At 72.3% G+C, this 110879-nt stretch carries 110 protein-coding genes, 2 tRNA genes, 2 pseudogenes and 1 riboswitch (1 of these 115 running past the window's edge); of the genes and pseudogenes, 64 read left to right on the forward strand and 50 right to left on the reverse strand.

Going from position 1 to position 110879, the window contains the following annotated elements; all coding sequences use genetic code 11:
- Positions 1-413: 413 nt before the first annotated feature.
- Together I8N68_RS04580 and I8N68_RS34465 are read left to right on the forward strand one after the other, a co-directional pair.
- Entirely contained in the window at positions 414-1814 is a 1401-nt protein-coding gene (locus I8N68_RS04580; protein ID WP_200208140.1) for an FG-GAP-like repeat-containing protein, read from the forward strand.
- A gap of 117 nt (positions 1815-1931) precedes the next feature.
- Positions 1932-2029, forward strand: a pseudogene (locus I8N68_RS34465) (IS481 family transposase); the annotation flags it as partial.
- Between the two features lie 398 nt (positions 2030-2427).
- Here the strand turns inward: I8N68_RS34465 and I8N68_RS04585 are convergent.
- On the reverse strand, positions 2428-2952 hold the full coding sequence (locus tag I8N68_RS04585) for an aldo/keto reductase (protein ID WP_307812598.1): 525 nt from the start codon (positions 2950-2952) through the stop codon (positions 2428-2430).
- Between the two features lie 124 nt (positions 2953-3076).
- Here I8N68_RS04585 and I8N68_RS04590 point away from each other — a divergent pair, with 124 nt between their 5' ends.
- A complete protein-coding gene (locus tag I8N68_RS04590) occupies positions 3077-3607 on the forward strand; it encodes a GNAT family N-acetyltransferase (protein ID WP_200208144.1) in 531 nt (176 codons plus the stop codon).
- Between the two features lie 120 nt (positions 3608-3727).
- On the opposite strand, the gene I8N68_RS04595 is transcribed toward I8N68_RS04590, so the two are convergent.
- The 3 genes from I8N68_RS04595 to I8N68_RS04605 all read right to left on the reverse strand — a co-directional run bounded on the left by I8N68_RS04595 (position 3728) and on the right by I8N68_RS04605 (position 6207).
- The gene (locus tag I8N68_RS04595) at positions 3728-3952 is read right to left on the reverse strand and encodes a hypothetical protein (protein WP_200208146.1); all 225 of its coding nucleotides are present in this window, start codon (positions 3950-3952) and stop codon (positions 3728-3730) included.
- A gap of 539 nt (positions 3953-4491) precedes the next feature.
- Positions 4492-5550: a hypothetical protein gene (locus I8N68_RS04600; protein ID WP_200208149.1), complete on the reverse strand. Its 1059-nt coding sequence runs from the start codon at positions 5548-5550 to the stop codon at positions 4492-4494.
- 96 nt (positions 5551-5646) lie between these two features.
- Positions 5647-6207, reverse strand: coding sequence for a hypothetical protein (locus I8N68_RS04605; RefSeq protein ID WP_200208150.1), 561 nt, complete (start codon positions 6205-6207; stop codon positions 5647-5649).
- Between the two features lie 140 nt (positions 6208-6347).
- Between I8N68_RS04605 and I8N68_RS04610 the strand changes: the two genes are divergently transcribed.
- Positions 6348-7301: an L-threonylcarbamoyladenylate synthase gene (locus tag I8N68_RS04610; RefSeq protein ID WP_200208934.1), complete on the forward strand. Its 954-nt coding sequence runs from the start codon at positions 6348-6350 to the stop codon at positions 7299-7301.
- Between the two features lie 10 nt (positions 7302-7311).
- On the opposite strand, the gene I8N68_RS04615 is transcribed toward I8N68_RS04610, so the two are convergent.
- From I8N68_RS04615 to I8N68_RS04625, 4 genes are all read right to left on the reverse strand, one after another.
- Positions 7312-7617: a GNAT family N-acetyltransferase gene (locus I8N68_RS04615; protein ID WP_307812600.1), complete on the reverse strand. Its 306-nt coding sequence runs from the start codon at positions 7615-7617 to the stop codon at positions 7312-7314.
- A 2-nt stretch (positions 7618-7619) separates the two neighbouring features.
- The gene (locus I8N68_RS33815; RefSeq protein ID WP_307812601.1) at positions 7620-7766 is read right to left on the reverse strand and encodes a hypothetical protein; all 147 of its coding nucleotides are present in this window, start codon (positions 7764-7766) and stop codon (positions 7620-7622) included.
- Between the two features lie 56 nt (positions 7767-7822).
- Positions 7823-9346 carry a serine/threonine-protein kinase gene (locus I8N68_RS04620; RefSeq protein ID WP_200208151.1) on the reverse strand — a complete coding sequence of 508 codons (1524 nt, stop codon included), beginning with the start codon at positions 9344-9346 and terminating at the stop codon, positions 7823-7825.
- Between the two features lie 203 nt (positions 9347-9549).
- Positions 9550-9885 (reverse strand): NIPSNAP family protein, encoded by a 336-nt coding sequence (locus I8N68_RS04625; RefSeq protein ID WP_200208152.1) that lies wholly within the window; start codon positions 9883-9885, stop codon positions 9550-9552.
- Positions 9886-9956: 71 nt separating this feature from the next.
- Here I8N68_RS04625 and I8N68_RS04630 point away from each other — a divergent pair, with 71 nt between their 5' ends.
- Entirely contained in the window at positions 9957-10376 is a 420-nt protein-coding gene (locus I8N68_RS04630) for a CBS domain-containing protein (RefSeq protein WP_200208153.1), read from the forward strand.
- Between the two features lie 129 nt (positions 10377-10505).
- Here I8N68_RS04630 and I8N68_RS04635 read toward each other — a convergent pair whose 3' ends face one another.
- Both I8N68_RS04635 and I8N68_RS04640 read right to left on the reverse strand, forming a co-directional pair.
- Positions 10506-11309: an MBL fold metallo-hydrolase gene (locus I8N68_RS04635; protein ID WP_200208155.1), complete on the reverse strand. Its 804-nt coding sequence runs from the start codon at positions 11307-11309 to the stop codon at positions 10506-10508.
- A 38-nt stretch (positions 11310-11347) separates the two neighbouring features.
- Positions 11348-15970: a cation-translocating P-type ATPase gene (locus I8N68_RS04640; RefSeq protein ID WP_234038802.1), complete on the reverse strand. Its 4623-nt coding sequence runs from the start codon at positions 15968-15970 to the stop codon at positions 11348-11350.
- A gap of 378 nt (positions 15971-16348) precedes the next feature.
- On the opposite strand from I8N68_RS04640, the gene I8N68_RS04650 reads away from it, so the two are divergent.
- The 3 genes from I8N68_RS04650 (at position 16349) to I8N68_RS04660 (ending at position 18654) form a co-directional block, all read left to right on the forward strand.
- Positions 16349-17746 (forward strand): MFS transporter, encoded by a 1398-nt coding sequence (locus tag I8N68_RS04650; RefSeq protein ID WP_307812602.1) that lies wholly within the window; start codon positions 16349-16351, stop codon positions 17744-17746.
- Between the two features lie 85 nt (positions 17747-17831).
- Positions 17832-18026 carry a hypothetical protein gene (locus I8N68_RS04655; protein WP_200208160.1) on the forward strand — a complete coding sequence of 65 codons (195 nt, stop codon included), beginning with the start codon at positions 17832-17834 and terminating at the stop codon, positions 18024-18026.
- A 79-nt stretch (positions 18027-18105) separates the two neighbouring features.
- On the forward strand, positions 18106-18654 hold the full coding sequence (locus I8N68_RS04660; protein WP_200208937.1) for a YbaK/EbsC family protein: 549 nt from the start codon (positions 18106-18108) through the stop codon (positions 18652-18654).
- 75 nt (positions 18655-18729) lie between these two features.
- Here the strand turns inward: I8N68_RS04660 and I8N68_RS04665 are convergent, their stop codons facing one another.
- From I8N68_RS04665 to I8N68_RS04685, 5 genes are all read right to left on the reverse strand, one after another.
- Positions 18730-19362 (reverse strand): DsbA family oxidoreductase, encoded by a 633-nt coding sequence (locus tag I8N68_RS04665; protein ID WP_200208163.1) that lies wholly within the window; start codon positions 19360-19362, stop codon positions 18730-18732.
- A 20-nt stretch (positions 19363-19382) separates the two neighbouring features.
- Positions 19383-19808 (reverse strand): SufE family protein, encoded by a 426-nt coding sequence (locus tag I8N68_RS04670; protein WP_200208165.1) that lies wholly within the window; start codon positions 19806-19808, stop codon positions 19383-19385.
- Positions 19809-19876: 68 nt separating this feature from the next.
- Positions 19877-20296, reverse strand: a complete 420-nt coding sequence (locus tag I8N68_RS04675) for a CBS domain-containing protein (RefSeq protein ID WP_200208167.1) — start codon at positions 20294-20296, stop codon at positions 19877-19879.
- A 55-nt stretch (positions 20297-20351) separates the two neighbouring features.
- Positions 20352-22121 (reverse strand): proline--tRNA ligase, encoded by a 1770-nt coding sequence (locus tag I8N68_RS04680; protein ID WP_200208169.1) that lies wholly within the window; start codon positions 22119-22121, stop codon positions 20352-20354.
- 71 nt (positions 22122-22192) lie between these two features.
- A complete protein-coding gene (locus I8N68_RS04685; protein ID WP_200208171.1) occupies positions 22193-22408 on the reverse strand; it encodes a hypothetical protein in 216 nt (71 codons plus the stop codon).
- Between I8N68_RS04685 and I8N68_RS04690 the strand changes: the two genes are divergently transcribed.
- Positions 22396-23142: an SDR family oxidoreductase gene (locus I8N68_RS04690; RefSeq protein WP_200208174.1), complete on the forward strand. Its 747-nt coding sequence runs from the start codon at positions 22396-22398 to the stop codon at positions 23140-23142. The two genes, I8N68_RS04685 and I8N68_RS04690, sit on opposite strands and share 13 nt — an antisense overlap.
- A gap of 44 nt (positions 23143-23186) precedes the next feature.
- Here I8N68_RS04690 and I8N68_RS04695 read toward each other — a convergent pair whose 3' ends face one another.
- Together I8N68_RS04695 and I8N68_RS04700 are read right to left on the reverse strand one after the other, a co-directional pair.
- Positions 23187-23369: a DUF397 domain-containing protein gene (locus I8N68_RS04695; RefSeq protein ID WP_200208179.1), complete on the reverse strand. Its 183-nt coding sequence runs from the start codon at positions 23367-23369 to the stop codon at positions 23187-23189.
- Positions 23360-24163 carry a helix-turn-helix domain-containing protein gene (locus I8N68_RS04700; RefSeq protein WP_200208183.1) on the reverse strand — a complete coding sequence of 268 codons (804 nt, stop codon included), beginning with the start codon at positions 24161-24163 and terminating at the stop codon, positions 23360-23362. Before I8N68_RS04700 ends, I8N68_RS04695 begins: the two co-directional genes overlap by 10 nt.
- A 219-nt stretch (positions 24164-24382) precedes the next feature.
- Here I8N68_RS04700 and I8N68_RS04705 point away from each other — a divergent pair, with 219 nt between their 5' ends.
- The 4 genes from I8N68_RS04705 (at position 24383) to I8N68_RS04720 (ending at position 26718) form a co-directional block, all read left to right on the forward strand.
- A complete protein-coding gene (locus I8N68_RS04705) occupies positions 24383-24574 on the forward strand; it encodes a hypothetical protein (RefSeq protein ID WP_200208186.1) in 192 nt (63 codons plus the stop codon).
- 2 nt (positions 24575-24576) lie between these two features.
- Positions 24577-24924: a hypothetical protein gene (locus tag I8N68_RS04710; RefSeq protein ID WP_200208938.1), complete on the forward strand. Its 348-nt coding sequence runs from the start codon at positions 24577-24579 to the stop codon at positions 24922-24924.
- Positions 24925-25027: 103 nt separating this feature from the next.
- On the forward strand, positions 25028-25558 hold the full coding sequence (locus I8N68_RS04715) for a SigE family RNA polymerase sigma factor (protein ID WP_200208188.1): 531 nt from the start codon (positions 25028-25030) through the stop codon (positions 25556-25558).
- Positions 25555-26718, forward strand: a complete 1164-nt coding sequence (locus I8N68_RS04720) for a TolB-like translocation protein (RefSeq protein WP_200208191.1) — start codon at positions 25555-25557, stop codon at positions 26716-26718. The genes I8N68_RS04715 and I8N68_RS04720 overlap by 4 nt, the downstream gene beginning before the upstream one ends.
- A gap of 140 nt (positions 26719-26858) precedes the next feature.
- On the opposite strand, the gene I8N68_RS04725 is transcribed toward I8N68_RS04720, so the two are convergent.
- Positions 26859-28400 (reverse strand): gluzincin family metallopeptidase, encoded by a 1542-nt coding sequence (locus I8N68_RS04725; RefSeq protein ID WP_200208970.1) that lies wholly within the window; start codon positions 28398-28400, stop codon positions 26859-26861.
- Between the two features lie 230 nt (positions 28401-28630).
- Between I8N68_RS04725 and I8N68_RS04730 the strand changes: the two genes are divergently transcribed.
- The 4 genes from I8N68_RS04730 to I8N68_RS04745 all read left to right on the forward strand — a co-directional run bounded on the left by I8N68_RS04730 (position 28631) and on the right by I8N68_RS04745 (position 33977).
- Positions 28631-29398, forward strand: a complete 768-nt coding sequence (locus I8N68_RS04730; protein ID WP_200208193.1) for an SGNH/GDSL hydrolase family protein — start codon at positions 28631-28633, stop codon at positions 29396-29398.
- A gap of 3 nt (positions 29399-29401) precedes the next feature.
- Positions 29402-29848: an imidazolonepropionase-like domain-containing protein gene (locus I8N68_RS04735; RefSeq protein WP_200208195.1), complete on the forward strand. Its 447-nt coding sequence runs from the start codon at positions 29402-29404 to the stop codon at positions 29846-29848.
- 140 nt (positions 29849-29988) lie between these two features.
- Positions 29989-32928, forward strand: a complete 2940-nt coding sequence (locus tag I8N68_RS04740) for a hypothetical protein (RefSeq protein WP_200208201.1) — start codon at positions 29989-29991, stop codon at positions 32926-32928.
- 146 nt (positions 32929-33074) lie between these two features.
- Positions 33075-33977 (forward strand): sulfurtransferase, encoded by a 903-nt coding sequence (locus I8N68_RS04745; RefSeq protein WP_200208208.1) that lies wholly within the window; start codon positions 33075-33077, stop codon positions 33975-33977.
- Positions 33978-34031: 54 nt separating this feature from the next.
- Here I8N68_RS04745 and I8N68_RS04750 read toward each other — a convergent pair whose 3' ends face one another.
- On the reverse strand, positions 34032-34610 hold the full coding sequence (locus tag I8N68_RS04750) for a TetR/AcrR family transcriptional regulator (protein WP_200208213.1): 579 nt from the start codon (positions 34608-34610) through the stop codon (positions 34032-34034).
- 102 nt (positions 34611-34712) lie between these two features.
- Here I8N68_RS04750 and I8N68_RS04755 point away from each other — a divergent pair, with 102 nt between their 5' ends.
- Both I8N68_RS04755 and I8N68_RS04760 read left to right on the forward strand, forming a co-directional pair.
- Positions 34713-35867, forward strand: a complete 1155-nt coding sequence (locus tag I8N68_RS04755; protein ID WP_200208229.1) for an FAD-dependent monooxygenase — start codon at positions 34713-34715, stop codon at positions 35865-35867.
- 9 nt (positions 35868-35876) lie between these two features.
- A complete protein-coding gene (locus I8N68_RS04760) occupies positions 35877-36440 on the forward strand; it encodes a VanZ family protein (RefSeq protein ID WP_200208231.1) in 564 nt (187 codons plus the stop codon).
- A gap of 163 nt (positions 36441-36603) precedes the next feature.
- Here I8N68_RS04760 and I8N68_RS04765 read toward each other — a convergent pair whose 3' ends face one another.
- Positions 36604-37671 carry an MFS transporter gene (locus tag I8N68_RS04765; RefSeq protein ID WP_234038804.1) on the reverse strand — a complete coding sequence of 356 codons (1068 nt, stop codon included), beginning with the start codon at positions 37669-37671 and terminating at the stop codon, positions 36604-36606.
- Between the two features lie 112 nt (positions 37672-37783).
- On the opposite strand from I8N68_RS04765, the gene I8N68_RS04770 reads away from it, so the two are divergent.
- The 6 genes from I8N68_RS04770 to I8N68_RS04795 all read left to right on the forward strand — a co-directional run bounded on the left by I8N68_RS04770 (position 37784) and on the right by I8N68_RS04795 (position 46646).
- A complete protein-coding gene (locus I8N68_RS04770) occupies positions 37784-38404 on the forward strand; it encodes a TetR/AcrR family transcriptional regulator (protein WP_200208234.1) in 621 nt (206 codons plus the stop codon).
- 112 nt (positions 38405-38516) lie between these two features.
- Positions 38517-39854, forward strand: a complete 1338-nt coding sequence (locus tag I8N68_RS04775) for an acetyl-CoA carboxylase biotin carboxylase subunit (protein ID WP_200208236.1) — start codon at positions 38517-38519, stop codon at positions 39852-39854.
- Between the two features lie 102 nt (positions 39855-39956).
- A complete protein-coding gene (locus I8N68_RS04780; RefSeq protein WP_200208238.1) occupies positions 39957-40877 on the forward strand; it encodes a hydroxymethylglutaryl-CoA lyase in 921 nt (306 codons plus the stop codon).
- Positions 40878-41082: 205 nt separating this feature from the next.
- Complete coding sequence (locus I8N68_RS04785; protein ID WP_200208240.1) at positions 41083-42615, forward strand: acyl-CoA carboxylase subunit beta; 1533 nt, start codon at positions 41083-41085, stop codon at positions 42613-42615.
- Between the two features lie 141 nt (positions 42616-42756).
- Positions 42757-43911 carry an acyl-CoA dehydrogenase family protein gene (locus I8N68_RS04790; RefSeq protein WP_200208241.1) on the forward strand — a complete coding sequence of 385 codons (1155 nt, stop codon included), beginning with the start codon at positions 42757-42759 and terminating at the stop codon, positions 43909-43911.
- Positions 43912-44042: 131 nt separating this feature from the next.
- Positions 44043-46646 (forward strand): ATP-binding protein, encoded by a 2604-nt coding sequence (locus tag I8N68_RS04795; RefSeq protein ID WP_200208243.1) that lies wholly within the window; start codon positions 44043-44045, stop codon positions 46644-46646.
- A 246-nt stretch (positions 46647-46892) separates the two neighbouring features.
- Here I8N68_RS04795 and I8N68_RS04800 read toward each other — a convergent pair whose 3' ends face one another.
- Complete coding sequence (locus I8N68_RS04800) at positions 46893-47402, reverse strand: MarR family winged helix-turn-helix transcriptional regulator (RefSeq protein WP_200208245.1); 510 nt, start codon at positions 47400-47402, stop codon at positions 46893-46895.
- 102 nt (positions 47403-47504) lie between these two features.
- Between I8N68_RS04800 and I8N68_RS04805 the strand changes: the two genes are divergently transcribed.
- Together I8N68_RS04805 and I8N68_RS04810 are read left to right on the forward strand one after the other, a co-directional pair.
- Complete coding sequence (locus tag I8N68_RS04805) at positions 47505-48086, forward strand: YceI family protein (protein ID WP_200208247.1); 582 nt, start codon at positions 47505-47507, stop codon at positions 48084-48086.
- Positions 48087-48346: 260 nt separating this feature from the next.
- Complete coding sequence (locus I8N68_RS04810; protein ID WP_200208249.1) at positions 48347-49825, forward strand: glutamate-cysteine ligase family protein; 1479 nt, start codon at positions 48347-48349, stop codon at positions 49823-49825.
- A 26-nt stretch (positions 49826-49851) separates the two neighbouring features.
- Here the strand turns inward: I8N68_RS04810 and I8N68_RS04815 are convergent, their stop codons facing one another.
- The gene (locus I8N68_RS04815) at positions 49852-51174 is read right to left on the reverse strand and encodes a hypothetical protein (RefSeq protein ID WP_234038805.1); all 1323 of its coding nucleotides are present in this window, start codon (positions 51172-51174) and stop codon (positions 49852-49854) included.
- A 108-nt stretch (positions 51175-51282) separates the two neighbouring features.
- Here I8N68_RS04815 and I8N68_RS04820 point away from each other — a divergent pair, with 108 nt between their 5' ends.
- Entirely contained in the window at positions 51283-51969 is a 687-nt protein-coding gene (locus I8N68_RS04820; protein WP_200208251.1) for a PASTA domain-containing protein, read from the forward strand.
- Positions 51970-52069: 100 nt separating this feature from the next.
- Positions 52070-52966, forward strand: a complete 897-nt coding sequence (locus tag I8N68_RS04825; protein WP_200208253.1) for a PASTA domain-containing protein — start codon at positions 52070-52072, stop codon at positions 52964-52966.
- 23 nt (positions 52967-52989) lie between these two features.
- Here I8N68_RS04825 and I8N68_RS04830 read toward each other — a convergent pair whose 3' ends face one another.
- Positions 52990-53442: a hypothetical protein gene (locus I8N68_RS04830; RefSeq protein WP_200208255.1), complete on the reverse strand. Its 453-nt coding sequence runs from the start codon at positions 53440-53442 to the stop codon at positions 52990-52992.
- A gap of 100 nt (positions 53443-53542) precedes the next feature.
- Positions 53543-53827: a hypothetical protein gene (locus I8N68_RS04835; protein WP_200208257.1), complete on the reverse strand. Its 285-nt coding sequence runs from the start codon at positions 53825-53827 to the stop codon at positions 53543-53545.
- 635 nt (positions 53828-54462) lie between these two features.
- On the opposite strand from I8N68_RS04835, the gene I8N68_RS04840 reads away from it, so the two are divergent.
- The 3 genes from I8N68_RS04840 (at position 54463) to I8N68_RS04850 (ending at position 56110) form a co-directional block, all read left to right on the forward strand.
- Positions 54463-55344 (forward strand): helix-turn-helix domain-containing protein, encoded by an 882-nt coding sequence (locus I8N68_RS04840; protein ID WP_200208259.1) that lies wholly within the window; start codon positions 54463-54465, stop codon positions 55342-55344.
- A complete protein-coding gene (locus I8N68_RS04845) occupies positions 55314-55535 on the forward strand; it encodes a DUF397 domain-containing protein (protein WP_200208261.1) in 222 nt (73 codons plus the stop codon). Before I8N68_RS04840 ends, I8N68_RS04845 begins: the two co-directional genes overlap by 31 nt.
- A 173-nt stretch (positions 55536-55708) precedes the next feature.
- Positions 55709-56110: a hypothetical protein gene (locus tag I8N68_RS04850; RefSeq protein WP_200208263.1), complete on the forward strand. Its 402-nt coding sequence runs from the start codon at positions 55709-55711 to the stop codon at positions 56108-56110.
- Here I8N68_RS04850 and I8N68_RS04855 read toward each other — a convergent pair.
- Positions 56078-56677 carry a hypothetical protein gene (locus I8N68_RS04855; RefSeq protein ID WP_200208265.1) on the reverse strand — a complete coding sequence of 200 codons (600 nt, stop codon included), beginning with the start codon at positions 56675-56677 and terminating at the stop codon, positions 56078-56080. The genes I8N68_RS04850 and I8N68_RS04855 overlap by 33 nt on opposite strands.
- Before the next feature lie 214 nt (positions 56678-56891).
- Here I8N68_RS04855 and I8N68_RS33825 point away from each other — a divergent pair, with 214 nt between their 5' ends.
- Positions 56892-58901: a S8 family peptidase gene (locus I8N68_RS33825; protein WP_200208267.1), complete on the forward strand. Its 2010-nt coding sequence runs from the start codon at positions 56892-56894 to the stop codon at positions 58899-58901.
- Between the two features lie 63 nt (positions 58902-58964).
- On the opposite strand, the gene I8N68_RS04865 is transcribed toward I8N68_RS33825, so the two are convergent.
- From I8N68_RS04865 to I8N68_RS04875, 3 genes are all read right to left on the reverse strand, one after another.
- Positions 58965-59771 carry a WecB/TagA/CpsF family glycosyltransferase gene (locus I8N68_RS04865; protein ID WP_200208269.1) on the reverse strand — a complete coding sequence of 269 codons (807 nt, stop codon included), beginning with the start codon at positions 59769-59771 and terminating at the stop codon, positions 58965-58967.
- The gene (locus I8N68_RS04870) at positions 59768-60841 is read right to left on the reverse strand and encodes an NAD-dependent epimerase/dehydratase family protein (RefSeq protein WP_200208271.1); all 1074 of its coding nucleotides are present in this window, start codon (positions 60839-60841) and stop codon (positions 59768-59770) included. The genes I8N68_RS04865 and I8N68_RS04870 overlap by 4 nt, the downstream gene beginning before the upstream one ends.
- 110 nt (positions 60842-60951) lie before the next feature.
- Positions 60952-61037: transfer RNA gene (locus I8N68_RS04875), tRNA-Leu, on the reverse strand.
- Between the two features lie 210 nt (positions 61038-61247).
- Here I8N68_RS04875 and I8N68_RS04880 point away from each other — a divergent pair.
- Genes I8N68_RS04880 through pknB form a run of 7 tightly spaced genes read left to right on the forward strand, consistent with a single transcriptional unit; the run spans position 61248 to position 70156 of the window.
- A complete protein-coding gene (locus I8N68_RS04880; protein WP_200208939.1) occupies positions 61248-62039 on the forward strand; it encodes an FHA domain-containing protein in 792 nt (263 codons plus the stop codon).
- Between the two features lie 6 nt (positions 62040-62045).
- Positions 62046-62531 (forward strand): FHA domain-containing protein FhaB/FipA, encoded by a 486-nt coding sequence (locus I8N68_RS04885; protein ID WP_200208273.1) that lies wholly within the window; start codon positions 62046-62048, stop codon positions 62529-62531.
- Positions 62528-63943: a PP2C family protein-serine/threonine phosphatase gene (locus tag I8N68_RS04890; RefSeq protein WP_200208274.1), complete on the forward strand. Its 1416-nt coding sequence runs from the start codon at positions 62528-62530 to the stop codon at positions 63941-63943. Before I8N68_RS04885 ends, I8N68_RS04890 begins: the two co-directional genes overlap by 4 nt.
- A 28-nt stretch (positions 63944-63971) precedes the next feature.
- The gene (locus I8N68_RS04895) at positions 63972-65459 is read left to right on the forward strand and encodes an FtsW/RodA/SpoVE family cell cycle protein (RefSeq protein ID WP_200208276.1); all 1488 of its coding nucleotides are present in this window, start codon (positions 63972-63974) and stop codon (positions 65457-65459) included.
- On the forward strand, positions 65456-66961 hold the full coding sequence (locus I8N68_RS04900) for a peptidoglycan D,D-transpeptidase FtsI family protein (RefSeq protein WP_200208278.1): 1506 nt from the start codon (positions 65456-65458) through the stop codon (positions 66959-66961). The genes I8N68_RS04895 and I8N68_RS04900 overlap by 4 nt, the downstream gene beginning before the upstream one ends.
- 1 nt (position 66962) lies before the next feature.
- Positions 66963-68348 (forward strand): serine/threonine-protein kinase, encoded by a 1386-nt coding sequence (locus I8N68_RS04905; protein WP_200208280.1) that lies wholly within the window; start codon positions 66963-66965, stop codon positions 68346-68348.
- Complete coding sequence (pknB, locus tag I8N68_RS04910) at positions 68345-70156, forward strand: Stk1 family PASTA domain-containing Ser/Thr kinase (protein ID WP_200208282.1); 1812 nt, start codon at positions 68345-68347, stop codon at positions 70154-70156. Before I8N68_RS04905 ends, pknB begins: the two co-directional genes overlap by 4 nt.
- A 57-nt stretch (positions 70157-70213) precedes the next feature.
- Here the strand turns inward: pknB and I8N68_RS04915 are convergent, their stop codons facing one another.
- From I8N68_RS04915 to I8N68_RS04930, 4 genes are read right to left on the reverse strand one after another with little or no spacing between them, the layout of a single operon-like run.
- Positions 70214-70864 (reverse strand): aminodeoxychorismate/anthranilate synthase component II, encoded by a 651-nt coding sequence (locus I8N68_RS04915; protein ID WP_200208284.1) that lies wholly within the window; start codon positions 70862-70864, stop codon positions 70214-70216.
- Positions 70865-70868: 4 nt separating this feature from the next.
- The gene (locus I8N68_RS04920) at positions 70869-71147 is read right to left on the reverse strand and encodes a hypothetical protein (protein ID WP_200208287.1); all 279 of its coding nucleotides are present in this window, start codon (positions 71145-71147) and stop codon (positions 70869-70871) included.
- 2 nt (positions 71148-71149) lie between these two features.
- The gene (locus I8N68_RS33530; RefSeq protein WP_307812612.1) at positions 71150-73183 is read right to left on the reverse strand and encodes a class E sortase; all 2034 of its coding nucleotides are present in this window, start codon (positions 73181-73183) and stop codon (positions 71150-71152) included.
- Entirely contained in the window at positions 73180-73986 is an 807-nt protein-coding gene (locus I8N68_RS04930) for a DUF881 domain-containing protein (RefSeq protein WP_200208302.1), read from the reverse strand. Before I8N68_RS04930 ends, I8N68_RS33530 begins: the two co-directional genes overlap by 4 nt.
- A 227-nt stretch (positions 73987-74213) precedes the next feature.
- Here I8N68_RS04930 and I8N68_RS04935 point away from each other — a divergent pair, with 227 nt between their 5' ends.
- The 6 genes from I8N68_RS04935 (at position 74214) to I8N68_RS04960 (ending at position 82415) form a co-directional block, all read left to right on the forward strand.
- Positions 74214-74477, forward strand: a complete 264-nt coding sequence (locus tag I8N68_RS04935) for a cell division protein CrgA (RefSeq protein WP_200208309.1) — start codon at positions 74214-74216, stop codon at positions 74475-74477.
- Positions 74478-74831: 354 nt separating this feature from the next.
- Positions 74832-77030, forward strand: coding sequence for a (Fe-S)-binding protein (locus I8N68_RS04940; RefSeq protein WP_200208315.1), 2199 nt, complete (start codon positions 74832-74834; stop codon positions 77028-77030).
- Between the two features lie 166 nt (positions 77031-77196).
- Positions 77197-78504 (forward strand): hemolysin family protein, encoded by a 1308-nt coding sequence (locus tag I8N68_RS04945; protein ID WP_200208941.1) that lies wholly within the window; start codon positions 77197-77199, stop codon positions 78502-78504.
- Positions 78497-79501, forward strand: a complete 1005-nt coding sequence (locus I8N68_RS04950; RefSeq protein ID WP_200208323.1) for a hemolysin family protein — start codon at positions 78497-78499, stop codon at positions 79499-79501. The genes I8N68_RS04945 and I8N68_RS04950 overlap by 8 nt, the downstream gene beginning before the upstream one ends.
- A 179-nt stretch (positions 79502-79680) precedes the next feature.
- Positions 79681-80682, forward strand: coding sequence for a C40 family peptidase (locus I8N68_RS04955; protein WP_200208339.1), 1002 nt, complete (start codon positions 79681-79683; stop codon positions 80680-80682).
- Positions 80683-81231: 549 nt separating this feature from the next.
- Positions 81232-81367, forward strand: a riboswitch (cyclic di-AMP (ydaO/yuaA leader).
- Between the two features lie 61 nt (positions 81368-81428).
- The gene (locus tag I8N68_RS04960; RefSeq protein ID WP_234038807.1) at positions 81429-82415 is read left to right on the forward strand and encodes a C40 family peptidase; all 987 of its coding nucleotides are present in this window, start codon (positions 81429-81431) and stop codon (positions 82413-82415) included.
- A 40-nt stretch (positions 82416-82455) separates the two neighbouring features.
- Here I8N68_RS04960 and dcd read toward each other — a convergent pair whose 3' ends face one another.
- Complete coding sequence (gene dcd / locus I8N68_RS04965; protein ID WP_200208361.1) at positions 82456-83034, reverse strand: dCTP deaminase; 579 nt, start codon at positions 83032-83034, stop codon at positions 82456-82458.
- Positions 83035-83112: 78 nt separating this feature from the next.
- Between dcd and I8N68_RS04970 the strand changes: the two genes are divergently transcribed.
- Positions 83113-83673 (forward strand): pyridoxamine 5'-phosphate oxidase family protein, encoded by a 561-nt coding sequence (locus tag I8N68_RS04970; protein WP_200208367.1) that lies wholly within the window; start codon positions 83113-83115, stop codon positions 83671-83673.
- A 63-nt stretch (positions 83674-83736) separates the two neighbouring features.
- Here I8N68_RS04970 and I8N68_RS04975 read toward each other — a convergent pair whose 3' ends face one another.
- The gene (locus I8N68_RS04975) at positions 83737-84714 is read right to left on the reverse strand and encodes a zinc metalloprotease (RefSeq protein ID WP_200208369.1); all 978 of its coding nucleotides are present in this window, start codon (positions 84712-84714) and stop codon (positions 83737-83739) included.
- A gap of 243 nt (positions 84715-84957) precedes the next feature.
- On the opposite strand from I8N68_RS04975, the gene I8N68_RS04980 reads away from it, so the two are divergent.
- A tRNA-Gly gene (locus I8N68_RS04980) sits at positions 84958-85031 on the forward strand.
- An 89-nt stretch (positions 85032-85120) separates the two neighbouring features.
- Here I8N68_RS04980 and I8N68_RS04985 read toward each other — a convergent pair.
- The 4 genes from I8N68_RS04985 to I8N68_RS05000 all read right to left on the reverse strand — a co-directional run bounded on the left by I8N68_RS04985 (position 85121) and on the right by I8N68_RS05000 (position 89222).
- Positions 85121-85543 (reverse strand): tyrosine-type recombinase/integrase, encoded by a 423-nt coding sequence (locus I8N68_RS04985; protein ID WP_234038808.1) that lies wholly within the window; start codon positions 85541-85543, stop codon positions 85121-85123.
- Between the two features lie 698 nt (positions 85544-86241).
- Positions 86242-86823 (reverse strand): hypothetical protein, encoded by a 582-nt coding sequence (locus I8N68_RS04990; protein ID WP_200208373.1) that lies wholly within the window; start codon positions 86821-86823, stop codon positions 86242-86244.
- Between the two features lie 383 nt (positions 86824-87206).
- On the reverse strand, positions 87207-88517 hold the full coding sequence (locus I8N68_RS04995) for an MFS transporter (RefSeq protein WP_200208375.1): 1311 nt from the start codon (positions 88515-88517) through the stop codon (positions 87207-87209).
- Positions 88518-88961: 444 nt separating this feature from the next.
- A complete protein-coding gene (locus I8N68_RS05000; RefSeq protein ID WP_200208377.1) occupies positions 88962-89222 on the reverse strand; it encodes a DUF7660 family protein in 261 nt (86 codons plus the stop codon).
- 295 nt (positions 89223-89517) lie between these two features.
- On the opposite strand from I8N68_RS05000, the gene I8N68_RS05005 reads away from it, so the two are divergent.
- Entirely contained in the window at positions 89518-90210 is a 693-nt protein-coding gene (locus I8N68_RS05005) for an HAD family hydrolase (RefSeq protein WP_200208379.1), read from the forward strand.
- Here I8N68_RS05005 and I8N68_RS05010 read toward each other — a convergent pair.
- A complete protein-coding gene (locus tag I8N68_RS05010) occupies positions 90176-90868 on the reverse strand; it encodes a hypothetical protein (RefSeq protein ID WP_200208381.1) in 693 nt (230 codons plus the stop codon). The genes I8N68_RS05005 and I8N68_RS05010 overlap by 35 nt on opposite strands.
- 217 nt (positions 90869-91085) lie before the next feature.
- On the opposite strand from I8N68_RS05010, the gene I8N68_RS05015 reads away from it, so the two are divergent.
- Together I8N68_RS05015 and I8N68_RS05020 are read left to right on the forward strand one after the other, a co-directional pair.
- Positions 91086-91433 carry an immunity 8 family protein gene (locus I8N68_RS05015; protein WP_200208383.1) on the forward strand — a complete coding sequence of 116 codons (348 nt, stop codon included), beginning with the start codon at positions 91086-91088 and terminating at the stop codon, positions 91431-91433.
- A 450-nt stretch (positions 91434-91883) separates the two neighbouring features.
- On the forward strand, positions 91884-92219 hold the full coding sequence (locus I8N68_RS05020) for a bacteriocin immunity protein (RefSeq protein ID WP_234038809.1): 336 nt from the start codon (positions 91884-91886) through the stop codon (positions 92217-92219).
- Here I8N68_RS05020 and I8N68_RS05025 read toward each other — a convergent pair.
- Positions 92154-92576, reverse strand: a complete 423-nt coding sequence (locus I8N68_RS05025; RefSeq protein WP_372433675.1) for a tyrosine-type recombinase/integrase — start codon at positions 92574-92576, stop codon at positions 92154-92156. The genes I8N68_RS05020 and I8N68_RS05025 overlap by 66 nt on opposite strands.
- A 119-nt stretch (positions 92577-92695) precedes the next feature.
- On the opposite strand from I8N68_RS05025, the gene I8N68_RS05030 reads away from it, so the two are divergent.
- Positions 92696-93487 (forward strand): phosphotransferase enzyme family protein, encoded by a 792-nt coding sequence (locus I8N68_RS05030; protein ID WP_307812618.1) that lies wholly within the window; start codon positions 92696-92698, stop codon positions 93485-93487.
- Between the two features lie 502 nt (positions 93488-93989).
- Here the strand turns inward: I8N68_RS05030 and I8N68_RS05035 are convergent.
- Positions 93990-94727 (reverse strand): VOC family protein, encoded by a 738-nt coding sequence (locus I8N68_RS05035; protein WP_200208387.1) that lies wholly within the window; start codon positions 94725-94727, stop codon positions 93990-93992.
- Positions 94728-95172: 445 nt separating this feature from the next.
- On the reverse strand, positions 95173-96597 hold the full coding sequence (locus I8N68_RS05040; protein WP_307812620.1) for a low temperature requirement protein A: 1425 nt from the start codon (positions 96595-96597) through the stop codon (positions 95173-95175).
- Between the two features lie 27 nt (positions 96598-96624).
- On the opposite strand from I8N68_RS05040, the gene I8N68_RS32720 reads away from it, so the two are divergent.
- Complete coding sequence (locus I8N68_RS32720; RefSeq protein WP_307812621.1) at positions 96625-97113, forward strand: transposase; 489 nt, start codon at positions 96625-96627, stop codon at positions 97111-97113.
- 102 nt (positions 97114-97215) lie between these two features.
- Here the strand turns inward: I8N68_RS32720 and I8N68_RS05050 are convergent, their stop codons facing one another.
- Positions 97216-97434 carry a hypothetical protein gene (locus I8N68_RS05050; protein ID WP_200208389.1) on the reverse strand — a complete coding sequence of 73 codons (219 nt, stop codon included), beginning with the start codon at positions 97432-97434 and terminating at the stop codon, positions 97216-97218.
- 58 nt (positions 97435-97492) lie between these two features.
- Here I8N68_RS05050 and I8N68_RS05055 point away from each other — a divergent pair, with 58 nt between their 5' ends.
- The gene (locus I8N68_RS05055; protein ID WP_200208391.1) at positions 97493-97672 is read left to right on the forward strand and encodes a hypothetical protein; all 180 of its coding nucleotides are present in this window, start codon (positions 97493-97495) and stop codon (positions 97670-97672) included.
- A 66-nt stretch (positions 97673-97738) separates the two neighbouring features.
- Here the strand turns inward: I8N68_RS05055 and I8N68_RS05060 are convergent, their stop codons facing one another.
- From I8N68_RS05060 to I8N68_RS05070, 3 genes are all read right to left on the reverse strand, one after another.
- A complete protein-coding gene (locus I8N68_RS05060) occupies positions 97739-98041 on the reverse strand; it encodes a zinc finger domain-containing protein (RefSeq protein WP_200208392.1) in 303 nt (100 codons plus the stop codon).
- A gap of 569 nt (positions 98042-98610) precedes the next feature.
- Positions 98611-99396, reverse strand: a complete 786-nt coding sequence (locus tag I8N68_RS05065; protein WP_200208394.1) for a hypothetical protein — start codon at positions 99394-99396, stop codon at positions 98611-98613.
- Positions 99393-99920: a SigE family RNA polymerase sigma factor gene (locus I8N68_RS05070; RefSeq protein ID WP_200208396.1), complete on the reverse strand. Its 528-nt coding sequence runs from the start codon at positions 99918-99920 to the stop codon at positions 99393-99395. Before I8N68_RS05070 ends, I8N68_RS05065 begins: the two co-directional genes overlap by 4 nt.
- A 461-nt stretch (positions 99921-100381) precedes the next feature.
- Here I8N68_RS05070 and I8N68_RS05075 point away from each other — a divergent pair, with 461 nt between their 5' ends.
- The 4 genes and pseudogenes from I8N68_RS05075 to I8N68_RS05090 all read left to right on the forward strand — a co-directional run bounded on the left by I8N68_RS05075 (position 100382) and on the right by I8N68_RS05090 (position 103519).
- Positions 100382-100909, forward strand: a complete 528-nt coding sequence (locus I8N68_RS05075; protein WP_200208398.1) for a dihydrofolate reductase family protein — start codon at positions 100382-100384, stop codon at positions 100907-100909.
- Between the two features lie 156 nt (positions 100910-101065).
- A complete protein-coding gene (locus tag I8N68_RS05080) occupies positions 101066-101656 on the forward strand; it encodes an NUDIX hydrolase (RefSeq protein ID WP_234038811.1) in 591 nt (196 codons plus the stop codon).
- Between the two features lie 195 nt (positions 101657-101851).
- Positions 101852-102519 (forward strand): annotated as a pseudogene (locus I8N68_RS05085) (MerR family transcriptional regulator); the annotation flags it as partial.
- Between the two features lie 118 nt (positions 102520-102637).
- Positions 102638-103519 (forward strand): LLM class flavin-dependent oxidoreductase, encoded by an 882-nt coding sequence (locus I8N68_RS05090; RefSeq protein WP_200208400.1) that lies wholly within the window; start codon positions 102638-102640, stop codon positions 103517-103519.
- A gap of 51 nt (positions 103520-103570) precedes the next feature.
- On the opposite strand, the gene I8N68_RS05095 is transcribed toward I8N68_RS05090, so the two are convergent.
- Positions 103571-104002: an ASCH domain-containing protein gene (locus I8N68_RS05095; RefSeq protein WP_200208402.1), complete on the reverse strand. Its 432-nt coding sequence runs from the start codon at positions 104000-104002 to the stop codon at positions 103571-103573.
- 105 nt (positions 104003-104107) lie between these two features.
- On the opposite strand from I8N68_RS05095, the gene I8N68_RS05100 reads away from it, so the two are divergent.
- Entirely contained in the window at positions 104108-104623 is a 516-nt protein-coding gene (locus I8N68_RS05100; RefSeq protein WP_200208404.1) for an alpha/beta hydrolase, read from the forward strand.
- Here I8N68_RS05100 and I8N68_RS05105 read toward each other — a convergent pair.
- Both I8N68_RS05105 and I8N68_RS05110 read right to left on the reverse strand, forming a co-directional pair.
- Positions 104616-105632: a questin oxidase family protein gene (locus tag I8N68_RS05105; protein ID WP_200208406.1), complete on the reverse strand. Its 1017-nt coding sequence runs from the start codon at positions 105630-105632 to the stop codon at positions 104616-104618. The genes I8N68_RS05100 and I8N68_RS05105 overlap by 8 nt on opposite strands.
- 46 nt (positions 105633-105678) lie before the next feature.
- On the reverse strand, positions 105679-106221 hold the full coding sequence (locus I8N68_RS05110) for a phosphoribosyltransferase family protein (RefSeq protein WP_307812623.1): 543 nt from the start codon (positions 106219-106221) through the stop codon (positions 105679-105681).
- A 206-nt stretch (positions 106222-106427) separates the two neighbouring features.
- Between I8N68_RS05110 and I8N68_RS05115 the strand changes: the two genes are divergently transcribed.
- Together I8N68_RS05115 and I8N68_RS05120 are read left to right on the forward strand one after the other, a co-directional pair.
- The gene (locus I8N68_RS05115) at positions 106428-107057 is read left to right on the forward strand and encodes a septal ring lytic transglycosylase RlpA family protein (RefSeq protein ID WP_200208410.1); all 630 of its coding nucleotides are present in this window, start codon (positions 106428-106430) and stop codon (positions 107055-107057) included.
- A gap of 100 nt (positions 107058-107157) precedes the next feature.
- The gene (locus tag I8N68_RS05120; RefSeq protein ID WP_200208412.1) at positions 107158-108285 is read left to right on the forward strand and encodes a PP2C family protein-serine/threonine phosphatase; all 1128 of its coding nucleotides are present in this window, start codon (positions 107158-107160) and stop codon (positions 108283-108285) included.
- Positions 108286-108322: 37 nt separating this feature from the next.
- Here the strand turns inward: I8N68_RS05120 and I8N68_RS05125 are convergent, their stop codons facing one another.
- A complete protein-coding gene (locus I8N68_RS05125; protein WP_234038813.1) occupies positions 108323-108745 on the reverse strand; it encodes a MarR family transcriptional regulator in 423 nt (140 codons plus the stop codon).
- 153 nt (positions 108746-108898) lie between these two features.
- On the opposite strand from I8N68_RS05125, the gene I8N68_RS05130 reads away from it, so the two are divergent.
- From I8N68_RS05130 to I8N68_RS05140, 3 genes are all read left to right on the forward strand, one after another.
- Positions 108899-109567, forward strand: coding sequence for an NAD(P)-dependent oxidoreductase (locus tag I8N68_RS05130; RefSeq protein WP_200208416.1), 669 nt, complete (start codon positions 108899-108901; stop codon positions 109565-109567).
- Positions 109568-109586: 19 nt separating this feature from the next.
- The gene (locus tag I8N68_RS05135) at positions 109587-109946 is read left to right on the forward strand and encodes a DoxX family protein (RefSeq protein ID WP_200208418.1); all 360 of its coding nucleotides are present in this window, start codon (positions 109587-109589) and stop codon (positions 109944-109946) included.
- A 115-nt stretch (positions 109947-110061) separates the two neighbouring features.
- Positions 110062-110879 carry the beginning of an acyl-CoA dehydrogenase gene (locus I8N68_RS05140; RefSeq protein ID WP_200208420.1) on the forward strand. Its footprint extends 1039 nt past the window's final position, so the window shows 818 of its 1857 coding nt (coding positions 1-818); its start codon is at positions 110062-110064; the stop codon falls past the right edge of the window.

Below are 110879 nucleotides of genomic sequence, written 5' to 3' on the forward strand. Positions count from 1 at the left end.
GCGCCGAGGCCCCTGCCGGTTGGACCATGTGATCCGCCAACGGATCCGCTACGCATCTCCGCCAGGTGATACGCGACAGGGGTCTAGAGGGCCTGTGTCTAAGCGACGGCGCATCACCGTCGAAGCCAGCCAGCCAGCGAGCGTAGTCGATAGATCTATGGAACACTCGGATCATCGATCCGTCCTCTCGGCAAGGGGATGCCATGTCGCTCCGTCGTATCGCGGCGATCGCGCTCGCACTAGCTGTCCTGGGTCCGATCGGGTCCGCCGCCTCCGCCGCCTCCGCCGCCTCCGCCGCATCGCCGTCGCCTTCCCTGTCGACAGTCTCGGTCAGCGCCGCCTCCGAGCCGATCTTCGGGCCGGCCCAGGCCATCTCAGTGGGTCCCTCCCCAACAGCTACCGCGATCGGTGACGTGACCGGCGACGGCCGGGCAGACGTGCTGCTCGGCATGCTGGTCCACGCCGACCCGTCCGACGTCTACGACCTCCTCGTCTTCGCGCAGCAGGCTGACGGTTCGCTCGCGTCACCGGTCCGATACCAGACGGGGCTCAGCTCCAGCGACCGGGCGGGCATGGGCGTCACGGTGCTCGACGCCAACGGCGACGGGCGGCGAGACGTGGCGCTGGCTACCAAGGCCGGTGTGCAGGTCCTGACGCAGACCACGGAGGGGCGGCTGGCGATCCGTGGGCTGCTTGCGGGCACGGCAGGCGCTGAGTACATCGCCGCTGCCGACATGGATCGTGACGGCGACGAGGACCTGGTGGTCAACGGTGAGGCGGGAACGATGCTGCTGCGCCAGGAATCCTCGGGTGTCTTCGTACTGTCCGTCGTGGGGCCGGAGTGGGTATACGCCCTGGCGGTCGGCGACGTGGACGGCGATGGCTGGCGGGACATCGCCCTCAGCGGTAGGGAGACGGACGTCCTCGTCTACCACCGCACCACCACCGGGTGGAGGCGCACCGCCCACACCCCGATCGAGGACTACTGGGGGATTCACGAGGGTATTGAGATCGCCGACGTCACCGGCGACGGCCGCGCGGACGTGGCGGTCACTGACAGCGGCAACCGCCCGGGGGCCCTGCTCAACGTCTTCCGCCAGACGGCCACCGGCACGCTGGCCGCCCCGGTCGTCTACAGCACGCCGGACATCCCGCAGCCCGTCAAGGCGGCCGACCTGAACGGGGACGGGCGCAAGGACCTGGTCATCGCGCACGGCGGCTGGCAGCAGGTCACTGCGCTCCTGCAGCAGTCCGACGGCACGCTCGGATCCCCGATCTCCCACCCCGTTCCCTACGCCACCCATTACCACAGCCAGGGTCTCGCACTAGGGGACATCGATGGTGACAAGCGCGTCGACGCCGTACTCGCCGACCAGCAGAACAACCTGGTCGTGCTGCGCAACATCCATCGAGCCGCATCGACCATCGCCTTCCTCGCCCGGGTCAACAACCGCTATGTCACGGCCGAAAGCGCCGGCGCCAAGCCGTTGATCGCCAACCGGACGGCGATCGGGCTGTGGGAGCAGTTCGACATGATCGACGCGGGCAACGGGTTCATCAGTCTGCGCTCGCGTTCCAACGGCAAGTACGTGACCGCGGAGAGCGCGGGTGCCCAACCCCTGATCGCCAACCGGACCGCGGTCGGCTCCTGGGAGAAGTTCAAAGTCATCTACAACTCGGACGGCAGCATCAGCCTGCGGGCCAACGTCAACGGCAAGTACGTGACGGCCGAGAAGGCGGGCGCCTACCCGCTGATCGCCAACCGCACCGCGATCGGGCTGTGGGAGAAATTCGACATCCATGCCGTCCCCTAGATGGCACCGCGGCGATGTCGGAGCTCGGCGCTGTCGTGGGTTTCAAGCCTCGGCGGCATCGGGCCGCTCGATCGTCGCGCACCGGTGCTCTCAAAAAGCCCAGGCGGGTCGACGGCCTTCAACGACAAGCTCCGCGAATGGGAGGACTACTACAACTACCATCGCCCCCCGGCGGCCTCGGCGGCCAGACCCCCTACGAACGCCTCAAGCAGAAGCGCGTACCGCAGCTGCTGGACGATGTGCAGCTCTGCTCGCTCCTGATCGATGCAGCGGGCGTCGTGCTCCATCCCGAGGACCTCACCCAGGCGGCAGCCCTGCCTGGCGCACAACCACATTGCCGCCGGTAGCGGGTTGTCACGGCGTCAAGGCGGCCCGCAAAGCGGGCCGCGCCGACCCGGCCCCGGCCTGCTGGCGACCTCCGGCCGGCATCGGCCGGGCCGGCCGGCCACGCTGACGGACGACAAGACCTTGAAGACCTGGGGCTCCGCCCCGAACCCCGACCCTCCTCAGAGATCAGCCGGGAGCGGATCACCTCGCCGGGCACCACAAGGGCGACCAGCATCCCCGGACCCCGTCCGGGGATGCTGGACGGCCGACGAGGAGATTCGCGTGACTAGGCGGCGGCGCGTTCGGCGAGTGGGCGGCGACGCAGTGCCGTGTCGGTCAGTGAGCGTGGGGCCGAGGCAGCGTGGGGGTTGAACCGGTTGGTGCCAGGTGGCACGATCTCGTCGATCCGGTCGAGGGTCGCATCGTCCAGAGTGAGCGCGGCGCCCTTGAGGAGATCCTCCAGCTGCTGCATGGTCCGCGGTCCGATGATCGCCGAGGTGACGGCGGGGTGAGCCACAGTGAAGGCCACGGCCAGCTGTGGGAGGGTACAGCCGATGCTTGCCGCGAGTTCGACGAGCTGTTCGACGGCGTCGAGCTTGGCTGCGGTCTCCGCGTTCGCGGGATCGAACAGTTCCGGCCGGATTGTGGCACGGCCGGTTGACAGGTCGATGGGCTGGTCCTTGCGATACTTGCCGGTGAGGAACCCGAAGGCCAGTGGGCTCCAGACCAGTACCCCCATTCCGTAGCGCTGGCAGACGGGCAGGAGCGAGGTCTCGATTCCGCGGGCCAGGATCGAATATCCATCCTTCACATCGCGGTCATCAACGACTGGCTCCTGACCCCACTTTGAGGCAGGCCCTAGACGATCATGGCGTGCCCCGCCTCCGGTCCATCCTGGCGAGGAAGGGGACATGCCCGCCTGGGACGATGGTCGGGTGAACATCACCCGACTCGTTACCTCGGAGAATGTGCCGGCCTTGGCCGAGCTGCTCCGCGTCAACCGTGAGTTTCTCGCGCCGTGGGACCCGATCCGGAGCGAGGACTACTTCACGGCAAACGGCCAGCACGCCGTCATCGAAGCCGATCTCCAGCAGCACGAGCAGGGATCGAAGCTGCCCCACGTCATCCTCGACGACGCCGGTCGCGTGATCGGCCGCATCACGCTCAACGGCATAGTGCGTGGCCCTTTCCAGTCATGCTCCATGGGCTACTGGGTAAGCGCCAGCCACAATGGCCGAGGGTTCGCGACCAGGGCGGTGCACGGGATCGTGCGGGTGGCCTTCGAGGAGTTGGGGCTGCATCGGATGCAGGCAGAGACCCTGTTGCACAACGTCAGATCGCAGCGGGTGCTGGAACGCAACGGGTTCATGCAGTTCGGCATGGCGCCGGAGTACCTCAACATCGCCGGCCGGTGGCAGGATCACGCCATGTACCAGGTGGTGAAGCCGTCGCCGGCAACCGGCTGAACGCCATCGCCCCACCGCAGTGCGCTGAAGCCGCGCCTTGCGATCACGGTGCCCGGTGTTCGCTGACACCTACCGTGCCAGCCGTCGGCGCAGTGTCACGCGGGTCCTGATACCGATCTGTCACGCAGGTCCCGAGACCAGACAGCCCGGCTGCCGGGGAGTGGACGCTCCTATTTCCGGTCGGTCACCGCTCAGCACCGACAGCAGCGTCTTGGCTTCCCCGGGCGTCAGCGCGCGCCGCTCGGCCCGGCCGAGGGCCGGAGGCTTGGCCGCCTTGGCGACGTTGCGCGCCACCAGGTCCATCCGCTCAGCGTCGGCCAAGGCGACCCGCAGGACCGCGTGCACCTTGATGATCCTGGCCGGCGCCAGCTTGCCCCGCAGCCCGGTCAGGAACCGCTGTACGTCCCGAGGCGGTCAGCCGATCGAGCTTCACCCGGCCCAAGCCGGGCACCAGGTGCTTGCTCACGGCCAGGCGGTAGCGCACCAGCGTTGACGGCCGAGTGCCGTCGTGCGCCTTCACGTCCCGCAGCCACTCGGTCAACCAGGCTTCCAGAGGCCTGGCCGGTCCGGCGACTGCCCGACGAGGAGATCCGCTGAACAGCACACCAGCCCTCAGGTGTTGAGGTGATCTGACACCTGGCCTGCTGACTCGTCCAGCCAGCGGCGATACCAACGGGCGAATCCGAGCGGCACTCCGTCGTCGTCGAAGAGCGGCCGGAATCCGCCAATGGCAGTTGTGTCGTCGGCCCACATTTGACCCCGCGCTGGGCCGCTGACCACCAGAGCCTCCGGGTACGCGCAGCCCACGCGCCGTTATCAGCGGCTGAGGTTCGATGGCTGACCAGGCTGGGGCACGCCCCCGAGTGGTGGCGCGCCCCAGCAGGTCAGACCAGTCGCTGGGCGCGGGTCGTGGTCACCGTCGCGGTGCCGGTCGTGGACAGGCCGGAGATCAGGTACGCCCGGTAGGTGCCGTCCGTCATCACGGCCCAGAGGTCCGGGGTGCCGTCGAGGTTGATGTCGGCGGCCTCGAGCGTGCCGATCGCGACGCCGGTGTTCCAGTTCGCCGCCACCTGGTACTGGGTGTTGGTCAGCGTGCCGGTGCCGTCACCGTTGTCGACCATGGTGACCCCGGTCCACAGGTAGAGGTCACCCGTGGTGGCGTTGCGCAGGAAGAGCCCGACGCCGGAGGCGGTCTCGGTGCTGGCGATGGTCCAGTTCTGCCAGTCGGTGCCGCCGGTCGGGGTGGGGTTGGTCAGGGCGGTGGTGTTGTAGTACAGGCCGGGAGCCGCGCCGTTGAAGTGGTAGTTGAGGCGGTAGCCGTTGGTGGCGTCACCCGCGATGCCGATCAGGTCCGGGATGACGGTGTCGACGCCGCGGGCATCGAAGGCGCTGGCCAGCTGCAGCGGGCTGTTGCCGTTGGCGTCGAGCATGAGGTCGGCCATGATCGAGAACTGGTTGCCGCTGAGCGCCGGGTCGGTCATCGTGCCGTCCCCGGCGCCGACGATGACGCCGCCGTTTCCGGCCGAGACACCGGTCGGGTAGTAGTCCAGGAAGTCCTGGCGGTCGTAGCCGGTGAAGCGCCCGGTGAAAACCTGGGCCCCGTCGAAGTCGGTCGGGGCGTTGATCCCGGTGACGCCGTTGCCGCGCAGGCCGATGTTGGTGGCCGTCTGCACCTGGCCGGTGCCGACGCCGGTCTTGCGGGACTTCACCCCGAGCGCCGACCAGACGCCCGAGCCGAGCCCGGTGCCCGGGCCGCCGACGGCGACCAGGTCGGGGACGCCATCGCCGTTGAGGTCCTTGTCGACCGGGCCGGTGGTGACGGTGGGCGTGGTCTGCGGCATCGCCGCCGCCTGAGCCGGAAGGGCCGGGGCGAGCGCGGTCAGCGCGAGCGCCACCGGCGCAGTCCAGGCGAGCAGGCGACGGGAACTGAAGGAACTTGTCATGGATTCCCCCGTGCTATGAGGAGTTTGCCGCTCGGACGGTACTGGATGCCGGCAACGGCCACGGCCCCGTGCTGCCCGGCTTCGGGGATCTGCGGATCAGGCACCCTGGTTGCCGTCGCGACGCCGCCAGGTCGCCGTCATCACCAGGATCACGACGCCGGCCGGCAGGGCGGCGATCAGCAGGCCCCGCCACTGCTCCAGCCACAGGCGGGCGGTGAGCCGGGCCTCCGGTGCCCGGGTCACGGCGTACTGACCGGACGGGCCGGGGTCGAGCCGGCACGAGAACGCGTACCGGCCGGGGGTCGGGGCGTTGAGGCTCGCCAGCCAGGTCCATCGCGTGTCGTCGGTGGCGACCTCGGTCCACTCGACGACCCGGTTCGGCGCGGCCATCGGCACCGCCCGCCCGTCGGGGCCCGTCGCCGCGCAGCGATCGAGGTCGGGTGCGCCGATGGGCCGGGTGGCCCAGACGGCGTACCGGCCGGCGCGGTCGACGTCGACGGTGAACCCGTCGTACCGGGGGCCGGCGACGCGCAGAGGGAGCGATGTGGGTTCGGCCCGGGGTGAGATCGCCCGCCGTACCGCCGGGACCGTGGCCGTCAGGCCCAGGCAGCCGAGCAGCGCGAGGACTCCCGCCAACGCGTACCAGAGCCGGCGCATCGTCAGTCGGGCTGGCGGCGACGGGGACGCCTGCGCATGGACGAAGGATAGATCGGTGGTCGCCGTGCCCGCCGACCCGTGGCCGCGGCGGCCGGGTGGCAGGCTAGCGTCGGGGCGTGACCACCGGATCCCCGCGCGTGCTGCCCGCCGAGAGCGGCATCGCCGAAGCCGCCGCCGTCCTCCGCGCCGGAGGGCTGGTCGCCTTCCCCACCGAGACGGTCTACGGGCTGGGCGCGAACGCGCTCGACGCCCGAGCGGCGGCGCGGATCTTCGAGGCGAAGGCCCGGCCCAGCTTCGACCCGCTGATCACCCATCTGGCCGACGCGGCAGACCTGCCCGGGCTGATCGGTGCGGTGCCGCCGGCGGTCGCTGCGCTGGTCGAGCGGTTCTGGCCCGGTCCGCTCACCCTCATCGTGGACCGGCCGGCGGTGATCCCGCCGATCGTCACGTCCGGTCTGGACACCATGGCGGTCCGGGTGCCGGACGAGGCCGCCGCCCGCGCGCTGATCGCCGCGGCCGGGGTGCCGGTGGCCGCGCCGAGCGCCAACCGTTTCGGGCAGCTCAGCCCCACCCGCGCCGAGCATGTGGTGGCGGGGCTGGGCGGCGCGGTGGACGTGGTGCTCGACGGCGGTCCCACCCGGTGCGGCATCGAGTCGACCATCGTGGACGCGCGGGGCCCGCAGCCGGTGGTGCTCCGGCTCGGTGCGCTGCCGGTGGAGGCGCTGGTCGAGGCGGTCGGGCCGGTCACCGTACGCCCCGGCAGCTCCGGCCAGCCGGTGGCGCCGGGCACGCTGGCCGCGCACTACGCCCCGCGTACCCCGTTGATCGTCGGGGCGGCGGAGCCGGCGGCGGGCGACGGCGGGCGGCGGGGCCTGCTTGCCTACCGGCAGACCCCGGCGGTGGGCGACTGGGCGGCGGTGGAGGTGCTCTCCCCGGAGGGGGACCTGACCGTGGCGGCCGCGCGGCTCTTCGACGCCCTGCACCGGCTCGACGCCGCCGGGGTGACCGAGATCGTCGCCGAGCCGGTCCCGGACGTCGGGGTGGGTCGGGCGATCAACGACCGGCTGCGGCGGGCCGCCGCCACCTGGCACTGACCGGGCGGCGTCACAGCGCCAGCGCGCCCACCACCTGGTCGCCGCTCAGCTCGCCGGTGCGCTGGAAGCCCAGCCGCTGGTAGAAGCGTTCCGGGCCGTGCTCGCCCGGCACCCAGGTGGTGATCAGCCGGGTGCCACCGCGCTGCCGCACCTCGGCGGCGAGCGACTCGACGGCGAACCGGCCGTACCCCCTGCCCTGCCGCCCGGCGTCGATGTTGAGCCGCCAGAGGCCGGAGCGGACGTCGGTGGGGTCGTCGTCGCGCCAGCGCACGTCGAAGAAGGCCATCAGGAAGCCCACCGGTTGGTCGCCGTCCACGATCAGCCGCGGCCAGGCGACGTCCGATTGGACGTAGCCTCGGCGAGCGACCGGGCGACCGGCGCGACCAGCCCTTCCTGGTCGGGTCGGACCGCGATCGCGCAGGCGGCCAGGACGTTGTCGGTGGTGATCGGTACGAGGCGGGGCACCGGCCGCACGCTACCGGCCGGGCCGGCACCCGCTCCACCGCTTTACGGTCGCCCACTCACCGCAGTTCGGCGGCGATCCGGTCGGCGTCGGCGGTCAGGTCGTCGTAGCCGGCGGCGCTCAGCTTGCCGCCCCGCAGCAGCTCGGCGAGCTTGTCCCGCAGCTTCTTGAGCTGCTCCTCGGCCTGGTCGGCGTCGTCCTCGGCGAGCTCCTTGGCGATCGCGTCCACCTTGGCGTGCAGGTCGTCGGCCGCGTCCGGGTTCAGCTGACCCGTCTCCACCTGCTCCTGGATCGACAGGCGCATCGCCACCACGGGGTCCCTGGGTGGCGGCGGGCTCGGCGTGCGGGAGATGGCCCGCGAGCTCGGCGTCCGGCTGGCTGGCGGCCGGGTGGTGGGGGCGAGCGTCCGCGGCGTCGCGGTGGTCGGGGCGACGGTGGCCGGCACGGCCGGAGCGTCGGGTCCGGTCGCCGTGACCGCCGGGGTGGGCGTGGCGGTGGGCCCGGCGACCGGCGGGCCGGTGTCGCGCCCCGGGAGGGCCACGGCGGCCAGCGCCAGCAGCGCGACGCCGAGCACGGCGACCGCCGCCAGCAGGAGGCCGCGCCAGCGCGTCGGCCGGTCGCCGGTGTCGCCGCCTCCGGCCGCCGCGGCACCGACCGGGGGCGGACCGACCCCGTCGGCGCCGGACCAAGCCGCGCGGGACGGCCCCGCCGGACCGACCGGCCGGGCCGCCCCGACCAGCACCGGGGCGGCGGGGGTACCCACCGAGGGCAGCAGCGCCGCGAGGCGGTGCCGGACCGCCGCGGCGTCGGCCGGCCGGTCGCCGAGGTCCTTCGCCAGCAGCTCCGACACCAGGGCGTCCAGCTCCACCGGTACGTCGGGACGGCGGCTACGCAGGGGCGCAGGCGGCTCGTTGACGTGCTGGTGCAGGACGCTGAGCGGGTCGCCGGCGAAGGGCGGGGCGCCGGCCAGCATCGCGTAGAGGGTGCAGCCCAGGGCGTACAGGTCGGCACGCGCGTCGACCGGCCGGCCCAGCGCCTGCTCCGGGGCCATGTACGAGCTGGTGCCGAGCTTGGTTGCCGGGCCGGTGAGGGTGTTCTGGTCGCCCGTACCGGGGAGGCGGGCGATGCCGAAGTCGCAGATCTTCACCGTGCCCGACGGGGTGACGATCAGGTTGCCGGGCTTGACGTCCCGGTGCACCACCCCGACCGCGTGCGCGGCGGCGAGCCCGTCGCAGGCCTGCACGGCGATCGACAGCGCCTGCCCGACGGGGAGCGGGCCGTCGGCGATCAGCGCCGACACCGTACGCCCCTCCACCAGCTCCATGACCAGGTAGGAGTCGCTCTCCTCGGTGCCGAAGTCGTACACCCCGACGATGTGGGGGTGGCTCAGCCGCGCCGCCGTACGGGCCTCCCGGTCGAACCGTTCGGCGGCCATCGGCTCGTCGAGGCCGGCCGCGGTGAGCACCTTGATCGCCACCGGCCGGTCCAGCCGCAGGTCGCGTCCGCGCCACACCTCGCCCATGCCACCGGTGCCCAGCAGTTCCTCGGACTGGTAGCGGCCATCCAGCAGACGTCTCAGCACCACGTCACATTTTCCAGCCGCGGTCCCTGCTACACCGGGCCGTGGGTGGGACCGTCGGTCCGGCACCCGCCGGACGGGAGGTCTGCGGACGGGTCGTCAGGATCTGCTCGCCGTGGACCATCCCCCAAGCTAGTAGGTATGCCCCTCAGAAGGGCGTCGCCCGGCCGCCGGCGCCGATTCCGGGTGCGGTGCGCCGACGGTGGTCACGCCTGCTGGTGGGCGACCTCCAGGTTGACGAACCGGGGCTCGCTCCGGGCCAACCGCCGCATTCGTTCGGCGTACGTGCCGGTCTCCGGCTGGGCGCTGTGCGCCATCGCCTGCTCGTAGCTGTCGAACTCGGCGACCATCACGAAATGTCCGGGTCGATCCCGGTCCTCGGCGACGGTCAGCCGCGCCGGGGCGTTCGACAGCTGCTGCCGTCCCCACTCCGCGCTGAGCGCCCGTACCTCGTCGGGCCGGTCCGTGTCGTACTCGATGACCTGGACGAAGGACACCTCGATCACCTCCGCTCGCGGTATTCCCGCCAGGTCACCGTCCATGTGCGGAATGCCTCCCGTCCCTGGGGGTAGGAGAACAGGTAACAACCCCCCGAAAGTGAGGTGTCATGCCAATGCCGACCGCACGCGAAATCATGACCAGTGACGTGACCTGTGTCCGGGAGCAGGACGACCTCAAGGCCGCCGCCCGCCGGATGGCCGAGCTCGGCGTCGGCTCGCTGCCGATCTGTGGCGCCGACAACCGGCTCAAGGGCATGCTGACCGACCGGGACATCGTGGTGAAGGTGCTCGCCGAGGGCCGCGACCCGGGCAGCGTGACTGCGGGTGAACTCGCCCAGGGTGAGGCGGTGACCATCGGCGCCGACGACGACGCCGCGGAGATCCTGCGCACCATGAGCCAGTACAAGGTACGCCGGCTGCCGGTGATCGACGGGCACGAGCTCGTCGGGATCGTCGCCGTCGCCGACGTGGCCCGGTCGCTGCCGGAACGCCCGGTGGGCGACCTGATCGAGGCCATCTCCGAGCGCGCCTGACCACACCGATCGCCGCCCGCTCCGGCCCAGGCCGGAACGGGCGGTGTTCCGCTGGCCCAGCGCTGCCCAGCGCGGCCACGGCCGAGCGGCGGTTCGCGGCCGAGGACCTGCCACCGGTTCCCCGGCGGGTCAGGCCGGCGGGGTCAGCGGGACGGTCTCGCCGCGCAGGATCGTCCGCACCTGGCGGACGAAGCCCCGGCGGCGGGCCTCCTCGACGAAGTGCCGCAGCGGCGAGCGGAACACCGGGTAGTCGTCGTAGTGGATCGGCACGGTCAGCTTCGGGCGGACCAGCTCCACCACGTCGGCGCCCTGCTTCGCGTCCATGGTGAGCAGGATGCCGGCGATCCGGGTGCCGCCGAGGTGGATCAGCATGGCGTCGATGTCCGGGTACCGCTCGGGGATCTGGGCGAGCTGCGGCCGGCGCAGGGTGTCCCCGGTGACGTAGAGGCGGAACTGCCGGGACCCGGCGCGGTCCAGGTCGATCATCGTGCCCATCACGTCGGGCAGCAGCCGGTCCAGCGCGCCCGGGCCGTGCTGGCCGGGCAGTGCGGTCAGCCGCAGGGTGGCGTCGCCGCGGTGCAGCTCGTATGACTCCCAGGTGGGCAGCCCCTGCGCCGCCGCGAACCCCCAGCGGCTCAGCTTCCGTTCCGCCTCCCGGGTGGTGACGATCGGCAGGGACGGGTCCAGCCCGCGCCGGGCCACCCGGTCGAAATGGTCTCCGTGCAGGTGGGACAGGACCACCGCGTCCAGGGTGGGCAGCTCGGCGACGCCCAGCGCGGGCTCGGTGCTCCGCTTCGACCACAGCCCGTGCCCCAGGTACGCCCGCTGCCCGCGGTGTAGGAAATTCGGGTCGGTGAGCAGGGTGAAGCCACCGATCCGGAGCACCGTCGTCGCGGTACCGATGAACGTCACCTCGGGCCGGTCGGTCGCCATGCCCCCAGCCGTACCCGGGATCGGTGCGGCCATGCGCCTCAGCGGTCCGCCGCCGGCCCGCCGTCGTGGTCGGCGGCCGACCGGACGCCCGGCTGCGGCAGGCGGTCGACCAGTCGGGTCAGCGCGCCGTTGGCGACGGTGGCGCCGAGCGCGGAGCCGGCGGCGATGGACCAGCCCACCGGGCCGAGCGGGGTGCAGCCGAAGAACTGGCTGAGGCCGGGCGTCTGCACCACGGCGACCAGCACGCCGAGCGAGACGGTGGCGGAGGCCAGCACGGCGGGGCTGGTGCCGCCGGCCAGCACCGTCTGGCCGAGCTGGGTGCCGACCAGGGCGGCCAGGGCGACGGTGCCGGCCCGCCGCTGCCGCCCGGTGTAGCGGGCGAGCGTCCACCCGGCGGTCGCGCCCAGCGTGGTGGCGGCGGCGCGCAGGGCGATCTCCCGGGTCATCGTCGCGCCCAGCGACGTGTCCGGGCCCTCCCGGAGCAGACTGTCGGCCCCGTCGGCTCCGTTCGCGGCGGGCGGGCGGACCGCGATGGCCAGCGCGGGTGCCAGGTCGGTGAGCAGGTTGACCAGGAGCAGTTGCCGGCCGGTCAGCGCGGATCGGCCGGTCGCCGCGGCGGTCAGCACGCTGAACGCGATCTCGCCGAGGTTGCCGCCGACCAGGATGCTCAGCGCGTGGCGCACCGAGGACCACATCGCCCGCCCCTCGACCAGGGTGGCGATGATGGTCTCCAGCCGGTCGTCGGTGACCACCAGGTCGGCGGCGGCGCGGGCCGCCGGGGTGCCCCGCTGGCCGAGGGCGATGCCCACGTCGGCCAGCCGGATCGCGGGCGCGTCGTTGGCGCCGTCCCCGGTCATCGCGACCGTCCGGCCGTGCCGTTGCAGCGCCTGGATGATGCGTACCTTGTGGGCGGGGGTGCAGCGGGCGACCACGTCGGTGCGGGTGAGCCGGTCGGCCAGCGCCTCGTCGTCGAGCCGGTCCAGTTCGGCCGCGGTGACCACCCGCTGGTCGCCGTGGTCGGGGCTGATGATCGACGCGATCGCCTCGGCGGTCGCCGGATGGTCCCCGGTGATCATGATGGTGTGCACGCCGGCCTGCCGGATCCGCCGGACGGCCGGCGCGGCGCTCTCCCGGACCCCGTCGGCGAGCGCCAGGAAGCCGACGAAGACCAGCCCGTCGACCTGCTCGTCGGTCACCGTCTCCGCGCCGACCGGGCACTCGGCGACGGCGAGGATCCGGTGACCCGCCCTGGCCCGCTCGGCGAGCATCCCGTGCAGCGCCGCCCGGCCCGCCTCGTCCAGCGGCTCGTCGCCCGCGTCGGTACGCCGGGCCGCGCAGCGCGGCAGCACCGTCTCGGGCGCGCCCTTCACGCTCAGCAGCAGCCGGTCCCCGGTACGCCCCACCGTGGCGTGGTAGCCGCGCGACGGCTCGAACGGCAGCCCACCGACCGCCGCCCACCCTGGCGCGCCGGTCAGCTCCGTCACCCCGGGGGTGCCGGCGCCGTGGCGTACCGCCCGGTCGGTCTGCTGGGGCAGCTCCTCCGGGTTCTCGGCGACGGGGGTGGCGCGCAGCGCCGTGGCCAGGGTCAGCGTCAGCGGTTCGTCCAGCCGGTCCGGCGGGGCGTACCGGCGGCCGTCGCCGTCGCCCACTCCGGCCAGCAGCAGCTTGCCCTCGGTGAGGGTGCCGGTCTTGTCGAAGCAGAGCACGTCCACCCGGCCCAGCGCCTCGATGGTGCGCGGGTTGCGGACCAGGGCGCCGTGCTCGGCGAGCCGGCGGGCCGCCGCCAGCTGCGCGGCGCTGACCAGGAACGGCAACCCCTCCGGCACCGACGCGACGGCCAGGTTCGCGGCGGTCGCGGCCGTCTCCGCCAGCGGTACGCCGCGCAGCAACCCCGCCCCGGCCACCGCGATCGCCGAGCCGGCGGCCAGCGGCAGCGCCGCGTTGGTGAGCGTGCCCAGCCGGGTCTCCACCCCGCTGGCCGGTGGCGCCTGGCGGGCCAGGGCGAGGCTCCGACCCGCCTCGGTCTCGTCCCCGGTGGCCACCACCACGGCGGTGCCGTGCCCGGCGGCGACGGTGGTGCCCTCGTAGAGCATTGACCGGCGGTCGGCGACGGCGGCGGCCACCACCGGGTCGGCGGTCTTGCCCACCGGCAGCGACTCCCCGGTCAGCGACGACTCGTCGGCCTCCAGCCCGTCGGCGGTGAGCACCCGGCAGTCGGCCGGGATCGCGTCGCCCGGGCCGACGGCGACCACGTCCCCCGGCACCAGCTCCTCCGCCGCGATCACCTGCTCCGCGCCGTCGCGCAGGACCCGGGCGGTAACCGCCGAGCGGGACAGCAGCTCGGCCAGGGACCGTTCGGTGTTGTGCTGGTGCACCGCGCCGATCAGCGCGGAGCCGCCGACCACCCCGCCGACCAGGGCGGCGTCGACCAGCGAGCCGAACGTGGCGGAGAGCACCGCCCCCGCGGCGAGCACCGGGGTGAGCGGGTTGGCCAGCTCGTCGACGAAGGCCCGGAGCAGCCCGGACGGGCGCACCGTCTCGGTGCCCGCCGGGCCGCGCCGACGGGTCGCCTCGGCCGCGCTGAGCCCGTCCGGGCGGGTGTCGAGCTGGCGCAGCACGGTCTCCACCGGCATCAGGTGCCAGGCGGGCACGGTGGGCGTGGCCTGGCGGGTCGGGTCCGGCAGCCGCCGCGCGCGCCACACGCCGTGCGCGAAGGCCAGCGCGGCGGCGCCGTTCACCGCGGCCAGCGCCCGGCCGGGAAGCTGCTGCCGGTCGGCGGTGAACGCGCCCAGCGCGGCGAGGCCGCTGCCGGCGAGCGCGAGCCGGAGGTTCTGGCCGGTCATCCGCCGGGCCAGCCCGGCCGCCTCGATGATCAGCGCGGGGACGCGCAGGTCGGGGCCGACCAGCAGGTGAGCCCCCCAGGGCGGCAGGTCGTCGGGGGCGGCCACGCCGAGGCCGCAGTCGGCGGCGCCGAGCGCCGGGCGGTCGCCGGAGACCAGCAGGACCACCGCGCCGTCGCGTTGCAGGGCGCGTACCGACTCGGCCAGGTGCGGACCGCCGGGCAGCACCGCGTCGGCGAAGTCGTACCGGCCCTCGCCGTCGCCGGCCACCACGAGCCGCAGTCCGGCCTGGCGGGCGGCGGTGGGTAGGGCGTCCACACCGGGCGCCGGGGCGGGCTCCACCCGTAGCACCGCGGCGAGGGTGTCGCCCTCGGCGAGGCCGAGCAACGTGCCCCCGCCGTCCCGGAGCCGCCGGCTGTCCGGGGTGTCACCCGGGTCGTCGGCGCCGACCCGGTCGAGCGGCCCGAGCCGCCAGCCGTCGGCTTCCCGCATCTCGTCCGGGGCGGCCGGGTCGAACAGCGCGAACGCCCGGGCGGCGACCTGGCCGGTGTCCGCACCGGGCAGGGGCGCCAGATCGGCCAGCACGCCCCGGTCCGAGCCGAGGACCGCCGCGTCCAGCAGCACCGTGTCGATCCGGTCGAGTTTCCGCAGCACGCTGCGGTCCATCGCGATCACGCCGCGCCGGGCCAGCATCCGGCCCAGCTGGGCGGCGTAGCCCTCGCGGCCGCTGCCCGGGGCCTTGGGCAGCGCGGAGAGCGCCAGCGCGGCGGCCCGCTTGGGGCCGGCCAGCGGCACCGCGGCCGCGCCGGCGACGGCGCCCGCGGCGAGCATCCGGGTCACGTACCGCTCGGCCGGGCCGTCCGGCACCGGGCAGGGGCGTTCGCCGTCGGGCACCCGGGCCACCGCCCGCTCCGGGTCGCCGGTGAGCCGCGGCTCGGCCTTGGACCAGGCGGCGAGCTGGGCGCGGGCCTCGCCCCACTGCACCACCCGCTGCACGCCGTCCAGCACGATGCCGGTCCAGCCCCCGGCGAGTCCCTGGGCGACCGCCTCCACGAGCGGGAAGAGCAGCTCGGCCCGGGGGTCCGCGCGCAGCCCCCGGTCGGCGAGGGCGTGCAGCTTCGGGTGCAGGTCGATCGCGGTGAGGAAGCCGGCGACCTCGCCGGGTGCCGGGGTGAACGGCAGGATCCGGGTGGCCGCCGAGATGGTCAGGCCGAGCGCGTCGGAGGCCAGCGCGCCGAGGGTCCGCGGGGTCCGCGGCCCCTCCTCGGGCGGCTGCGGCGGTGCCACCTCAGGGTCCGGCTCGTATGGGCAGACCCGCTCGATCCGGGACACCGTCGCGATCAGGTCGCGCAGCGGCGGCTTCGGCTCCTCGACGGCCACCACCACCCGGCCGGAGGGGGCGTTCACCCGCGCCCAGGCCACCCCGGGCATCCGTTCCAGCGCCTGCTCGACCTGCCGAGCCAGCCGGTCCCCGCCCTCCTGGCAGACCCCGTGCACCTCGATGTGGTGCCGGCCGTGGCGGGACCAGACCCGGCGGCGGGTCAGCCCGGCGAGCCGGGCCAGCCGGGCCGCGCCGGCGCCGACGCTAGACGCGGCGCCGGAGACCGGCTCGGGCACGGCCACCCGCCCCACCGCGTCCCGTACGGCCGCGCCGCCGGGCACGGCCGAGGTGGCGGCCCGCGCCGCGTGCGGCAGGGCCGACGCGACGGTGCGGGCCGCGTCCGGCACGGCGGTGGCGACGGTACGGACCGCGTGCGTGACGGCGTCCGGCACGCCGACCGGCGGCAGCAGGCGGCCGGCGACCCGGCCGAGTGCTGTCATCGAGGGGTACGGCCGAGTCGCCGGCCACGCTCCCCGGTGCCGCCGCGTTCGCCGTACGCCATCTCGCCTCCCGCGCTTCGTCCCGGCGGCCTGGCTTCCCGGCGGGACGTCCGTTATGCCCCCTGACCGGGGGAAGTTTCCCTGGTGGGCAGGGCATGGACCGGTCGCCGGTGGAATGCCGGTGCTGCAGGTCATCGAGTGGCCGCCGGCCCTGGTCAGCGCGGCCGGACACCTGCTGGCAGATCGGCACATGTCCGGGCTGGTGAAGGGGGTCGGCGAGGCGCTGGAGTCGGCCTGACGAGACCGGGCTCACCGTTGACCTCAACCCGGGTTGAGGCACCAGGCTGAGCCCATGCCGATCGCACCCCGGAACCGCCGGTGACCGCCACCGCCGCTCCCGTCACCCCGCCCCCGCACCTGTACGCCCCGCGCCTGCGGGCGATGACCGTGGGCAGCGTCGCCCTGGTCTCCCTGCTCGCGTTCGAGGCGCTGGCGGTCGGTACGGCGATGCCGACCGTCGCCCGCAGCCTGGACGGGCTGGCGCTGTACGCGCTCGCCTTCGCCGGCCCGTTCGCCTCGGGCGTGGTCGCGATGGTGGTCTCCGGCATCTGGTGCGACGCGCGTGGGCCCCGGGCGCCGATGTGGCACGGCGTGGCCTGGTTCGTGGTGGGGGTGCTGGTCGCCGGCACCGCCCCGGTGATGGGGGTGCTGGTCGCCGGCCGGGTGGTGCAGGGCTTCGGCTCCGGCCTGCTCTCCGTGGCGCTGTACGTGATCGTCGGCCGGGCGTACCCCGAGGAGTTGCGGCGGCGGGTCTTCGCCGCGTTCGCGGCGGCCTGGGTCGTCCCGTCGCTGGTCGGCCCGGCGCTGGCCGGCCTGATCGTCGAGCACCTGGGCTGGCGGTGGGTCTTCCTGGCGGTGCCGGCGGTCGCGGTGCCGGCGGTGCTGCTGATCCAGCCCGGGTTGCGGGCGCTGGGCGCGTCGGCGCCGGTCCGGCCGTCGGCCGGGGCGCTGGCCCGGATCGGCTGGGCCTGCGGGGCGGGGGCGAGCGCCGCACTGCTGCACTACGGGGGGCAGCAGCGCGGCGTACTCGGCACCGGGCTGGTGGCGGTGGCGCTGGTCGGCCTGCTCGGCTGCGCGCCACGGCTGCTGCCCGCGGGTTTCCTGCGCGCCCGGCGCGGGCTGCCGACGGTGGTCGGCCTGCGCGGTCTGGCTTCGGCGGCGTTCGTCGGGGCGGAGGTGGTGATTCCGTTGATGCTCTCCCGGGAGCGGGGGTTCTCGCCGACCGCGGCGGGGCTGGTGCTCACCGTCGGCGCGGTGTCCTGGTCGGTCGGGTCCTGGCTCCAGGGGCGGCTGCGCGCCCCGCGGTCCGCCGCCACGCCGCCCCGGGCCGGGCTGGCCTGCATCACCGCCGGTACGGCCACCGTGACGTTGACCGTGCTGCCGGCCGTGCCGGTGCCGCTCGCGGTGCTCGGTTGGGCCACCGCCGGCCTGGGCATGGGGCTGCTCTACCCATCCCTGTCGGTGCTCACCCTGGCCCTGTCCGCCCCCGACGAACAGGGCCGGAACAGCTCCTCCCTGCAACTGGGCGACTCGTTGTTCGCGGCCACCGTGCTGGCGCTGACCGGCGCGGTGCTCGCCGCCGGCGCGGTGCCCGGACCGGCGGCGTACGGGGCGACCCTGGCGGTGGCGGCCGGCTGCGGGCTGCTCGGCGTGCTGCTGGCGGGCCGGGTCGTGGTGCCGTCCGGAACGGGAAGGTCGCCTGGTCCGACGGGGTGATGCGAGGGTTTCGCGGCCGACACGTACGGGGGAACCGGCCGGAGATGAAAGCGTCTGCGGTTCACCTTCGTCTTACCGTGGCCGCATGCTGGTTGTCGTCACCACGGTGATCCTCTACGTGTTCGGTTTCGTCTTCCTGTACGGCGTGATCCGGCTGGGTGTCCGGCACGGGATGGAGGACGTGGAAACGCATCGCGCCCAGGTGCTGCGCGCCGAGCAGCTCGCGTCGGTGCAGGACCGCACCTTCGCCCGCGAGAACGCGTTCCTCACCGGGAGCTGATCGTGCGGACCGGCCGGAACGGGCGCGCCGGCCGGCCGCCGAGCGGATCCGGGCGGCGGATGCGAGGATCGCTTCCGTGATGGGGACGCTGAAGACCGAGCCGGCCCGCGCCCGGCTGGACCTGTTGGCACCGCCGGTGGCCGCCGCGCTCGAACAGTGGCCGGCCGACGCGCCGGTCGACGTGGACGACGTGCTGGTCGCGCCGATCGACGCCGAGCTGGCGGACACGGCCGCCTTCTGCGCGGCGTACGAGGTGGGCCTCGACGTGTCGGCCAACTGCGTAGTGGTGGCCGGCAAGCGGGAGGGCGAGATCCGGTACGCCGCCTGCATCGTGCTCGCCACCACCCGGGCCGACGTGAACGGGGTGGTCCGCCGGACGCTGAACGTGCGCAAGGCCAGCTTCGCGCCGATGGCCGACGCGGTGGAGCTGACCGGCATGGAGTACGGCGGCATAACGCCGATCGGCCTGCCTGAGGAGTGGCCGATCCTGGTCGATTCGCGGGTGATCGCCACGCCGTACGTGATCATCGGATCCGGCGTACGGCACAGCAAGATCGCGCTGCCCGGGCCGGCACTCGGCGCGCTGCCCGGGGCGACGGTGGTGGAAGGGCTGGCCAGGCCGGCCTAGATCATCGCGGGCGTCGATGTGGTTGCACGTGAAACATCACGCTTCTCGATGTGGGCAGGCCGGCCCGGCCGGCGGTCAGACGGCCGACTCCAGCCGCTCGACCTCGCGGAGGGCGGCAAGCAGCGTCTCGGGCTCCTGCGCACCGGTGACCGCGTACTTGCCGGCCAGCACGAAGGTGGGCACGCTGGTCACCCCGATCTGGTGCGCGGCGGCCAGGTCGGCGGCGACCTCGCGCCGGCCCGCGTTGGACTCCAGGTAGTCGCGGACCTCGGTCTCGTCGAGGCCCACCCCGGCGGCGAGCTTGACCAGCGCGTCCGTCGAGCCGACGTCGACGCCGTCGGAGAAGTGCGCCCGGTAGAGTGCGTTGATCATCTCGGTGGCCCGGCCCTGCTCGGTGGCGAACCGGATCAGCCGGTGCGCCTCGAAGGTGTTGGCGGCCACGGCACGGTCGAACCGCATGTCCAGCCCGACGCTCGCCCCGACCTGGGTCACCTGGGTGGCCATCGCCTCGGCCCGCTCCCGGCCGCCGAACTTGGCGCCCAGCGCCTCGACCAGCGGCTTCGGCTCGGTGACCGGCGTCGGGTCGAGCTGGAACGGTCGGTACCGGACGGTCACCTCACCGTCGTACGACGCCAGCGCCTGCTCCAGCCGGCGCTTGCCGATCCAGCACCAGGGGCAGACCACGTCGGCGTAGATCTCGATCTCCATGGCAGGGGTGAACGCCCAGCTCAGCCGAGTTGTTCCCGGACCTGGCGCTTGAGCCGGGCCAGGATCGCCGTGCCGCCGCGTACGCGCAGCGGGCTGATCGCCTGGGCCAGCCCCATCCGCTGGTAGAGGTCGTCCGGCACGGCCAGCACCTGCTCGGCGTTGGCGCCGGCCAGCCCGTCGGCGAGGATGCCGGCGAAGGCGCGGGTGGTCGGCGCCTCCGGCGGGCAGTCGAACCAGGTGAGCACCGTCCCGTTCGGCTGGACCTGGGCGCGCAGGAAGAACGCCGTCTGGCACTCGGGCACCTGCTCCATGCCCGCCCGGTCGATCTCCGGCGGCAGCGGCGGGATGACGTCGGCGTACTCCAGGAGCATCTCCAGCACCACGTCACGGGGCGCGGCGGCGAACTCGTCGACGATCTCGGCCAGCTTGGTCGGCATCTCGGGCATCCCGTCAGGCTACCGCCGCCGAAGCGGCGTCCACCGGGGGTCGGCCGGTGGGCGCCGCGTCGGCCGGGTCACATGTTCGGGGCGGCCTCGCTGATGTCGCTGAGGGCGGAGTTCGGGTCGAGCTGCATGGCCAGGTCGCCCAGGGAGACGATGCCGACCAGCTTGCGGTCGTTGTCGCAGACCAGCACCCGCCGGATGTTGCGCTCGCGCATCAGTGCGGCCGCCTCGCTGGCGGTGGCGTGCTGCTCGATCATCACCACCTCGCGGGTGATGATCGACCCGATCGTGGTGGCGCCCGGGTCGGCGCGTTCGGCCACCGCCCGCACCACGATGTCCCGGTCGGTCAGCATGCCGGCGAGGGTGGCGCCATCGGTGACCACCACGTCGCCGATGTCGGACTCCTTCATCACCCTGGCTGCCTCGTCCAGGGTGGTCTCCGCAGGCAGGTAGACCACCTGCTTCGTCATCACGTCGCTGACCCGGTACATGAGAGCCTCCGAAACACCTCGGTCGATCCGACTGCGGTACCCCGTGGCGCGTCCGCTACACCCCGTCGCCGCGCGCCGCGCGCGCCTCGCCGGCCAGCCGCTCGACCAGACCGTCCAGCGGCAGCTCGACCCGCTCGCCGCCGGCCCGGTCGCGCAGCTCGACGTACCCGTCGGCGAGCCGGCGGCCGACCACGACGGTGCGTGGGATGCCGATCAGCTCGGCGTCGGTGAACTTCACCCCGGCCGAGACGTGCGTCCGGTCGTCGACCAGCACCCGCAGGCCCGCGGCGGCCAGGCGTCCGCCGAGGTCCAGCGCCGCATCGAGCTGCGGCCCCTTTCCGGCCGCCACCAGGTGTACGTCGCACGGCGCGACCGCCGCCGGCCACACCAGACCCCGCTCGTCGTGGTGCTGCTCGGCGATCGCCGCCACCGCCCGGGACACCCCGATGCCGTAGCAGCCCATGGTCGGCCGGACCGGCTTGCCCGCCGGGCCGAGCACGTCGACGGCGAACGCGTCGGTGAACCGGCGGCCCAACTGGAAGATGTGCCCGATCTCGATGCCCCGCCGCATGGTCAGCTCGCCGGTCGCGCAGGCCGGGCACGCGTCACCGGGGCGCACCTCGGCCGCCTCGATCGTGCCCGCCGGCGTGAAGTCCCGCCCGCAGACCACGTCGACCGCATGCCGGCCCGGCTCGTTCGCCCCGGTCAGCCACGCGCTGCCGGCGACCACCCGCGGATCGACCAGGTAGCGGACGGCGAGCTTCTCCAGGAGCTGCGGCCCGATGTAGCCGCGGACCAGCTCCGGGTGGGCGGCCCAGTCGTCGAAGACCGCGACGGTGGCCGGGTGCACGGCCGCCTCGACCCGCTTGAGGTCGACCTCCCGGTCGCCGGGCACCCCGATCACCAGCAGCTCGGACTCCTCGGCGCCCGGCCGGCGCACGGTGAGCACCACGTTCTTCAGGGTGTCCGCGGCGGTCCAGTCCCGCCGCCCGCCGAGCCCGCGCGCGTTCGCCAGCTCGACCAGGGAGGCGATGGTCGGCGTCTCCGGGGTGTCGTGCACCGTCAGCGCCGAGTGCGCGTCCGGATCGCCGGCCGCCGGGGCCCGGGTCAGCACCGCCTCGGTGTTCGCCGCGTAGTCGCAGGCGGTGCAGCCGACGAAGCTGTCCTCGCCGACCGGCGCGGCGGCCAGGAACTCCTCCGACGCCGAGCCGCCCATCGCCCCGGACATCGCGTGCACCACCGTGTAGTCCAGCCCCAGCCGGGTGAAGACCCGTTCGTAGGCGTCGCGGTGCCGGTCGTACGCCGCTTGGAGCCCGGCGGAGTCCAGGTCGAACGAGTAGGCGTCCTTCATCAGGAACTCGCGCCCGCGCAGCAGCCCGGCCCGGGGGCGGGCCTCGTCCCGGAACTTCGTCTGGACCTGGAACAGCGTCACCGGGAAGTCCCGGTACGACGAGAAGAGATCCTTGACCAGCAGCGCGGCCAGCTCCTCGTGGGTCGGGGCGAGCAGATGCTCGGCGCCCTTGCGGTCGGCGAGGGTGAAGATGTCGTCGCCGTACTCCGTCCACCGCCCGCTGGTCCGGTACGGCTCCGCCGGCAGCAGCGCCGGGAAGTGCACCTCCTGGTCGCCGATCGCGGTCATCTCCTGGCGGATGATCTCGGTGACCCGGTCCAGCACCAGCTTGCCCAGCGGCAGCCAGCTGTAGCCGCCGGGTGCGGCGCGGCGGACGTAGCCGGCGCGGACCAGCAGCCGGTGGCTCGGCACCTCCGCGTCCGCCGGGTCCTCGCGCAGGGTCCGGAGCAGCAGGTTCGACATGCGCAGCAGCATTGGCGCAGCGTACGGCGGGCGCGACGGGAAGGGCGATCCAATTCGTCGGGTGCGTGGCCGTGCCACGGTGGTCAGCGCAGTCCGCGGATGAGGTTGTCGATCAGCGTGCGGGCGAAGTCCTCGGTCAAGGGCTGGTCGGGCAGGAGGAGGCGGTGGAATGCGGTGAGCTGGTCGGTCAGGTCGACGACTATGTCGCCGGTGTCGGGGAAGGCGAGGGCCGGCCCGACGACGGTGAAGTAGCCGTCGAGGGCGAGGGCGCCTCTGGAGGGCCACCATGACCACTTCAACCACCCACACCGACCGGGTCGCGATCGTCACCGGCGGTTCGCGCGGCATCGGTGCCGAGAGCGCCCGACGCCTCGCCGCCGACGGGTTCGCGGTCGTGGTCGGCTACGCCGGCAGCGCCGCCGAGGCCGACCGGGTCGTCTCCGACATCACCACCGCCGGTGGCAGGGCGGTCGCGGTAGGGGCCGACGTCGCCGACGAGACTGCCGTCGCCGCGATGTTCGACACCGCCGAGCAGACGTTCGGTGGCGTCGACGTGGTGGTGAACAGCGCCGGCATCATGATCCTCGCCCCCTTGGCCGACTTCGACCTCGACGCGTTCGACCGGATGCAGCGCGTCAACGTGCGCGGCACGTTCGTCGTCGACCAGCAGGCCGCCCGCCGGTTGCGCGCCGGTGGGGCGATCATCAACCTCTCCACCTCGGTGCTCGGACTGGCCCTGCCCACCTACGCCGCCTACATCGCCAGCAAGGGCGCCGTCGAGGGGCTCACCAGGGTTCTGGCCCGGGAGTTGCGCGGCCGGGACATCACCGTCAACGCCGTCGCCCCCGGGCCGACCGCCACCGACCTGTTCCTTCAGGGCAAGGACGAGGAGACCATCGCCCGGATGGCCGCGCAGCCGCCGCTGGAGCGCCTGGGCACCACGGACGACATCGCCACCGTGGTGGCGTTCCTGGCCGGACCCGCCCGCTGGATCAACGGCCAGGTCATCCGGGTCAACGGCGGGATCGTCTGACCCGGCGAGGCCGCACCGGGGGCATCACCACGCTCGCCCGGAGCTCAGCGGCGCTTGGCGTACTCGATGAAGGTGCGCCAGGTGTGGGGGGCGAAGGTGAGGGCCGGGCCGGTCGGGTCCTTGCTGTCGCGGACGCCGACGACGTCGGGCAGGTTGTCGGCCACCTCGACGCACTCGCCTTGACCGCTACGGGTGGATTTCCGCCACGTAGCGCCAATCAGCTCCATGACGTCACCGCTTTCTTCATTAGCTCGATCGACTGTCGGCGGGACAGGGCCTCGTTGCGGACGCTCTCCCACCTCGACAGCAGAATAGCTAGATCTTCATCTCTATCGACCACTACGCCGCCGAGCTGAGTTTCCAGGTGACCGACCCAACCGCCGTTCGCGTCCCTACCGAGGACGAACGGTCCGATCAGTCCTACGTGCACGCTGACCTCGACCGGGATGACATGCACGCTGATGTGTGGCCTCCCGGCGCACTCCAGCAGGTGAGTCGTCTGCTCGGCCATGATCCCTTTGAAGCCCTCGTCCGCACGGCGGAGGACAGCTTCCTCGATGACCGCTACGAACTGCGGAGGATTCGGCTGGGAGAGGATGCACTGCCGATCCAACCTGACGCTGAGCCGCTGCTCGACCTCGTCTTCGCTCAGGGTGTCAGCGGATCTGATCACCGCACGGGCGTAGTTCTCCGTCTGTAGCAGGCCCGGAATCAGGGTCGGCTGGTAGCAGCGCATTTGTTGCGCCTGCCGCTCGGCTTCAAGCCAGGGGCGTAGCCAGTTCGGCTGCCCGTCGCGTTCCGCCAGTTTCAGCAGGGATGTCAACAGCCCGCCCGTGCCCAGCACCTCGTCGGCCCGCTTGAGGAAGAACCGGTCGAGCGGCCGTTGGCCCAGCTCGATGGCCGACACCTGGGAGCCGGAGAAGTGGACCAGTTTCCCGAACTCGTCCTGGCTCAGTTCGGCGTTCACCCGTAGCCGCCGGAGTTGTGCTCGGATCAGCTCCGCGGTCGGCTCACCTTCCACGCTTCCTCCACGATTCTCCCGGCGTCGCCACAGCTGGACCGCCGGGACGGAACGGCCAGCCCGGCCTTGCCACGGCAGCCGTGAATGCCTTCCGAGCGTAGTTCCGTCCTCAGCAGACTGTCACGCAGCGGGCCGCCTCCGTCAGGCCCGCTGCGGGGCCGCCCGTGAATCCCCCCGATGCAGGGGCGGCCCCGGCTCGTACTGCTGAAGGAGGTCGAGATGCGCAACGCGCTCCGCTGGTTCCGGTGCCGGACGGCCGTGCCGCCACCGCCGCTGCCCCGCCGGGTCCGGGGCGCCAACCTGCCGGAGTGGATGTGCGAGCCGACCAAGGTCTTCCCGACGATGCGGCCGGGGGGTCCCGGCCGGTTGACCCGGGCGCAGGAGTGGCGGGCCAACGGAGGGCGCTGGTGATGATGCCCTCCGGTCAGCTTCCGGTGCCCCGCCTCGGGCCGTACCCCGACCGGCCGCGGCCGTACCCGCCGGGTTACCCGCCGCACCTGCCGCTGCGGCCGTTGTGGGTGTGCCGGGCCTGCGGGCTGCCGTGGCCGTGCGCCGAGGCCCGGCTGCTCCTCAAGGTCGAGTACGACGACAGCCCCGTCGACCTGGCCATCTACCTGTCCGGGCTCTATCACGAGGCGACCCACGACCTGTTCCGGCTGAACCCGCACGACGGCCCCACCCCACGCGAGCTGTTCGAGCGGTTCGTTGCCTGGGGTCCGTACCGGAAGGGGTTGGTCGAGCCTCCGACCTGCGACGAATGATCGGCCGGAACTGCTCATCGAGGCACGGCAACCACCGCGGCTGAGGGTGACGTCTGGAGGGGCGTCAGGATGATGCACCACCTCACCCCAAGGATCGGCTCGTGTGGACCCTCTGCTGAGTGAGTTCGACTCGTTCGTCCGTCACCGGACCCCCGCGCTCCTGCGCTCGGCCTACCTGCTCACCGGCGACCAGCACCTGGCCGAGGACCTCGTCCAGTCGGCGCTGGCCCGGACCCACCGGTCCTGGAGCCGGCTGCACGACAGCGGCAACGCCGAGGCGTACACCCGCAAGATCATGTACCACCTTCAGGTCTCCTGGTGGCGGCGGCGCCGGGTTCCCGAGTCGATGCCGGGCGACCTGCCGGAACCACGTGGCAGCGACTCGGCCGCCGACCACGCCCAGCAGACCACGCTCCGGCTGACCCTGCGGGCCGCGCTGGCGAAGCTCTCCGCCAAGCAGCGCGCCGTGCTGATCCTGCGGTTCTTCGAGGACCGCACCGAGGCCGAGGCCGCCGACCTGCTCGGCGTCACCGTCGGCACCGTCAAGAGCCAGACCTCGAAGGCCCTGGCCAAGCTGCGCACCGTCGCCCCGGAACTCGCCGAGCTGTACGTCCTGGAAGGAAGCGCCCGATGAACGACGACCGCCTCCGGCTCGACCTGGCCGACCTGGCCGACGAGGTCACCCCGGTCGACCTGCGGGACCGGGCCCTGCGTACCTCCCGCCGGCTCGGCATCCAGCGGGCCGTGGCCACCTCGGCCGCCGCGCTGGTGCTGCTCGCCGCCGCCACCGGCACGGCTTTCGCCATCCGCCCGGACGGCGGGGCACCCGCGCCCGCCCCCGCCGGCCCCTCCCTCACCGCGAGCTGGCCCCCGGTCGAGGTGACCCCGACGCCGGAGCTGAGCGCGAGCCCCCCGGCGACCACCACCTCGGAACCGGCGGCGACCGCGACGATCGGCCGGGTCTTCTACGGCCCGGCACCCGACAACTCGTCTGCGACCACGGCGCGACTGCGCTCCTGGAAGCCTGGCGGCGTACCGGTGGACCTGCTCAGCGTCCCGCGCACGTCGGCGCTGGCCAACGCGGCCGTCTCGCCAGACGGCGAGCGGGTGGCCTGGGTGGATCGGAACGCCAACCTCTGGGTCGCGGACGTCAACGGTTCCGGGCGGCGCAAGGTGCGCGCCGGGGTGGAGGGCGACTGCTGGGGGCCCACCTGGTCCCCGGACTCCAAGCGGCTGGCGCTGGCGCTCGTCGACCCGGCCAGCCCGGGCGCGGGCCGGCGGGGCGTACTGAACCTGGCCTCGAACACGTTCACCGCGGTGGGCAAACTCATCGGCTGCCACCCGCTCTGGTCGGCCAACGGGAAGGTGTTCGCCTTTCCGGACGGCTCCGCAGGACGGGTCACCATGACGGCGCCGGACGGCATCGGACAGTGGTTCATTCCGAAGCTCGGCGGGACCGCCCGGTACGACTGCTTCGACGTGGCCAGCCTCTCCCCGGAGGGTGACCGGATCGCGCTGTACCGGCGCGGGCCAGACGTGCCGTCAGGGGACGTCGCCCGGGAACTCGACGCCAACGTGGTGCTCAACACCCGCACCGGCAATGAGGTCGGGTTGCCGCTCGGCGGGCGGGAACTGCGCCAGGCGTACTTCCAGGCCGACGGGAGGCTGGTGGCCCGGGTGGCCTCCGGAAAGGGCTTCGCCCTGGTGCTGATCGACGGAGACGGTCGGAAAGTCTCCGAGATCGCCGAACCGGACATCCTGAAGGACATGCAGATCCTCGGGGTCGCCGGCTAGGCGAGCGGTCGACAGATGGTCGGGGGTGAACCGGTCCCGGCATGACGGAGGCCCCCAGCGCTCGGCGCTGGGGGCCCGCATGCTGTTGAGGATCAGCGCTGCTCGCCGCCACCGGCGGTGGCCCCACGCTCTGCCCGCGCTCAGCGCACCTCGGTCTTGAGGTAGGCGAGCCACGCCTTCTCGAACTCCTCGTACGACACCCCGAGGACGTCCTGCGTCACCTCTCCGATCTTCCTGCTGCAGTAGTGCTCGGCCACGAGCTGGAACATCTTCTGCTCCCCGTACCGCTCGACGAGGTAGCCGATGGCCGAGTGGCCCAGCCAGTAGTGGTAGCCGACCCGGCCCTCCAGGTCCCAGGCCGGGCCGTTCGGCAGCGAGCGCGGCAGGCCGATCTCCCGGATCACCGCCCGGGAGTCGGCCGTACGCTCGCTGGTCAGCCAGGGCTTCCGGCCGTGGCCCAGGTACTCCGCGAACCCCTCGACCAGCCACGTCTCCTGCTCGCCGACCCGATACGAGCCCGGGGCGCGGGCGGTGAGGTTGCCGACCAGGGCGTGGCCGATCTCGTGCCGGAAGAGGTTCAGCTGCCGCTCGCGGGTGCCCCTAGTGAAGTGGTACGCGTCGCGGACGTCGATCACCACTCGGGTGGCCCCGACCACGGGGCTCTTCTTGTCGCTGTGGAGCACACCCTCCGGCGGTACCGGGATCGCGACCCCGGACTCGGTGGGGGTCTCCTTCGTGGTCCGGTAGAGGGAACCCAGCTCGGTACGACCCTTGACCAGGGAGATGACGAAGCCCGGCGGCACCTTGGCGCTCACCCCGCCGGCCCGCCAGGCGGCCAGGTCGGCCACCGCGGCCTGCTCGGCGGTCGGGGCGTACCGCTGCGCCGCCGCCCGCAGCGACGAGTCGATGATCAGCAGCGTGTGCGGCGTCCGCTCGACGTGGATGCTCCGCCACTTGTCCCACGGGGCCGGGTAGTGGGTGATCGCGTCCCGCTTGCGCTCCTCCGGGAAGCCGCCGGCCCGGGTGACCTTCAGCGGGGCCTCCCGGTCGGTCTGGACGATCGTCCACCGGTACCACTCCTCGACCGGGCCGAGATCGAAGCCGTCGAACCGGTGCACGAACGCCACCGTCACGTCGACCTCGTGCCCGCCGCCCACGGGCCGGATGTCGCCTTTGGTGAGGTACGTGAAGCGGACGTCGGCGAGCGGCAGCTTGCTCAGGTTCCGGTACAGACTGGTCTGCTCCGCGACCAGGCCCTTCGTCGTCGGGTCGAACGGCGCGACGAACGCCTTCTCGTCCCGTTTCGTGAGCGCTGTGGTGTGCGCGGCCAGCAGCGCCTCGATCTTCTCCTGCCTGATCGCGTTGTACGTGTCGTCGAGCGCGGCGGCCGAGGCATTGTTCCGCTCGTCGAGGTACAACTTCAGCCCGACGAGCGAGCCCACCGCGCACAGGGCCAGGGCCAGGGCGGCCGCGCCGAGCCCGATCCAGAGGCCGCGCCGGGACCGCCGGCCCGGTGCCGGCGGCGGAGCGTACGGCCCCGGTGGCGGGTAGGGCGGCAGCCCGTACGGCGCGGGTGGGCCGTACGGGCCGACCAGCGGCGAGTGGGCGGGCGGGCCGGCGGGCGGTGGGGCGTACGGCCCGGGGTGTCCCGGTGGGGGAACAGGGGGCGGTCCCTCGGTCATGGCGTGCGTCCTCGCTCGGGTCCGGCGGATCGGGGGCCGCGTCCACTCCGGACCGCCCCCGATTGGGATGCCGCGTCATTATTTCCACCCGAGCGTCCGAATTTCTGCCCCGGGACACCCGTCGGGGGCGTGGGCCACGCCACGTCCGTACGCGGCCTGCGCGCCCGGCGGCCAGCTGCGGTGCCAGAATGGCCGGCACCGATGGGATTCCGGGAACCGGAGGGCAGCAGGTGCGCTGGCGCAGTTTCGTGGCGGTGGGCGACAGCTTCACCGAGGGCATGGACGACGCCTATCCGGACGGCACGTACCGCGGGTGGGCGGACCTGGTGGCCACCCGGCTCGCCGCCGAGGCCGGCCCGGACTTCGGCTACGCCAACCTGGCGATCCGGGGTCGGCTCTTCCCCAGCGTGGTCGCCGAGCAGGTGCCCGCGGCGCTGGCCATGAAGCCCGACCTGATCAGCTTCGCCGCCGGTGGCAACGACGTGCTGCGCCGGACGTTCGACCCGGACTCGTTCGTCGCCCGCTTCGACGACGTGGTGGCCGAATTGCGCTCGGGCGGGGCGGACGTGATCCTCTTCCGGTTCGCCGACGTGATGGCCCGGCTACCCGGCCAGCGCCTCGTGGCACCGCGCGTGACGCTGCTCAACCGCGTGGTCGGTGAGGTCGCGGAGCGGCACGGGGCCATCCTGGTCGACCTATACGCCGACGACACCTACCTCAACCCGATGCTCTGGAGCACCGACCGGCTGCACCTGTCGGCCGCCGGGCACCGGCGGGTCGCCGGGCAGGTGCTGACCGCGCTCGGCGTCGGCTGCGACGAGGACTGGCTGATGGTCCCGCCGCACCCGGCGCCCACCCCGTGGCTGGCCGCGCGGGCCGCCGACCTGCGCTGGGCGGGCCGGCACCTGGCGCCCTGGATCAAGCGCCGGCTGACCGGCCGCTCCTCCGGCGACACCGTCACCGCGAAGCGTCCGTCCCTCGGCCCGCTCACCGACTGACCGGTGCGCACCCTGCACGCCGCGCCGCTGCTGCGGCGCACCCTCGACGAGGAGCCGACCCGCGACGGGGCGGTCCTGGTCGACGGCGACCGGATCGCCGCGCTCGGGTCGCTGGACGAACTGGTCCGCGCGTACCCGCAGGCGCGGGTGCGGCGCTGGGCCGGCACCCTCGGGCCGGCGCTGGTGCACGACGGGCCGTTGCCGCCCGCGCCCACCCCGCGGGAGCGGGTGCACGCGCTGTTCCGGCTCGGGGTCGGCGCGGTCCTCGCCGCGCAGGTGACCGACCCGGAGCTGCGTGCCGCGGCCGTGCGTAACGGTGTCGCGCTGCTGGGCTCTCCCCGGCCGCCCGCGCTGGCGCCGGACGGGCGGGCGGACCTGGCCGTCTTCGCCGCCGACGGCGGCTGCCTGGCCACCGTGGTGGCCGGCCGGCTGGTGCACCGCCGCGCCTGACGGTCCGTCCCCAGTGGCCGGAAAGGGCCATTTTCGGGTACCCGCGCGAATCGGGATCGCCGAATGTCTCCCCCGACGGTTAACATCCGCTGCCCCCGTCGATCGAGCACGGGGGACAATCGGGGAAAGGTGGATGAGGGATGACCCTCATACCTGGCACGAATTCGTCCAAAACAGGCGGACGACCTCTGCTGGCCGCCGCACTGTCCATGCTGGTCGCCGCCGGTACGGTCGTCACGACCGCCGCGCCGGCCGCCGCATACGACGTGCGCTACGAAACGAACACGTCCTGGGCCTGGACCGACTCTCAGGAGCCTAAGGAGACCATCATCGATCAGGCCGGTGACGTGCCGGTCGGGTCCTGGGTGGACGACAAGGGTCGCACGCACACCTCGCGGGCCTACTTCACCTTCGACATCTCCCGCTACCGTGGCGCGGACATTGAGGGCGCCAAGTTCGACGCCAAGGAGACCGCGGCGGGGGACTGCACGAAACGTCCCGAGGTGGAGTTGTGGCGCACCGGCCCGTACACCTCCCGGTCGAGCTGGACGAAGCCCCCGGCCGACCTGGCGAAGCTCCACACCACGAAGCTGCCCGACTACGCCGGCTGCCCGGCGCCCTACGTGGGCTTCGACGCCACCGAGGGGCTGCGTCAGGCGCTCGCCGAGGGTAAGTCCACCCTCACCCTGTCGCTGCGGATCGCCGCCGGCGCGGAGCAGGACCCGGCCCTGGCTCGGAAGTACGCCAGCAAGGTCGGCCTCTCCGTCGACCACAACTTCCGGCCCGGCGTGCCGACCGACCTCCAGACGTCCGGCACAGCCTGCACCGCCGAGCCGTACCAGCTGGTCCGGCGGGGCGACGTGGGCCTGTCGGCGATCCTGCACGACAAGGACCGCAACGACAGCGGTGGCACCGACCAGCTCACCGCCACCGTCGCGCTCTGGCCGGTCGACCAGCCGGAGGCCCGGATCGAGCGGACAGACACCGCCCGCGACGGCGAACGGGCCGTCGGCCGGTTCAGCTACGACCTGTTCCAGCACGACCGGACGTACGCCTGGCAGATGCGCGCCGCGGACAGCCGGGCCACCGGCGACTGGAGCACGATCTGCTACTTCCGCACCGACTACGAGGGCCCGGCCACCCCGCCGACGGTCACCTCCACCGACTTCCCCGAGGCCGGTGGCGCGAAGCCCGCGCTGCCCGGTGAGTTCACCTTCGGTGCCAACGGGGCCGCGGACGCCGTCGGCTTCACGTACTCGCTGAACCAGTCCGGTGCGAAGACGGTCGCGGCGGACCGGCCGGGCGGCAACGCCACGGTCACGCTGACCCCCCGGGTCGGCATCAACTACCTCCAGGCCTGGAGCCTGGACGCGGCCGGGAACCGCTCGGCGGAGACCTCGTACGACTTCTTCACCAGCGACGTCTCGCCGATCGTCGACGGCAACCTCACCGAGATCGGCGTGCCGACCACGTTCGCCGTCCGGCCGCGGATGGACGGGGTGGTCCGCTACCGCTTCCGCCTGGACGGCGACCCGGAGCAGACCGTCGACGCCAACGCCGACGGCACCGCCTCGCTGACCGTCACCGCCACCCGGGGCGGCTACCGGACGCTCTCCGTCACCAGCGTCACCGCCGACGGGGTGGAGGCCACCGCGCAGCGGTCCTTCCAGCTGCTGACCGAGCCGAAGATCTCGGCGACCGTCTACGAGGAGTACGGCTACGGCGGCGGCCAGGGCGTGCCCGGGGTCTTCACCTTCACCCCACGGCTGCCCGACACCGTCAGCTACCGCTACTCCTTCGGTGCGGAGACGGGCACCGTCCAGGCGAACGCGGACGGCACCGCCTCGGTGACCTGGGCGCCGAAGGAGGCCGGCTGGGTGACGCTCGCGGTGTGGAGCGTCAGCCGCGACGGCACCGAGTCCGACCCGGCCACCTGGTCCTTCACCGTGCGGGACCTGCTGCCGGGCATCTACGGCATCCTCTACAACGACAGCTACTACGCCGGCGGCCCCGGCCAGCCCGGCGAGTTCCGGTTCAGCTCCGAGGTGCCCGAGACCGTGGAGTTCCGGTACCGCTTCGACGGCGGGGCCGAGCAGGGCGTCGGCGCCGACGGCACCGGCAACGCCTCGGTGACCTGGACGCCGGACCAGGGCGGGACGCACACCCTGGCCGTCCGCAGCGTGACCGGGGACGGCACGGTGTCGGCCGAACGGACGTACACCTTCCTGGTCAACGACGCGCCGCTGGTGGCGTCGGCGGAGTACCCGCAGGACGCCAGCAGCGGCCTGCCCGGCGTCGCCGGCGTCTTCACCTTCCGCCCCCAGCGGCCGGACGTGGTCCGGTACCTCTACTCGTTCTACGGCGAGGAGGAGAAGACCGTCGACGCGGCGGCGGACGGCACCGCCTCGATCACCTGGACGCCCGAGCGGTCCGGCTGGCAGATGGTGACCGTGCGCGGGGTGACCGGCGACGGCACCGTGACCCAGCCGCGCGAGTACGCGTTCACCGTGCGCGACCCGAAGCCGACGATCATCTCGTACCTGTACAACGAGTACGACCCGCAGGGCGGGATCGGCGTGCCGGGCGGCTTCCGGTTCAGCTCCGAACTGCCGGACACGACCAGTTTCGTCTACCGGCTCAACGACGGGCCGGAGCAGACCGTGGCGGTGAACGACGGCACGGCGGCGGAACTCACCGTCACCCCGGACCGGGGCTTCCGGAACACCCTGACCGTGCGCGCCCGCTCGGCCTCGGGTGAGCTGTCGCCGGAGGCCAGCTACGCGTTCATGGTGAGCACGGCGCCCACGGTGAGCTCGACGACCTACCCGAGCGGCGAGACGGCCGGCGGGGTGGGCGTGCCGGGCGTCTTCACCTTCGCCCCGCGCCTGCCCGACGTGGTGACGTACGTCTACCAGTTCGACAACGGGCCGGAGGTGACCGTGCCGGCGGGTGCCGACGGCACCGCCTCGGTGACCCTGACTCCGACCGAGGCCCGCTGGTACCCGATCTCGGTGTACGCGGTCGACAAGGACGGCAACCGGTCGGACTACGCCTACTACTGGTTCGCGGTGCAGGGCTGACGAGGCACGGCTGACCGAACCGGCCCACCACCCGTGCGCGGGTGGTGGGCCGGTCCCGTCGTGCGTCAGGTGCCGGTCGCCACATCCGCCGGCCCCGATCCCCGTTGGCCGGCCGTCGCGCCGCGATCCGGCGTACCTTGGAGATCATGCCTGTGCCGAGCGATCCGAATCCCCGCCTCCAGTCGTACGCCGACCCGCAGCGGCTGGTCAGCACCGAGTGGCTGGCCGAGCACCTGGGCGACGAGGGCCTCGTCGTGGTGGAGTCCGACGAGGACGTGCTGCTCTACGACACCGGTCACCTCCCGGGCGCCGTCAAGGTGGACTGGCACACCGAGCTGAACGACCAGGTGACCCGGGACTACCTGGACGCGAAGAGCTTCGCCGAGCTGTGCGCCGCCAAGGGCATCGGCCGCAACGACACGGTGGTCTTCTACGGCGACAACTTCAACTGGTGGGCCGCGTACGCCCTCTGGGTCTTCTCCCTCTTCGGCCACCCCGACGTGCGGCTGCTCGACGGCGGCCGGCAGAAGTGGATCGCCGAGGGGCGGGAGCTGACCCGGGACAAGGTGACCCGTCCCCGCGCCGAGTACCCGGTGCCGGCGCGGGACGACGCGCCGATCCGGGCGTACCGCGAGCAGGTGATGGCGCACGTCGCCGCCGGCCGGCCGCTGGTCGACGTCCGTTCGCCGGGCGAGTACACCGGCGAGATGCTGCACATGCCGGACTACCCGCAGGAGGGCGCGCTGCGCGGTGGGCACATCCCGGGCGCGGTGAACAAGCCCTGGAAGTCCGCCGCGAACGACGACGGCACCTTCAAGTCTGCTGACGAGCTGCGCGCGATCTACGCCGACCAGCTCGGGCTGAGCCCGTCCGACGACGTGGTGGCGTACTGCCGGATCGGCGAGCGGTCCAGCCACACCTGGTTCGTGCTACGCCACCTGCTCGGCTACCCGCAGGTGCGCAACTACGACGGCTCGTGGACCGAGTGGGGCAACCTGGTCCGGGCCCCCGTCGCGAAGGGCGACCAGCCGGGCGGTCTCGCCGACTGACCGCCGCCCGCCCGCAGCCGGCCGCGGCCACCCTCGGGTGACCGCGGCCGGTCCTCATGCCGAGGCGGGGACGGGGCCGGTCAGGTAGCGCTGGATGGTCGGGGCGACCCAGGCCACCAGCTCCTCCGGCGCCGCCTCGGCCATCGGGGGCAGCCGGACGATGTAGCGGGTGAAGGCGAGACCGAGGATCTGGCTGGTGATCAGGCCGGCCCGGCGGGCGGCGGTCGCCGGGTCGGTGCCGAGCCGGACCACCGCCGCGCCGATCTGCTCGGCGAAGATGCCGCGCATCCGCTCGGCGGCGCCCGGGTTGGTGCTGGCCGTGCGGATCAGCGCCGCCAGTGTCTCGTCCCCCTCCCAGCGGTCCAGGAAGTGCCGGACCAGCACCTCGCCGAGCTGCTCGGCGGGTACCGCGGCCAGCGCTGGCAGGCGCAGGTCGAACTCGGCCGCCGCCGCGAAGAGCCCCTCCTTGCTGCCGTAGTAACGCATCACCATCGACGGGTCGATCCGCGCGTCGGCGGCGATGGCGCGGATGGTGGCGCGGTCGTACCCGTCCGCGGCGAAGCGTTCCCGGGCGGCCCGGAGGATCGCGGCGCGGGTGGCGTCGGAGCGGCGGGGGCGGGATACGGCGGTCATGTCCACGACTGTAGGCCAACAAGCGTTGACATCAACTGCGACCCGGGCCTAGCGTTGTCAACAGGCGTTGGCAAACGTCCGTTGGCAAACCGGAGGTGGAGCATGCTGCCCGAGCGCACCGACGTCCTGGTGGTGGGGGCCGGGCCGACCGGCCTGGCCGTGGCCGCGACCCTGGCCGGGCACGGCGTCGAGGCCACAGTCGTCGACCGGCTGGCCCGCCCGCCGGTCACCTCACGGGCGGCCGTCGTGCACGCCCACACCCTCGACGTGCTGGAGCGGATCGGCGCCGCGGCGCCGCTGGTGGCCCGCGGCATCCCGTCGACGCGGTTCACCGTCCGGGACCGGGACCGGGTGCTGCTTAGCGTCCCGTTCCGCACGCTGCCGTCCCCCTACCGGTACGCACTGATGGTGTCCCAGACGGAGACCGAGGCGGTGCTCGCCGAGCGGCTGGCCGCGCGGGGCGGCCGGGTGCTCCGGCCGTACGAGATGACCGGCCTGACCCCCGACGGCGACGGCGCCACCGTCCGTTTCGCCGGCGGGGAGACGGTCCGCGCCCGCTGGGTGGTCGGCGCGGACGGCATGCACAGCAGGGTGCGTGAGCTGGCCGGCATCCGGTTCGGCGGCCCGGCCGACCCGGGGGAGTCGTTCCTGCTCGCGGACGTCCGGGTGGAGAGCGCGCTGCCCCGGGACCAGGTCGCGCTCTTCCTCGCCGGGCAGGGGCCGCTGGTCTGGGCGCCCCTGCCGGACGGCGTGGTCCGCCTGGTGGCGACCGTGCCGGACGCCCCGCGCGACCCGGACGCGGCGCGGTTGCAGGCGCTGCTGGACGAGCGCGGCCCGGTCCGGCGGCCGGACCGGGTGACCGAGCTGCTCTGGGGCTCCCGGTTCCGCATCCACCACCGGGTGGCCGAGACGTTCCGAGCCGGTCCGGTGCTGCTCGCGGGCGACTCGGCGCACGTGCACAGCCCGGCCGGCGGGCAGGGGATGAACCTCGGCATCTGCGACGCGGTCGCGCTCGGCGACACGCTCGCCGAGGTGCTCGCCGGCCGCCCCGACACGCTCCTCGACGGCTACGCCGCGGCGCGCCGGCCGCTCGCCGAGGAGGTGGCCGGCTTCGCCGACCGGCTGACCCGGCTGGCCACCGTGCCGGCGGCCGGCCGTCCGCTGCGCGATCTGCTGCTCCGCGGGGCCTCCCTGCTGCCACCGGCCCGGCACCGGGTCGCCCTGCGTCTCGCCGGACTGACCCACCGGCCCGGCTAGGCTGCCCCAATGGTGCAGGTGTGGCGGGACTGGGGCGACGTGCTGCTCGCCACGCTGGTCGCGCTGCCGGTGACGGTGCTGCTCACCGCGCTGCTCGCCCGCCACCGCCGGGACGCGCGGAGCCGGGCCGACGCCTGGTGGCGCAGCGTCGCCGAGGTGGGCGCGGTCGCCGGGACGCTGCCCTGGGTGTGGATGATCCTCACGCCCCGCGCCGCACCGCGCGAACTCAAGCCGGTGCCCCTGCGGGACCTCGCCGACCTGGTCCAGGTCGGCCCGCCGAGCACCGTCGTGGTCCAGGTGGTCGGCAACCTGCTGGTCTTTGCCGCGCTGGGTTTCCTGGCCCCGGTACGCGCCGCGGCCCTGGCCGGCGTCGGCCGGCTCTTCCTGCTCGGCGCCGCCGCCTCCGTGCTGGTCGAGTCGCTGCAGTACGCGCTCGACCTGGGCCGGGTCTCCTCGGTGGACGACGTGCTGCTCAACGCGACCGGAGCGGCTCTGGCCGGCCTGCTGTCCCGGCCCTGGTGGGCGCGACCGCGTCCCGCCCCCGCCGCAGTGCCCGCCACGCCAGCAGTGTGACCAGCGCGAACACCAGCGCCGCGGCGCCCACCACCGGCGCCACCCCGTAGGCCGCCCCGGCCAGCCCGGCGAGCGCCGCGCCCACCGGTGCCATCAGCAGCCCGACGACCCGTTGCGCAGCTCCCACCCGACCGAGCAGCCCGGCGGGCACCCGACCCTGCCCCTACGCCGCCCACAGGCTGTTCCAGAGCGTGGTGCCGGCGGCGAACACGGCCAGGGCGAGTCCGCCCGTGACCGGGTCCCGGACCAGCGCGAACCCGGTCAGCGCCACCGTCTGCCCGACCAGCACCCCGCGCAGCGTGGCCAGGGTGCCGAACCGTCCCGCCAGCCGCCCGGCCGCGAGCGCCCCGGCCAGCCCGCCGACCACCGCCCCCGCCGCGAAGAGCCCGTACGCCGCGCCCCCCGGCACCCCCAACACCTCCAGCGCATAAAGCACCAGCACCCCCATCACCCCACTGATAGCCAAATTCACCCCCCCAGTGGCAACAGTCACCCCCCACAACACCCGATCCCCCCGCACCCACCGCACCCCCTCCCACGCCTCCCGCCACACCCCCGCCCTCCTCACCCCAACCCTCCTGGCGCCGATCTTGCAGTTGTGGCCCTCGTTCCGTCCGCTTGTGCCGGCTTTGTCGGGGCCGCAACTGCAAGATCGCGGGGTACGGGTGGGGGTGAGGGTGAGGGTGAGGAGGGCGGCGGTGGCGAAGGTTAGGGCGTCGAGGGTGAAGGGGGGGGCGGCCAGGGCGAAGAGGAGGCCGGCGAGGGGGGCGCCGAGGAAGCCGCCGGCGACGGCGGTGCCGGCCTGGAGGCGGCCGTTGGCGATGGGCAGGGCAGCCGGGGAGACCAGGGACGGGAGCACGGCGAAGGCGGCCGCGTCGAAGAGGGTGCCGAGCGCGGCGAGCAGGAAGGCGGCGGACGCCAGCGCGGCGATGCCGGTCCGGCCGGTGGCGATCAGCACGGCCAGGGTGGCCACCACGGCGGCCCGCAGCGCGTCCACCGCCGCCATGGTGCGGCGGCGGTCCCAGCGGTCGGCGTACGCGCCGCCGAGCAGGCCGAACAGCAGCGGCGGGAGCTGCCCGGCGACGGTCACCGCGGCGATCGCCCGGGGATCGCGGGTCAGCGTGGCGGCCAGCAGGGCCAGTGCCGGCGTACGCAGGGCGTCGCCGAACCGGGAGGAGACGGAGGCGGACCAGAGCAGCCGGTAGTCGCGGCCGAGGACGGGAGCGGTCATGCCGAGGGAGCCTGTGCCCTGAACCGGGTCGAGGGTCAAGCGGGCGTGGTGTGAGGCGACCGACGGGTAACCGAGCCTCCACCGCGCCCCGCCCGAGGTCTAGGCTTGCCCGGTGGCGGTGGAGCAGCAGGCGCGGAGCGGTGCGAGCGCGGCGGGTGCGGGCCGGCGACGGTCCCGGCGCGACGAGATCCTGGAGATCGCGGTGGGCCTCTTCGCCGCCCGGGGCTACCACGGTGTGTCGATGGACGACATCGGCGCGGCCGCCGGGGTGACCGGGCCGGCGCTCTACCACCACTTCGCCGGCAAGGAGGCGATGCTGGCCGCCGCGCTGATCCCGGTCAGCGAGGGGCTGCTCGCCGGCGGGAAGGACCGCGCCGCCGGCCACCCGGACGACCCGCGCGGCGCGCTGGAGTCGCTGATCGACTTCCACGTCGACTTCGCGCTGGCCAACCCGGCGGTGATCGCCCTGCACCTGCACGAGCTGGATCGCCTCCCGGACGAGCCGCGCCGCCGCATCCGCAAGCTCCAGCGGCTCTACGTCGAGGAGTGGGTGACCGTGCTGACCGCCCTGCACCCCGGCCTGCCCGACGGTGAGGCGCGGGTGCTGGCCCACGCCGCGTTCGGCCTGATGAACTCCACCCCGTTCCTCGGCGGTGAGGTCGACCGCCGCCGCCGCGCGGCGCTGCTGCGGGGTGCCACCATCGCCGCCCTCCTCGCCCCCACCCCCGCCTGACCCGACGCGCTCTCGGGCCGCAGCCGCCGCCCAGGGTGGGTGTGACTGTTGAGTAACCCGGTGGCCGTGGTTACCTGGCAGCCGTCCCCACCCCTGTACGTCGGGAGGAAACATGATCGAGTCGCTGCTGGTCGCCAACCGGGGCGAGATCGCCCGCCGGATCATCCGTACCGCCAAGCGGCTCGGGATCCGTGCGATCGCGGTGCACTCGGAGGCCGACGCCGGCCTGCCGTTCGTGACCGAGGCCGACGAGGCGGTCTGCGTCGGCCCGGCCAACCCGGCGCAGAGTTACCGGAACGTCGAGGCGATCCTCGCCGCCGCCAAGTCCACCGGCGCGCAGGCCATCCACCCCGGGTACGGCTTCCTCTCCGAGAACGCGGAGTTCGCCCGTACCGTCGAGGCCAGCGGCCTGATCTGGGTCGGCCCCGGCGCGGACGCGATCACCGCGATGGGTGACAAGATCAACGCCCGGAACCTGATGGCGGCGGCCGGCGTGCCGGTCGCGCCCGGCACGACGGAACCGGCGGCCGACCTGGCCGCGGCGGTCGCCGCCGCCGCGGAGATCGGCTACCCGGTGATGGTGAAGGCCGCAGCCGGCGGCGGTGGCATGGGCATGGGCGTGGCGATCGACGAGGCCGCGCTGCGCACCGAGTACGACAAGGTCCGGGCGTTCGCCGAGCGGATGTTCGGCGACGGCTCGGTGCTGCTGGAGCGGTACTTCCCCCGGGTGCGCCACGTCGAGGTGCAGATCCTCGGCCTGGCCGACGGCCGGGTGGTGGCGCTGGGCGAGCGGGAGTGCTCGGTGCAGCGGCGCAACCAGAAGCTGGTCGAGGAGTCCCCCTCCCCGGCGGTCTCCTCGGAGCTGCGGGAACGCCTCCTGGCCGCCGCCGTGCGCGCCGGCGAGGCCGTGAACTACCGCAACGCCGGCACGGTGGAATGCCTGCTCGACCCCGCCACGAACGAGTTCTTCTTCCTCGAGATGAACACCCGGCTCCAGGTCGAGCACCCGGTCACCGAGTACGTCTACGGCGTCGACCTGGTCGAGGAGCAGCTGCGGGTGGCCGCCGGCCTGGCCCCGACGTTCGACCCGGACGCGCTGGCCCCGCGCGGGCACGCGATCGAGCTGCGGATCAACGCCGAGGACCCGAAGCGCTTCCTGCCCGGCCCCGGCGCGATCAGGACCTGGGTGGAGCCGGCCGGCGAGGGCGTCCGCGTCGACTCCGGGTACGTCGAGGGCAACACCGTCACCCCGTTCTACGACAGCCTGATGGCCAAGCTCATCATCAGCGGCAAGGACCGGACGGAGGCCGTCGAGCGGGCGAAGGCGGCGGTGGCTCAGTTCGAGATCGCCGGCCCGAAGAACAACCTCCCCTTCTTCGCCGAGCTGCTGGAGAACGAGGAGTTTCTCTCCGGCGACTACGACACCGGCATCGTGGGGCGCATGCGCTGACCTCGCATCCGGTCCCGCCCAGCCGCCCAGGTGCGGCGGGCGGGGCCGGGGTGGGAGGCTGGGGGTACCCCACAGCACTACGTCACAGTGAGGTGACCCCTTATGGCGGAACTGCCGGACTTCGTCTCGATCCGGGAGGTCGGGCCCCGCGACGGGCTGCAGAACGAGGACCCGATCCCGACCGACGCCAAGGTGCGGCTGCTCGACGCCCTCTCCGGCACCGGCGTGCGGCGGATCGAGGCGGTGTCGTTCGTGCACCCGAAGGCGATTCCGCAGATGGCCGACGCCGACGAGGTGTGGCAGAGGGCGGCGAAGGCCGAGGGCGTGCGCTACTCGGCGCTGGTGCCGAACACCCGGGGCGCCCAGCGCGCCCTGGCGGCCGGCTTCACCGAGATCGAGGTGGTGGTCTCCGCCAGCGACACGCACAACCGGCGCAACGTCAACCGGTCGACCGAGGAGTCGCTGGACGACATCGCCGAGCTGATCGACCTGCTGCACGGCGCGGGCGCCCGGGCCGAGGTGATCGTGGCGACCAGCTTCGGCTGCCCGTACGAGGGGGACGTCGACCCGGACCGGGTCGCCGGCATCGTGGACCGGGTGGTCCGCGACGGCGCGGACCGGGTGGCGTTCGGCGACACCACCGGCATGGGCACGCCGCGCCGGGTCCGCGAGCTGGTCACCGCCGTACGCGACCGCAACGCTCACGTGCCGGTGCTGCTGCACTTCCACAACACTCGGGGCACCGCGCTGGCGAACCTGCTCACCGCCCTGGAGCTGGGGGTCACCGAGTTCGACGCCAGCGTCGGCGGCCTCGGCGGCTGCCCGTACGCCCCGGGTGCCAGCGGCAACCTGGCCACCGAGGAGGCCGTGCACATGCTGCACGACATGGGCATCGACACCGGCATCGACCTGGACGCCCTGATCCAGGCCGCCGAGCTGGCCGAGCACCTGCTCGGCAAGAAGCTGCCCTCCGGCGTCCTCCGCGCCGGCCCCCGCACCCGCCTCACCCCCCTCCCCTCCTGACCCCCCGGCCAACTCGGGCCCGCCCGTGTTGATCAAGAGGTCCGCGGGCTCCGACCCAGACCTCTTGATCACCATGCCCGAGGGCGGGTTCGGCGGGGTCCGGCGGGTCGCCGCCGGGTGCGCGGATGCGCTAGCCTAACGATCGTTCAGGTCGGCCGGTGGGTGCGCGTGGGCGCGGCCGGATCAGGGTGGCGAGGGAGTCGGCGTGACGCTCGACGGTGAGGCACTGGAGCAGCTGCGCAAGCGCGCCCGGGCCGGTGGTGCGGACAAGTACCACGCGGCGAACGCCGCGAAGGGCAAGCTCTTCGCCCGCGAGCGGGTCGCGCTCCTGGTGGACGAGGGCTCCTTCGTCGAGGACGGCCTCTACGCCAACGCACTGGCCGAGGGGCTGCCCGCCGACGGGGTGGTCACCGGCACCGCCACGATCGACGGCCGCCCGGTCTGCCTGATGGCCAACGACTCCACGGTCAAGGCCGGCAGCTGGGGCGCGCGTACGGTCGAGAAGATCATCCGGATCATCGAGCGGGCGTACCAGACCAGCGTGCCGATGGTCTACCTGGTCGACTCGGCCGGCGCCCGGATCACCGACCAGGTCGACCTCTTCCCCGGCCGGCGCGGCGCCGGCAAGATCTTCTGGAACCAGGTCCGGGCCTCCGGTTCCATCCCGCAGGTCTGCGCGCTGTTCGGGCCGAGCGCGGCGGGCGGGGCGTACATCCCGGCGTTCTGCGACGTGGTGGCCATGGTGGACGGCAACGCCAGCATGTACCTCGGCTCGGACCGGATGGTCGAGATGGTCACCGGCGAGAAGACCACCCTGGAGGCGATGGGTGGGGCGAAGGTGCACTGCGCCGAGTCCGGCGTCGGGCACTTCCTCTGCCAGAGCGAGGCCGACGCGCTCGACGTGGTCAAGCGCTACCTGTCGTACCTGCCGGCGAACTGGACGCAAGCGCCGCCGGCCGTCGAGCCGGTGCCGGCGTCGGAGAAGGTCGACCTGGCCGCGCTGGTGCCGGCCAGCGAACGGCAGGCCTTCGACATGCGCCGGTACGTCAAGGGTCTGCTCGACGACGGCAGCTTCTTCGAGATCCAGGCGCTCTGGGCCAAGGAGCTGACCATCGGTTTCGGCCGGCTGAACGGCGAGGTCGTCGGCGTGGTCGGCAACAACTCGATGTTCAAGGGCGGGGTGCTCTTCGTCGACTCGGCCGACAAGGCGACGCGGTTCGTGCAGCTCTGCGATGCGTTCAACGTCCCGCTGCTGTTCCTCAGCGACGTGCCCGGGTTCATGGTCGGCAGCGCGGTGGAGAAGCAGGGCATCATCCGGCACGGCGCCAAAATGATCACCGCCATCTCGGAGGCGACCGTACCGAAGATCTGCGTGGTGGTCCGCAAGGCGTACGGCGCGGGTCTCTACGCGATGGCCGGCCCCGGTTTCGAGCCGGACGCGACGATCGCGCTGCCCACCGCGAAGATCGCGGTGATGGGCGCGGAGGCCGCGGTCAACGCCGTCTACGCCAACAAGATCGCCGCGATCTCCGACGAGGCCGAACGGGCCGCGTTCGTCACCGCCAAGCGCGAGGAGTACGAGCGGGACATCGACATCGTCCGGCTCGCCAGCGAGCTGGTGATCGACGCGATCGTCGAGCCGCACGAGCTGCGCGCCGAGCTGGTCCGCCGGTTCGCCGCCGCCCGCACCAAGGACCGGCACTTCTCCCGGCGCCGGCACGGCGTCACCCCGGTCTGACCGCCCGCACCACGACGCCGCGACAGCACGGCGACACCCCGCATCACCAACCACGACAGCCCGCATCGCCACCGCGACCGGCCGAACCGACCGTCCCGGCGTCACGAGCGCCCGGCGGAGGAGACCCGTACAGGAGGAACCATGGACTTCCGGCTCAGTGAGGAACAAGAGGCGCTGCGGGAGAGCGTGCGGGAGTTCGCCCGCGAGGTGGTCGCCCCGGTCATCGGCGAGCACTACGAGCGGCACACCTTCCCGTACGAGATCGTCCGGCAGATGGGCAAGATGGGCCTGTTCGGCCTGCCCTTCGGCGAGGAGCACGGCGGCATGGGCGGCGACTACTTCGCGCTCTGCCTGGCCCTGGAGGAGCTGGCCCGGGTCGACTCCAGCGTGGCGATCACCCTGGAGGCGGCGGTCTCCCTCGGCGCCATGCCGATCTACCGGTTCGGCACGGACGAGCAGAAGGCGCAGTGGCTGCCGAAGCTGCTCAGCGGCGAGGCCCTCGCCGGCTTCGGGCTGACCGAGCCGGGCACCGGCTCGGACGCCGGTGGCACCCAGACCCGTGCCGTGTTGGACGAGACGACGGACGAGTGGGTGATCAACGGCTCGAAGGCGTTCATCACCAACTCCGGTACCGACATCACCTCGCTGGTCACCGTCACCGCGGTCACCGGCACGAAGCCGGACGGCGCGAAGGAGCTGTCGACCATCATCGTGCCCACCGGGACGCCGGGCTTCACCGTCGCGCCGGGCTACTCCAAGGTCGGCTGGACCGCCTCGGACACCCACGAGCTGACCTTCGACGACTGCCGGGTGCCGGCGGCGAACCTGCTCGGCGAGCGGGGCCGGGGCTTCGCCCAGTTCCTGCGCATCCTCGACGAGGGCCGGATCGCCATCGCCGCGCTGGCCGTCGGCCTCGCCCAGGGCTGCGTCGACGAGTCGATCAAGTATGCGAAGGAGCGGCACGCCTTCGGCCAGCCGATCGGCAACTACCAGGCGATCCAGTTCAAGATCGCCGACATGGAGCTGAAGGCGCACACCGCCCGGCTGGCGTACTACGACGCCGCCGCGCGGATGCTGGCCGGTGAGCCGTTCAAGCGGCAGGCGGCGATCGCCAAACTGCACGCCAGCACGATCGCGGTGGACAACGCCCGCGAGGCGACCCAGATCCACGGCGGCTACGGCTTCATGAACGAGTACCCGGTGGCCCGCTTCTGGCGGGACGCCAAGATCCTGGAGATCGGCGAGGGCACCAGCGAGGTGCAGCGGATGGTCATCGCCCGCGACCTCGGTATGTGAGGTGGCGCAGACCCGTCCGGGCCGGGTCGAGGTCCGGACGGGGCGGGCCGCTGTCGGATATCGGCGGCGCAGCGTCGGCTGGCCGACGATGACCTGCCGGTCGTCGCACCCGATCCGTACTCTTCGGGCCCATGACTCCGGATCATGATCGTTCGCGGAGCCCGGGCGGTCCTGCCCAGCTGTCCGATCTGCTGCGCGGGCACCGGCTCGCCGCCGATCTCACCCAGGCCGAGCTGGCGACCCGGGCGGGCGTCGGCGTGCGAACCGTTCGCGACCTGGAGCGGGGCCGGTCCGCCCGCCCTCAGCGCACCACCGTCGAGCTGCTCGCCGACGCCCTGCACCTGACCCACGCCGCCCGGACGGCCTTCGTCGCGGCGGCCCGACCGTCGCGGGCCGCCGAGCCGCGCGCGGCCGGCCGGCAGCTTCCGGTCACCGGCCCCGGCGGCGCCCCCTCCGGTACGCCGATTGCGCTTCCGCAGCCGGTCCCGCTGGTCGGTCGGGACCGCGACGTCGCCGAGATCGCCGCCCTGCTGACCGCCGACCATCCGGTGGTGAGCCTGATCGGGCTGGCCGGCGTCGGAAAGAGCGCGCTGGCCCTGGCGGCGGCGCACGCCGTGGCCGAACAGCACCCGGCCGGGGTCGCCGGAGTGCTGGTCGGTGAGGGTTCCGACGCGGCGGACGTGCTCGCCGCCTCGGCCGCGGTCTTCGGGGTGAACCGGCTGCGCGATCTGCCGTGCCGGTTCGGCGGACGGCGGGCGCTGCTGGTGGTGGACGCGGTGGAGCGGGCGGCCGACCCGGTGGCCGAGGCACTGCGCGGGCTGCTCGCCGCCGCGCCGACCCTGCGGGTGCTGGTGACCGGCCGGCATCCGGTCGGCCTGCCGGGGGAGCTGGTCCGGCCGGTGGCGCCGCTCGAGGTACCGCCGCTTGGCACCGTGCCGACGGCGCGGGGCGACCTGGAGCGCTGGCCGGCGGCGGCGCTCTTCACCGCCCGCCTCGCCCAGGTCCGGCGGGAGCCGCCCACCGCCGCCGAGCTGCCGGCGGTCGCCGCGCTGGTGCGCCGGCTGGGCGGGCTGCCGCTGGCGATCGAGCTGATGGCCGCCCGCGGCCGGATCCTGGACGTCACCGAGCTGCTCGACCGGTACGGCGACCGCGTCCTCGATCTGGCCACGCCCGGCGGCCGGCCCGGTGGGGATCCGGCGGAGGGATCGGTCACCCTCCGCGAGGCGGTGGCGACCAGCTACCGGCTGCTGGCGCCGCGGGAGCGGGCGGCGCTGCGCCGGCTCGCCGCCTTCGGCAACCGCTGGTCGGTGGAGCTCGCCGAGGAACTGCTCGCCGACGCTGACGACCGGGAGGACGTCGTCCCGCTGCTGGACCGACTCCTCGAACTCGGGCTGGTCAGCGTGCGGGGTACCGGGCCCTTCCGGTTCCGCCTCCTCGACGCGGTACGCGACTTCGCCACCGAGCAGGCTGCCCGGGAGGGGGAGCTGGCCCGGGTGCGGCACCGGCACGCCCGGGTCGTCACCGGGCTGGTGGAGCGGACCTCGCCCGACCTGTCGGGCACCGAGCTGGACAGCGCCGCGCCCGTGCTGGACCAGGCGACCGGCGACATCAGCGCCGCCCTCGCGCACGCCGCCGTCGACGACCCGGTGACCGCGCTGCGCCTGGCCGCGGCGCTGCCCCGCTGGTGGCGGTTCCGCGGCCGGGACGTCTCCGGGCGGCGCTGGCTGCGCCGGCTGCTGGCCGATCCGCGGACCGCCGAGGCCGACCCGGTCCTGCGGGCCTGGGCGCTGCTCGGGGTGGCCCGGCTGGCCGCCGAGCACGGCGCGGGCGCGGAGGAACTGCCCGCGGCGCGCGCCGCCCTGGCGGTCTTCCGGGACGCCGGCGACGTGACCGGGGAACTCTCGGCACGGTCGGTGCTCTGCGCGTTGCTGCACGCCACCGGTGGCCATGACGAGGCGAGGGAGCAGGCCGCGGCGGTGCTGGAGCTGGCCACCCGGCATGGCCGGGAGCGGGACATGGCGGTCGCCCAGAACAACCTCACCTGGCACGACATCCGGGTGGGTGACCTCGCGGGGGCGCGGCGCCGGCTGGCGACGGTGGAGCGGCTGGCGGCGCAGTACGGGGAGCGGCGGCTGCGGGTGCTCGCCCGGGCCAACCTGGCCGAGGTGGCGCGCCTGGAGGGCCGGTACGCCGATGCGGTGGACCAGGGGCGGCGGGTGGCGGCGGCCCTGGCCGAGCTCGGCGATCCGGGGCACCGCCGCCGGGTGCTGGGCACGGTGGGGTTGGCACTCGCCCAGGACGGGCGGTCGGCCGAGGCGCTGGAGGTGGTGGCCGAGCTGCGGTCGGGGGCGGTTGGTTCCCCGGTGCCGGGACAGCGTCGGTCGCCCTCGGTGGAGCTGGTTCCGGCCGCCGGTCCGCCGTCGCCGGGACGGCCGGAGGACGCGGTCTGCGCGCTGATCGAGGGCACCCTCGCGCTGTACCGGGGCGACCGGGAGTTGGCGGCCGAGTGGTTCGCCGCAGCGGCCGAGGCGGGCGCCGACGGTCAGGACCGGCGGGACGTGGTGGAGGCGCTGGTCGGGCTGGCGGCGAGCACGGCCGACATGGCGGTGCTGGGTCGGCTCGACGCGGTCCGGCGGGCGAGCGGCGTCACCCTGCTGCCGCAGGAGGAGGCCCTGCTGTACGCGTTGGTGGCCCGCCGTACGGTCGGCCCGCGACGGGGCACGCCCGGCGGCTGATCACCGCCCCTGACGGGGCGGGCGGAGCCCGGGACGGGGGCGCGGGGGTGGCGCGAGCGAAGAAGCCCCCTGGTGTTGCCCCTCGCTCAATCGCTCGCGCCGGCACCCCCCGGTGCGCCCCCGCTGACGGAAAGACTATCCGTTGCTGGCGGGTGGTTTGGGGAATTGTGCGACGTTATGCGCCGGTGATGGGTCGCTTCTGCCGGTCTTTCTGCCGGTGGTCGGTACCGCGCCGTCCGTACCGCGTCAGCAGCCGGTCGCGGCGGCTTCCTCGGTCGGCGCGGGGTCGGTGCTGCCCGCGATGGCACCCGGGTGGACCGCGTCCCGGACCCGGCGCAGGCCGTCGAGGACGGCCGTCAGCGTGGCCGGTTCGAGCTGGCCGGTGAACCACTGCTCGATGATCCGCAGGTGCCCGGGGAGGGTCTCGTCCAGCCGGTCCAGTCCGGCGGTGGTGACCACCGCGTACGAGCTGCGCCGGTCGTTGGGGCACGCCCTGCGCCGGAGCAGGCCGTCGCGTTCCATCCGGTCGACCACCCGGGTCACCCCGCTGGTGGAGAGCGTGGTCTGCGCGGCCAGGTCGGTCATCCGCAACTGGTTGCCGGGTGAGCGGGCGAGGCGGGTGAGCACCTCGAACTCCACTGCGGAGAGGCCGTGCTCCTCGAACTGGGCGGCGAACCGGGCGGACAGCCCGGCGGCGGCCTCGTACAGGAGGCCGATCGCGGTGATCCGGGGGTCGTCTAACACGTTCGGGTCCACTCGGCCATCCTAGCAGTACTTGACAACGGGAATGTTGCTATGGCTATAGTTGCTCAGTCAGTCGTTGGGCTACTAAACAAATCTTCCCTGGAGGACAGCACCATGACCAGCAGCACCGAAGCGGTTACCCGCGACTGGGACGGCCTCACCATCCCGGCTGCCGGCAGCTACCTGCTGGACGCGGCTCACAAGCGGGTCGGCTTCGTCGCCCGGCACATGATGGTCAGCAAGGTGCGTGGCGAGTTCGCCGACGCGACCGCGACGATCACCGTGGCGGAGGACCCGATGCAGTCCTCGGTGACTGCGACCATCCAGGCCGCCAGCATCGACACCACCCAGGGCGACCGTGACGCGCACCTGCGCAGCCCGGAGTTCCTGGACGCCGAGGCCTTCCCGACGCTGGAGTACCGCAGCACCGGCGTGAAGTCCCGCAAGGGCAACGAGTTCGTCCTCTCCGGTGAGCTGACCATCAAGGGTGTCACCCGCCCGGTCGACCTCGAGGTCGAGTTCGAGGGTGTCGGCCGCAGCCCGTTCGGTCAGGACATCTTCGGGTTCTCCGCGAGCACCGAGATCGACCGCGAGGACTTCGGCCTCACCTGGAACGTCGCCCTGGAGACCGGCGGCGTCCTGGTCGGCAAGAAGATCAAGATCGAGATCGAGGGCGAGGCTGTCCGCCAGGCCTGATCGACCCGTACGACCCGACGGGCCCGCGCTGTCACAGACAGCGCGGGCCCGTTCGCGTACGCCGAGCGGGTGCGAATTGTCACGACCTGTTCGCCGCCGCCACCCGGGTGTACGGGCCGCCGGATGGGTAGAGATGCCGCTGGGAGCGCACCGTGCGGCCAGACCCCTGGTTTGGAGGACCGGAGCGCTCCTAACGTGGATGGTTCACAATGCGTTCCGGACCGGTACGGTTCCGTTGCGCCGGGCGCCGGGAGGAACACATGGGCAGGGACGTCGAGCAGGGCGCCTTCTCCCGGGAGGACCGGGTCCGTTACCGGCAGAAGGTCCGGCGCTGCCTGGACGTCTTCGCGCTGATGCTGGACGACTTCGGCTTCGACGCCGACCGCCCGATGACCGGGCTGGAGATCGAGCTCAACCTGGTCGACTCGGCCGCCGAGCCGGCCATGCGCAACGACCAGATCCTCGTCGACATCGCCGACCCGCTCTTCCAGACCGAGCTGGGCCAGTTCAACCTGGAGCTGAACGCCCCGCCCCGGCTGATCGAAAGCGGCGGGTTCGCCGACTACGAGCAGGACCTGCGCAGCAGCCTCAGCCGCGCCGACGAGCGGGCGGCCAAGTCGGACGCCAGGATCGTCCTGGTCGGCATCCTGCCCACCCTCACCGAGCGCCACCTGGTGGCCGACAACCTCTCCACCAACGAGCGCTACCGGGTGCTCAACGACCAGATCGTCGGCGCCCGGGGCGAGGACATCGAGCTGGACATCCGCGGCGTCGAGCGGCTCCAGACGCACACCGACTCGATCGCTCCGGAGGCCGCCTGCACCAGCCTCCAGTTCCACCTCCAGGTCGCGCCGGACAGCTTCGCCGACTACTGGAACGCCTCCCAGGCCATCGCCGGGGTCCAGGTCGCGATCGGCGCCAACTCGCCGTTCCTCTACGGCCGGCAGCTCTGGGCGGAGACCCGGATCGCGCTGTTCGAGCAGGCCACCGACACCCGCCCGGACGAGCTGAAGGCGCAGGGCGTCCGGCCTCGGGTGTGGTTCGGCGAGCGCTGGATCACCTCGATCTTCGACCTGTTCGAGGAGAACGTCCGGTACTTCCCGCCGCTGCTGCCCATCGTCGAGGACGAGGACCCGGTCGAGGTGCTGCACGCCGGCGGGGTGCCCGAGCTGAGCGAGTTGCGGCTGCACAACGGCACCGTCTACCGCTGGAACCGGCCGGTCTACGACATCATGAACGGCCGCCCCCACCTGCGGGTGGAGAACCGGGTGCTGCCGGCCGGGCCGACCGTGGTGGACATGCTCGCCAACGCCGCCTTCTACTTTGGCCTGGCCCGGGGCCTCGCGGAGGCGGACCGGCCGATCTGGAGCCAGCTCACCTTCAGCTCCGCCGAGGAGAACTTTCACACCGCCGCCCGCCGCGGCATGGACGCCGTACTGCACTGGCCCCGGCTGGGCGACGTCCCGGTGACCCGGCTGGTGCTCGACGTCCTGCTGCCGAAGGCCGCGCAGGGGCTGGACCGGTTCGGCGTCTCCCCGGCCGAGCGGGACCGCCTGCTCGGCATCATCGAGCAGCGCTGCCGCACCGGCCGCAACGGGGCGGTCTGGCAGACCGAGACCGTCTGGGCGGCCGAGCGGCATCGCGGACTGGGCCGGGACGCCGCGCTGCACCACATGCTCCAGCGCTACGCCGAGTTGCAGCGGGGCAACGAGCCCGTGCACACCTGGCCGGTCGACTGACTACGGGTCCGCGGCGCGCGGCGGGATCAGCGGCCGCGGCGGCCGGGTCTGGTCTTCGGGCCGGTGGTCGGCGGCGTCGTGCCGGTGCGGGACTCCTCCGGTGCTTCCGCCTGCGGCGGCGGGACGTCGATCGGCCTGCGCGGCGAGGGGATGCCCGGCCCGGCAGCCGTCGAGGGCGCCACGTCGGACGCCGTCTGCTCCGGCGCCGGGCTCGGGTCGGGCGGGTTCGGGCGGCCGCGCCGGGTCGCCGGACGGGTCCGGGTCGCGGTGCCCGCGGCCGGACGGGACGACGGTTCCGGAGCGGACGATGTGGTCGGTTCCGTCAGGGTGGGCTCCGCGGCGCCAGCCGTGGTGGTCGCCTCGTCGACGGTCGGCAGGTCACCTGACGTGGCGGGGGTACCGGTCGGGGCGTCCGGCTCGGCGGTGCGTTGCCGGGGCAGGGCAATCTCCGCCCGCGCGGGGACGCGGCGCTCCGCGCGCTGGGCCAGCGCGGCCACCAGCACGGAGCCGCCGAATCCGGCGATCACCGCGTACGGGGCGATCAGGTGGGCCGAGACCTGCTCGGCGGCGATCGCGGCGAGCCTCGGCACCGCCAGCAGGTACGCCACCGCGACGAGCAGCGGGCCGGCCGCCCCCGAGGCTGCCGCCCCGACCCGCCACTGCGGCAGCCGGGCGGCCCGGCGGGCGGCCAGGGCGCCGATCACCACGGCGGAACCCATCGCGAGGAGCGCCCCCGGCCAGTAGAAGTAGTCCCGGATCCAGAACCGGTCGCTGTCCGCGCTGATCTGCCAGATGCCCAGCTGCGCGCTGGTCAGGCCCCGTCCGGCGAGCACGCTGTCGACCACCGAGACCACGGCGAGCAGCCAGAGCCAGGCGGTCGTGGCGATCAGGTTGGTGGCGGCGGCGCGCGAGTGCAGCGCCCAGGTCGCCACCACCACGCCGACCAGCAGTCCGACGGCGGCGTACCCCGCGGCGACGGTCTGCGGGGAGAAGGTGTCCGGCACCCGCGCCGCCCGCGCCGGTACGGCGACCAGCAGCACGGTGATCAGCGCGCCCACCGCCCCGGCCACGGCCAGGGTGAGCTTCCCCAACGTCCCGTCCGGCTCCTGGTCGTCGACGCCCCGGTCGCGCAGCCGCTGCGCGCAGACCGCGCCCGCGACCACCGAGGTGGCGGAGATCCAGGTGGCCCAGGCGAGGCTCGCCACCCACGCCGCCTCGACCGTCCCGACCTCGGCCGGCGTCCAGTTGACGATGCCCAGGCCGTAGCCGAAGCCCAGTTGCGCCGCGCCCGCACCGGCAGCGACGCCGATCGCGGTGGCGACCGATCCTCCCCAGCCCCGTCTGGCCATGCCGGGGAGCGTAGCGTCCCAGGGTCGGCGCGGCGAGTCGTGGCGGTCCGCCGGGGCCCGGGTTTGGTGACGGCGGCTACGGTCGCCGGTGATGAGGCGGTGGACGCGATGACGGACGGGTACCCGGAGCGGCAGACCTCGGCCGGGCAGGATGACCCGGGGCCGGACCGGGGAAGACTCCTGCTCGGCGGCGGCCTGGCGGCGGCGTTGCTGGCGGTGATCGGCGCGAGCGGTGGCTGGATCCTCGCCGGTGGTGACTCCGGTCCATCCGACCGGCCCGTCGCGACGGTGACCACGGTGGCGGCTGCGACCGAAACCGCACCGAGCACGGACCCGCCCGGCAGCACGCCCCCGGCGACCCGACCCAGGACCACCGCGCCCGCCGGGCTGACGGTACCCGAGCTGGTCGGTGTCGACTTTGCGGACGCCCGCCGGCAACTGCATGAGCGGAAGCTCGGCTGGCGACTGGTCTTCGGTACGGGCACCGGCCGGAACGTCGTGCGCACCTCCCCCGGGCCCGGTGAGCCGGTGCGGCGGGGCGTCACCGTCACCCTCTGGGTCGCCGGCCCCGCGCCGGCCGTGACCGTGCCGGACCTGGTCGGCGACGACTGCGACGAGGCCGCGGACGACCTGGTCGAGGCGGGCCTGTACCCGCGCTACCGCACCGGTCGGCGGGGCACCGTCACCGCGCAGGATCCGGCCGCGGACGCCTCCGCCCGGTGGAACGACCCGGTCGCCCTGGTCTGCGGCGACGCCGCACCGACCACGCCCGGCACTGCGCCGCCGAGCCCCTGACCGACGGCTCGCCGCGTTGATCCCCGCCGATGGTGCTCCGGACCACTAACTTGGATGATCGAGGGCCAGGGCGCCCGCCCCGGTGGGGAAAGGACGTGCGATGAGCGACGACCGCCAGGAGCCACCCGCCGGGAACGACGCCGACGCAACCCGCGCCCTGCCCCCGAACCGTGACTCGGGCGGGGACGCCGACGCGACCCGCGCCCTGCCGCGGGACGGCGACCCCGACGCCACGCGGGCGCTGCCGCCCGATCGCCCGTCGGCCGGAGCCGACGCCACGCGCCGGCTGCCGCCGACCGGTGAGCGGCCGGAGCCCGGCGACGCGACCCGGCCGATGTCCCGGGCAGGCGCCGGGGACCGACCGGGGGACAGCACTGCCCGGCAGCAGCCGGCGGACCGGACGGCTCCCCTGCCGCCCCCACCGCCGGCCTGGTCGGGGCGGGCCGGCGTGCCGCCGCCCCGCCCGGTCGGCTATCCCGAGCCGGGCAGCGAGTGGTACGCCGAGGAGCAGGCCGGCCGGCGCTGGTGGATGCCGATCCTGCTGGGCATCCTCGCGCTGCTGCTGATCGCGCTGATCGGGGTCGGTGTCTGGCTGGCGCTGAGGGCGGCGGACCGGAACAGCACCCCGTCCCCGGCGCCCACGCCCCCACCGACCACCGCCCCGGCGACCACCGCCGGGCCAACCTCGGCCGCGCCGAGCACCACGCCACCGACCACGCCGCCGACGACCAGCGCCGCGGCCCGGGTGCCGATGCCGCCGCTGGTGGGGCTGCCGGAGTCGGCCGCCCGGGCGATCCTCGACCGGCTGGGCGTGGACTACCGGGTGGAGACCCGGAGGTCGGACCGGCCGACCGGCACGGTGATCGAGACCGATCCGGCCACCGGCGACCTGATCTCCGAAGGGGATCGGGTGACCCTCGTCGTCGCCGAGGCCGCCGCGCCGACAACCGGTGGCGGGACGCCCACTCCCGAGCCGCCGGTCACCGCCACGCCCTGACCGTCAGCGCGCCGCCCGGGCCGTCACCACTGCCGACGTCTGGTGCCGACCAGGCCGAGCCCGGCCAGCGAGATGCCGAGTCCCAGGAGACCGGAGTAGAACAGCGACCGGCTCAGGTCGTCCGCCGCCGCCCGTACGCCGCTGGCGTCGGCCGGGCCGTCGGCCAGCGCGCCCTGCCCGGCTCCGCCGCCGGCGCGGTCCGGGGCCGCGCCCGACGGCGCGCTGGACGGGTCGGCGTCGAACGGGCCGACCCAGGCGGGCTCGTCGGGTTCGTCGGGTGGTTCGGCGCCGTCCCCGGCCACGGTGATCTCCGGAGCAGGTACCGGCTCGGTCAACTGCTGGGTGGAGGAGAGAGCGGGGTAGTTGACCGCGACCGCGAGTGCGGTCGCGACGCCGAGGAGCGTGAGGAGCCCGAAGGCGTAACCGACACGGGACCGGTGGTGCCGCCGCGCGGCGGGCAGATTGACCATGGCCATCCCAGGTTCAGGGTCCGGGACGCGCGGGGTGGAGACTTTGCCGGGGTGGGCGTACCGATTCTATGGCGGCGGTACGCCCCCCGACCTGGCAATCGCCGTGTCAGCCGACTTGAACCGGGGTCCGGGCGACCGGCCGCCGGGTGCGTACGGTGTGCGGCCGGAGCGCCGGCGCGGCCTGGGGCTGCACCAGCCCTTCGGACTGTACGAAGATCGACCGCCGGTTGACCGCGTCCCCCGCCGCGTTCAACTCGTAGCCGTCCAGCCACAGCCAGCCGTCGTAGGTGGGCCAGTCGAGCACCCGGATCACCCGGAACATGATGGGTCGAAGGAACTGGACACTCGCCGCGCGAGTCACGTGCAGTACGTCACCGGAGCGGGGAAGCACATGGGCTCCTGGGAAGGGTCGGCCGGCGGGTCGAGCCGGCGGGAGCTGATCGGGGGACAGTTCGGGCCCGTGTCGGGGTCGTGCCTCGTGGACCGGCTGATCAGGTTTTCGGTGGTGGTCGGGCCGTACCCGCGGTGGCGCGCCGCCACCCGACCATCACCCGGCTGCTCCCGGTTACCGCTCCCGCCGCCGCAGTCGTCCGGCGTGCAGCGGCGGGGCCTTCACCCCGGGGCAGGTCTGGTTACGCCAGCTCGGGCCGGCTCACCGCCCGCCGACCATCGACCGGTGGGATCACCACGGCGGGAGATCAAGTGGAGACGGTGAGTAACCCGTGCCATACGGACAGAGTGCATCAGCGACGTGCTTCATGCAAGTTGCACGTCGTCTTTTGCCGATACGCGAGCACGACACGTGAACGGCATGCTTGATGACCTCACCATCGGGGCGGCACACTGGACGCCGGTTTCGCCCGTCGCGGCCGGTCGACGACCGGCACCACCCCTGCCGCGAAACGATCGCCCGCCGTACCACGGTCGCGCCCCCGGCGGGGGGTCGAGCCGGGCGCGATCGACCGGAGGTGGCCGGGTGAGCGCGAGCGGCCGGGGTTACCGCACCACGACCCGCGGAGCGGCGACGTGAGCGAGCGGCGCAGCCCCACCATCCGGCGTCGTCGCCTGGGGGCGGAACTCCGCCGCCAGCGGGAGGCCGCCGGCATCACCATCGAGACCGTCGCCGAGCAGCTCGAGTGCTCGGCCTCCAAGATCTCCCGGATCGAGACCGGCCACACCACCGCCACGCCGCGCGACGTGCGGGACATGCTCCGGATCTACGGGGTGGTGGGTGCCGAGAGCGACGAGCTGGTGCAGATCGCCCGGGAGGCCCGGCAGAAGGGCTGGTGGCACCCGTACAGCACGGTGCTGGTCGGGGCGTACGTCGGGCTGGAGGCGGCGGCCAGCTCGATCCGAGCGTACGAGCAGCAGGTGGTACCGGGCCTGCTGGAGACCGAGGAGTACGCGGGGGCGATGATCCGGGCCGCCCGGCCCGACTTCACCGCTGACCAGGTCCACCAGCGGGTGCGTGTCCGTCTGGGTCGTCAGTCGTTGTTGACGCAGGACGATCCGGTCGATCTGTGGGTGGTGCTCGATGAGGCGGTGCTGAGCCGGCCGGTTGGCGGCGACGCGGTGATGCGTGGCCAGCTCAAACGGCTGGTGGAGGTCGCCGAACTGCCGAACGTGACGTTGCAGGTCCTGCCCTTCGAGGTGGGCGCGCACGCCGGCATGGACGGGACCTTCACGATCCTCAGCTTCCCCGAGCCGAGTGATCCCGATGTCGTGTACGCGGAGAACGCCACGGGTGGGCTCTTCCTGGAGAAGAGCGACGAACTGCAGAAGTACAGCTTCATCTTCGATCACATTCGAGCAGCGGCCATTCGCCCGGAGGAATCTATCGCACACATCGCAAAACTGGCAGAGGAGCCGTTGTGGAAATGGCGACCAAGGAGTTCCCCGTGGACCTGACGCAGGCGACGTGGTTCAAGAGCTCGAAGAGCGGGCCGAACTGTGACAACTGCGTGGAGGTCGCGTATGTGACCGGGGCGGTCGGCGTCCGGGATTCGAAGGACAAGACCGGTCCCGCCCTGGTCTTCGCCCCGGGCGACTGGCACGCCTTCGTCGCCGGTGCCAGGGGCGGTGTGTTCGCCCGGGCCTGATCCGGCGACCCGGACCCCGGGAGATGTGGTCCCGCTCGGCAGCGTCGCCGGGCGGGCCATTCCCGTGTCCACGTTCCGTCCATTGGACGCGCCGGCGCGGGTCACCCGTCGCCACATGCGGTCCGCCTCGTTGAACCGCACGGATCGGCAACCTAGCGAGGCAGGCGAGACGGATGACGACAATGGGTTCCGACAACCTCACCAACGGCCCGGGCAAGCCGGAGCGGTTCGGCGGCAAGTACCGCGGCGCACGCCGCGACACCGTGCTCACCGAGGTGGTCTCCGCCGACACCGAGCCGGGCGGCCGGGACGCCACCCCGCCAGAGCAGGCCGGCCCGCCGCTGTCCCTGCCGTCGCTGGACCCGAACCCGCTCACCGAGCCGTCGTTCCCGCCCACCGGCTGGCCGCTGGAGACCGCCGAGTCCCTGGTGGACCATCCGCTGCTGCGCGGGCTGCTGATGGAGCTGCCCCCGAGGGGGAGCGTGCCGCCGCCCGGTTGGCTGGACCGCTGGTTCGAGGCGACCCGGGCGATCCTCGAGCTGCTATACGTGCAGGGCGCGAACCGCTCGCGGTGAGTCGACGGCCGCCGGCATCGCCCGTTCGGCGAGCCGGTTGTGCCGCAGCGCGTGGCGTACCGCGATCGCGCCGACGCCGAGCACGCCCACGGTGATCGCGGGGCCGGTCACGGCCGGTCCGGCGAGGAGGTCCACCCCGGCCGCCGACACCACGGCCGGCACGGTGGTCAGGGCGGTGACCTGCAACGGCAGGCCGATCAGCGGGTGCGCCCCCGCCGCCCGCAGCCCGTGCGGCGCGGGGGTCTCCGGCGCCCGGGCGAACGCGCCCGCGCCGGCCCGCAGCCGCCGTACCCGGCGGACCGTGCAGACGGCGACCACCAGCGCCGGCGCCGCGGTGAGCGCCAGGCCGGTGGCGGCCCGGTCGACCAGCGTGTCGCCCGCGCTCTGCAGGCCCACGAGCAGCACGGCGGCGGTCAGCGCCAGGCCGGTGCGGGTCAGGGCGGACAACCATCCGGTACGCCGGCGCAGCGCGCGGGCGCGGTCCAGCCTCGGCAGTCCGTCCGCGACGACGGCGGCGGCCACCCAGACGGCGGCGACCGGGAGCAGCACGATGAGATGGCCAGCCATGCCGCCAGCCTTGCCCGGATCGACGCTCGCCGAATCCGGGCCGGTCCCGGGTTCGCCCCCTACGTCAGCCCGTAGGGGCCATCCCACCGGTGATATGGAAACTTCGGCATGTTTCACCTTCCGCTCGCTGCCCTAATCTCATTTTGATCGGTCATCGTCGATCTGCCTGCCTCGCCGGCAGACGATCGTGTGCCGGTCGGAGGGAGGTAGGGAGATGGGTCTCCCACACAGGTCCGTACTCGTCGGCGTGGCCGCCCTGACGATGCTCGCGGCGGCCAGCCCCGCACTGGCCGCCGAACCGACCGGAGTGATCCGGGCCGCCGGCGGCACCACCGCGGTGGCCGACAGCTACATCGTCGTGTTGAAGGACAGCGCGGTCGCCCCCACCCGGGTCACCGAGACCGCCCAGCGGCTGACCGCCCGGCACGGCGGCACCGTGGCGCGTACCTGGCGGGCCGCGCTGCGCGGCTTCGAGGTCCGGGTCGGCGCGCGGGCCGCCGCGCGGATCGCCGCCGACCCCGCCGTCGCGTTCGTCGAGCAGAACCACACCGTCACGATCTCCGGCACCCAGACGAACCCGCCGTCCTGGGGTCTGGACCGGATCGACCAGCGCAACCTGCCGCTGAACAGCTCGTACACCTACCCGAACACGGCGAGCAACGTGCGCGCCTACATCATCGACACCGGCGTGCTGTTCGGGCACAACGACTTCGGCGGTCGGGCGGTCTCCGGCTTCGACGCCGTGGACGGCGGCTCCGCTGACGACTGCAACGGCCACGGCACGCACGTCGCGGGCACCGTGGGCGGCTCCTCGTACGGGGTGGCCAAGGGCGTGCAGATCGTCGGCGTCCGGGTGCTGAACTGCCAGGGCAGCGGCACCAACGCCCAGGTGGTGTCCGGTATCGACTGGGTCACCGCGAACGCGGTCAAGCCGGCGGTGGCGAACATGAGCCTCGGCGGCTCCGCCAACAGCTCGATCGACACCGCGGTCAGCAACTCCATCAACTCCGGCATCACCTACGCGGTGGCGGCCGGCAACGGCGACATCCTGGGCAACCGGCAGAACGCCTGCAACTACTCCCCGGCCCGGGTCGCGTCGGCGATCACCGTCGGCGCCACGCAGAACAACGATGCCGCCGCGAGCTTCTCCAACTACGGCACCTGCGTCGACATCCTGGCGCCGGGCGTCAACATCACCTCCGCCTGGTACACCGGCAACAGCGCGACGAACACCATCAGCGGCACCTCGATGGCATCGCCGCACGTCGCCGGCGCCGCGGCGCTGGTGCTCTCGTCGAACCCGTCGTGGAGCCCACAGCAGGTCCGGGACAGCCTGGTCAACGACGCCACCCCGAACGTGGTGACCAACGTCGGCACCGGCACCCCGAACCGGCTGCTCTACGTGGTCAACGGCAGCGCCCCGCCGCCGACCAACGACTTCTCCCTCGCGGTGTCGCCCGCCTCCGGCTCCACCGCCCCCGGCGGCTCGGTGAGCGCCACCGTCGCCACGGCCACCACCAGTGGCTCGGCCCAGTCGGTCAGCCTCTCGGCGAGCGGCCTGCCGGCCGGCGCGACCGCCTCGTTCAACCCGTCCACGGTGACCTCGGGCGGCTCGTCCACCCTCACCATCAGCACGTCGGCCAGCACGCCGCCCGGCACGTACGCGGTGACGATCAGCGGCACTGCGGCCTCGGGCACGAAGACGGCGAGCTACTCCCTCACCGTCACCGGCACCGGTGGCTGCACCGGCGCCGGCCAGAAGCTCGTCAACCCGGGCTTCGAGTCGGGCAGCACCGGGTGGAGCGCCACCGCCGGCGTGATCGGCCAGTACGGTTCCTCCGGACAGCCGCCGCGCACCGGCACCTGGAACGCCTGGCTCGACGGCTACGGCATCTCGCACACCGACACCCTGGCCCAGTCGGTGAGCCTGCCGGCCGGCTGCTCGTCGTACAGCCTGAGCTTCTGGCTGCACATCGACACGACGGAGACCACCACCAGCATCGCGTACGACACGCTGCGGGTGCAGGTGCTCAACGGCAGCGGTTCGGTGCTGGCCACGCTCGCCACGTACTCGAACCTGAACCGGAACACCGGCTACGCGCAGCGGACGTTCAACCTGGGCGCGTACGCCGGCCAGACCATCCAGATCAAGTTCACCGGGGTGGAGGACTCGTCCCTGCAGACCTCGTTCGTCCTCGACGACACCGCGCTGAACGTCTCCTGAGCCAACCTTCCCACCGGCGTCCGGCGGTCACCTCCAGGGTGGCCGCCGGACGTCGTGCTGCGGTCAGACAGCGAAGCTGGCCGGGCGCTCGGTGGCCGGCGGGGGCGGGGTCGCCTTCCACAGGCCGGTCTGCTGCCCCGCGAGGCGGGCCAGGTAGGCCGGGTTGAGGATGACGTAGCGCCGCCAGAGCCGCTTCGGCTCCAGGCCGAGCCGCCAGAACCACTCCAGCCCGGCGCGCTGCATCCACGGCGGCGGGTTGCGCAGCAGGCCGGCGTGGTAGTCGAAGGCCGCGCCGACCGCCATCAGCGGCATGTCCAGCAGCGGCCGCATGGCGTACGCGAAGACCTCCTGGCGCGGGCAGCCGAGCCCGACCAGCACGAGCCGGGCCCCGCTGGCCCTGATGCGGTCGGCGATCTCGGCGTCCTCGCCGGGCCGCACCTGGCGGAACTTCGACGGCTCGACGCCGGCGATCTTCAGCGCCGGGAACTTCTCCTCCAGCGCCGGGATCAGCCGCGCCAGGGTCTCCTCGGTGGAGCCGTAGAGGTAGACCGGCAGTCCCTCGTCCGCGCAGCGGGCGAGCACCCGGAGGGTGAGCTCCGGGCCGTACACCCGGTCGGTGAGGCCGGCGCCGTGCAGCAGGTTGAGCGCCCACCGGACCGGCTGGCCGTCGGGGGTGACCACGTCGAAGGAGTTGAGCCGGGCGTTGTGCGCCGGGTCGAGCACCCCGGTCATCACCCCGTGCACGGCCAGCGCGGTCAGGGCCAGCGGCCGGCGCTCCTGCGCCGCGCCGACGACCGCCTCGGTCGCCGCGGCGTAGTCGGTCGCGTCGACCAGCACGCCGAGCACGTTCCGCTTGGTGCCGGCGCTCATGGCTGCGGCACCCACTTGTCCACGTTCGCCTCGTAGATCTCGCGCGCGATCATCGGCACGTCGTAGACCTGCTTCCAGTCCGGGTAGTCGGCCTGGAACGCCTCGTTCGAGCCGATCCACCACTTGTGGTCGCCGATCCGGTTCGCCTCGACGTACTCGCTGATCATCTGGTGGCCGGTGATCTCCTCGGCCAGGGTGAAGACCTCGCGCATCGAGATGTTGGAGTGCCGGCCGCCGCCCAGGTTGTAGACCGCCGCCGAGCGCGGGTTGCGGAAGAACGCCTCGAACGCGGAGACCACGTCCGAGCTGTGGATCGCGTCGCGGACCTGCTTGCCCTGGTAACCGAAGATCTTGTACGTCCGGCGCTCCATGTTCGCCCGCATCACGTAGCCGAGGAAGCCGTGCAGCTCGGTGGCCGAGTGCGCCGGGCCGGTCAGCGTGCCGCCCCGGAAGCAGGCGGTCTTCATGCCGAAGTAGCGGCCGTACTCCTGGACCATGACGTCGGCCGCGACCTTCGAGGCGCCGAAGACCGAGTGCAGGCAGGCGTCGATCGACATGTCCTCGCGGATGCCCTGCTCGTACGGGTGCCCGGGCTCGATCTCCCAGCGGGTCTCCAGCTCCACCAGGGGGAGGCTGTTCGGCCGGTCGCCGTAGACCTTGTTAGTCGAGCAGTGGATCACCGGTGCCTCGATGCAGTGCTCGCGGACGTTCTGCAGCACGTTGAGGGTGCCACCGGCGTTGACGTCGAAGTCGGTGAACGGGTCCCGCACGGCCCAGTCGTGCGACGGCTGCGCGGCGGTGTGGATCACCACCGCGATGTCCCGGCCGTAGCGGGCGAAGATCTTGCTCAGCGCGTCCCGGTCCCGGATGTCGATGCCGTGGTGCGTGTACGCGAACCCCAGCTCGTCGGAGAGCCGGCGCACGTTCCAGGCGGTCGACGCCTCGGCGCCGAAGAACTCCTGCCGCATGTCGTTGTCGATGCCGACCACGTCCAAGCCCAGCCCGGCGAAGTGCCGGACCGCCTCGGAGCCGATCAGACCGCCCGAGCCGGTCACCAACGCGACAGTCACACGCCACTCCTGGGTCAAGTAGGAGGCAGGGAAACCATCGGAGCATAGCGTGACGTCCGGCACGGCCCCGATACGGCGCGAGGGCCCCGCTGTCAGCGGAGCCCTCGTGATGGTGGGGAAGGGGGGAGTTGAACCCCCACGTCCTTTCGGACACACGGACCTGAACCGTGCGCGTCTGCCATTCCGCCACTTCCCCGTGGCTCTGACCTGGGACACCGTAGCCCATCGCGGTCCCGCCGCCTGCGGCGGGTGCCCGGACATATTACGCTGACCCCGGTCATCGCCACGAGCGATCACCGCTCGTGGCGGACGAAACTGTAGCACGGTCGGAGGGGTCCGTTCGAACGGGCCGCCGGCGGCCGCCCGAGCGGCATGTGAGCTGCGCGGGCGGTGTCCAGATACCATCATTGCCTCGGGACCCGAGGAGGAGCCGGTGAGCGTGCTGCAACGCTTCGAGAAGCGTCTGGAAGGCCTGGTCGAAGGGGCCTTCGCCAAGGTCTTCAAAGGGGTGGTCCACCCCGTGGAGATCCTCAACGCCATGCAGCGGGAGGCCGAGGCGCACAAGGCGATCCTGGCCGGTGGGCGCACGTTGGTGCCCAACCGCTACGTGATCGATCTCTCGCCGTACGACCACAGCAGGTTGGCGCCGTACGCCGCCGCACTGGCCCAGGAGCTGGCCCAGTCGCAGGCGGAGTTCATCGGCGAGCAGGCCTGGACGGTCTACGGCGACGTGATCGTCGAGATCGAGCGCGGCGAGGGCCTGGACACCGGCATGTTCCGGGTCACCGCCGAGGTCTACACCGGCGGCGACGTCGCCCCGGTCTCCGCGCCCGGCGGCTACGACGCCGGCCCGCCGGCGTACCCGGCGTACGACCAGGGCGGTGGCTACGGCCCCCCGCCCGGCCAGGGTGGCGGCCGCAACGTCCGGCTGGTCTCCGGTGACGGCCGCACCTACCCGCTCCAGATGGGTTCCACGGTGATCGGCCGCGGCGATCAGGCCAACCTGCGCCTGCCCGACGTCGGGATCTCCCGGCGACACGCCCGGCTGGACTTCGACGGTGGCCAGGTCGTGCTGACCGACCTCGGCTCCACCAACGGCACGATGGTCAACGGCCAGCGCGTCTCCGCCGTCGCCCTCAACCCGGGCGACATGATCCAGCTCGGTACGACGACGCTGACCTTCCGCGTGGACGGCTGACCCGCCTTGCCGGAACTCGTCATCACCGTCGCCCGGTTCGGGTTCCTCATCCTGCTGTGGATCTTCGTGTTCACGGTGGTCGGCGTGATCCGTCGGGACCTGTTCGCAGGCGCCCGGTCAGGTCGGCTGGTGGCCGCGCCGCGCGCGGTCGGCGCCTCGACCGGCCAGGCGGCGAAGCCGGCGAAGGTGAAGCGGGGCAGGGCGGCCCACCAGTTGGTGGTCACCGCCGGCCAGCTGGCCGGTACCCGGATCACCCTCGGTGAAGCCCAGATCACGATCGGGCGGGCCGAGGACTCCACCCTGGTGATCACCGATGACTACGCGTCAGCGCGGCACGCCCGGCTCCTGCCACGCGAGGGACAGTGGTTCGTCGAGGACCTCGGCTCGACTAACGGCACCTATCTGGATCGCGCTAAGGTCACCGGACCAACCCCCGTCCCCCTCGGCGTGCCGATCCGGATCGGCCGCACTTCTCTCGAATTACGGCCATGACTCTGACCCTGCGCTATGCGGCCCACAGCGACCGCGGTCTGATCCGAGACGGAAACCAGGATTCCGTCTACGCCGGGCCGCGGCTCCTCGCCGTCGCCGACGGCATGGGCGGCATGGCCGCCGGTGACGTCGCCAGCAACATCGTCATCGGTGCCATGGCGCCCCTCGACGAGGACGTCCCTGGGGACGCCCTCGTCGACGCGTTGCGTTCGGCCGTGGGCACCGCCAACCAACAACTCCGCGACACCGTGGACGCCAACCCGCAGCTGGAGGGGATGGGCACCACGCTCACCGCCACCCTCTTCTCGGGCAGCAAGCTCGGCATGGTCCACATCGGTGACTCGCGGGCCTACCTGCTGCGCAACGGCGAGTTCGCGCAGATCACCAAGGACGACACGTACGTCCAGATGCTCGTCGACGAGGGCCGGATCACCGCGGAGGAGGCGAGCAGCCACCCCCAGCGCTCGCTGCTCACCCGCGCCCTGGACGGCCGCGACATCGACCCGGAGTACAGCGTCCGCCAGGTGCTGCCCGGCGACCGCTACCTGATCTGCAGCGACGGGCTCTCCGGTGTGGTGAGTGCGGACACCATCGCCGACACCATGCGGGAGTACACCGACCCGCAGCAGTGTGTCGAGCGGCTGGTGCAGCTCGCCCTGCGCGGCGGCGGCCCGGACAACATCACGGTGATCATCGCCGACGCCACCGACCAGGACATCGTGGAGGCCTCGCCGATCGTCGGCGGTGCCGCCGCCCGGGATCGTGGCATGGCCACCTCGGCCGACGTCTCCACCCCGGCGGCCCGCGCCTCGGCGCTGTCCGCTCCGCGCCCGCCGGTCCCCGAGGAACCGGCGGACAGCCGCGACGACGAGGCGGAGCGGGGCCGGCACCGCCCGCTGCGCAGCGCGGCGATGCTGCTGGCGCTGCTGGTGATCCTCGGCGGCGGCCTCTTCGCCGGGTGGAGCTACACCCAGCGGCAGTACTACGTCGGCGCCACCGAGCAGGGGCAGCTCGCCGTGTTCCGTGGCGTGCCCGGCCAGATCGCCGGCCTCGACCTGTCCAGCGTGCACTCCACCAGCGGCGCCAAGCTGGACGACCTCACGCTGGCCGCGCAGGAGCAGGTCAAGCAGGGCATTCAGGCCAAGAGCGAGCCGGACGCGGAGCGCCGGCTGGCCGAGCTGACCAGCGACGATCCGGCGAACCCGAACCTGAAGCCGATCTGCCCGCCGAGTCCGACGGCCGCCCCGGTCAGCCCGACACCAGCCGTCACCGCGTCCGCGGTGGGCCCGGCCGTCAGCGCCAGCGGTGCACCGCCCGTGACCGCCACACCCGCGCCGACCACCACGCCCGACGCCGTCCCCTCCGACACCGTCTCGCCGGCCGACCCGGCGGGCTGCCGGTCGCCGGAGTGAACGTCGGCTCGACACCGAGGACCCATCCGTGACCGCAGCGGCCGCACCGGCAGCCTCGCCCGCCTCGACGGGCGAGGCTGCCGGCGTACGCCTGGCCCGGTCCCGGCGCAACGCCGAGCTGTCGCTGCTCCTGCTCGCCATGGTGCTGGTGGCGGCGTACGCCGCGACGGTCGAGGCGAACGTGCTGGACACGGTCACCTCGGACTTCTGGATGCCGGCCGCCGCGCTGGGGCTGGTCTTCCTCGGCCTGCACCTGGTGATCCGGTGGCTGGCGCCGTTCGCCGACCCGGCGCTGCTACCGGCGGTCGCGCTGCTTAACGGCATCGGGGTGGGCTTCCTGCGCCGGTACGACCTGGCCAAGGCCGCCCCGGCGGACCGGGAGACGCTGGCGATCTTCGCCGGTACCGGTGGCCGGCAGCTCGCCTGGACGCTCGGTGCGGTGATCCTGGCCGCCGGGCTGCTGGCGATCATGCGGGACCACCGCTCGCTCTCCCGGTACGCGTACACCCTGGGTCTGGCCGGCATCGTGCTGGTGATGATCCCGGCGGTGCTGCCGGCCCGATTTTCCGAGATCAACAACGCCAAGCTCTGGATCCGGGTCGGCGGGTTCTCGATCCAGCCGGGTGAGTTCGCCAAGCTCGCCCTGCTCGCCTTCTTCGCGTACTACCTGGTCCGCAAGCGCGAGGTGCTCTCCCTGGCCAGCCGCCGGGTGCTCGGCATCGACTTCCCGCGTGGGCGGGACCTCGGCCCGGTCCTGGTGGTCTGGATCATCAGTCTCCTGGTCCTGGTCTTCGAGAAGGACCTCGGCACGTCGCTGCTCTACTTCGGCATGTTCGTGGTGACCCTCTACATCGCCACCGAACGGGTCAGTTGGCTGCTCATCGGTCTGATCCTGTTCTTCGGCGGCGCCTACCTGGCGTACCTGCTGGGCAGCACGGTCGGCGGTCCCTTCCTCAACTTCTACGACCGGGCGCAGATCTGGCTGGATCCGTTCGCCGAGCCGTACGACCGCGGCTACCAGCTGGTGCAGGGCCTGCTCACCCTCGGCACCGGTGGACTCTTCGGCGCCGGCCCGGGCGGCGGCCAGCCGACCCTGCTGCCCGAGGTGCAGACCGACTTCATCTTCGCCGGCATCGGTGAGGAGATCGGCCTCTTCGGCCTCTCCGCGCTGCTGGTGGTCTACCTGCTGGTGGTCGAGCGGGGCCTGCGAGCCGCGCTGGCGGTGCGGGACTCGTTCGGCAAGCTGCTCGCCGGCGGTCTCGCCTTCACCCTCGGCCTCCAGGTCTTCGTCATCGTCGGCGGGATCAGCAAGCTCATCCCGCTGACCGGCCAGACCACCCCGTTCCTCTCCGCCGGTGGCTCGTCGCTGATGGCGAACTGGCTGCTCATCGCCGTGCTGCTCCGGGTCTCCGACGGCGCGCGCCGGCCGGTGACCAGTGGCGGCCCGGCGGCCCGCCCGTCCGGCGCCCCGCCCGAGCAGCTGCACGGTGCCCCCACGGAGGTGATCCGGCCGTGAACGCACCCCTGCGCCGCGTCGGCGTGGTCGTCATGATCCTCTTCGGCCTGCTCTTCGCGAACCTCAACTGGATCCAGGGCTACAAGGCGGATGAATACCGCAACAGCGACTACAACGGCCGGGTCCAGGTGGCCGAGTACGAGCGCAAGCGCGGCAACATCGAGGTCGGCGGCACCGCGTACGCGCTGAGCAAGGAGACCGGCGGCAAGCTGAGGTTCCAGCGCACCTACCCGAGCGGGCAGACGTACGCGCACGTGCTCGGCTACAAGCCGGTCAACCTCGCCGAGACCGGCATCGAGCGGACCGAGAACGACTTCCTCGCCGGCACCAGCAACCAGCTGATCGCCAACCGGGTGAAGGACATGTTCACCGGGGAGGAGACCGGTGGCGGCAACGTGCTGCTCACCCTCTCCAAGCGGGCCCAGGACACGGCGTTCAAGCAGCTGCGGGACAACCAGGTCGGCGCGAGCAAGGGCGCGGCCATCGCGATCGACCCGCGGACCGGCGCGGTGCAGGCGCTGGTCTCCATGCCGAGCTTCGACCCGAGCCCGCTGGCCAGCCACGACACCAACGAGGCGGCGGCGGCGTACAACCAGCTGGAGAAGGACCCGGACCGGCCGCTGGCCAACCGGGCCCTGTCGGAGACGCTGCCGCCCGGCTCGACCTTCAAGGTCGTGGTGGCCGCCGCCGCACTGGAGAGCGGGATCGGCCAGCAGACCCAGATCCCGGCCGGGCGGACCTGGACTCCGCCGACCTCGGGCCAGCCGATCCGCAATGCCGCGGAAGGGATCTGCCCCGAGCCCCAGGTGACCCTCAAGGAGGCGGTCACCGAGTCCTGCAACACCGGCTTCGCCCAGCTCGGTGTGCGGCTCGGCGCGGACAAGCTCAAGGAGAAGGCCCGCCAGTTCGGCTTCGAGCAGGAGGACCTCACCGTCGGGCAGCTCGGCGAGGGTGGCCTCGGCGTGGCGGCCAGCCGGACCGGCGAGATGGCGGCGCCCGGCGGCGCCACCGACCCGGCCGCGCTGGCCCAGTCCTCGATCGGGCAGCGCGACGTGCGGATGACCCCGCTCCAGGGCGCGCTGATCGCCGCCTCGGTCGCCAACGGTGGCAGCCAGATGCGGCCGTACCTGGTCAAGCAGCTCCTCGCCCCGGACCGCACCACCAGCTACTACACCGCCAAGCCGCGGGAGCTGCGCCGGCCGGTCAGCGGCCAGGTCGCCAGCGACCTGCGCGACATGATGGAGAGCGTGGTCGAGAACGGGACCGGCCGGAAGGCCGCGATCGACGGCTACACCGTCGGCGGCAAGACCGGTACGGCGCAGTCCGGGCCGGACACCCCCGACCACGGCTGGTTCATCGGCTTCGCGCTCGACAAGAACGGCACGCCGGTCTCCGCGGTCTGTGTGGAGCTGGAGCGGGCGGGCAGCGGCGGCAGCGCCGAGGCGGCCCGGATCGCCGGCCGCATCATGCAGGCGGCCATCGCCGACGCCGGGGGTCGCTGACATGCTCAGCCCCGGCGTCCAGCTCGGCAACCGCTACCGCCTCGACGAGCGGATCGCCAGCGGTGGCATGGGCGACGTGTGGCGCGGCACCGACCAGGTGCTGGGCCGTACGGTCGCGGTGAAGAGCCTGCTCCCGGCGCTGCTCGACGAGCCCGGCTTCGCCGAGCGGTTCCGCGGCGAGGCGCGCACCATGGCCACCATCAACCACCCGGGCGTGGTGGACGTCTACGACTTCGGCAGCGACCAGCACATCGCCTTCCTGGTGATGGAGTACGTCGAGGGTGACGCCCTCTCCTCGACGCTGAGCCGGGTCGGCCGGCTCACCCCGGCCCGCACGATGGCCCTGCTGGCCCAGGCGGCCGACGCGCTGCACGCCGCGCACGAGAAGGGCATCGTGCACCGCGACGTGAAGCCCGGCAACCTGCTGGTCCGGCCGAACGGCACGCTGGTGCTCACCGACTTCGGCATCGCCCGCTCCGACCTGGTCGGTCAGCTCACCGCGGCCGGCTCGGTGCTCGGCACCGCCTCCTACATCTCGCCCGAGCAGGCCACCGGCGCGGTCGCCACGCCCGCCTCCGACGTGTACGCCCTCGGCGTCGTCGCGTACCAGTGCCTGGCCGGCCGGCGTCCGTTCGAGGGCGACAACCCGCTCGAGATCGCCATGCAGCACGTCCGCGAGACGCCCCGGCCGCTGCCCGGCGACATCCCGCCACAGGTCAAGGCGATCGTCGAGCGGGCCCTGGCGAAGGATCCGGCGGCCCGCTGGCCGAGCGCCGCCGCCCTGGCCAGCGTCGCCCGGCAGACCAAGCTGGCGCTGTCGCAGCAGGCGCGGAACGGTGGTCAACCGGGTCCGATCTCCGGCGTACCGGGGTCGCCGGCCGCGCCGTCGGCCCGCGCCCAGGTGCCGACCGCGGCCCGGCAGCAGCCGCGGCCGCCCGCGATGGCGCCGCACCCGCCGATGGCGCACCGACCGACCGCGGTGGCGCCGCCCGCGTCGCCGCCCCGACCGCCGGCGGCATCGCCGGTCGCTCCGCGTGGTGCGGCGCCGGTCCCGCCGCCCCGCCAGCACAATCCCCTCGGGTACGCCCGGCCGCCGGCCACCCCGGCTGCGCCCCTGCCGGCACCCCGCCGGTCCCGGGCCGGGCTGTGGTGGGCCGCCATCCTGGTGGCCGCACTGGTCCTGCTCTGCTCCGGCGTGATTTCCTACAACCTCCGGAAGAGCGCGGCGTCCGGTGACACCGGCGCGCTCGCTCCGGTGAGCGTGACCTCCGGCGCGGTGCGGGCCCACGGAGCCGGCCTGCCGGTCGGGACGTCGTACCGTCTTGGGGTACGGCTCCAGCCCGGTGGCGGCGAGACGACGACGAGCGAAGGACGAGAGACGCGATGACAGCGCAGGCCCGCCTGCTCGGTGGCAGGTACCAGGTCGGCGAGCTGCTCGGCTACGGCGGCATGGCGGAGGTGCACCGCGGTCGCGATCTCCGGCTCGGTCGGGATGTCGCGATCAAGATGCTCCGGACCGACCTGGCCCGGGACGCCACCTTCCAGATGCGGTTCCGTCGGGAGGCGCAGAACGCCGCCTCGCTCAACCACCCGGCCATCGTCGCCGTGTACGACACCGGCGAGGAGACCGCGCCGACCGGCGAGACGCTGCCGTTCATCGTGATGGAGTTCGTCAACGGGCGGACCCTCAAGGAGGTCCTCGGCGTCGAGGGGCGGCTCCAGCCGCGCCGGGCGCTGGAGATCTGCGCGGACATGTGCGCGGCGCTGGAGTTCAGCCACCGGCACGGCATCATCCACCGGGACATCAAGCCCGGCAACGTGATGCTCACCCAGACCGGCCAGGTCAAGGTGATGGACTTCGGCATCGCCCGGGCGCTGGCCAGCGGCGCCACCACGATGACCCAGACCAGCGCGGTCATCGGCACCGCGCAGTACCTCTCACCCGAGCAGGCGCGCGGCGAGGCGGTCGACGCCCGTTCCGACGTGTACGCCGCCGGTTGCGTGCTGTTCGAGCTGCTCTGCGGGCACCCGCCGTTCGTCGGTGACAGCCCGGTCAGCGTCGCGTACCAGCACGTCCGGGAGGCGCCGCCGACGCCGAGCGACATCAACCCGGACGTCAACCCTGCGGTCGACGCCATCGTGCTCAAGGCGCTGTCGAAGAACCCGCTCAACCGCTACCAGAGCGCCGGCGAGATGCGGGCCGACCTGCTGCGGGCGGCCGCCGGTCGGCCGGTGATGGCCACCCCGGTGCTGCGCGAGGACGAGACCGCGCCGATGGCGCCCGCCGGGGCGGGCTACCAGACCCAGGTGATGGGGCCGCAGACTCGGCAGGTCCCCGCCCGGGTCGGCGATCCCGGCAAGCGCAAGAGCTCCTCCTGGGTGATCGCCACCTTCGCGGCCCTCGGCGTGCTCGCCGTGATCGCCCTGGTCGCCGCCCTCCTGCTCAACGAGAAGGGCGCCGACAAGATCGGCGTGCCGAATGTCAAGAACAAGAGCCAGGCCGTCGCCTTCGCGGAGCTCCAGCAGGCGGGCTTCAGTCCCCTGGTCGGTGACCAGGTGCTCAGCAACACCTGCCAGAAGGGGACCGTGGTCGACCAGGACCCGCAGCCTGACACGCCGTTGGAGAAGAACCGGAACGTCACGGTCTTTGTCTGCGGCGGGAAGAAGGAGGCCACGATTCCTCCTGGTCTCATCGGTTCCCAGTTCAAGAACGTCAAGCAGCAGCTCGAGAGCTTGAATCTCAAGGTCGACGACAGCCTGGTCGACAACAGCGCGCCGGAAGGGACGGTCGTCAAGGTCGACCCGGTGGAGGGAAGCAAGGTTCCCGAGGGCTCGACCATCAAGGTGCAGGTCTCGCGAGGCAACGTCAACGAGGTTCCCGACGTCACCGGTTACACCAAGGAGCAGGCAACGAAGCGGTTGGAGGATGCCGGCTACCGGGTGCGGGTGCGGGAGGGCGACGAGGTGCCCGCGGACCAGGCCGGCAAGGTGACGAGCCAAAACCCGAAAGCCGGCATCAAGCTGGCCAAGGGCGAGCGGGTCACCATCGAGGTCTCTGTCCCGGAGCCGACGCCGACCGAGTCGCCGAGCGTGACGCCGACGACCCCCGACCCGAGCGGCTCGCCGACCGCGCCCGGTGGTGGAGGTGGCTTCCCCCTCCCCACCTCGCCGCCGGCGCGCCTGTCGACTGACTGATCGACCAGCCGAGGTTGATTACGAGCCGGGATCGAAGCCAGGCGGGCAGGAGCGGAGTCAGGCGGCGGCGAAGGCGGCCCGGCGGCGGGCGTCCACCTCGGCGGCCAGCTCCGGTGCCCGCTCCAGCGCCTCCGGGTAGCCGCAGACGGCCAGCCAGTTCGCCAGCATCAGGTGCCCGCCCTCGGTCAGCACCGACTCCGGGTGGAACTGGACGCCCTCGATCGGCAGCGTCCGGTGCCGCATCGCCATCACCACGCCGGACTCCGTCCGCCCGGTGATCTCCAGTTCGTCCGGGAGCGTCTCGGGCAGCACGGCCAGCGAGTGGTACCGGGTCGCGGTGAACGGATCCGGCAGCCCGGCGAGCACCCCGACCCCGCAGTGGCGTACCTCGGAGGTCTTGCCGTGCAGCAGCTCGGGCGCCCGGGTGACGGTCGCGCCGAACGCCTCGCCGATCGCCTGGTGGCCGAGGCAGACGCCGAACAGGGGGAGCTTGCCGGCGTACCTCCGGATGACGTCCAGGCAGATGCCGGCGCGGTCGGGGCTGCCCGGCCCGGGGGAGAGCAGTACGCCGTCCGCGCCTGCCCGACCGACCTCGGCCACGTCGATCTCGTCGTTGCGCCGGACCTCGCAGTCCACGCCGAGCTGGCCGAGGTACTGCACGAGGTTGAAGACGAACGAGTCGTAGTTGTCGATCACCAGGACGCGCATCGGTTCACCTGCTCGGGGTCGAGGGCGGGGCGTTGTTGGTCTCGGTGCTGTACGGCAGTTCCTCGTCGGTGGGTGCGCTGCTGGGCACGGTGAGGTCGCCCTCCTGACCGGGGGTGTCGCCGGAGTCCTGGGTGACCTGGACGTCGTCGAAGGGGAGCAGCGGCTCCGCCCACGGGAACAGCACGAACCAGAGCAGCGCCACTGTCGCGGCGGTGAGCAGCACCGAGCCGACCAGCTTTCCGGCCAGCCCGAACGGGAGCCTGCGCCAGATCCACGCGTACATCGTCAGCCTCCCAGCTCCGCCGGGCGACCGGCCGACTTGGCCTGGGCGTGGTCGAACCGGGCGTGGATGATCAGGCGCTGGTAGTTGTCGAACTTGGGGTTGCAGGTGGTCAGGGTGAGCAGCTTCTCGGTCGGCTTGGCGTCCGGCTTCATCGGCACCGGCGCCACCACCTCGACCTGGTACGGCTTGACGATGTGGCTTCGGTAGACCTTGTAGATGAACCACTCGTTCTTGCCCTCGACCACGATGTCGTCACCGGTCCTGAGCTCGTCCAGCCGCCAGAAGGTGGCCCGGATGCGGTGCCCCGCCACGGCGAAGTTGCCCACCTCGCCGGGGAGCGCGCTCTTCGGGTAGTGGCCCGGGGCGTATCGGATGTCGTCCGGAGTAACCCCCTCGACCACCACCCAGTGCTTGTCCAACTCGGGGATGTAGAGGCCGGCGATCGGCTTGCCCTCCACCGGCGGCGCGGGCTTCGCGCTGGGCGCGGTCGGCCCGACGGTCGGGTCGGGCGCCCACTCCTGCGCGAGCTCGCTGGTCAGGTCGTTCTGATGGGCGTCGACGATGACCGACTTGCCCCAGATCTCGTAGCCGGCGAAGAGGAGCACCACCAGGCCGAAGGTGATCAGCACCTCGCCGGTGATCCGGACGCCGGTTCGCAGCCGGGAGGCGAGGCTGGGACGGGTCAGCTCGGAGTAGACGCTCTTGTAGCCCTCACCGGTCTGCTCGGGGCGGAGTTGCACCACGCGTTCGCCTCGGCGCGGGCGCGGCGGCTCGGCGGGGGTGTCGGGCTCGCCGTCGCGGGCGTCGCCGGTGTCCCGGACGGGCGGCACGGCGCCCATCAGCGCGGTCGAGTCGAGGGCCGGAGGGGTGGCCGGTCGACCAGTGACGGCCGGAATCACGGCGGTGGCGGCCGGGTCCGCGGGACCCCGGCCGACTCCCGGCCGGGCCGGCGCGCCGTCGGCCGGCGTTCCGGCGCCGGGTACGCCGCCCGGCGCCCCGGCCCGGGTCACGCGATCGGCCGGCGCTGCGGCCCGGGTCATGCCATCGGCCGGCGTCCCGGTCCGGGCCGCGCCGCCGTCCGGGGCCCCGGGCCGGAGCAGGCCGTCGCCGAGCGCGGCGCTCCGGAGCGACCCGTGGGCCAGCGGCGCGGCCTCGGGCACGCGACCGGCCCGGTTGTCGGCGGGTGAGCCGCTGCGCGGGGCGTCGGCGGATCGTCCACCGTTCCCGGTAGCGGCGACGCCGCCGTCCGGAGTGGCGGCGGATCGGCTCTCCGGCCGGGCGGTCACCTTGGGAATGATCGCCGTCGGCGCGTCGCCGTCGGCCGCGGGACGTACCGCCGGGTTGGCGGGCCGGACCGCGGGCGGCTGGTCGGGCGATTCCGGGCGGCGTGCCTGGTCGGCGGGCGTGGCCGGGCGCTGCGCGCTGCTCGGGGCCGGCGGCCGGGACTGGGTGTTGCCGGGCCAGGCCGGCGGCGGTGCGCGGAAGAGGTCGGCGGGTCCGGCGGGGGCGCCGGCCGGCCCGGCGGTGGCCGGACGTTGGGCCGGGCCACCGGCGGCCGGGCTCGCGGTCGCCGGCCGGTGCGCCAGGCCCCGCCCCGCTGGGCCCTGACCGGCCGGGCCCTGACCGGCCGGGCCCTGGCCGGCCGGGCTCTGGGTGGCAGTGCTGTCGGTGGCCGGCCCTCGGGTGGTGGTGCTGTAGGCGGCCGAGCGTTGGCTGGCGGGGCCCTGGGCGGTCGGGCCCTGGGTGGCCGGGCGGTGGACCGGGCCCTGCCCGGCCGGAGGCTGGGGCGCCGGCGGCCCCTGGGCAGCCGGGCCGGCGGGGGTCGGGCGGCGGGCCGGGGCCGGTGCGGGGGCGGGTGCGGCCGCCTGCGGACGCGGCGTCGAGGAGCGGGGCCCGGTCGGCTCCGGCCAGGGCAGGTCGAGCGCGGGCCGGGGCGGGACCGCGGGCCGGTCGACCTTGGGCAGGAAGGCGGTCGGGTCCTCGCTGTGGTCGCGGTGACGCCCGTCGGGACCGGCCGAGCGGTCTTCCTGGGTCACTGGGGCACCGTCGCGGACCGGAGGGCGGTCGAGTCCTCGAACGCCGGCACGGTCACCGTGGACACGGTCTCTGAGTAGCCGAGCTGGTAATGGTCGACGGCATCCCTGAACAACCGGACTCCCTCGGACGCGGCGAGGGCCTGCTGGAGGGCAGCGGGATCGCCGATCGCTACGATCTTGAACGGAGGGGAGTACACCCGGCCGTGCAGCAGCAGGGTGTTACCGACGCAGCGTACCGCGCTGGTGCTGAGCACGCGGACATTCATGATTGACATGGCCTCGGCGCCGCCGGCCCAGAGGGCGTTCACGACCGCCTGGACGTCGCCCTGGTGCACCACCAGGTAGTCGTTGCTGACGCCCTTGGGCAGGACCTGGTCGGCCCGCCGGGCGGCGTCGTTCAGCTCGACGGTGACGCCGGTGCCGGTGAGCGCGGTGAAACCGGCGGCCTGCCGGCTGGCGGCGGCCCGGTCCCGCTGGGCCTTGATCGGGCCGTCGGTGTCGGCCAGGGCGGCGGTCTGGCTCTCCACCTCGGCGCGGAGCCGAGCGGCGCGCTGCTCGCTCGTCTCGACCTGCTCGCGCCGGTCCTCGATCAGCTGGGTCAGCTGAGGCCGGCGGTCCTCCCGCAGCGGGGTACCGCCGGCGGTGGTGGCCGTGGTGGTGAAGAGCAGTCCCGCCGCGGCGGCGATCAACGGCACCCCGATCGACCAGCCCGGTCGGCGCTGACGTGCGCGCCGCGGCAGCAGGCCGGCGACGGCCCGCCGGAGGACCTTCTGCCAGGAGGCGGCGCCGGACGTGTACTCCACCGGGCGTTCCCTTCCCGTCGTCTCGTGCCGGCCCGCGAGGGGGTGGACCGGGCTGCTCGACCCGAAAAGTCCCACTTTTCGGTCACTCCGTGCACCGGCGTGACCCCATTCGTGGCCGGGACGGTCCGTCGGGACTACGCTAGCTGTCGAACATTATTGGCCATGGACCGTCGCCCCCGCGCCCGGTTGTCAGGCCGGACGAGGTCGTCACCCCTCTGGAGAGCGTCGTGCCCAAGTCTCAGGTCCGCAAGAAGAAGGTGTACACCCCGCCGACGGACGTGCGTCCGACGGCGACGGCGGCGACGCGCAAGCCTAGCCCGGTCTGGCTGCCCGTCACCGCTGTCGCGCTGATCGTCGCCGGGATCGGCTGGCTGGTCGTTTACTACCTTTCCGAGCAGGCCTATCCGGTCATGTCGTGGGGTTACTGGAACCTCGCGGTCGGTTTCGGCGCGATGGTCGCCTCGCTCATCCTGCTCTCCCGCTGGCGCTGACCCGGTCGACGTCCGGCCCGGTCCCCGTTCGGGGTCCGGGCCGTTGGCCTGTCGTACGCCGGCTGGCCAGCCAGCGCCCCGCCGTGGCGGCGGATGTTCGTCACGCCGCGCCGCCCCTGTCCGGCGGATCGAGCCGGGTCCCCCTAAGGTGTCCGCAGGGCGGCGTGGCCGGATGCGAGATGACTCACGTTACTGCTGGGTAACCTTGCGCGTAGGCTGCACTGCATGACCGAGCGGAGCGAGGTCATCGGCCGGTCGGGTCGGGGCAGCGGGAGCGGCGCAACGCCACCCGCGCCGTGAGCCGTACCCGGTCGCCGAGCCGCTCGACAGGCAGCAGACCGGGAGGCCAACTCGATGGGCAGCGTCCAGATCGTCGCCACGATCCTCGCGGCCGCCATCACCGCCGTGGCGGTGGGGCTTGCGGTACGCGCGGTCATGAAGATGGTGGCAGTCATCCGGCTGGGGCAACCGGCGCCGGAGCGGTTCACCGACAAGGGCGCCCGCGCGAAGACCATGCTGGTCGAGACCGCCGGGCACACCCGCATGCTGAAGTGGAGCGTGGTCGGCGCCGCGCACTGGTTCGTGATGGTCGCGTTCGTCGTGCTGTCGCTGCTGGTGCTCGAGGCGTACTTCGAGGTGGTCACGCCCGGCGGCGGCCTGCCGATCATCGGGCACTGGATGATCTTCGGCCTGGCCACCGAGATCATCGGCGTGCTGGGCTTCGCCGGCATCGTGGTGCTGATGGCGATCCGGCTGCGCAACCGGCCCACCCGGCCGGGCGGCCGGTCCCGGTTCACCGGCTCGACCATGTGGCAGGGCTACTTCGTCGAGTGGGTCGTGCTGCTGGTCCTGATCTTCGGCTTCCTGATCCGCGGCTTCAAGGTCGCCACGGACCAGTTCGAGTACCCGGTCTGGGCCACCCCGATCAGCCACGCGATCGGCAACGCGCTCCCGGGCTGGGAGGCCGGCGTCAGCGTCGCCGCCCTCATCAAGATCGTCATCTCGATGACCTGGCTCATCGTGATCTCGCTGAACGTCACCATGGGTGTCGCCTGGCACCGCTTCCTGGCGTTCTTCAACATCTTCTTCAAGCGCGAGCCGGCCAAGCCCGCCGGCTCCGGCCTCGGTGCCCTGCGGCCGATGATGAGCGACGGCAAGCCGCTCGACTTCGAGGAGGCCGACCCCGAGAAGGACCAGTTCGGCGTCGCCCAGGTCGAGCAGTTTTCCTGGAAGGGCCTGCTGGACTTCAGCACCTGCACCGAGTGCGGTCGCTGCCAGTCGCAGTGCCCGGCCTGGAACACCGGCAAGCCGCTGTCGCCGAAGCTGCTGGTGCTGAGCCTGCGCGACCACGCGTACGCCAAGGCGCCGTACCTGCTGGCCGGCGGCGGCAAGGACCTGACCGGCGAGGAGAAGGCCACCGCCGCGCAGCTCGCCCACGTCGACGTGCTGGCCCTCGCCGAGGCCGAGAAGCCGCTGATCGGCACCGCCGAGGAGGGCGGAGTCATCGACCCGGACGTGCTCTGGTCCTGCACCACCTGCGGTGCCTGCGTCGAGCAGTGCCCGGTCGACATCGAGCACGTCGACCACATCGTCGACATGCGTCGCTACCAGGTGCTGATCGAGTCGAGCTTCCCGTCCGAGGCCGGCGTCATGCTCCGCAACCTGGAGAACAAGGGCAACCCGTGGGGCGCCCCGCAGAACACCCGCGAGGACTGGACCAAGGGCCTCGACTTCGAGGTGCCGCGGGTCGGCGAGGTCGACGACTTCGAGTACCTGTTCTGGGTCGGCTGCGCCGGCGCGTTCGAGGACCGGGCGAAGAAGACCACCCGGGCGGTCGCCACGCTGCTCAACGAGGCGGGCGTGAAGTTCGCGATCCTGGGTGAGGGCGAGACCTGCTCGGGCGACCCGGCCCGCCGGATCGGCAACGAGTTCGTCTTCCAGATGCTCGCCCAGCAGAACGTCGAGACCCTGAACGAGGCGTTCGAGGGCCGGGAGAAGGCCAAGCGCAAGATCGTCGCGACCTGCCCGCACTGCTTCAACACGCTGGGCAACGAGTACGGCCAGCTCGGCGGCGAGTTCGAGGTGGTCCACCACACCCAGCTCCTGGCCCACCTGGTCAGCACCGGCAAGCTCACCCCGGTGCAGCCGGTCGACGGCGGCGTGACCTACCACGACCCGTGCTACCTGGGCCGGCACAACCGGGTCTTCGCCGCTCCCCGCGAGGTCCTCGGGGACGCCATCGCCGGCGAGCTCACCGAGATGCCGCGCAACAGCGAGCGCTCCTTCTGCTGCGGCGCCGGCGGCGCGCGGATGTGGATGGAGGAGAAAATCGGCAAGCGGATCAACGTGGACCGGGTCGAGGAGGCCATGGCCACCGGGGCGAAGACGGTCGCCGTCGGCTGCCCGTTCTGCTCGACGATGCTCAACGACGGGGTCAACGGCAAGGGCGCCGGCGAGCAGGTCGAGGTCATCGACGTGGCCAGCGTGCTGCTCCGCTCCGTCAAGCCGGAGACGGCGCCGGGCGAGCAGCAGGCCACGCCGGTCGCCGGCTGAGGTCGTACCCCCGCGACAGCGCACGCCCGACGGCGGCGGCACCCACCGGGTGCCGCCGCCGTCGTTGTGGCGCGCGGGCGACCCCGGCCTCCCGGGCGCGAAGTCGTGCCCCGGGCCGGCGCGTGCAAGAATCCCCGCCATCGACGGTTTGTTGCTCGGCACGCTGTTGCCCCTGGTCGGCTTCGTGCTGCTGACCGCCGGCAACGCGTTCTTCGTGGTGGCCGAGTTCGCCCTGGTCACCGTCGACCGGGCGGAGATCGACCGGCGGGCCGCCGCCGGCGACGCCCGGGCCGTCACCGTGCGCACGGCGCTGCGGGAGCTCTCCTTCCAGCTCTCCGGCGCGCAGCTCGGCATCACCATCACCGCGCTGCTCACCGGCTACCTGGCCGAACCGGCGCTGGCCCGGCTCTTCGCCCCGCTGCTGCGGCCGGTCGGCGGCGCCGAGCGGTTCGGCCCGGTGCTGGCCCTGGCGCTGGCCACGCTGATCTCGATGCTCTTCGGCGAGCTGGTGCCGAAGAACCTGGCGCTGGCCCGGCCGATGCCGACCGCGTTGGCCACCGCCGCGCCGATGCGCAATTTCGCCCGGGCGCTCGGCTGGCTGATCCGGGGACTGAACAACTCCGCGAACCGGCTGGTCCGCCAGTTCGGCGTGGAGCCGCAGGAGGAGCTGGCCAGCGCCCGGTCGCCGGAGGAGCTGGGGCTGCTCGCGGCGATCTCCGCCCGGGCCGGGGCGCTGCCGCCGGACACCGCGATGCTGCTGCGCCGCACCATCCGCTTCGGCGACAAGCGGGCCGCCGAGGCGATGACCCCCCGGGTCGACGTGATCGCGTTGCGGGCCAGCGCCACGGTCGCCGAGCTGCTGAGCCTGTCCCAGCAGACCGGGCGGACCCGGTTCCCGATCTTCGAGGAGACCCTGGACCTGGTCACCGGGGTGGCCGGGGTGCCGGACGCGCTGGGCGTGCCGCTGGCCCGCCGGGCGTCCACCACCGTCGCCGCGGTGGCCCGCGAACCGGTGTACGTCCCGGAGAGCCTGGACCTCGACGGCGTCCTCGCCGCGCTGAAGGACGCCGGCGCCGACCTGGCCATCGTGGTGGACGAGTATGGCGGCACCGACGGCGTGGTGACCGTGGAGGACCTGGTCGAGGAGCTGGTCGGGGAGATCGCCGACGAGTTCGACCCGGACGCGGTGGCCGACCTCGGGCCGGTCGAGCTGACCGTGCCGGGCGGGGAGCGGGCCGTCCTGCTGGACGGTGTGCTGCGCGAGGACGAGCTGGCCGAGCAGACCGGCTTCCGGCTGCCCGAGGGGCCGTACGAGACCCTGGCGGGCTTCCTGATGGCCCGGCTGGGGCACATCCCGGTGCCGGGCGAGAAGGTCGAGGAGAGCGGGTACGAGTTCACCGTGGTCGAGGTCGAGCGGCACCGGATCGAGCAGGTCCGGGTGGTCCGCCCGGAGGAACCGGACGACGATGACTGAGCTGCTGCTCGCCGTGGTGCTGCTGCTCGGCAACGCCTTCTTCGTGGGCAGCGAGTTCGCGCTGATCGCGTCCCGTCGTACCGTGATCGAGCCGCTCGCCGCCAGCTCGAAGCGGGCCCGGTGGGCGCTGTCCGCGATGAACCAGATCCCGCTGATGATCGCGGGGGCGCAGCTCGGTATCACGATCTGCTCGCTGGGGCTGGGCGCGATCGCGGAGCCGGCGCTGGCGCACCTGCTGGAGTCGCCGTTCGAGGCGCTCGGGCTGCCCGTCGGCGTGGTGCACCCGGTGGCGTTCGTGATCGCGCTCGGCGTGGTGGTCTTCCTGCACACCGTGGTCGGCGAGATGGTGCCGAAGAACATCACGCTGGCCGGGCCGGAGCCGTCGGCGCTCTGGCTGGGGCCGGCGATGCTGGCGTTCTGCCTGGCCACCAAGCCGCTGCTGCTGGCGATGAAGTGGTCGGCCCGGCAGGTGCTGCGGCTGTGGCGGGTCGAGGCGACCGACGCGGTGAAGACGGTGTTCACGGCGGAGGAGCTGGCCGGGTTGGTCTCCCAGGCGCGTACCGAGGGGCTGCTGGACGCGGAGGAGCACGCCCGGATCACCGGCGCGCTGGCGTTGCACAGCCGGACGGCGGCGGACGCGCTGCAACCGTGGTCGACGGTGACCACGGTGGCCGAGGACGTGTCACCGGCGTCGCTGGAGGTGCTGGCCACCGGCACCGGCCGGTCCCGGTTCCCGGTGGTCCAGCGATCCACCCGCCGGGTGCTCGGTTTCGTGCACGTCAAGGACGTGCTCGGGTACGCCGGCGCGAGCCGTCGCGCCCCGGTGCCGGCGGAGATCTACCGGCCGCTGGCCGTGGTGCCGCCGGACCGTACGCTGGCCGACCTGCTGCTGTCGATGCGGCGCGAGCGGCGGCACATGGTGCTGGTGAGCGACGGCCGCCGACCGCTCGGTGTGGTGACACTCGATGACGTATTGACTGCCATCGTTGGCAAGTGAATGAATACCCTTGGTGTGCAAGCGGTCGCGCAGAAGTAATTGAACAAAAGGCCGCCTTGATATCACCCGGGGGCTTCCCTAATGTGGGGCACCGACCGCTGTGGGTCGTCTGCCTCGATCTTCCCCCTCGCGAGGCGCCCGGCGGTCGGTTGCAAAAGGAGTCGGTGCCGGTGGCAACCATGCCCCCTCATCGTCACGCCCCGAGTCGGCCGTCCGTCCGACCGGTCGGCGCGCGCCGGGTCGTACACCGCCTGCTCACCCTGGTCGCGGCCGTCGCCGTCGGCGCCGGGCTGGTCGCCGCGCCCGCGCACGCGGCCCCGTCGGTGGACGAGATCGAGGCGCAGATCGACAAGCAGTGGGAGCGGTTGGAGCCCACGATCGAGGGCTACAACAAGATTCGCGCCCAGCTGAAGGTCAACCAGAAGAAGTCGGCGGCCCTGCAGAAGAAGATGGCGCCGCTGGAGTTGCAGTCGGCACTGGCCATGAACCGGGTCGGCGACCTGGCCGCCCGTTACTACATGGAGGGCCCGTCGCAGGAGATCAGCGCCCTGCTGGTCAGCGCCAAGCCGGGCACCCTCGCCGAGCAGCTCACCGTCCTCGACCGGCTGGCCGCGCAGGAGCGCAAGCAGGTCGCCGGGGTGCTTGCCATCCGCGACCGGTACAACCGCGAGAAGCAGAAGCTGGACGCGTTGATCGCCACCCAGCTCAAGCAGCGCGACGAGATGGCGGCGAAGAAGAAGCAGATCGACGCCGAGATCAAGCGGCTCACCGCCTCGCTGCCGAAGACCACGGTGAAGGTGGCGGGTTGCCCCACCATCAACGGTGTGGTCAGCAGCGCCGCGCAGACCGCCATCCGGGTCGCCTGCCAGCAGGTCGGCGACCCGTACGTCTGGGGTGCCACCGGGCCGAACTCCTTCGACTGCTCCGGCCTTACCCAGTACGCCTACAAGGCGGCGGGCATCTACCTGACCCACTTCACCGGCGCCCAGTGGAACGAGGGCCGGTCGGTCTCGCGGTCCGAGGCGCGCCCCGGTGATCTGGTCTTCTTCTTCAGCGACCTGCACCACATGGGCCTCTACCTCGGCAACGGCCTGATGGTGCACGCGCCGCGGACCGGCAAGCCGGTCCAGGTGACACCGATCAGCTACATGCCGTTGGCCGGCTTCCGCCGGGTCACCTGAGCCGACCCGTGACGACGTGAAGGCCCCCGGTCGAGTCGACCGGGGGCCTTCGTCGTGCGGTGCGGCGTACACCGGGATGGTGGCCTTGCCCGGCCCGGGGGTCACCACGAAGCCCTCGGCCCACTTCGCCGTGGGCGCCGAGGCCGGGTTGAAGAACCACGCCTGCTGGCCGAGGTACCAGATCGCGGTCCAGTCGCCCTGGACGTCGGCGAGGGCGTACGTCTGGCCGGCCGAGGCGCGGGCGCCGTGGTCGGAGACGTACATCGTGTCCGGCGTGCCGTTGGGTCGCAGGCCACGGTCGTTGACCAGCGGGGCGTCCGGGCTGGGCGCGGTGCGCAGGATGACCGACGAGGAGCCGCGCAGCGGGCACGGCACAGCGAATACTTACGAGATTATGATGTTGGATGAAAGTAATCTTCAGGCGCTTCCGGCCCGTTCCCGGACGCGGATACGGAGTGTCACGGCGTCGCGGGTTGCGGATCGATAACGGCCATCTCTACTCTGGTCAATCGTCGACCGGTGAGTTCACCGTCCAACCCGGGTGGTGACGGTCGGACACTGCCGAGTCGCCTCCGGGCGAGCCGGGGACCCAGGTATCTGGGGTGAATCCGCAGTACTGCGGTAGGGCGGCTCCCTTCCCGTCCGAACCCGTCAGCTAACCCGGTAGGCGGTCAGCGAAGAAGGAGAACAGAAGCCCGGTGGCACACCATGCCCCGCGGCGACCGTCGGTCCGGTCGGCTGACCGGATGACGGCTGCGCCGCGTCACCGCTGGTCCCGCTTCACCACCGCCCTCGCCGCCCTGGCCGGCGCCGCCGTCATCCTGACCGGCGCCGCCACCCCGGCCCACGCCGAACCCACGGTCACCGAGATCGAGCGCCAGATCGACCAGGACTGGAACAAGCTCGAACCGATCATCGAGCAACACAACGCCGCCCGTCAGGACCTCGCGGTCAAGCGGAAGCAGGTCGCCGCGCTGGCCAAGCAGATCGCCCCGCTGCAGCTCCAGGTCGACCTCGCCATGGGTCAGGTCAGCGGCCTCGCCGCCAACGCGTACAAGGGCGAGCACCTGTCGACGATGAACGCGCTGCTGGGCAGCCGGTCACCGGCCGACGTGGTCAACGGCCTCGAACTGCTCGACCGCTTCGCCTACCGCCAGCAGCAGCAGGTGCGTACCGTCGTCGAGCTGCGCGACGAGCTGGCCGCCAAGAAGAAGCCGCTGGACGAGATGGTCGCCCAGCTGACCCGGACCGAGGCCCAGCTCGCGGCGAAGAAGAAGCAGATCAACGCCGAGATCGCCAAGCTGGACAAGCTCCGGATGAAGATCTACGGCAGCGGCGGCGCCGGTCCGCTGCGTCCCGCTCCCTGCCCCTCCGGCTACCCGGGCGGCCCCGCCGGGGTGGCGGTCAAGTTCGCCTGCGCCCAGATCGGCAAGATCTACGTCTGGGGCGCCGCCGGCCCCGACCACTACGACTGCTCGGGTCTGACCATGGCCGCGTGGGCGAAGGCCGGGGTCTCGCTGCCGCACAACGCCCGGCAGCAGCACGACGTCACCCGCCGGGTGAGCCGGAGCGAGCTGCGTGTGGGTGACCTGGTCTTCTACTACAGCGACCTGCACCACGTCGCCATGTACGTCGGCAACGGCTGGGTGGTGCACGCCTCCCAGTCCGGCAAGCCGATCACGATGAAGCGTGTCGACGACGGCCAGATCAACAGCTACGGCCGACCGGGCTGATCCGCCGGCAGGGGCTCCCGCGCGGGGGCCCCTGCCGCCGTCAGCGGGTCGGCCAGGTGCGCCAGTTCTGCCAGGACCGGCTCGGCGTGGGCCCGCGCTGCCCCTGGTAACGCGAGCCGTAGACCGCGGAGCCGTACGGGTGCTCGGCGGGCGAGGAGAGCCGGAAGATGCAGAGCTGGCCGATCTTCATCCCGGGCCAGAGGGTGATCGGCAGGTTCGCCACGTTGGAGAGCTCCAGCGTGACGTGCCCGGAGAAGCCGGGGTCGATGAAGCCGGCGGTGGAATGGGTGAGCAGCCCGAGCCGGCCCAGGCTCGACTTGCCCTCCAGGCGCCCGGCGAGCTGGTCACCCAGCGAGATCACCTCGAGCGTCGAGGCGAGCACGAACTCCCCCGGGTGCAGCACGAACGGCTCGCCCTCGGGCACCTCGACCATCGAGGTCAGGTCGTCCTGCTGCAGGGACGGGTCGATGTGCGTGTAGAGGTGGTTGTTGAAGACGCGGAAGAGCTTGTCCAGGCGTACGTCGATGCTGGACGGCTGCACCAGCGTGGGCTCGAACGGCTCCAGCGCGAGCGTGCCCGCCTTGATCTCGGAGACCAGGTCGCGGTCGGAGAGCAGCATCGGAACACCATAGCGACCGGTACGGGCGACCTGCGTGTCGGACTGCGCGTTCGTACGTGTGTTCGATAGAATGTCGACATGGCTTCCTGGTCCGAATTCGCCGCCGACGAGCCCGGCCTCGCCGGCGAGATCCGCCTTCTCCTGCAGCAGTACGGGCCGGGCTTCGGCTACCTCGCCACGGTCCGCGCCGACGGCGGCCCCCGCGTCCACCCGGTCTCGCCGGTCATCACCGACGAGGGGCTCTACTGCTTCGTCATCGACTCGCCGAAGCGCCGCGACCTCGAACGTGACGGCCGCTACGCGCTGCACTCGTTCCCGCCAGAGGAGAGCGACGACGAGGCGTACGTCGCCGGTCGCGCCCGCCCGGTCACCGACCAGGCCCGGGTGGCCCGGGTGGCCGAGATCGGCCGCGCCGCGCCCCAGGTCGACTGGCGGTTGTTCGAGTTCACCATCGACGTCGCCATGCTCACCCGCCGCGCCTCCAACGACGCGGTGAGCCCCGGCGACGGGCAGCCCGTCGTTCAGGTCTGGCTCGACCCCCGGCCGGCCCAGCCGGCCGGCAACGCCGCGACCGTACCCGATCAGCGGCCGACCCGGCGCGGGCGGCACGGCTTCGACACCCGCCGGACGGCGGCCTGACCCCGCAGACGCCGGTGCCGGCCCCGTCCGAGGACGGAGCCGGCACCGGCGTCTGCGGAGGTGTTACGCCGCGCGGTAGGCGTTCCACGCGGTCAGCATGCGGCTCGCCTGACCAGCGGTGAACTGGTACATGCACGAGTCGTAGGTGTAGTCCATGAAGTTGGTGATCGGGTCCAGGCCGGCCGTGGCGCAGGTGTCCCGCCCGGTCGGGCACTGGAACGCCGGCGACGACTCCGCCGGAGTGTCGCTGACGCTGTCACCCGAGCCGGAGCAGCCACCCTGGAAGGTGTGGTAGAGGTTCAGCCAGTGCCCGATCTCGTGGGTGCCGGTGTCGCCCTGGTTGTAGTTGGTCGCGGTGCCGCCCGGCAGCGACTCGCTCAGCACGACCACACCGTCCATGCCGTCCAGCTTGCGCTTCGGGAAGGTCGCCCAGCCGAGCAGGTCGTCGCTCAGCTCGCCCAGGTACATGTTGAGCGTGTTCTTGCCACCCTCGCGCAGCGAGGTCTTCATCTGCCGCTCGGCGCTGGAGCCCTGCACGATCGGGTACCAGGCCGGGTTGGTGACGCGATTGATCTTCGACAGCTGGAAGCTGAAGGCGGTCGGCGCGCCGCCGGTGGCGCCGCTGTACGCCTGGTTGAGCACGGTGATCTGCGAGGTGATCAGCGAGTCCGGGATGTTTCCGCCGGCCCGGGTGCTGTCGCGCTGGATGACGTGCACGACGACGGGGATGGTGACGGTGGCCAGGGTGGCGGCCCCGGTCCGGAAGTTCGCCCGCTCGCGCAGCGCGCCGGCGAGGTCGGCCTCGCGGTCACGGACCTGCTGGGCGGTCAGCTCGTTCGGGTCCAGCTTGGCCGATCCGCCCTGCTTGACCCGGGCGTCCGAGTGGACGTCCGCCGGCTCGGCGCAGGGCGCTGCGGGGGCGGCCGAGAAGGCCGAAGCAGCGGGAACGACGCCCACGGCGGCGGTGCTGAGCAGCAGCGCGAGGGTCGTCGACGCGACACCGGCGGTACGCCGGGTCAGCAGGTTGGGACGAAGTCCCATGGGCCCACCTCTTTCTGTCGGCGCGACCGGGGTATGTCGCGCCGTGGCTGAGAAACGTGCGGCCGACGTTACATCCCATCGACAAATTTGAGAACGGCTATATGTTGCCGTGGGGAAACTTTTCCCTGCGCAATCCTCGACCGGGGGTTTCAAGATCGTTTCAGGGTGGTTACGGCGGGGGAAGGGCTCGCCGGGGTACCTGGATGCACGGGCACGGTGACCTCAGGTACAGTGGTGCCGCCTGCGGGTGTAGTTCAATGGCAGAACATCAGCTTCCCAAGCTGACAGTGCGGGTTCGATTCCCGTCACCCGCTCCACCATCGAGGCCCTGGTTAGGACGCGAGTCCCAGCCAGGGCCTTCGATATTGCTCCGGCCGTAAGCGCCCGACGGGCCATCCACGGGCCACTAGCCACGCTTCTTGCCCCTGCCTCCGGGCTTGCCCGACCCGCCGGCCGCCGGCTTCCTGGCCTTCTTGTGTTCGGCTTTCACCGCGTCGCTCACCGCCTGGGCGATGGCCCGATCCGCCTCCGAGGTGGCGTGCTGGTAGATCATGGCCGCCTGCGCCGAGTCGTGACCCATCCGCGCCATGAGTTCCCGCGTGCTCGCGCCGGTCCGCGCGGCGATCGTGTTGCCACTGTGCCGCAGGTCGTGAAAGTGCAGACCCGGTACGCCGAGCTTGCCGATCGCTGCCGACCAGCCGATGACCTTGTTGAGGTTGCCGCGCCAAATCGGCCGCCCGGACGGCGTGGTGAAGACCAACGCTTCCGGATTGTCATCGACGAAGGCCGCCAGATGCTCGCGCAGCGCCGGCAGGATCGCCGCGGGCATCAAGGCGGCCCGCAAAGCGGGCCGCGCCGGCCCGGCCCCGGCCTGCTGGCGACCTCCGGCCGGCATCGGCCGGGCCGGCCGGCCAACTGACGGACGACAAGATCCTGAAGACCTCGGGGCTCCGCCCCGAACCCCGGCCCTCCTCAGAGATGCCGCCGCAGATCACCTCGCCAGGCACCACAAGGGCTACCAGCCTCCCCGGACGGGGCCAAGGTCGTTCGGCTGGTGAGGCGCTCCACCTTGTCCCCGTCCGGGGAGGCTGGGCGGTCTACGACTGCCCGACGAGGAGATCCGCTCTCAGCCAGGAAGCCAGACCGATCGATTCATGGCACCCTACCGGCATGGCGAGAAAGAGCGAACCGGCGTGGCGCCGCATGACTCGGAAACAGCGTGCCGTCGCGGTCGCCGGCGGGGTGCATGGCGCTCGTGGGGCTTGTACTGGCCCTGGCGGTCAACACTGCTGTCGGTTCAATGATCCTGGCGGCAGCTTCGTTGGTCATCATCTTCACCCAGGTATTCGCCCCGCCGGATCCCCCAGGTTGAAGGCGACTGGAGCAGGAGCGCCGCTGGCTGTACAGCCATCCGTACAGCCAAGCCCGCCCGCTAACGCGGACGCCACCCGACAACGGCAGACGGGCCGACCAGGGAAGCAGTCACCTGACCAGCCATCCGCGATCTTCTTCTAATCCCAAGGCCGCTCACGGCCGCCGGGGCGAGATGCACGAGGCAGGCTCCGACGGTTCCCTCTGCTCAATGTCCGCAGCCGAGTAGATCCTGGCAAGGAGCCAGCTCGCGGCATCGGGCGCTCTCGTGACTTCGATCGTGTGTGGGCCGATGGAGATCAGCGGGTGGCTTCCGGTACCCCGCAGCCGGGGCGCGTAGAGCTCGGCGAGCTCGGCCTCGGATAGGTCATCCCCCTTGGAGACCGCATCCCTCCTCAAGCGCTTCTGCATGTTGCCGGCGCCCAGGACGTACTGATCGAAGTGCTCCACGACGTCACGAGCCTCAACCAGTCCCGGCAGCGCCGCGTCAAACCGTGCCACCGCATCGGTCAGATGCTGCTTGGCTTCGGGGTTGCGCATGTGCCGGAGGGCCATGGTGGCAGCACGATGGACGTTGCGCAGAGCGACCAACAGCAGCATCGCATCCGGAAGGCCGGAGCTTGGCCCGTTAAGTAGGCGCTCGGCCGGGACCATGGCGGCCTTCGTCCAGAGCCACGCCTGACTGAGTGCCAGGTTTTCTGGCGGCGGCAGCTCGTTGAGGATCTTCTCCGGCTCCATGCACTCAAGCATGGACCATCACCCCGATTTGTCCCCAGCCACTTGTCGGCGGTCGAGGAAAGCAGTCCAGCGGACCGACCCGGACGGCCTCGACATGGGCTTGGGGATTTGCGGATCAGATGGCGCGGCGTGCCAGCCACGTGCCAGTAGCCGGCGCCCCGGACGGGCACGAGCGGGCAAGAGCCGTGACCCGCTCGCCTGCCGCCAGCAGGCGTTTCGGGCATCTCGGGACGGTGATCTTCGCCCTTCCAAACTGAAGCTCCAGGCATGTCCTGCCGATGTTGGTGGGGCGGGACGGATGCTCAGAGGTACTAGCTAGGCCATCGAGCAGGTCCGCGGCATCCGTCGGCAAGACGGGTTGCGACTGCGGCGGGTGGAGCCGGTTACCCGCGGCCCGAGCCCTCATCCACCGAGCCGCCGGCGGTAACCCCGGCCATTGCCGGACCGGCCGCCCGGCGGTGCTCCGGCCACCCGAAGAGCTCACCATCGGCGCTCTGCCGCAGCTGTCGGATCCGCGGGACGAGCAGGACGAGGCCGACGCCGAGCACGACGACGGCGACCGCCAGTTGGAGGGTGGCGGCGGTGCCGATCCGCTCCGACAAGGGTCCGACCAGGGCGTAGCCGAGCGGCGCCACGGTGAACGACACCAGCCAGTCGTACGAGCTGACCCGGGACAGCACCTCCGCCGGGATCAGCCGCTGCGTCATCGTCGTCCAGACGCTGTTGACGAAGGCCACGCCGGCCGCGCCCACCAGCCCGGCGAACACGGTGACGACCACCGGCGACGGGCCGATCAGGGAGGCGAGGCCCAGTCCGGTCAGCAGCAGCGCGAGGTGGGCGACGATCAGCGGGCGACGCGGCCGCAGCCGCAGCGCCACCGCGCCGCCGACCAGGGAGCCGACCGCCATGCCGGTGCTCACCAGGCCCCAGCCGGACGCGCCGCCGGCCTGCCGCGAGATGATCACCGGGCCGAGGACCCAGAGCGCGGTCGCGCCGAGGTTCCAGACCGCGTGCCCACACAGGGCAACCCAATACCAGGTACGGGAGGCCACCTCGCGCCAGCCGGCCGCCAGATCGGCGAAGAAGGTGGTGCGCTCCTTGCGGACCAACGGCGGCAACGGGAGCCGGGCCAGCGCCACGGCGCTGATTCCGAAGGTGACGGCGTCGGCCAGGTAGACCCAACCAGCCGAGGTGACGGCGACGGCGAGGCCGGCGACGGCCGGCCCGAGGATGTCCGCGCCGCTGCGCGACATGTCCATCAGCGCGTTGGCCTGCTGGAGCCGGGGTTTGCTGATCGTCTGCGGGACGAGACCGGACAACGCGGGCTTGGAGATAGCCGACGCCGCCCCGTAGCAAACCGCCGCGACCAGCAGGATGGCGACGCTGCTCCGCCCCGTCAGGAGCAGCACGCCGACGGTGGACTGCACGACCAGCAGGAAGACGTCGCTGCCGACCAGCAGCAGCCGGCGGGACATCCGGTCGGCCAGGGTGCCGCCGAAGATCAGCAGGAGCACCCGGACGACCGTGGAGATGCCCAGGACGGCACCGATCTCGCTCGCCGAGCCGCCGACGGACAACACCGCGAAGGCGAGCGTGACCGGCATCAGAGCGTCGCCGGTCGACGAGGTCGTCCGCCCGATCCACAACAGCCGGTAGGGACGCTCGACCAGCGCCCCGAAGGATTCCTTGATCATTTCCGGTACGTCCCTCGTTGCCGCCCGTCCGGCCGCGGCCCGGCGGATGCGGGTCGCGGTCGTGCCCGAGGGGATCTTGCCCGGCCGGTACGGGGGACGCCAGCGAGAATTACCCGCATCGCCTCGCGGGGTCAGCGCCTGGTCAGGAGCCAACATTGGGAGCCACGCGGGCGAACGGAGCCGGACGAGCCCGGACCGATCCAGTTGCCGAGAGCGCGGCGACCAGGGCGACGCGGACGTTGCCGAACGGCTGCGGAGTGGTCTTGGGAATCTACGGATCAGATGGCGACGGCGTGCCAGCCACGTGCCAGTAGCCAGTGCCTCGGACGGGCACGAGCGGGCACGAGCCGCAATCCGCTCCCCTGCCGCCAGCAGGCGTTTCGGGCATCCCACGGCGCTGATCTTCGCCCTTCCAAACTCGCGGTGCGGTGAAAGGCGTAGCGCTTACTCGTAGAAGCATCCGGCGTGCAGGGCATCCGCGAGGAGTTGCCAGGTCGGTTGTGCCGGGAGAGGTTGGCCGGCACGCTTCTGGAGACGGCTTCGGTCCTGTAGGTACGCCGCGCACGCCTCCAGGTAGCGGTCTGTGGTCATGTTTTCGACGGCGTCTGGATCGCGAGCGACATCATCAGCTATCCACCGCAGCCAGGTAACCAAGTCGTCCAGGCTGTCGACCCGCTTCAGCGGGCGGTTATCGTCCTCTGCCATGCCGCCCCTCCTGCATCCCGCCGCCATGCAGCCATTCGTACAGCCAAGACCGCCGGCCAATGCCGACGTGACCCGACAGTGACGGACAGCTTGAGCAGGGGCACGTTACCGTGACCAGCCATCCGTGATGTTCTTCTAACCCCCAGGCCGATCGGGGTCGCCCGGCCGACGCTTGACCGCAGCCATTGAGACTCGTCCGGTAGGGCGCTCCACCTTGTCCCCGTCCGGGGAGGCTGGACGGTCGGAGACTGCCCGACGAGGAGATCGGCTTAACCGCCCGGTACGGTCGTTGACCATGCAGCGGCTGGCGCTCTTCGACCTCGACAACACGCTTGTAGATCGCTCGGAGGCGTTCCGGCGGTGGGCGGTCGAGTTCTGCACCGAACGCCAATTGCCGGACGATGCCTTGGCCTGGCTGATCGCTACGGACCAAGACGGTTTCGTGCCCCGAGACTGGTTCTTCGGCGAAGTGAAGCAGCGTTTCAGTCTGACGGCCTCGGTGGTCGACACCTGGGCGCAGTACCGACGTCGGATGCCGGAACTGGTGAGCTGCCGCCGGGAGGTGCTGGCGTCGCTAACGCTGCTGCGAGACGACGGCTGGACGGTGGCGATCGTGACGAACGGCCAGGCCGACAACCAGTTGGGCAAGATCAGGCGTACCGGGCTGGACCAGTGCGTTGATGCCTGGGCAGTGTCCGGAGAGTTGGGCATCCGAAAGCCGGCCCGCGAGATTTTCGAGGCAGCGGCCCGTGGGTGCGGGCTCGATCTGTCCGGCGGGGGTTGGGCGATCGGTGACAGCCCCTTCCTCGATGTCGAGGGCGGCCGCGCGGCCGGGCTTGCCACCGTCTGGGTGAGCAGGGGCAAGGATTGGCCAGCGCAACTCGCTCCACCGGACCGCACCGTCAGCGATGTCGTCGCCGCTGTTCGGGTACTCCTTGGCGAAGAGCTCGCTGCTATGCCCGCAATGCCGACAGAAGTAGATCCGTGACCATCGCGGGCTGCGTGACCATCGCCAGGTGATCGGCGTCCCGGCGCCGGACCCGGTACCCACATTCTTCCGCCTGCTCTGCCGTGGACTGGTACGCAGCGCTCAGCTGAAGGTATGTGTGCCTGGCGGAGTCCCACGCCCTGCCCGGCGGCGGCAGCACCTCGGAGACGACCTTCCACGACAGCTCGGGTAAGCCGCTCAGCACCTGGCGCCGCTGGCCTGGGTCGGGCAGGAGATCGTCGAGGGAGCCGGCGTGAAACCAGGTGTCCCACGTCGGCAGCCGGCCCGACACCGCCATCTCCCGCAGCCACCTGGCCCGCTTCGGGGGCACTGACCCAACCCAGCTGGTGCCCGGGTGCGGCAGGCGGGCGTCCAGGAAGACGACATCTAGCCGCTCCCTACCGACCGCGTCGGCGATGCCGGGCAAGTAGGCACCTGCGCGGCTGTGGCCGACGATGACGGTGGGCGCACTCGGGGCGACGCTGGCAGCCGCTGCCGCGCAGACTGCCGCATGGAAGGACGGCGCCTCGACCAAGGGACGAAGGTCCGGTACCGCCACGCGCCACCCCGCCGCTTCGAGGTGCGGCCGCAGGGCGTCCCACGTCGCCGAGGTGAGGAGCGGACTGTGGACGAGGAGCATCGTCGGTTCGGCGAGCACGGCCCCATCCTGGTACATCCGGGCGATGCTCCGGACCCCCTGGACAGGTGAGCGGTCCGCATCTGGTCCGCAAGAGGTCGACGGACGGCGGGGAGTGGTGTGAGACGTCGAGAGGTGTTTCCCCTGCTAGGCGCCCATGTGCCCAGGTCGCCGGAGCCGACAATTTGATCTCGTAATGCACATGTCGTTGGGGCGTGCCAGGCGGTAGCTTGCCCCCATGCGTGCGGAAGTGCGGCACGTCCGGTTCCCGGACCTCGAATCTGGCCAGCCCTTCGATCCTGTCAACACCGTGCAGCTCGCCGAGGTGTATGTCGGTGTCCACGGCGAGCCAGGCGAGGAGCAGTACCAGGTGAGCGCGTGTACGCCGGCCGCCCTGGTCGACCTGTTGGCCCGGCAATCCTTCCTGGTGGGGCGGCACTGGCTATTCGTGGCAGAGTTCTCGCCGGCGACGGTCGAGGCAGCCCTGCGCAAGCTGATCGGAAACATCGAGGCGCCCAGCCGCGTCGAGCTCGCCCAGAAGGTCGGTCGCATTGGTCTATGGGAGTTCGAGGACTACCGCGGCTGATGGACTGCCGCTTCCGGCATCGAAGCGATGACCGCAGACGGTTCGGCGGTGCGCAACGGCTGACAGCAACGATTGACAGCAACGTCGCCGGATCGGTCGAGACGGCCAAGGACGGCGGCAGGCGTAGAGCCAGGAGCTGAGGCCGAAGGCGGACCGTTCCGGACAACTCCGCCGAGGCTACGGATCAGAGGACCGGCCGGGCCATCCACGGGCCACAAGGTGGTGTCACCCGAGGCCAAACCAGGCCGTGTGAGAGCGCATCGAACAGGCGTAAGGCAGCACTCAGAGCCGATCTTGTGAGATTCCCAAGCTGACAGTGCGGGTTCGATTCCCGTCACCCGCTCCACTGAGAAGGCCCTGGTCAGGACGTGAGTCCCAGCCAGGGCCTTACGTTTCCCAGGCTGCGGCCGTTGCCCGTGCCATTGGCGTGCCATTAGCGTGCGGTCGGAGGTGAACGACCTGGCAGCGAAACTGACCCGAGACGAGGCGATTGTCCTCGTGGAGCGGATCATGAGGGGCGACTACGCGGACGACGCTGAGGCGGACGGGTGGCTGGACCAACTTGAGCGAGACCTCGTCTGCCCGGACGGCAGTGTCTCCGGCCTGATCTTCTGGACTGACCCGGAGTTGACGGCTGCTGAGGTGGTTGACCGAGCCTTGGCCTATCAGCCGATCCAGATGCGGTCCACGCCATGGACAGCCGCCGCCGAGCACATAGCCTCACCCTTCCCCACGCTCCTTCCCCCTTTTGCCGGCCCTGTCCTTGGGCTTGCCTTTGCCGGCTGACTTCTTCGACTTCTTCCGGTCCGCGCGTACCGCCTCGTGCAGCGCCTGGGCGATGGCCCGATCCGCCTCAGCGGTGGCGTGCTGATAGATCAACGCGGCCTGGGATGAGTCGTGGCCCATCCGGGCCATCAGGTCGCGGGTGCTCGCTCCGGTCCGCGCGGCGAGGGTGTTCCCGGTGTGCCGCAGGTCGTGGAGGTGCAAATGTGGTTGTCCGATCCGCGCGACGGCCGCCTTCCAGTCGATCAGCTTGTTGAGGTTGCCGCGCCAGATCGGCCGCCCGCTCTCGGTGGTGAACACGAACGCGTCCGGCCTGTCGTCGACCTCCGCCGCCAGGTGCTCGCGGACGACCTCGACCACGGCCGGCGGCAGGCTGACCCTGCGCCGGCTGGCCCGGGACTTCGGTGGACTGAGGAGCAGGCCGACGCCGCGAAGCTGAAGTGCGACATGTGCCAGGGAACTTAGGCAGCAGGCCGTGGGTGACTGAACGCGCGGATCTGCCGAGAACAGTGATGTTCGGCACCCGTAGCATGTGGCCAGTGGGGTGGGAGGCACTCGGGCGGTGGGGTGAAGACGTCGCTCGCATCGAACCGCTCGCTGGCGGAGTCGCCAACGATGTGTGGAGCGTGCGCGTCAATGGGCACCTCGCGGTCGGTCGTCTCGGTGCCAGGAGCGACGCTGATCTCGCGTGGGAGACTGAGCTCCTCCAATACCTCGACGGTGAGGGTCTGACCGTGCCGGTGCCGATCTCGACTACGGACGGCCGGCTGTTCGTCGACGGGCTGGTGGTGATGACCTATCTGGATGGCGGACCGCCCGAGACGGCGGCCGACTGGCGTCGCGTGGCCGGCACGCTCCGCGAGCTGCATCGGTTGACGCGGGGCTGGCCGCAGCGCCCAGGTTGGCGATCGTCGACCGACCTCCTGCACGCCGAGACTGGGACGAAGGTCGACCTCGGCGCGATGCCCTCTGAGGGCGTTGCTCGATGCCGAGCAGCGTGGGCGCGGCTCACCGGACGTCAGACATGCGTCGTGCACGGCGACCCCAACCCGGGCAACGTCCGCATGACCGCGAATCAGGTCGCGCTGATCGACTGGGACGAGTCGCATGTCGACGTCCCCGACCTCGACCTCGTGCTGCCCGACAACGCCGCCGGCCTCGACGACGTCGCGCACGACATCGCCGCGCAAGCGTCGGCCGCATGGGAAGCCGCCGTCTGCTGGGACGACGAGTACGCAGTCAAGCGGCTCGCCGAAGTTCGAGCGGTCTGAGAACGCGTTTTAGGAGTGGGGTTCTCGGCGGTCGAGTGCGCACATCTGGCCGCGATCCGCGCTCGGATGTCGCAGATCAGTTGGCGGACGACTGTCGCGCATCAGTCGACGGAGGACAGCCGGCTGCCGGCGATGTCGGGTCTCAGGACCTGCGTTACAGATCGGTCTCAGGACGTCTGTGACACTGCCGGCTTGACGATCACGTCTGCCGGGAAGCCGTGCGGGCGCTCGCTCGCGGTCGAACTGGGAGGAGCGGCATGGGCGCGAAGACGGCCCTGCTGGCGTTCACCGACAAAGACATTCGTCCGGCGTTGCTTGGCCCGACGGCTGAGCGCTAAGGGCTTGTCGTCGAGGGAAATTGGCCGCCAGGTCGGCTGCTCCCATGACGTCGTCCGAACCGTCGTGCGCGAACCCGGATCACCCCCGCGTCGGCGTCGACGTCCTGCCGTTGCAGCGCGGACACCTCATCCCACCGCAGGCAGGCGGCTGGCGAGGGTTTGGGTCAGCCTGGGGTGAGGAGGCAGAATTCGTTGCCTTCCGGGTCTGCGAGGACGGTCCACGGGACATCGTTTTGGCCTAGGTCGATGGCGGTGGCGCCGAGAGTCCGCAGTCTGGCCGCCTCGGCCTCCAGGTCGTCACCTGGGTATGGGCGGACGTCGAGATGGACGCGGTTCCACACGGTCTTCACGTCGGGTGTGCGGAGGAACTGCAGATATGGGCCGACGCCCTTGGCGGAGCGCAGTACCGCCTTGTGGTCGGTCACCTCGTGCAGGGTCCAGTCCATGGCCTTGCCCCAGAACCGGGCCATGGCTCGCGGATCCGCGCAGTCGACCACTACCGCGGCGATCGGTCCGGTGTCTCTGTAGAGCGGTCGGGGGTCCAGCACGCAGAACTCGTTGCCCTCTGGGTCGGCCATGACCGTCCATGGGACGCCGCCCTGGCCCACGTCGGCGGGTGTTGCGCCGAGATCCTTCAGGCGCTTGACCACCTCCGCCTGATGGGCCGCGGAGGTGGTGGCGAGGTCGACGTGCACGCGGTTCTTCACCGTCTTGGGTTCTGGGGAGGCGATGAGGTCGAGGCAGACGGCGACGGGGTCGGGGTAGACGAAGCCCTCGGGTTCGAGGTTGGTCACGCCGGGTCCCTCGCTGGAGACTCCCCAGCCGAGCGCCTCCGCCCAGAAACCGCCCAGCGCGGAGTCGTCCCGAGCCTTCATGTTGATTTGAACAAGCCGCGTTGCCATCCCGACGATGTTAGGGCTTGTTGCTGCGACCCCGCAGTGGGGACAGCGCTTCGCTCCCGGTCACGACGACTGAACCTGAACCATCACGGGCCATCCGTGGGCCAGTAACCGTGACATGCAGCGGTCACGAGCGGGCACGAGACGCAGCCGGGGCGACCGCCGCCCGCAGGTATTTCGGGCATCACGGCCAGGTAGTGACGCGGTCCGCCGATCTCGTAACCGTCGCTGAACAACTCCGTCAACCGCAGCCGAAGCTGCCGGGCCATCCACGGCCACAACCGGGTGCCACCAGGGGCCAAGTCTGGCCGTCCAGGACCGGAACGACCAGCGGCTGACCAGCACGACGACCCGATCTTGTGCGATTCCCAAGCTGACAGTGCGGGTTCGGTTCCCGTCACCCGCTCCAAGCTGAAGGCCCTGGTCAGGACGCTAGTCCCAGCCGGGGCTAGCGGGGTGGTGAGGGCGGCTCGGGTGGGCGTCCTCGGGCGCGGGCTGCATCGGATGCGGCGATTCCGGCCAGGACGAGGGCAGCGGCGGCGGCGGCCACCAGCGGCGGTAGGAAGATCATTGCCGGTGAGATGGCGGTTAGCACTCCGACCCCGATCAGCCGGTTGCGGGACACCCGGTTGAACACTCCGTATTCGAAGAGGGCGCGTCCGGCCAGGAACAGCGCGGGTCCGCCGAGGATGACGGTGATCAGGGCAGGGTCGGTGTGCCCGAGCGGGTGCTCGATGACAAGCTCGTCGCCGACAGCGATGGCGAGGATGCCGGCGACCATCACCAGGTGGGCGTGTACCGCCAACGTACCGACGCGGACTGGGTTGGAGGCCGCTGCGATGGCTTCGGCCAGCAGCTGCCCGGCGCGGTGGATGTAGATCCGCCACAGCAGCGCGGTGGTGGCGAACGCTATCGCCGTCGCGGTGCTGCTGTCGGCCCCGAACCCGCTGCCCCGGAAGGTCAGCCCGGTGACCAGGATCAGCTCGCCGAGCGCGATGATGAACAGCTGCTGGAAGCGCTCGGCCGCGTGCTCGCTGGAGACCTCGAAGTCCGCCGGGCTCGCCCGCCCGAGCCGTGGTGTGCGGTAGCTGAGTGGGTTTGCCACGTATTCCACGGCCACCGCCAGGGTCCACAGCACGGTCCGCGCCGTGTCCTGAGCGACAGCGCCCGCGATCCACGGCACCGCGGACACGCCGGACCAGAAGAGTAGTCGCAGAAACAGGCGCTGCGCCTGGTGGCCCGACAGGATGAGCACGACGACGATGTAGCGACCGATCTCCGTGGCGACGTACACGCCGGCGAAGAGCAGGCCTCGTTCGCGGAACGCCTCAGGCGCTGCGGCGGCCATCACCAGGGTGCCGAACATGGTCGCCATGACCAGCACCTGTACCGGCGGTTGCTGCGGGTCCAACCGGTCGGTTAGCCCCGCCGTGCGGCTCCAGATCCCCCACAGTGCGAGCAGCAACACCAGCGTCTGAAAGGTGTCGCTCCAGGTCAGATGCTCCACCAGCCCGTGCGAGAGCGTTGCGAGCGCGAAGACGAACACCAGGTCGAAGAACAGCTCCAGGAACCCCACCCGCGGTTCCTCGGGTCTGCGCAGCAGTCTTGCTGCCCGGCTCGTGGTCATCGGCCCGCCCGCTTCCGCCGCTTTGTCGGCTCCTGAAGCATTCGTACCATCCAGCAGCGGTGGTGGACCCGGATGCGCCACCGTTGCCTGGGGCCAATCGGCCTGCGCGGGACGGGCGACGGTAGAGGCCGCTGAACGTCCTTCAGCCATCGCCGCCAGTTCAATCAGCTCGTCGAGCTTGGCCAGGCCGTGGGGCCAGTGCTGCAGGGCAGCGGAGTCACGCAGGTCCTGAACCCGCCGTGTCACGCAGGCCCCGAGACGCTGCGCTGACCTGTGACGCGGCCAGACTTCACGAGCCGGAACACGCCACCGCCGCAGCCCTGGTCGGGCTCGCCCGCCGGGTCACGGCCCTCACCGAGGAGATCACCGCCCTCGACCGGCAGGTGGCACCCATCGTCCGGAAGCGGCCCCCGCACCACGGCCTTGTTCGGTGTCGGCCCCGATGTCGCCGCCCAGCTGTTTACCAACGCCGGCGACAACCCCGACCGGCTGCACCAAGCGGCTCTGGCCCACCTGGGAGCAGCACCCATCCCCGCGAGCTCCGGACGGGTGCGCCGCCACCGCCTCTACCGAGGAGGCGACCGCGGTGCCAACCACGCCCTGCACACGCCGCTCTGCCGCATGCGCTACGACCAGCGCACACGCGCCTACGTCCACCGCCGCATCACCGAAGCCCGCTGCCCGGAGGCCGGTCCTGCTGCGGCATGTGGCCCAGGGGCCCCAGGCCCCCGGTGCCCCGACTCGACCCGATTTCCAACCTGACAGTGCGGGTTCGATTCCCGTCACCCGCTCCTCGATCGAGGCCCTGGCCAGGACGCGAGTCCGAGCCTGGGCCTTCGACATTCCAAGGTTTACAACCGCGCTCTACGGCTCACCATCCAAACCCAGCGCGGCCGGAAGGCTGTGGATGAAGTCAGCCCGTTCGGGCTCCGCTGCCGCAATACGCTTCAATACCTGGCGGAACTCCTGACGTTCGTCAGAATTCATTTGGCTGAGCAGGTACGCGATCTCTTCGAGCGTCGTCATGCCGGCGACGGCCGCCGAGCCCGTCCAGCGGCTACGCGCCGCCAGCCGGACCGCCATCGGACGCGTCCTCGGTGAGGACCACGTCCTCGAGGATCCTCGCCGGTACCGGCAACACGTGAGCGTCGCCTACCTGACGGCAGATGGGCGGGCTGAGCCCTACATCCGCGCCGTCGAGGGCGTCAAGCCCGAGCCTGCCATCGTCCGCATCAGCCACGTCGACCTGATCGAGATGCACCGCGACCGGCGAATGTACGAGTGGCAAACGAAAGTACGACTGCCGCGCGCACCAGGATGAGCAGAAAGGCCAGCAGACACCAAATCAAGCTCGCCACGCCACGCCCGCCCGATGGGTACCGGTGCGTCATGGGATCGGCGCAAGCTCGGCCATCACCTTCTCGCCCAGCTCGACCCGCTCTGGGTGGAAATCGTCATTCAGAGGGTGGCCAGGCGTGTTGATGCAGGGCTGGCCGGTCACGGCACGGCACACCGGGCAAGGGACGAACTGCCCGCCCGTTGGTATCGGGAGGCCTCCGGACGTGACCGCCCTGCCGATCTTGTGGAGCGCACCGAACAGCTCCTCGTCCTGGTGCCGCGTGGCGGCAGCGGCCAACTCCCGCATCCCGTCCCAGAAATCCGCGGCGGCACTGTCCGAATCGCTAAGCATGCGCCCGTCTCCCCGCCCTCGGGTGGGCCAAACCTCGCTGCGGTCCAAGGCACCCTGGGTCATGGTCAACTAAGCGGCCCGGGTGGCCGCTGGCGGCCGGGCTCCGGCTCCCTGCTCCTGTCCAAACTGCCTCGTCACGCCGCCACGCGGCGGGGCTTCCACACCCAGTGTCTGTAGACACACGGGGCTGTGACGGCAGTGGCGCAGCGATTCCAGCGCGTAGGCATGGCTCGGATAGGCGTGCGATAGGCGTGGAATACTGCCGAATCCGCCTCTACAAAAGATCAAAGCGGCCCGCAAGCGGGCCGCGCCGCCCGGTCCCGGCCTGCTGGCGACCTCCGGCCGGCATCGGCCGGGACCGGGCGGCCACCCTGACGGACGACCAGGAATCCTGAAGACCACGGGGCTCCGCCCGAACCCCGGCCCTCCTCAGAGGTCGGCCGCAGATCCCCTCGCCGGGCACCACGGAGACTGGAAGGTCTACAACTGCCCGACGAGGGGATCAGAGCCTTCGCTCTAGACGTTGTTGATCGACAGCGATGCACGTGCCCGGCCGGACGGTCCGCCGGTCAGTCCAGCGTGATCGCGGGATCCAGGGCCACCGCGGTTAGCTGCGCGAGGGTGAGGGGTGGCTCCTCCCCGTCGGCCACCATGGTCACGATCAGGAAGGTCCCGTCCGGCCGCTCGACCGCGACGCGGTACGAAGTCACGAACCTGTCGCTGGTCGGTGCGGCGGGCATTCCGCGGGGTTTCAGCGCGCGGTTCGTGATCGACGCCGTGATCGGGGCCTGGTTCGACGACGTCTGGATCTTTTCGCCGGCCGGTCCCGTCCTGTGGACGCAGCCGTTTTCCTGGGTCGTCTCCGGGATGCAGAGGGCGACCCGGTTGTCCCAGCTCTGCTCCAGCTGCATTGAGAAGTATCCGGTCCGATCGCCAGCCCGGATCGGACCCTGCCCGAAGTAGGGCGAGGTCGAGCCAACGGACTTCCACGTCACCAGGTCGCCGTCCGACGGCCAATCTTCGGTGATCCACTCGACGTCCGGTGCCTCGCGTGATAGCGCCGCGAAGACGGCCAGGTCCGTCGCGCTGAAGGTCGTCCCCGGATCCGGGCGCGGGAACCTCGCCGACTGTGTAGTCGAGCTCGGGGAGGCCGGCGATGCCGGTAGGTCCGGCCCGGACACGCCAGCGATGGCGAACGGGACGGTGACCCCGAGTACCGCAGCGCCCACCACGGCCGCCAGCCCGTTCCGGCGCAGCCGATGCCGCCGACGCTGCCGGCGGATGACCTGCTCTACATCGATCGAGGTGGGCGGGATCTCGCCGACCGCCTCCCGGAAGACCGTCTGATAGCTCATGCTTCCCCTCCGTTCCTCGCCCGAATCCCCGCCCGATCCAATGCCGCCAACAGGCGCAGGCTCTCCAACCCCCGCGCGGCCTGGCTCTTCACCGTGCCGGTGCTGATGCCCAGGACCCGCGCCGTCTCATCCACCGAGAAGTCGCACCAGAACCGCAGGACGATCACCGCCCGCCGGCTCGGCGGCAGCTGGGACAGCAGGACGAGGAGGTCTTCCCGGTCGGCCAGCGCCGCCTCGGGGAACTCCGCGTCCGCCCGGTCAGGCACGTCGTCGGTGCTCCGCTCCCGCCGCCACGGCCGGCGTCGCTCGTCCAGCCACGCGTTGGTGAGCATCCCCCGGACGTATGCATCGACGTTCTCCATCGCGCGGACTCGGCGCCAGTGCCGGTAGAGCTTCCCGATCGTGATCGACACGAGGTCGTCGGCGGTGTGCCAGTTGCGGCAGAGCAGGTACGCCGTCACTCGCAGCGGTTCCAGGCGGGTCGTCACGAACTGCCGGTACTCGTCCTCGTCGGCGCGGTTCACCGCGCCGCGCCTCTCGTCGGTCTCATGTCTGGTGAACGGAACGGCCGGCCGGCGAGGTTGCCCCCGGCCCGGAACGGATCGTCACGGACGCGGTGCAAGTTCAGGAGTCTGACCCCTCGACCGTTGACAATGAGAGATGTCGAGAAGGGTATCCCGCAGGCCAGGTGGGGTTCGGCCAGAGCAGCGGCGCGCCGATCAGATGCGTCGGATGTCCAGAGCACGGGCTTGGCTTACCCACGCCTGCAAGGAGGCGCGGCCCGATTGATGCACGGCGTCTCTACGTCTTCGCAGCGATTGAGCTCGACCGCTTTGCCGAGGCTACGGGTCAGGAGCCGTTGGGCCCCACGAGCCAGAAGGCGGTATCACCCAGGCCACCTGACAGCGTATCGATCAGGCGTAAGACCGATGACTTTTCCGGCTGCCGGCGGTCTACCTGACTGACGACCGATGGAAGGAGAACAATGGCCAAGCTGCTGTACTCGGCGACCGCGTCGCTCGACGGCTACATCGCCGGCCCGGGCGGTGACATGTCCTGGCTGACCGAGCACCTTGGGGGCGAGAACCCGACGGCTCAGCGCCTACTGGCCAACGTTGGCGCGATCCTGGCCGGCAGCGGCACCTTCGGCGGCGACGACCCGAACCGCGGCACGGACAAAGAGGGCGCCTTCGGGGGCCAGTACCAAGGACCGGTGTTCGTGCTCACCCACCGGCCGCCGGCGCAGCCCCGCACCGATGTCACGTTCGTCGGCAACCTGCACAGCGCCGTCGCACAGGCCAAGGAGGCCGCCGGCGACAAGTACGTGAATATCCTCGGCGCGAACGTCGCCCAGCAGTGCATCGAAGCCGGGCTGCTCGACGAGATCCTGATGTTCTTCGCCCCGGTACTGCTCGGGGACGGGATACGCATGTTCGACCACCCGGGCGGCACCACCGTGCGGTTGGCGCCGATTCCCGGCGAGACAGCGCACTGGTACAGCGTCCTGTACTGAGCCACGGTGCCAGCGGTGGGAACGACGACGGCGTACGTTCCGGGGCGGTGTGACTGTCACATCTCAGCGCAGCTGCTGTCATCCCTGCATGGCGACCTTGTGCCAGACGCTTCCACCGGGAGATGGAACGCCGGTGATGGGACCTACGGTGGTGCCATGGCCGACACCGACAGCATCCGCGTCATGCGGGTGGCGGACGAAATCCGGGAACTCGTCGAGTTGCTGACTCCGTGGGATGAGCGGGAGTCGCGCCACCGGGCGGAGTGCCTGGCCTGGCTGGCCGGGAGCGACGACATCTTCCGGCGGCAGAAGCCGCGTACCCCCTCGCCGCACCTGGTGGCGTACTTCCTGCTGCGCGACGCGGCCGACGGCGCCGTGCTGCTGGTCGACCACCGCGGGGCCGGGATGTGGTTGCCCAGCGGCGGTCACGTCGAGCCGGGCGAGCACCCCGTGGCGACCGTACGCCGGGAGATGGTGGAGGAGTTGGGCGTGCCGGCCGTCTTCGCGCCGGAGTTCGGCGAGCGGCCTGCCTTCCTCACCGTGACCGACACCGTGGGTCCACCCGAGCAGCGGCACACCGACGTGAGCCTCTGGTTCGTGCTCAGCGGCAGCCGCGACCAGAAGCTGGTCCCCGATCCCGGCGAGTTCCACGGTGTCCGCTGGTGGACGCCGCAGGAGGTCAGCGCCGCGGTGCCCGGGACGTGCGAGCCGCACCTGAGCCGGGTGCTGGCCAAGCTGTCCGCCTGATCCGCCCCGACCGGCGACGCTCGGCCGCGGATGCTCGGCCGACGGCGACGGTGCGCGGCGGTGCCCGGTGCGGCGGCGACCGCAGGGCCGAGCCGCGCGCAGATCCCGCGATGGTCGAGGCTTGACCTTGACCTTGCGGCAAGCCACAGCCTGGTCCGTGCCGTTCACCCGGACCGGCGCGAGGAGGATGGCGACGTGGAGCTGCTGACCATCGGGGCGTTCGCCCGGGCGGCGCGGCTGACGCCGAAGGCGCTGCGCCTCTACGACGAGCTCGGGCTGCTGCCGCCAGCCGCCGTGGACCCCCACTCCGGGTGCCGGCTGTACGCGCGCCGGGTCAGCTCGGCCGGGCTCGGCTGATCGCCGCGCTGCGCCGGGCCGGGATGCCGCTGGCGGACGTCCGCGCCGTCTGTGGTCTCGACCCGGCCGCGGCGGCTGAGGCGATCGACGCCTACTGGCAGCGGGTCAGCGCCGACACCGCCGCGCGCGGCCGCATCGTCACCGACCTCGTCGAACAGCTCTCCGGAAGGGGCAGCACCATGTCCGACACCAACCCCGCGATCAAGTTCCGCTACGCCGTCCGCTGCGAGGCCGGCACCGTGCGGGACACCAACGAGGACACCGCGTACGCGAGCGGGAACCTGCTGGCCGTGGCGGACGGCCTGCGCGGCCCGGGTGGCGCCGCCGCCAGTGCCGCTGCCATTGAGGCGTTGCAGCCGCTGGAACTCGCCGACGCGCCGGCCGCGGAACTGCTCGCCACGCTCGCCGGGGCGGTCCAGTCGGCCGAGCGGACGGTACGCGACACGGCGACGGAGGAGCACCAGCCGGTCACCACCCTGACCGCGCTGCTACGGCGCGGCTCGCGTACGCGCAGGGCGCCCCGGACAACCTCGCCTGCGTGGTCGCCGACGTCGTGGCGGAGTAACGGAGCAAGCGCCGGCCGGACCCGCCCGGGCCGGCCGGCCAGGCCGTACGCTGACGATCATGCGGATTGGCATCGTGATCCTTCCCGACCAGCGCTGGTCGGACTCGCAGCGCCGCTGGCGGCAGGCCGACGAGTGGGGCTTCGACCACGCCTGGACGTACGACCACCTGGGCTGGCGGGACCTGGTCGACGGCCCGTGGTTCGACTCGATGACCACACTGACCGCCGCCGCGACGGTGACCTCGCGGATCCGGCTCGGCACGCTGGTCGCCTCGCCCAACTTCCGGCACCCGGCGGCCTTCGCCCGGCAGGTGACCGCGCTGGACGACGTCTCCGATGGTCGGCTGCTGCTCGGCCTCGGGGCCGGTGGGATCGGCTTCGACGCGACCGTGCTGGGCGGGGAGACCCTGCCGCCCCGGCAGCGGGTGGACCGGTTCGCGGAGTTCACCGAGCTGCTGGATCTGATCCTGCGGGAGGACGGGACGACCTGGCGCGGCGAGTGGTTCGCCGCGGTGGACGCCCGGAACAATCCGGGCTGCGTGCAGCAGCCCCGGGTGCCGTTCGTGCTGGCGGCGAACGGGCCGCGCTCGATGCGGCTGGTGGCCCGCCTCGGCCAGGGCTGGGTGACCACCGGCTTGGCCGGCGACGACCTGGAGAGCTGGTGGTCCTCGGTCGCGGAGCTGTGCGGGCGGATGGACGAGACGCTGGAGAAGGCGGGCCGCGACCCGGCCACCCTGGACCGCTACCTGTCGCTCGACGCCGCCCCGGTCTTCTCGCTGAGCAGCGCGGACTTCTTCGCCGAGCAGGTCGGGCGGGCCGCCCGGCTGGGCTTCACCGATGTGGCGACGCACTGGCCGCGGGCCAGCAGTTGGTACGCCGGCGACGAGGAGGTCCTGGTCGACGTCGCCACCCGCCTCCTCCCGGAGCTGCGCCGGGCCTGAGCCGGCGGCGCTGGCCCGGTCAGACCCCGGCGGGGCGACGCCGATCGAGCCTCAGGTGCTCAGATCGCCGGTGCTGATCCCGCCGTCGCCCGCCGAGACCAGCCGGAACCGGATGCAGACGATCTGGCTGTCGTCGGTGACGGGGCTGCCCTGCCGCGCCCAGTAGGCGGCGTGGCCCTCGCGCCACTCCTCGATGGACCGGTCACCCTCCCCCTCGGCGCGGGCGAAATCCCAGGGCACGTCGGCGAAGCGGACCACCTCGACCCCGGTCACCTCGACCACCCCGACCAGCGCGTCGTGGTCGTCGACCAGGACCAGCCGCTCGCCGACGTGTTCCAGTTCCTCGTTCTCCTGCGCGTACTCCGTGGTCAGGCCGGCGGTGGCGGTCTTCACGCCGGCCAGCACCAGGGTGTTGAGGGTGGCGCGCAGTTCGCCGGGGGTGCCGAGGGCGAGGGAGCGCAGTCCACCGATGCGGGGCCACATCCTGCCGAGGCTAGTCGCCGGGTGATCTCCCGTCGCGGTGTTTCGCGTCCCGCACGGCCGCTCGACGCTAGCGTGGGGGCGGTCGGAGCGGACGAGGAGGCGACCATGGCGGACCGGCGGGCGTTGCTCATTCCGGGTCGGGGGTACGACACGCGGGCTCCTCTCTTCGCCTACGTCGGCGAGGCGCTGCGCCGGCTGGGCTTCGAGATCCACGAGGTCACCTGGCAGGTGCCTCGCGACCTGCGCGGCGACCGGACCGCCGACTGGGTGGACGAGCAGGTCGCCCCGGCGTTGGCCAAGGGCGTCGACCTGCTGGTCGGCAAGTCGCTCGGCACCCTCGCCACCCCGCTCGCCGCCGACCGGGGGCTGCGGGCGGTCTGGTTGACCCCGGTGCTCAACCACCCCGACATCGTTGCCGCCCTCGGCCGGGCGACCGAGCCGTTCCTGCTGGTCGGCGGCACGGGGGACGCGCTCTGGAACGGCGCCGTGGCGCGCCGGCTCACCCCGCACGTGCTGGAGGTCCCGGACGCCGACCACGCGATGCTGGTGCCCGGCCCGCTGGCGCGGTCCGCCGAGGTGCTGGGCCGGGTGTGCACCGCCGTCGAGGACTTCGTCAGATGAGCCGACCGGCGTGGTCGGCTGCCGCGAGCACCCGGTCGTCGCCGGTCGCCGCGTGCGCGTCGAGCACCGCGTCGGCCAGCTTCACCACGTGCGCGTCGCCGTGCCGGGCGGCCCGGTCGAAGACCTCCGCCGGGCCGCCGGGTTCGAGCGCCGGTGGTGGCGCCGCCGGTGCGGCGTACACCGAGGTGATGGCGGCCGTGGCCGACCAGGCCGCGGCGACGCTCGGCGCCCACAGCGCGGGGGCCAGGGCCGGCAGGGTCCGCAGCACCGCGGTCGGCGCGGTCACCGCATGCACCAGCATCACCGGGTTGCCGTGCCCGAACCGCAGGTAGTCCAGGCCCGCCCGGTGCACCAGCTCGGTGAGGATCCGCTCGGCCTCCGCCGGGCCGGTGGGCGGGCGCAGCGCCGCCACCGCACCGGACCACTCCGGTACGGCGAGCAGCCGCGCCAGCCGTTCCCGGATGCCGCCGGTCTGGTCGGCGATCCGGGGCACCGCGGCCAGCGCGGCCGGCACGTCGGCCGGGCCGGTCAGCGGGCCGGCTCCGGGCACCGGCTGCCAGCGGGCGGCCCAGTAGCCGAGGGCCTGGCCCAGCTCGGTCAGGCGGTCCGCGCCGGTGCCGTCCCGCAGCAGCACCCGCACGGCGTGCCCGACCCGGATCACCCCGTGGGTGGCGCCGGCCGCGATGCCCGGCAGCAGCCGGGGCCACCAGGTGCCGAGCACCTCCCGCCAGGGACGGTCGCGCAGCTCCCGGTCGAAGTGGGCGAGCCAGTCGCCGGCCCGCTTCGGGTCGCCGAGCGCGGCCCGCCAGTCGTCGATCGGCCGGAGTCCGCGGGGCAGCTCGTCGAGGCGCCGCAGGTAGTCGTCCAGCCAGCGGTGCACCCGTGGCCCCTGCCCGTGCCGGACGAGCGCCTCGACCGCCATCGGCCCGTGGTTGGAGAGCCAGCCCTCGTATTCGGGGCCGGTCCGGTGCAGCCGCTGGTACGCCTCGTTCAGAATGCCGTCGTCCATGCCGAAGATCGTCGGATCTGAACCACGCTTCAGGTCAAGTCGATCCTCAGCCGAGGAGGCGGGCGGCGTCGACCAGGGCGCGCACGCCCAGCTCGGCGGCGATCTCCGGCGGGCAGTCGGCGACCACCGCCGACGCCCCGACCACCTCGGCCCGCCGCGCCGCGCAGATCTCGCGCAGGGCGCGCAACTGGGCGCCGGTGGCCACCCAGTCGTCCACCAGCAGCACCCGGTCGCCCGGACTCAGGTGCCGGTCGCGGACGCCGAGGGTGACCCGCCGGCCGCGGAAGTCCGGCGGACTGTCGGCCCAGGTCACCGCACCGGCGGGAAGCCGCCCGTCGGCCACCTTGTACGCCGGCACGAAACCGACGCCGAGCGCGGTCGCGGCCAGCGGTCCGAGCAGCAGCCCGGTCACCGCCGGGGCGAGCACGACGGTCGGCCGGGCCGTCCGAAACGGCGCCACCAGGGCCGGTCCGAGGCCGGCCAGCACCTCCGGATCGCGCCACCAGCCCGAGACATCGCTGACCAGGTGGTCAGTCGCTGGTCCGGGGTCGACCCAGCGGAAGAGTTCGACCAGGCGATCGTTCAGCACCGTTCCATCCTCGGACACCGACGCCAGGCGATGCCGAGGGGAGTGGTGGCCTGCGATCCTTCCGCCGATCGGCTACGAGAAACCAGCCGACCGTCTACACGTACCAGGGTAAATACGGGCATACCGTCATGATCACGTTGACGTCGGAAGTGCTTCTCTCGTTACGGTCCGACCCGGTTTGTTCAGCTGACGAAAGGACCGGGCCGGTGGCTGGTAGGCACTTCCGTACCCGCAAGTTCTCCTCGCCCGCCGGCATCGCGGCCACCGCGGCGATCGGCGTGGCGCTCGCCGTCGGCGGCACCGTCGGCGCGGTCCAGCTGACGTCCGGCACCGCCGCGCCCGAGCCTGCCGTCGCGGAGATCCTGCCCAGCACCCTCGCCCCCGCCTCGCCGTCGGCCAGCGCGTCGCCCGCGCCGAGCCTCAGCCCGTCGCCGACGGCCACCCCGAGCCCGAAGGTCACCCGCACCCAGGCCGCCTCGCGGAGCAAGGCCCGGACCGCCAGCCCGAAGCCCACCGCCACGGCGACGAGGACCGCCTCGGCCGCCAAGGTCGTCGACACCGGCTCCTGCGGCGCGTCCTTCTACGACGAGGGCCAGATGACGGCCAACGGCGAGACCTTCAACCCGGACGCACTGACCGCCGCGCACAAGACCCTGCCGTTCAACACCAAGGTCCGAGTGACCAACCCGGCCAACGGCAGGTCGGTGACCGTCCGGATCAACGACCGCGGCCCGTACATCGACGGCCGCTGCCTGGACCTGTCCCGGGCCGCCTTCGCGGCGATCGCCTCGGTCGGCCTCGGCGAGGTCGACGTGAAGTACGAGGTGCTCGGCTGACCGGGTGAGTGACGGCGATCGGGTCGGCCCGCCGATCCGCCCGGGTAGAACCTGCTCGGACGACGGGTCAGGTTCATTCACCCGTTCACGTCCATCAGGCATGCTGTCCGATGTACGCACGCAACCCTTCCAGTCGGGCCGCGGCCCGCTGAGTCCCGGATCCCGCGCCGGTCTCGGCGCGGCCCTCGCGCTGCTCGCACTCGTCTCCGCGGTGGAGCTCGCCGACGGCCGCCCGGCGCACTACGTCGCGCTGATGGTGGCCGCGCCGTTCCTCGCCGCCGCGCTCGCCTCCTGGCGGGTGGTGCTCGGCGTGGGCGCCCTGGCCACCGTCATCGGGGCCAGCTTCGCTCTGGCCGAGCGGACCATGTCGCTGGTGACCGCCGTCAACGTCGCCGGCATCGCGCTGGCCACCGCGATCGCGGCGGCCGTGGCGGCGGTCCGGCAGCGGCAGGCCGAGCAGATCGCCGAGCTGTCGAAGTTGGCGGCGGTGGCCCAGCAGGCGGTGCTCCGGCCGCTCGGGCCGCAGGTGGGCACCCTCGCGGTGGCCGGGCGCTACATCTCCTCGACCGCCACGGCGGTGATCGGCGGGGACCTCTACGAGGCGATGGACACCCCGTACGGCGTCCGCATGATCATCGGGGACGTCCGGGGCAAGGGGTTGGACGCGGTGCGCCTGGCCAGCATCGTGCTCGGCTCCTACCGGCACGTCGCGTACGAGCGGGCGGACCTGCGGGCCGTGGTGACCGACCTGGACCGGGCGGTGGCCCGCAACGTGGGCGACGAGGACTTCGTCACCGCCGCGCTGGTCGAGGAGCGCGGCGGCACCCTCACCATCGTCAACTGTGGGCACCCGCCGCCGCTGCTGCTGCGCCGAGGCGCGGTGATCCCGCTCGAACCGCCCGCGCCCGCGCCCCCGCTCGGCTTCATGCCGGTGGTCCGGCCCCGGGTGGAGCGGCTCGAGCCGGGCGACCGGCTGCTGCTCTTCACCGACGGCCTCGGCGAGGCCCGCCGGGACGGCGAGTTCTTCCCGACGGCCGACCGGGCCTGGCGGCTGCTCGGCCACGGCACCGTCGCCGACGGCCTGGCCTCGCTGGAGACCGCGCTGGTCGAGTGGGTGCACGGCCGGCTGGACGACGACATCGCGCTGGTCCTGATGGAGTACACGGGCCCGCGCAGCGGCGCGACCGCCGCCGTGCCGAGCTGGGAGGTCGGCGCGGCCGAGAGCTGACGACCGGTGTCGGTCGCCCGCTCACCGGCCGCCGGGCTCAGCCCTCCGACAGCTCGTCGGTGGCCCGCCGGCCCGCCTCGCCGGCCCGGCGCAGGAAGTCGGCGATCACGTCGAGCTGGGTCTCGTCGTACCCGGCGCAGAGCTCGTCCATCGAGGCGTTCATGCCGGCGTACAGGCCGTACAGCTCGGCGTTGCGCTCGCGCAGCGCCCGGACGGTGACCGACCGGCGGTCCGTGGCCTCCGGGTCCCGCTCCCGGACGATCCAGCCGCCGCGCTGGAGCCGGTCGAGGATGCCGGTCATTGTCGCCGGGTGCAGGCCGACCCGCCGGGCCAGCGCGCCGGGGCTGAGCGGCCCGTGCCGGGCGATCAGGTCGAGGCAGTCCAGGTCCACGTCCCGCAGCGAGAGGCGTACACCGACGTGGTGGTTGAGCAGCGCGAGCTGGTTGTTCAGCTCGCGCATCGCCTCCTTGATCCGGGTCGTCGTGCGGCGGCGCCGGCGTGCGTCCCCAGGTTCTACGGAATCCATATTGTTTGGGCCTCGTATCAGCTGTTACGGTTTCCGTATCTTACGAGGTTCGGCCGCCGATCGCGGTCGACGTGGGGAGGCAATTCCATGAAGCTCACGATCGTCGGTGCGACCGGCGGCATCGGCCGGCACCTGGTCGACCAGGCCGTGGCCGCCGGTGACGACGTCACCGCCGTGGTTCGCGACCCGGCGAAGCTGGCCGACGTCCCGGTCCGGGTGATCGCCGCCGACCTGGCGACGGCCGACCCGGCCACGCTGCGCGCCGCCTTCACGGGCACCGACGCGGTCCTGTCCGGCCTCGGTCCCCGCTCGTCGGCCGACGCCGGCATCGCCACCCGGGGCACCCGCGCCGTCGTCGAGGCGATGACGGCGGCCGGCGTACGCCGGATCGTCGTGGTCAGCGCGGCGCCGGTCGGAGTGGTGCCGTCGCCCGGCCGGCCCCGACCGCCGCGGCGCGATCCGGGCGACGGCCCCCTGATGCGGTACCTGCTCGGCCCGGCGATCCGACGGGTGCTGCGCCGGCACTACGCCGACCTGGCGCTGATGGAGGAGGTGCTGCGGGACAGCGGGCTCGACTGGACGGTCGTACGCCCGCCCCGGCTGACCGACAAGCCGCTGACCGGCGCCTACCGGACCGCGTACGGGAGCAACGTGCGCGGCGGGCTCACCGTCTCCCGGGCCGACGTCGCCCATGCCATGCGCCACCTGCTCGCCCGGCCGGAGTCGGTCGGGCGGACCGTCGGTATCGCCAACTGACCCCGAACCGGAGCGGATCATGCACATCGCCTACGTCGTCGTCACCGTCCTGGCCGTTGCCGCCACCGGCTTCTCCGGGGTGGCGGCGCTGGCCCACTTCCGGCCGATCCTGCCCGGCATGGCCGCGGCCGGGGTTCCGCAGTCCTGGCTGACCTTCCCGATCGGCACGCTGAAGACCGCGGGGTCGGTCGGGCTGCTGCTCGGCCTGCTCGGCGTCCCGCTGGTCGGAGTGGCCGCGGCGGCCGGGCTGGTGCTCTTCTTCGCCTGCGCCGTGCACACCCACCTGCTGGCCCGCGACCACTCGGCGCAGTTCCTGCTGGCGAACGGCTTCCTGCTGCTCTCGGGAGCCGCGTTCGCGCTGGGGTTGGCCGGAAACTGAACAGGAAATGTGTAATCGCTGTCACTTCCTCGATCGGCTTGTCGTTGCCTACCGGTCAGTAATACAGTCGGGGTTACTGATCGGTAACACCTGTCCGGAAGCGGGGCCAGCGAGCATGACCCACTACAAGAGCAACCTTCGGGACCTCGAGTTCAACCTGTTCGAGGTCTTCGGGGCGGACCGGACGTTCGGCCAGGCGCCGTACACGGACCTGGACGTCGACACCGCCCGCAGCTTCCTCTCCGAGGTCGACCGCCTGGCCCGCGAGGACCTGGCCGCCAGCTACACGGACAGCGACCGCAACCCGCCGGTCTTCGACCCGGCGACGCACACTGCGCCGCTGCCGGAGTCGTTCAAGAAGTCGTACCAGGCGTTCATGGACTCCGAGTTCTGGCGGCTCGACCTCCCCGAGGCGCTCGGCGGCACCAACGCCCCGCGCGCGCTCTGGTGGTCCCTCGCCGAGCTGGTGCTCGGCTCCAACGCCCCGGTCTGGATGTACGCCTCCGGCCCGTCCTTCGCGCACGTCCTGCACGTCGAGGGCACCGAGCAGCAGCAGAAGTGGGCCAAGCTCTTCATCGACAAGCAGTGGGGCTCCACCATGGTGCTCACCGAGCCGGACGCCGGCTCGGACGTGGGCGCCGGCCGCACCCGGGCGATCCCGCAGCCGGACGGCTCGTGGCACATCGAGGGCGTCAAGCGCTTCATCACCTCGGGTGAGCACGACCTGAGCGACAACATTGTGCACTACGTGCTGGCCCGTCCGGTCGGCGTCGAGGGCGTCGGCGGCCCGGGCACCAAGGGCCTGTCCCTGTTCGTGGTGCCGAAGTACCACTTCGACGAGACCACCGGTGAGCTGGGCGAGCGCAACGGCGTCTTCGCCACCAACGTCGAGCACAAGATGGGCCTGAAGGTCTCCAACACCTGCGAGGTGAC

It is taken from the genome of Micromonospora coerulea, assembly GCF_016598485.1.
Lineage (GTDB): Bacteria > Actinomycetota > Actinomycetes > Mycobacteriales > Micromonosporaceae > Micromonospora > Micromonospora coerulea.

What these genes read in the sequence shown, in the direction of transcription:
- I8N68_RS04600 (WP_200208149.1), bottom strand. Translation starts at nt 5,550, where the DNA reads ATGACAAGTTCCTTCAGTTCCCGTCGCCTGCTCGCCTGGACTGCGCCG.
- I8N68_RS04605 (WP_200208150.1), bottom strand. Translation starts at nt 6,207, where the DNA reads ATGCGCCGGCTCTGGTACGCGTTGGCGGGAGTCCTCGCGCTGCTCGGC.
- I8N68_RS04625 (WP_200208152.1), bottom strand. Translation starts at nt 9,885, where the DNA reads ATGGACGGTGACCTGGCGGGAATACCGCGAGCGGAGGTGATCGAGGTG.
- I8N68_RS04630 (WP_200208153.1), top strand. Translation starts at nt 9,957, where the DNA reads ATGCCGACCGCACGCGAAATCATGACCAGTGACGTGACCTGTGTCCGG.
- I8N68_RS04635 (WP_200208155.1), bottom strand. Translation starts at nt 11,309, where the DNA reads ATGGCGACCGACCGGCCCGAGGTGACGTTCATCGGTACCGCGACGACG.
- I8N68_RS04640 (WP_234038802.1), bottom strand. Translation starts at nt 15,970, where the DNA reads ATGACAGCACTCGGCCGGGTCGCCGGCCGCCTGCTGCCGCCGGTCGGC.
- I8N68_RS04655 (WP_200208160.1), top strand. Translation starts at nt 17,832, where the DNA reads ATGCTGGTTGTCGTCACCACGGTGATCCTCTACGTGTTCGGTTTCGTC.
- I8N68_RS04660 (WP_200208937.1), top strand. Translation starts at nt 18,106, where the DNA reads ATGGGGACGCTGAAGACCGAGCCGGCCCGCGCCCGGCTGGACCTGTTG.
- I8N68_RS04665 (WP_200208163.1), bottom strand. Translation starts at nt 19,362, where the DNA reads ATGGAGATCGAGATCTACGCCGACGTGGTCTGCCCCTGGTGCTGGATC.
- I8N68_RS04670 (WP_200208165.1), bottom strand. Translation starts at nt 19,808, where the DNA reads ATGCCCGAGATGCCGACCAAGCTGGCCGAGATCGTCGACGAGTTCGCC.
- I8N68_RS04675 (WP_200208167.1), bottom strand. Translation starts at nt 20,296, where the DNA reads ATGTACCGGGTCAGCGACGTGATGACGAAGCAGGTGGTCTACCTGCCT.
- I8N68_RS04680 (WP_200208169.1), bottom strand. Translation starts at nt 22,121, where the DNA reads ATGCTGCTGCGCATGTCGAACCTGCTGCTCCGGACCCTGCGCGAGGAC.
- I8N68_RS04690 (WP_200208174.1), top strand. Translation starts at nt 22,396, where the DNA reads ATGACCACTTCAACCACCCACACCGACCGGGTCGCGATCGTCACCGGC.
- I8N68_RS04695 (WP_200208179.1), bottom strand. Translation starts at nt 23,369, where the DNA reads ATGGAGCTGATTGGCGCTACGTGGCGGAAATCCACCCGTAGCGGTCAA.
- I8N68_RS04705 (WP_200208186.1), top strand. Translation starts at nt 24,383, where the DNA reads ATGCGCAACGCGCTCCGCTGGTTCCGGTGCCGGACGGCCGTGCCGCCA.
- I8N68_RS04710 (WP_200208938.1), top strand. Translation starts at nt 24,577, where the DNA reads ATGCCCTCCGGTCAGCTTCCGGTGCCCCGCCTCGGGCCGTACCCCGAC.
- I8N68_RS04720 (WP_200208191.1), top strand. Translation starts at nt 25,555, where the DNA reads ATGAACGACGACCGCCTCCGGCTCGACCTGGCCGACCTGGCCGACGAG.
- I8N68_RS04725 (WP_200208970.1), bottom strand. Translation starts at nt 28,400, where the DNA reads ATGACCGAGGGACCGCCCCCTGTTCCCCCACCGGGACACCCCGGGCCG.
- I8N68_RS04740 (WP_200208201.1), top strand. Translation starts at nt 29,989, where the DNA reads ATGACCCTCATACCTGGCACGAATTCGTCCAAAACAGGCGGACGACCT.
- I8N68_RS04745 (WP_200208208.1), top strand. Translation starts at nt 33,075, where the DNA reads ATGCCTGTGCCGAGCGATCCGAATCCCCGCCTCCAGTCGTACGCCGAC.
- I8N68_RS04750 (WP_200208213.1), bottom strand. Translation starts at nt 34,610, where the DNA reads ATGACCGCCGTATCCCGCCCCCGCCGCTCCGACGCCACCCGCGCCGCG.
- I8N68_RS04755 (WP_200208229.1), top strand. Translation starts at nt 34,713, where the DNA reads ATGCTGCCCGAGCGCACCGACGTCCTGGTGGTGGGGGCCGGGCCGACC.
- I8N68_RS04760 (WP_200208231.1), top strand. Translation starts at nt 35,877, where the DNA reads ATGGTGCAGGTGTGGCGGGACTGGGGCGACGTGCTGCTCGCCACGCTG.
- I8N68_RS04765 (WP_234038804.1), bottom strand. Translation starts at nt 37,671, where the DNA reads ATGACCGCTCCCGTCCTCGGCCGCGACTACCGGCTGCTCTGGTCCGCC.
- I8N68_RS04775 (WP_200208236.1), top strand. Translation starts at nt 38,517, where the DNA reads ATGATCGAGTCGCTGCTGGTCGCCAACCGGGGCGAGATCGCCCGCCGG.
- I8N68_RS04780 (WP_200208238.1), top strand. Translation starts at nt 39,957, where the DNA reads ATGGCGGAACTGCCGGACTTCGTCTCGATCCGGGAGGTCGGGCCCCGC.
- I8N68_RS04790 (WP_200208241.1), top strand. Translation starts at nt 42,757, where the DNA reads ATGGACTTCCGGCTCAGTGAGGAACAAGAGGCGCTGCGGGAGAGCGTG.
- I8N68_RS04795 (WP_200208243.1), top strand. Translation starts at nt 44,043, where the DNA reads ATGACTCCGGATCATGATCGTTCGCGGAGCCCGGGCGGTCCTGCCCAG.
- I8N68_RS04805 (WP_200208247.1), top strand. Translation starts at nt 47,505, where the DNA reads ATGACCAGCAGCACCGAAGCGGTTACCCGCGACTGGGACGGCCTCACC.
- I8N68_RS04810 (WP_200208249.1), top strand. Translation starts at nt 48,347, where the DNA reads ATGGGCAGGGACGTCGAGCAGGGCGCCTTCTCCCGGGAGGACCGGGTC.
- I8N68_RS04815 (WP_234038805.1), bottom strand. Translation starts at nt 51,174, where the DNA reads ATGGCCAGACGGGGCTGGGGAGGATCGGTCGCCACCGCGATCGGCGTC.
- I8N68_RS04820 (WP_200208251.1), top strand. Translation starts at nt 51,283, where the DNA reads ATGACGGACGGGTACCCGGAGCGGCAGACCTCGGCCGGGCAGGATGAC.
- I8N68_RS04825 (WP_200208253.1), top strand. Translation starts at nt 52,070, where the DNA reads ATGAGCGACGACCGCCAGGAGCCACCCGCCGGGAACGACGCCGACGCA.
- I8N68_RS04830 (WP_200208255.1), bottom strand. Translation starts at nt 53,442, where the DNA reads ATGGCCATGGTCAATCTGCCCGCCGCGCGGCGGCACCACCGGTCCCGT.
- I8N68_RS04845 (WP_200208261.1), top strand. Translation starts at nt 55,314, where the DNA reads ATGGCGACCAAGGAGTTCCCCGTGGACCTGACGCAGGCGACGTGGTTC.
- I8N68_RS04850 (WP_200208263.1), top strand. Translation starts at nt 55,709, where the DNA reads ATGACGACAATGGGTTCCGACAACCTCACCAACGGCCCGGGCAAGCCG.
- I8N68_RS04855 (WP_200208265.1), bottom strand. Translation starts at nt 56,677, where the DNA reads ATGGCTGGCCATCTCATCGTGCTGCTCCCGGTCGCCGCCGTCTGGGTG.
- I8N68_RS33825 (WP_200208267.1), top strand. Translation starts at nt 56,892, where the DNA reads ATGGGTCTCCCACACAGGTCCGTACTCGTCGGCGTGGCCGCCCTGACG.
- I8N68_RS04865 (WP_200208269.1), bottom strand. Translation starts at nt 59,771, where the DNA reads ATGAGCGCCGGCACCAAGCGGAACGTGCTCGGCGTGCTGGTCGACGCG.
- I8N68_RS04890 (WP_200208274.1), top strand. Translation starts at nt 62,528, where the DNA reads ATGACTCTGACCCTGCGCTATGCGGCCCACAGCGACCGCGGTCTGATC.
- I8N68_RS04905 (WP_200208280.1), top strand. Translation starts at nt 66,963, where the DNA reads ATGCTCAGCCCCGGCGTCCAGCTCGGCAACCGCTACCGCCTCGACGAG.
- pknB (WP_200208282.1), top strand. Translation starts at nt 68,345, where the DNA reads ATGACAGCGCAGGCCCGCCTGCTCGGTGGCAGGTACCAGGTCGGCGAG.
- I8N68_RS04915 (WP_200208284.1), bottom strand. Translation starts at nt 70,864, where the DNA reads ATGCGCGTCCTGGTGATCGACAACTACGACTCGTTCGTCTTCAACCTC.
- I8N68_RS04920 (WP_200208287.1), bottom strand. Translation starts at nt 71,147, where the DNA reads ATGTACGCGTGGATCTGGCGCAGGCTCCCGTTCGGGCTGGCCGGAAAG.
- I8N68_RS04940 (WP_200208315.1), top strand. Translation starts at nt 74,832, where the DNA reads ATGGGCAGCGTCCAGATCGTCGCCACGATCCTCGCGGCCGCCATCACC.
- I8N68_RS04950 (WP_200208323.1), top strand. Translation starts at nt 78,497, where the DNA reads ATGACTGAGCTGCTGCTCGCCGTGGTGCTGCTGCTCGGCAACGCCTTC.
- I8N68_RS04955 (WP_200208339.1), top strand. Translation starts at nt 79,681, where the DNA reads ATGCCCCCTCATCGTCACGCCCCGAGTCGGCCGTCCGTCCGACCGGTC.
- I8N68_RS04960 (WP_234038807.1), top strand. Translation starts at nt 81,429, where the DNA reads ATGACGGCTGCGCCGCGTCACCGCTGGTCCCGCTTCACCACCGCCCTC.
- dcd (WP_200208361.1), bottom strand. Translation starts at nt 83,034, where the DNA reads ATGCTGCTCTCCGACCGCGACCTGGTCTCCGAGATCAAGGCGGGCACG.
- I8N68_RS04970 (WP_200208367.1), top strand. Translation starts at nt 83,113, where the DNA reads ATGGCTTCCTGGTCCGAATTCGCCGCCGACGAGCCCGGCCTCGCCGGC.
- I8N68_RS04975 (WP_200208369.1), bottom strand. Translation starts at nt 84,714, where the DNA reads ATGGGACTTCGTCCCAACCTGCTGACCCGGCGTACCGCCGGTGTCGCG.
- I8N68_RS04985 (WP_234038808.1), bottom strand. Translation starts at nt 85,543, where the DNA reads ATGCCCGCGGCGATCCTGCCGGCGCTGCGCGAGCATCTGGCGGCCTTC.
- I8N68_RS04990 (WP_200208373.1), bottom strand. Translation starts at nt 86,823, where the DNA reads ATGGAGCCGGAGAAGATCCTCAACGAGCTGCCGCCGCCAGAAAACCTG.
- I8N68_RS04995 (WP_200208375.1), bottom strand. Translation starts at nt 88,517, where the DNA reads ATGATCAAGGAATCCTTCGGGGCGCTGGTCGAGCGTCCCTACCGGCTG.
- I8N68_RS05000 (WP_200208377.1), bottom strand. Translation starts at nt 89,222, where the DNA reads ATGGCAGAGGACGATAACCGCCCGCTGAAGCGGGTCGACAGCCTGGAC.
- I8N68_RS05005 (WP_200208379.1), top strand. Translation starts at nt 89,518, where the DNA reads ATGCAGCGGCTGGCGCTCTTCGACCTCGACAACACGCTTGTAGATCGC.
- I8N68_RS05015 (WP_200208383.1), top strand. Translation starts at nt 91,086, where the DNA reads ATGCGTGCGGAAGTGCGGCACGTCCGGTTCCCGGACCTCGAATCTGGC.
- I8N68_RS05035 (WP_200208387.1), bottom strand. Translation starts at nt 94,727, where the DNA reads ATGGCAACGCGGCTTGTTCAAATCAACATGAAGGCTCGGGACGACTCC.
- I8N68_RS05050 (WP_200208389.1), bottom strand. Translation starts at nt 97,434, where the DNA reads ATGGCGGTCCGGCTGGCGGCGCGTAGCCGCTGGACGGGCTCGGCGGCC.
- I8N68_RS05060 (WP_200208392.1), bottom strand. Translation starts at nt 98,041, where the DNA reads ATGCTTAGCGATTCGGACAGTGCCGCCGCGGATTTCTGGGACGGGATG.
- I8N68_RS05065 (WP_200208394.1), bottom strand. Translation starts at nt 99,396, where the DNA reads ATGAGCTATCAGACGGTCTTCCGGGAGGCGGTCGGCGAGATCCCGCCC.
- I8N68_RS05075 (WP_200208398.1), top strand. Translation starts at nt 100,382, where the DNA reads ATGGCCAAGCTGCTGTACTCGGCGACCGCGTCGCTCGACGGCTACATC.
- I8N68_RS05080 (WP_234038811.1), top strand. Translation starts at nt 101,066, where the DNA reads ATGGCCGACACCGACAGCATCCGCGTCATGCGGGTGGCGGACGAAATC.
- I8N68_RS05090 (WP_200208400.1), top strand. Translation starts at nt 102,638, where the DNA reads ATGCGGATTGGCATCGTGATCCTTCCCGACCAGCGCTGGTCGGACTCG.
- I8N68_RS05095 (WP_200208402.1), bottom strand. Translation starts at nt 104,002, where the DNA reads ATGTGGCCCCGCATCGGTGGACTGCGCTCCCTCGCCCTCGGCACCCCC.
- I8N68_RS05100 (WP_200208404.1), top strand. Translation starts at nt 104,108, where the DNA reads ATGGCGGACCGGCGGGCGTTGCTCATTCCGGGTCGGGGGTACGACACG.
- I8N68_RS05105 (WP_200208406.1), bottom strand. Translation starts at nt 105,632, where the DNA reads ATGGACGACGGCATTCTGAACGAGGCGTACCAGCGGCTGCACCGGACC.
- I8N68_RS05120 (WP_200208412.1), top strand. Translation starts at nt 107,158, where the DNA reads ATGCTGTCCGATGTACGCACGCAACCCTTCCAGTCGGGCCGCGGCCCG.
- I8N68_RS05125 (WP_234038813.1), bottom strand. Translation starts at nt 108,745, where the DNA reads ATGCGCGAGCTGAACAACCAGCTCGCGCTGCTCAACCACCACGTCGGT.
- I8N68_RS05130 (WP_200208416.1), top strand. Translation starts at nt 108,899, where the DNA reads ATGAAGCTCACGATCGTCGGTGCGACCGGCGGCATCGGCCGGCACCTG.
- I8N68_RS05135 (WP_200208418.1), top strand. Translation starts at nt 109,587, where the DNA reads ATGCACATCGCCTACGTCGTCGTCACCGTCCTGGCCGTTGCCGCCACC.